Annotated in this window: 102 protein-coding genes and 3 pseudogenes (1 of these 105 only partly in view); 46 read left to right on the forward strand and 59 right to left on the reverse strand. The window is 63.4% G+C overall.

Translation table 11 applies throughout. The features are described from left to right. Positions 1-562 precede the first annotated feature (562 nt). Positions 563-1,444: an EamA family transporter gene (locus AB4Z43_RS15645; protein WP_038648065.1), complete on the reverse strand. Its 882-nt coding sequence runs from the start codon at positions 1,442-1,444 to the stop codon at positions 563-565. A gap of 137 nt (positions 1,445-1,581) precedes the next feature. Continuing rightward, positions 1,582-2,268 carry an aspartyl/asparaginyl beta-hydroxylase domain-containing protein gene (locus AB4Z43_RS15650; protein ID WP_441938241.1) on the reverse strand — a complete coding sequence of 229 codons (687 nt, stop codon included), beginning with the start codon at positions 2,266-2,268 and terminating at the stop codon, positions 1,582-1,584. 777 nt (positions 2,269-3,045) lie between these two features. On the opposite strand from AB4Z43_RS15650, the gene AB4Z43_RS15655 reads away from it, so the two are divergent. From AB4Z43_RS15655 to AB4Z43_RS15670, 4 genes are read left to right on the forward strand one after another with little or no spacing between them, the layout of a single operon-like run. Further along, complete coding sequence (locus tag AB4Z43_RS15655; RefSeq protein WP_441938243.1) at positions 3,046-4,218, forward strand: acyltransferase family protein; 1,173 nt, start codon at positions 3,046-3,048, stop codon at positions 4,216-4,218. Continuing rightward, a complete protein-coding gene (locus AB4Z43_RS15660; RefSeq protein WP_441938245.1) occupies positions 4,215-5,321 on the forward strand; it encodes a glycosyltransferase family 2 protein in 1,107 nt (368 codons plus the stop codon). The genes AB4Z43_RS15655 and AB4Z43_RS15660 overlap by 4 nt, the downstream gene beginning before the upstream one ends. 4 nt (positions 5,322-5,325) lie before the next feature. Beyond that, on the forward strand, positions 5,326-6,351 hold the full coding sequence (locus tag AB4Z43_RS15665; protein WP_202362163.1) for a glycosyltransferase family 2 protein: 1,026 nt from the start codon (positions 5,326-5,328) through the stop codon (positions 6,349-6,351). Then, on the forward strand, positions 6,351-8,135 hold the full coding sequence (locus tag AB4Z43_RS15670; RefSeq protein ID WP_441938247.1) for an ABC transporter ATP-binding protein: 1,785 nt from the start codon (positions 6,351-6,353) through the stop codon (positions 8,133-8,135). The genes AB4Z43_RS15665 and AB4Z43_RS15670 overlap by 1 nt, the downstream gene beginning before the upstream one ends. 486 nt (positions 8,136-8,621) lie before the next feature. Here the strand turns inward: AB4Z43_RS15670 and minE are convergent, their stop codons facing one another. From minE to minC, 3 genes are read right to left on the reverse strand one after another with little or no spacing between them, the layout of a single operon-like run. Further along, positions 8,622-8,897 carry a cell division topological specificity factor MinE gene (minE, locus tag AB4Z43_RS15675; RefSeq protein ID WP_010910548.1) on the reverse strand — a complete coding sequence of 92 codons (276 nt, stop codon included), beginning with the start codon at positions 8,895-8,897 and terminating at the stop codon, positions 8,622-8,624. Next, complete coding sequence (gene minD / locus AB4Z43_RS15680) at positions 8,894-9,709, reverse strand: septum site-determining protein MinD (protein ID WP_010910549.1); 816 nt, start codon at positions 9,707-9,709, stop codon at positions 8,894-8,896. Before minD ends, minE begins: the two co-directional genes overlap by 4 nt. A 53-nt stretch (positions 9,710-9,762) precedes the next feature. Then, complete coding sequence (gene minC / locus AB4Z43_RS15685) at positions 9,763-10,584, reverse strand: septum site-determining protein MinC (RefSeq protein ID WP_441938250.1); 822 nt, start codon at positions 10,582-10,584, stop codon at positions 9,763-9,765. A gap of 330 nt (positions 10,585-10,914) precedes the next feature. On the opposite strand from minC, the gene AB4Z43_RS15690 reads away from it, so the two are divergent. Next, on the forward strand, positions 10,915-12,564 hold the full coding sequence (locus AB4Z43_RS15690; protein WP_441938252.1) for an N-6 DNA methylase: 1,650 nt from the start codon (positions 10,915-10,917) through the stop codon (positions 12,562-12,564). Here the strand turns inward: AB4Z43_RS15690 and AB4Z43_RS15695 are convergent. After that, positions 12,561-13,763 carry a hypothetical protein gene (locus AB4Z43_RS15695; protein ID WP_441938254.1) on the reverse strand — a complete coding sequence of 401 codons (1,203 nt, stop codon included), beginning with the start codon at positions 13,761-13,763 and terminating at the stop codon, positions 12,561-12,563. The genes AB4Z43_RS15690 and AB4Z43_RS15695 overlap by 4 nt on opposite strands. 99 nt (positions 13,764-13,862) lie before the next feature. On the opposite strand from AB4Z43_RS15695, the gene AB4Z43_RS15700 reads away from it, so the two are divergent. Next, positions 13,863-14,717, forward strand: coding sequence for a hypothetical protein (locus AB4Z43_RS15700; protein ID WP_441938255.1), 855 nt, complete (start codon positions 13,863-13,865; stop codon positions 14,715-14,717). Positions 14,718-14,787: 70 nt separating this feature from the next. Here the strand turns inward: AB4Z43_RS15700 and AB4Z43_RS15705 are convergent, their stop codons facing one another. Both AB4Z43_RS15705 and AB4Z43_RS15710 read right to left on the reverse strand, forming a co-directional pair. After that, positions 14,788-15,111 (reverse strand): hypothetical protein, encoded by a 324-nt coding sequence (locus AB4Z43_RS15705; protein WP_441938617.1) that lies wholly within the window; start codon positions 15,109-15,111, stop codon positions 14,788-14,790. Continuing rightward, positions 15,044-15,448, reverse strand: coding sequence for a DUF2934 domain-containing protein (locus AB4Z43_RS15710; RefSeq protein WP_441938257.1), 405 nt, complete (start codon positions 15,446-15,448; stop codon positions 15,044-15,046). The genes AB4Z43_RS15705 and AB4Z43_RS15710 overlap by 68 nt, the downstream gene beginning before the upstream one ends. Before the next feature lie 142 nt (positions 15,449-15,590). On the opposite strand from AB4Z43_RS15710, the gene AB4Z43_RS15715 reads away from it, so the two are divergent. Further along, positions 15,591-16,088, forward strand: coding sequence for a hypothetical protein (locus tag AB4Z43_RS15715; protein WP_019859436.1), 498 nt, complete (start codon positions 15,591-15,593; stop codon positions 16,086-16,088). 36 nt (positions 16,089-16,124) lie between these two features. Here the strand turns inward: AB4Z43_RS15715 and AB4Z43_RS15720 are convergent, their stop codons facing one another. The 8 genes from AB4Z43_RS15720 to AB4Z43_RS15755 form a co-directional block, all read right to left on the reverse strand. Further along, entirely contained in the window at positions 16,125-16,274 is a 150-nt protein-coding gene (locus AB4Z43_RS15720) for a hypothetical protein (protein ID WP_013894378.1), read from the reverse strand. A gap of 15 nt (positions 16,275-16,289) precedes the next feature. Then, positions 16,290-16,613, reverse strand: coding sequence for a DUF2934 domain-containing protein (locus AB4Z43_RS15725; RefSeq protein WP_038648089.1), 324 nt, complete (start codon positions 16,611-16,613; stop codon positions 16,290-16,292). Positions 16,614-16,805: 192 nt separating this feature from the next. After that, complete coding sequence (locus AB4Z43_RS15730) at positions 16,806-17,045, reverse strand: DUF680 domain-containing protein (protein ID WP_019859439.1); 240 nt, start codon at positions 17,043-17,045, stop codon at positions 16,806-16,808. Positions 17,046-17,393: 348 nt separating this feature from the next. Beyond that, positions 17,394-17,999, reverse strand: coding sequence for a BA14K family protein (locus AB4Z43_RS15735; RefSeq protein ID WP_441938261.1), 606 nt, complete (start codon positions 17,997-17,999; stop codon positions 17,394-17,396). Positions 18,000-18,123: 124 nt separating this feature from the next. Further along, the gene (locus AB4Z43_RS15740) at positions 18,124-18,645 is read right to left on the reverse strand and encodes a DoxX family protein (RefSeq protein WP_441938263.1); all 522 of its coding nucleotides are present in this window, start codon (positions 18,643-18,645) and stop codon (positions 18,124-18,126) included. A 327-nt stretch (positions 18,646-18,972) separates the two neighbouring features. Further along, positions 18,973-19,452, reverse strand: coding sequence for a tetratricopeptide repeat protein (locus AB4Z43_RS15745; RefSeq protein WP_020628939.1), 480 nt, complete (start codon positions 19,450-19,452; stop codon positions 18,973-18,975). A 203-nt stretch (positions 19,453-19,655) separates the two neighbouring features. Continuing rightward, positions 19,656-20,627: an MBL fold metallo-hydrolase gene (locus tag AB4Z43_RS15750; RefSeq protein WP_064981900.1), complete on the reverse strand. Its 972-nt coding sequence runs from the start codon at positions 20,625-20,627 to the stop codon at positions 19,656-19,658. Positions 20,628-20,748: 121 nt separating this feature from the next. Further along, complete coding sequence (locus AB4Z43_RS15755; RefSeq protein WP_019859444.1) at positions 20,749-20,979, reverse strand: DUF680 domain-containing protein; 231 nt, start codon at positions 20,977-20,979, stop codon at positions 20,749-20,751. A gap of 428 nt (positions 20,980-21,407) precedes the next feature. Between AB4Z43_RS15755 and AB4Z43_RS15760 the strand changes: the two genes are divergently transcribed. The 3 genes from AB4Z43_RS15760 to AB4Z43_RS15770 are packed head-to-tail and all read left to right on the forward strand — an operon-like array spanning position 21,408 to position 26,633. Continuing rightward, positions 21,408-25,538: a Pls/PosA family non-ribosomal peptide synthetase gene (locus AB4Z43_RS15760; protein ID WP_240564483.1), complete on the forward strand. Its 4,131-nt coding sequence runs from the start codon at positions 21,408-21,410 to the stop codon at positions 25,536-25,538. Then, complete coding sequence (locus AB4Z43_RS15765) at positions 25,535-25,990, forward strand: GNAT family N-acetyltransferase (RefSeq protein ID WP_441938267.1); 456 nt, start codon at positions 25,535-25,537, stop codon at positions 25,988-25,990. Before AB4Z43_RS15760 ends, AB4Z43_RS15765 begins: the two co-directional genes overlap by 4 nt. Positions 25,991-25,994: 4 nt before the next feature. Then, positions 25,995-26,633 (forward strand): 4'-phosphopantetheinyl transferase family protein, encoded by a 639-nt coding sequence (locus AB4Z43_RS15770; protein ID WP_441938269.1) that lies wholly within the window; start codon positions 25,995-25,997, stop codon positions 26,631-26,633. Positions 26,634-26,640: 7 nt separating this feature from the next. Here AB4Z43_RS15770 and AB4Z43_RS15775 read toward each other — a convergent pair whose 3' ends face one another. From AB4Z43_RS15775 to AB4Z43_RS15785, 3 genes are all read right to left on the reverse strand, one after another. Next, on the reverse strand, positions 26,641-27,735 hold the full coding sequence (locus AB4Z43_RS15775; protein ID WP_441938271.1) for a KamA family radical SAM protein: 1,095 nt from the start codon (positions 27,733-27,735) through the stop codon (positions 26,641-26,643). 163 nt (positions 27,736-27,898) lie between these two features. Next, positions 27,899-28,795, reverse strand: a complete 897-nt coding sequence (locus AB4Z43_RS15780; RefSeq protein ID WP_441938273.1) for an NmrA family NAD(P)-binding protein — start codon at positions 28,793-28,795, stop codon at positions 27,899-27,901. After that, positions 28,792-28,974: a DUF1127 domain-containing protein gene (locus tag AB4Z43_RS15785; protein WP_019859450.1), complete on the reverse strand. Its 183-nt coding sequence runs from the start codon at positions 28,972-28,974 to the stop codon at positions 28,792-28,794. The genes AB4Z43_RS15780 and AB4Z43_RS15785 overlap by 4 nt, the downstream gene beginning before the upstream one ends. Positions 28,975-29,190: 216 nt before the next feature. Here AB4Z43_RS15785 and gcvA point away from each other — a divergent pair, with 216 nt between their 5' ends. Then, positions 29,191-30,102: a transcriptional regulator GcvA gene (gcvA, locus tag AB4Z43_RS15790; protein WP_019859451.1), complete on the forward strand. Its 912-nt coding sequence runs from the start codon at positions 29,191-29,193 to the stop codon at positions 30,100-30,102. A 14-nt stretch (positions 30,103-30,116) separates the two neighbouring features. Here the strand turns inward: gcvA and AB4Z43_RS15795 are convergent, their stop codons facing one another. Next, on the reverse strand, positions 30,117-31,157 hold the full coding sequence (locus AB4Z43_RS15795; RefSeq protein WP_441938276.1) for an SDR family oxidoreductase: 1,041 nt from the start codon (positions 31,155-31,157) through the stop codon (positions 30,117-30,119). Between the two features lie 76 nt (positions 31,158-31,233). On the opposite strand from AB4Z43_RS15795, the gene AB4Z43_RS15800 reads away from it, so the two are divergent. After that, complete coding sequence (locus AB4Z43_RS15800) at positions 31,234-32,229, forward strand: AraC family transcriptional regulator (RefSeq protein ID WP_441938278.1); 996 nt, start codon at positions 31,234-31,236, stop codon at positions 32,227-32,229. A 198-nt stretch (positions 32,230-32,427) separates the two neighbouring features. On the opposite strand, the gene AB4Z43_RS15805 is transcribed toward AB4Z43_RS15800, so the two are convergent. From AB4Z43_RS15805 to AB4Z43_RS15815, 3 genes are read right to left on the reverse strand one after another with little or no spacing between them, the layout of a single operon-like run. Continuing rightward, entirely contained in the window at positions 32,428-32,640 is a 213-nt protein-coding gene (locus tag AB4Z43_RS15805; protein ID WP_027047080.1) for a tautomerase family protein, read from the reverse strand. Between the two features lie 32 nt (positions 32,641-32,672). Further along, the gene (locus tag AB4Z43_RS15810; RefSeq protein ID WP_441938280.1) at positions 32,673-33,566 is read right to left on the reverse strand and encodes an SDR family oxidoreductase; all 894 of its coding nucleotides are present in this window, start codon (positions 33,564-33,566) and stop codon (positions 32,673-32,675) included. A gap of 10 nt (positions 33,567-33,576) precedes the next feature. Continuing rightward, on the reverse strand, positions 33,577-34,389 hold the full coding sequence (locus AB4Z43_RS15815; protein ID WP_441938284.1) for an SDR family oxidoreductase: 813 nt from the start codon (positions 34,387-34,389) through the stop codon (positions 33,577-33,579). A 103-nt stretch (positions 34,390-34,492) separates the two neighbouring features. On the opposite strand from AB4Z43_RS15815, the gene AB4Z43_RS15820 reads away from it, so the two are divergent. Both AB4Z43_RS15820 and AB4Z43_RS15825 read left to right on the forward strand, forming a co-directional pair. After that, a complete protein-coding gene (locus AB4Z43_RS15820) occupies positions 34,493-35,386 on the forward strand; it encodes a LysR family transcriptional regulator (protein ID WP_441938286.1) in 894 nt (297 codons plus the stop codon). A 94-nt stretch (positions 35,387-35,480) separates the two neighbouring features. Next, complete coding sequence (locus AB4Z43_RS15825) at positions 35,481-36,416, forward strand: hypothetical protein (RefSeq protein WP_441938288.1); 936 nt, start codon at positions 35,481-35,483, stop codon at positions 36,414-36,416. A 105-nt stretch (positions 36,417-36,521) separates the two neighbouring features. Here AB4Z43_RS15825 and AB4Z43_RS15830 read toward each other — a convergent pair whose 3' ends face one another. From AB4Z43_RS15830 to AB4Z43_RS15840, 3 genes are all read right to left on the reverse strand, one after another. Next, the gene (locus tag AB4Z43_RS15830) at positions 36,522-37,649 is read right to left on the reverse strand and encodes a substrate-binding protein (RefSeq protein ID WP_441938290.1); all 1,128 of its coding nucleotides are present in this window, start codon (positions 37,647-37,649) and stop codon (positions 36,522-36,524) included. Positions 37,650-37,722: 73 nt separating this feature from the next. Beyond that, positions 37,723-37,995 carry a hypothetical protein gene (locus tag AB4Z43_RS15835; RefSeq protein WP_010910579.1) on the reverse strand — a complete coding sequence of 91 codons (273 nt, stop codon included), beginning with the start codon at positions 37,993-37,995 and terminating at the stop codon, positions 37,723-37,725. A gap of 90 nt (positions 37,996-38,085) precedes the next feature. After that, positions 38,086-39,663, reverse strand: coding sequence for an HD domain-containing phosphohydrolase (locus AB4Z43_RS15840; RefSeq protein WP_441938292.1), 1,578 nt, complete (start codon positions 39,661-39,663; stop codon positions 38,086-38,088). A 747-nt stretch (positions 39,664-40,410) separates the two neighbouring features. Between AB4Z43_RS15840 and AB4Z43_RS15845 the strand changes: the two genes are divergently transcribed. Then, positions 40,411-40,665 (forward strand): LysR substrate-binding domain-containing protein, encoded by a 255-nt coding sequence (locus AB4Z43_RS15845; protein WP_441938294.1) that lies wholly within the window; start codon positions 40,411-40,413, stop codon positions 40,663-40,665. Positions 40,666-40,787: 122 nt separating this feature from the next. On the opposite strand, the gene AB4Z43_RS15850 is transcribed toward AB4Z43_RS15845, so the two are convergent. Both AB4Z43_RS15850 and AB4Z43_RS15855 read right to left on the reverse strand, forming a co-directional pair. Beyond that, entirely contained in the window at positions 40,788-42,290 is a 1,503-nt protein-coding gene (locus tag AB4Z43_RS15850; protein WP_441938296.1) for a winged helix-turn-helix domain-containing tetratricopeptide repeat protein, read from the reverse strand. Positions 42,291-42,737: 447 nt separating this feature from the next. Continuing rightward, positions 42,738-46,607, reverse strand: a complete 3,870-nt coding sequence (locus AB4Z43_RS15855; protein WP_441938298.1) for an AAA family ATPase — start codon at positions 46,605-46,607, stop codon at positions 42,738-42,740. 457 nt (positions 46,608-47,064) lie between these two features. Here AB4Z43_RS15855 and AB4Z43_RS15860 point away from each other — a divergent pair, with 457 nt between their 5' ends. After that, complete coding sequence (locus AB4Z43_RS15860; RefSeq protein WP_441938300.1) at positions 47,065-52,797, forward strand: alkaline phosphatase D family protein; 5,733 nt, start codon at positions 47,065-47,067, stop codon at positions 52,795-52,797. A gap of 622 nt (positions 52,798-53,419) precedes the next feature. Beyond that, entirely contained in the window at positions 53,420-53,605 is a 186-nt protein-coding gene (locus AB4Z43_RS15865; protein ID WP_441938302.1) for a hypothetical protein, read from the forward strand. A gap of 430 nt (positions 53,606-54,035) precedes the next feature. On the opposite strand, the gene AB4Z43_RS15870 is transcribed toward AB4Z43_RS15865, so the two are convergent. After that, complete coding sequence (locus tag AB4Z43_RS15870; protein WP_441938304.1) at positions 54,036-55,592, reverse strand: serine hydrolase; 1,557 nt, start codon at positions 55,590-55,592, stop codon at positions 54,036-54,038. Positions 55,593-55,767: 175 nt separating this feature from the next. Here AB4Z43_RS15870 and AB4Z43_RS15875 point away from each other — a divergent pair, with 175 nt between their 5' ends. Then, positions 55,768-57,414 carry an acyl-CoA synthetase gene (locus AB4Z43_RS15875; RefSeq protein WP_441938306.1) on the forward strand — a complete coding sequence of 549 codons (1,647 nt, stop codon included), beginning with the start codon at positions 55,768-55,770 and terminating at the stop codon, positions 57,412-57,414. Between the two features lie 70 nt (positions 57,415-57,484). Here AB4Z43_RS15875 and AB4Z43_RS15880 read toward each other — a convergent pair whose 3' ends face one another. Continuing rightward, positions 57,485-58,294, reverse strand: a complete 810-nt coding sequence (locus tag AB4Z43_RS15880; RefSeq protein ID WP_064981981.1) for a hypothetical protein — start codon at positions 58,292-58,294, stop codon at positions 57,485-57,487. A gap of 40 nt (positions 58,295-58,334) precedes the next feature. Next, a complete protein-coding gene (locus AB4Z43_RS15885) occupies positions 58,335-59,564 on the reverse strand; it encodes a hypothetical protein (protein WP_441938309.1) in 1,230 nt (409 codons plus the stop codon). Between the two features lie 419 nt (positions 59,565-59,983). On the opposite strand from AB4Z43_RS15885, the gene AB4Z43_RS15890 reads away from it, so the two are divergent. Continuing rightward, the gene (locus tag AB4Z43_RS15890) at positions 59,984-60,880 is read left to right on the forward strand and encodes a nucleoside hydrolase (protein WP_441938613.1); all 897 of its coding nucleotides are present in this window, start codon (positions 59,984-59,986) and stop codon (positions 60,878-60,880) included. Between the two features lie 41 nt (positions 60,881-60,921). On the opposite strand, the gene AB4Z43_RS15895 is transcribed toward AB4Z43_RS15890, so the two are convergent. Further along, entirely contained in the window at positions 60,922-61,203 is a 282-nt protein-coding gene (locus tag AB4Z43_RS15895) for a hypothetical protein (RefSeq protein ID WP_223217904.1), read from the reverse strand. Positions 61,204-61,404: 201 nt separating this feature from the next. Continuing rightward, positions 61,405-61,566, reverse strand: coding sequence for a hypothetical protein (locus AB4Z43_RS15900; protein ID WP_167626427.1), 162 nt, complete (start codon positions 61,564-61,566; stop codon positions 61,405-61,407). Between AB4Z43_RS15900 and AB4Z43_RS15905 the strand changes: the two genes are divergently transcribed. The 7 genes from AB4Z43_RS15905 to AB4Z43_RS15935 all read left to right on the forward strand — a co-directional run bounded on the left by AB4Z43_RS15905 (position 61,565) and on the right by AB4Z43_RS15935 (position 69,371). Continuing rightward, entirely contained in the window at positions 61,565-62,428 is an 864-nt protein-coding gene (locus AB4Z43_RS15905; RefSeq protein WP_236952348.1) for a hypothetical protein, read from the forward strand. The genes AB4Z43_RS15900 and AB4Z43_RS15905 overlap by 2 nt on opposite strands. A 375-nt stretch (positions 62,429-62,803) precedes the next feature. Next, complete coding sequence (gene htpG / locus AB4Z43_RS15910) at positions 62,804-64,690, forward strand: molecular chaperone HtpG (RefSeq protein WP_441938313.1); 1,887 nt, start codon at positions 62,804-62,806, stop codon at positions 64,688-64,690. A 179-nt stretch (positions 64,691-64,869) separates the two neighbouring features. Next, entirely contained in the window at positions 64,870-65,748 is an 879-nt protein-coding gene (locus tag AB4Z43_RS15915) for an ABC transporter permease (protein WP_064981933.1), read from the forward strand. Next, complete coding sequence (locus AB4Z43_RS15920) at positions 65,745-66,584, forward strand: ABC transporter permease (RefSeq protein ID WP_064981935.1); 840 nt, start codon at positions 65,745-65,747, stop codon at positions 66,582-66,584. Before AB4Z43_RS15915 ends, AB4Z43_RS15920 begins: the two co-directional genes overlap by 4 nt. Continuing rightward, the gene (locus tag AB4Z43_RS15925; protein WP_010910608.1) at positions 66,581-67,723 is read left to right on the forward strand and encodes an ABC transporter substrate-binding protein; all 1,143 of its coding nucleotides are present in this window, start codon (positions 66,581-66,583) and stop codon (positions 67,721-67,723) included. The genes AB4Z43_RS15920 and AB4Z43_RS15925 overlap by 4 nt, the downstream gene beginning before the upstream one ends. Then, positions 67,716-68,897: an ABC transporter ATP-binding protein gene (locus AB4Z43_RS15930; RefSeq protein ID WP_196774178.1), complete on the forward strand. Its 1,182-nt coding sequence runs from the start codon at positions 67,716-67,718 to the stop codon at positions 68,895-68,897. The genes AB4Z43_RS15925 and AB4Z43_RS15930 overlap by 8 nt, the downstream gene beginning before the upstream one ends. A 45-nt stretch (positions 68,898-68,942) precedes the next feature. Next, complete coding sequence (locus AB4Z43_RS15935; protein WP_148307406.1) at positions 68,943-69,371, forward strand: hypothetical protein; 429 nt, start codon at positions 68,943-68,945, stop codon at positions 69,369-69,371. Between the two features lie 181 nt (positions 69,372-69,552). On the opposite strand, the gene AB4Z43_RS15940 is transcribed toward AB4Z43_RS15935, so the two are convergent. Continuing rightward, positions 69,553-70,533, reverse strand: coding sequence for a GlxA family transcriptional regulator (locus tag AB4Z43_RS15940; RefSeq protein ID WP_441938317.1), 981 nt, complete (start codon positions 70,531-70,533; stop codon positions 69,553-69,555). A 161-nt stretch (positions 70,534-70,694) separates the two neighbouring features. On the opposite strand from AB4Z43_RS15940, the gene AB4Z43_RS15945 reads away from it, so the two are divergent. The 4 genes and pseudogenes from AB4Z43_RS15945 to AB4Z43_RS15960 all read left to right on the forward strand — a co-directional run bounded on the left by AB4Z43_RS15945 (position 70,695) and on the right by AB4Z43_RS15960 (position 75,002). After that, a complete protein-coding gene (locus tag AB4Z43_RS15945) occupies positions 70,695-73,298 on the forward strand; it encodes a bifunctional diguanylate cyclase/phosphodiesterase (protein WP_441938319.1) in 2,604 nt (867 codons plus the stop codon). Then, a pseudogene (locus AB4Z43_RS15950) lies at positions 73,294-73,493 on the forward strand (aromatic-ring hydroxylase C-terminal domain-containing protein); the annotation flags it as partial. The gene AB4Z43_RS15945 and the pseudogene AB4Z43_RS15950, both read left to right, overlap by 5 nt. A gap of 68 nt (positions 73,494-73,561) precedes the next feature. After that, a complete protein-coding gene (locus AB4Z43_RS15955; RefSeq protein ID WP_084791612.1) occupies positions 73,562-74,272 on the forward strand; it encodes a hypothetical protein in 711 nt (236 codons plus the stop codon). Between the two features lie 88 nt (positions 74,273-74,360). Continuing rightward, a complete protein-coding gene (locus AB4Z43_RS15960; protein WP_064981940.1) occupies positions 74,361-75,002 on the forward strand; it encodes a glutathione S-transferase family protein in 642 nt (213 codons plus the stop codon). A gap of 94 nt (positions 75,003-75,096) precedes the next feature. On the opposite strand, the gene AB4Z43_RS15965 is transcribed toward AB4Z43_RS15960, so the two are convergent. Together AB4Z43_RS15965 and AB4Z43_RS15970 are read right to left on the reverse strand one after the other, a co-directional pair. Beyond that, positions 75,097-75,267 (reverse strand): hypothetical protein, encoded by a 171-nt coding sequence (locus AB4Z43_RS15965; protein WP_019859486.1) that lies wholly within the window; start codon positions 75,265-75,267, stop codon positions 75,097-75,099. A 110-nt stretch (positions 75,268-75,377) separates the two neighbouring features. Next, positions 75,378-75,728: a hypothetical protein gene (locus tag AB4Z43_RS15970; RefSeq protein WP_064981942.1), complete on the reverse strand. Its 351-nt coding sequence runs from the start codon at positions 75,726-75,728 to the stop codon at positions 75,378-75,380. Positions 75,729-75,979: 251 nt separating this feature from the next. Between AB4Z43_RS15970 and AB4Z43_RS15975 the strand changes: the two genes are divergently transcribed. The 3 genes from AB4Z43_RS15975 to AB4Z43_RS15985 all read left to right on the forward strand — a co-directional run bounded on the left by AB4Z43_RS15975 (position 75,980) and on the right by AB4Z43_RS15985 (position 78,055). Next, positions 75,980-76,420, forward strand: coding sequence for a hypothetical protein (locus AB4Z43_RS15975; protein WP_064981943.1), 441 nt, complete (start codon positions 75,980-75,982; stop codon positions 76,418-76,420). 118 nt (positions 76,421-76,538) lie between these two features. After that, a complete protein-coding gene (locus AB4Z43_RS15980) occupies positions 76,539-76,976 on the forward strand; it encodes a VOC family protein (RefSeq protein WP_064981945.1) in 438 nt (145 codons plus the stop codon). Positions 76,977-77,227: 251 nt separating this feature from the next. Beyond that, positions 77,228-78,055 carry a class II aldolase/adducin family protein gene (locus AB4Z43_RS15985; RefSeq protein ID WP_196774179.1) on the forward strand — a complete coding sequence of 276 codons (828 nt, stop codon included), beginning with the start codon at positions 77,228-77,230 and terminating at the stop codon, positions 78,053-78,055. A gap of 42 nt (positions 78,056-78,097) precedes the next feature. Here the strand turns inward: AB4Z43_RS15985 and AB4Z43_RS15990 are convergent, their stop codons facing one another. Then, positions 78,098-78,736 (reverse strand): TetR/AcrR family transcriptional regulator, encoded by a 639-nt coding sequence (locus AB4Z43_RS15990; protein WP_441938323.1) that lies wholly within the window; start codon positions 78,734-78,736, stop codon positions 78,098-78,100. A 137-nt stretch (positions 78,737-78,873) separates the two neighbouring features. Between AB4Z43_RS15990 and AB4Z43_RS15995 the strand changes: the two genes are divergently transcribed. Beyond that, on the forward strand, positions 78,874-80,007 hold the full coding sequence (locus AB4Z43_RS15995; protein WP_069093475.1) for an alpha-hydroxy acid oxidase: 1,134 nt from the start codon (positions 78,874-78,876) through the stop codon (positions 80,005-80,007). Between the two features lie 388 nt (positions 80,008-80,395). Continuing rightward, on the forward strand, positions 80,396-81,835 hold the full coding sequence (locus tag AB4Z43_RS16000; RefSeq protein WP_167626436.1) for a winged helix-turn-helix domain-containing tetratricopeptide repeat protein: 1,440 nt from the start codon (positions 80,396-80,398) through the stop codon (positions 81,833-81,835). Positions 81,836-81,894: 59 nt separating this feature from the next. Here AB4Z43_RS16000 and AB4Z43_RS16005 read toward each other — a convergent pair whose 3' ends face one another. Continuing rightward, positions 81,895-83,517: an ABC-F family ATP-binding cassette domain-containing protein gene (locus AB4Z43_RS16005; RefSeq protein ID WP_019859494.1), complete on the reverse strand. Its 1,623-nt coding sequence runs from the start codon at positions 83,515-83,517 to the stop codon at positions 81,895-81,897. Between the two features lie 389 nt (positions 83,518-83,906). Between AB4Z43_RS16005 and AB4Z43_RS16010 the strand changes: the two genes are divergently transcribed. Together AB4Z43_RS16010 and AB4Z43_RS16015 are read left to right on the forward strand one after the other, a co-directional pair. Then, positions 83,907-84,194, forward strand: coding sequence for a hypothetical protein (locus tag AB4Z43_RS16010; RefSeq protein WP_441938326.1), 288 nt, complete (start codon positions 83,907-83,909; stop codon positions 84,192-84,194). A gap of 31 nt (positions 84,195-84,225) precedes the next feature. Next, positions 84,226-84,573, forward strand: coding sequence for a hypothetical protein (locus tag AB4Z43_RS16015; protein ID WP_441938328.1), 348 nt, complete (start codon positions 84,226-84,228; stop codon positions 84,571-84,573). Positions 84,574-84,731: 158 nt separating this feature from the next. Here AB4Z43_RS16015 and AB4Z43_RS16020 read toward each other — a convergent pair whose 3' ends face one another. Further along, positions 84,732-85,361: an NADPH-dependent F420 reductase gene (locus tag AB4Z43_RS16020; RefSeq protein WP_441938329.1), complete on the reverse strand. Its 630-nt coding sequence runs from the start codon at positions 85,359-85,361 to the stop codon at positions 84,732-84,734. A 17-nt stretch (positions 85,362-85,378) separates the two neighbouring features. Continuing rightward, the gene (locus tag AB4Z43_RS16025; RefSeq protein ID WP_441938331.1) at positions 85,379-86,077 is read right to left on the reverse strand and encodes an SDR family NAD(P)-dependent oxidoreductase; all 699 of its coding nucleotides are present in this window, start codon (positions 86,075-86,077) and stop codon (positions 85,379-85,381) included. A 403-nt stretch (positions 86,078-86,480) separates the two neighbouring features. Between AB4Z43_RS16025 and AB4Z43_RS16030 the strand changes: the two genes are divergently transcribed. Next, the gene (locus tag AB4Z43_RS16030; protein ID WP_064981954.1) at positions 86,481-87,110 is read left to right on the forward strand and encodes a glutathione S-transferase family protein; all 630 of its coding nucleotides are present in this window, start codon (positions 86,481-86,483) and stop codon (positions 87,108-87,110) included. Between the two features lie 3 nt (positions 87,111-87,113). Here AB4Z43_RS16030 and AB4Z43_RS16035 read toward each other — a convergent pair whose 3' ends face one another. Further along, positions 87,114-87,713, reverse strand: a complete 600-nt coding sequence (locus AB4Z43_RS16035) for a YdeI/OmpD-associated family protein (RefSeq protein ID WP_019859500.1) — start codon at positions 87,711-87,713, stop codon at positions 87,114-87,116. Positions 87,714-87,965: 252 nt separating this feature from the next. Between AB4Z43_RS16035 and AB4Z43_RS16040 the strand changes: the two genes are divergently transcribed. Next, entirely contained in the window at positions 87,966-88,577 is a 612-nt protein-coding gene (locus tag AB4Z43_RS16040; RefSeq protein ID WP_441938334.1) for a hypothetical protein, read from the forward strand. Positions 88,578-88,604: 27 nt separating this feature from the next. On the opposite strand, the gene AB4Z43_RS16045 is transcribed toward AB4Z43_RS16040, so the two are convergent. After that, positions 88,605-89,075 carry a cupin domain-containing protein gene (locus tag AB4Z43_RS16045; protein WP_441938336.1) on the reverse strand — a complete coding sequence of 157 codons (471 nt, stop codon included), beginning with the start codon at positions 89,073-89,075 and terminating at the stop codon, positions 88,605-88,607. A 65-nt stretch (positions 89,076-89,140) separates the two neighbouring features. Here AB4Z43_RS16045 and AB4Z43_RS16050 point away from each other — a divergent pair, with 65 nt between their 5' ends. Genes AB4Z43_RS16050 through AB4Z43_RS16060 form a run of 3 tightly spaced genes read left to right on the forward strand, consistent with a single transcriptional unit; the run spans position 89,141 to position 90,452 of the window. Next, positions 89,141-89,596: a MarR family winged helix-turn-helix transcriptional regulator gene (locus AB4Z43_RS16050; RefSeq protein WP_019859502.1), complete on the forward strand. Its 456-nt coding sequence runs from the start codon at positions 89,141-89,143 to the stop codon at positions 89,594-89,596. Between the two features lie 14 nt (positions 89,597-89,610). Continuing rightward, positions 89,611-89,751: a hypothetical protein gene (locus AB4Z43_RS16055; RefSeq protein ID WP_441938338.1), complete on the forward strand. Its 141-nt coding sequence runs from the start codon at positions 89,611-89,613 to the stop codon at positions 89,749-89,751. A gap of 20 nt (positions 89,752-89,771) precedes the next feature. Further along, entirely contained in the window at positions 89,772-90,452 is a 681-nt protein-coding gene (locus AB4Z43_RS16060) for an SDR family oxidoreductase (protein WP_441938340.1), read from the forward strand. On the opposite strand, the gene AB4Z43_RS16065 is transcribed toward AB4Z43_RS16060, so the two are convergent. Continuing rightward, the gene (locus AB4Z43_RS16065) at positions 90,449-91,438 is read right to left on the reverse strand and encodes a LysR family transcriptional regulator (RefSeq protein WP_441938342.1); all 990 of its coding nucleotides are present in this window, start codon (positions 91,436-91,438) and stop codon (positions 90,449-90,451) included. The two genes, AB4Z43_RS16060 and AB4Z43_RS16065, sit on opposite strands and share 4 nt — an antisense overlap. A gap of 19 nt (positions 91,439-91,457) precedes the next feature. Beyond that, complete coding sequence (locus AB4Z43_RS16070) at positions 91,458-92,363, reverse strand: S1C family serine protease (protein WP_019859505.1); 906 nt, start codon at positions 92,361-92,363, stop codon at positions 91,458-91,460. Between the two features lie 354 nt (positions 92,364-92,717). Here AB4Z43_RS16070 and yghU point away from each other — a divergent pair. Next, positions 92,718-93,578: pseudogene (gene yghU / locus AB4Z43_RS16075) on the forward strand (glutathione-dependent disulfide-bond oxidoreductase); the annotation flags it as partial. A 107-nt stretch (positions 93,579-93,685) separates the two neighbouring features. Here the strand turns inward: yghU and AB4Z43_RS16080 are convergent. Further along, complete coding sequence (locus tag AB4Z43_RS16080; protein ID WP_019859507.1) at positions 93,686-93,985, reverse strand: DUF1236 domain-containing protein; 300 nt, start codon at positions 93,983-93,985, stop codon at positions 93,686-93,688. 700 nt (positions 93,986-94,685) lie between these two features. Next, on the reverse strand, positions 94,686-94,901 hold the full coding sequence (locus AB4Z43_RS16085) for an exopolysaccharide production repressor protein (protein WP_317452359.1): 216 nt from the start codon (positions 94,899-94,901) through the stop codon (positions 94,686-94,688). Between the two features lie 243 nt (positions 94,902-95,144). On the opposite strand from AB4Z43_RS16085, the pseudogene AB4Z43_RS16090 reads away from it, so the two are divergent. Beyond that, positions 95,145-95,885 (forward strand): annotated as a pseudogene (locus AB4Z43_RS16090) (sulfotransferase family protein). A gap of 924 nt (positions 95,886-96,809) precedes the next feature. Beyond that, positions 96,810-97,997 (forward strand): hypothetical protein, encoded by a 1,188-nt coding sequence (locus AB4Z43_RS16095; protein ID WP_441938345.1) that lies wholly within the window; start codon positions 96,810-96,812, stop codon positions 97,995-97,997. 46 nt (positions 97,998-98,043) lie between these two features. On the opposite strand, the gene AB4Z43_RS16100 is transcribed toward AB4Z43_RS16095, so the two are convergent. The 10 genes from AB4Z43_RS16100 to AB4Z43_RS16145 form a co-directional block, all read right to left on the reverse strand. After that, a complete protein-coding gene (locus tag AB4Z43_RS16100; protein WP_441938347.1) occupies positions 98,044-99,288 on the reverse strand; it encodes an amidohydrolase family protein in 1,245 nt (414 codons plus the stop codon). A gap of 324 nt (positions 99,289-99,612) precedes the next feature. Beyond that, a complete protein-coding gene (locus tag AB4Z43_RS16105; RefSeq protein WP_441938349.1) occupies positions 99,613-100,146 on the reverse strand; it encodes an isochorismatase family protein in 534 nt (177 codons plus the stop codon). 90 nt (positions 100,147-100,236) lie between these two features. After that, the gene (locus tag AB4Z43_RS16110) at positions 100,237-101,817 is read right to left on the reverse strand and encodes a WD40 repeat domain-containing protein (protein ID WP_441938351.1); all 1,581 of its coding nucleotides are present in this window, start codon (positions 101,815-101,817) and stop codon (positions 100,237-100,239) included. A gap of 344 nt (positions 101,818-102,161) precedes the next feature. Beyond that, positions 102,162-102,932 carry an exodeoxyribonuclease III gene (gene xth, locus AB4Z43_RS16115; RefSeq protein ID WP_202362129.1) on the reverse strand — a complete coding sequence of 257 codons (771 nt, stop codon included), beginning with the start codon at positions 102,930-102,932 and terminating at the stop codon, positions 102,162-102,164. A gap of 7 nt (positions 102,933-102,939) precedes the next feature. Then, entirely contained in the window at positions 102,940-103,584 is a 645-nt protein-coding gene (locus tag AB4Z43_RS16120) for an alpha/beta hydrolase family protein (protein ID WP_441938354.1), read from the reverse strand. Positions 103,585-103,799: 215 nt separating this feature from the next. After that, on the reverse strand, positions 103,800-104,924 hold the full coding sequence (locus tag AB4Z43_RS16125; RefSeq protein ID WP_019859519.1) for a tetratricopeptide repeat protein: 1,125 nt from the start codon (positions 104,922-104,924) through the stop codon (positions 103,800-103,802). Further along, on the reverse strand, positions 104,921-105,829 hold the full coding sequence (gene ku / locus AB4Z43_RS16130; protein ID WP_019859520.1) for a non-homologous end joining protein Ku: 909 nt from the start codon (positions 105,827-105,829) through the stop codon (positions 104,921-104,923). The genes AB4Z43_RS16125 and ku overlap by 4 nt, the downstream gene beginning before the upstream one ends. Positions 105,830-106,108: 279 nt before the next feature. Then, entirely contained in the window at positions 106,109-108,610 is a 2,502-nt protein-coding gene (ligD, locus tag AB4Z43_RS16135) for a DNA ligase D (RefSeq protein ID WP_441938357.1), read from the reverse strand. Between the two features lie 70 nt (positions 108,611-108,680). Further along, on the reverse strand, positions 108,681-108,905 hold the full coding sequence (locus AB4Z43_RS16140) for a hypothetical protein (protein ID WP_019859522.1): 225 nt from the start codon (positions 108,903-108,905) through the stop codon (positions 108,681-108,683). A 101-nt stretch (positions 108,906-109,006) separates the two neighbouring features. Continuing rightward, positions 109,007-109,183: a Flp family type IVb pilin gene (locus AB4Z43_RS16145; RefSeq protein ID WP_019859523.1), complete on the reverse strand. Its 177-nt coding sequence runs from the start codon at positions 109,181-109,183 to the stop codon at positions 109,007-109,009. Between the two features lie 438 nt (positions 109,184-109,621). Between AB4Z43_RS16145 and AB4Z43_RS16150 the strand changes: the two genes are divergently transcribed. Continuing rightward, positions 109,622-109,936 carry an EthD family reductase gene (locus tag AB4Z43_RS16150; protein ID WP_019859524.1) on the forward strand — a complete coding sequence of 105 codons (315 nt, stop codon included), beginning with the start codon at positions 109,622-109,624 and terminating at the stop codon, positions 109,934-109,936. Positions 109,937-110,007: 71 nt separating this feature from the next. Here AB4Z43_RS16150 and AB4Z43_RS16155 read toward each other — a convergent pair whose 3' ends face one another. The 3 genes in view from AB4Z43_RS16155 to AB4Z43_RS16165 are tightly spaced (at most 28 nt apart) and all read right to left on the reverse strand, a layout consistent with a single transcriptional unit that may run on beyond the window. Next, on the reverse strand, positions 110,008-111,231 hold the full coding sequence (locus AB4Z43_RS16155; RefSeq protein ID WP_441938360.1) for a GNAT family N-acetyltransferase: 1,224 nt from the start codon (positions 111,229-111,231) through the stop codon (positions 110,008-110,010). A 28-nt stretch (positions 111,232-111,259) separates the two neighbouring features. Continuing rightward, complete coding sequence (locus tag AB4Z43_RS16160; protein WP_441938362.1) at positions 111,260-112,495, reverse strand: GNAT family N-acetyltransferase; 1,236 nt, start codon at positions 112,493-112,495, stop codon at positions 111,260-111,262. 3 nt (positions 112,496-112,498) lie between these two features. Next, positions 112,499-113,310, reverse strand: the 3' portion of a protein-coding gene (locus AB4Z43_RS16165) for a hypothetical protein (protein WP_441938364.1). 490 nt of this gene lie beyond the right edge of the window; the window shows 812 of its 1,302 coding nt (coding positions 491-1,302); its start codon lies beyond the right edge, outside the window; its stop codon occupies positions 112,499-112,501.

The raw sequence follows: 113,310 nt of genomic DNA on the forward strand, positions 1-113,310 counted from the left end.
CCAAAACCGCCGCCACAACCCGCTCGCGAAGATCATTGGAAAGAGGTCGGGTCATCAGATGCTGGCCTCCACTCCAGCCAGCATCTTGAATCACAAAACCGACAAATCGGGAATCCCCTTCGATTCCATCAAGCCGTGAACCGCTCTAAGGAACGAGACCGTTATTTGCTTTGCCGGATTTCCGTAGATGACAGTTCCGAGTTCGTCCACACGGACCCAGCCGTCATGATGTGTGACGATCCTCGTATGGGATCCGGCCGAATTTCCCGATGGTTGAACCGTCATCGTCGCGACATAGTCGGGGACATTGGCCGAGGGCGCATAGGGTATGTCGCCTGCCCACGCCGGAGAACCTGCCAGAACGAGGCCCGCCATGATCGGTAGTCTCATCATGGCTTCTCCCCCGCGTGCCACGCAGCTGCCAGCCGTACGATTCCCGGCAAGAGCGGCGATTTTGCGACGACTGTGCGACCGGGCTCCAACCTCAGCGTCAAGTTCTGACGACAACAGGGCGCCGGCTCGCGCCAAAATTGACGTCGCCGGGCGGTCCTGGCGTCCACCTTTATTCCGGCGACGGCACCGGCGGCTTCGAGGTCAGCGCCGTCCCGGCGGCAGCGACAATGACGGCGGCGATGCCGGCCAGTTGCGGCGGGGTCAGGCTTTCGTGCAGGAACAGGAAGCCGGCCAGCGCGCCGAGTCCCGGCTCCAGGCACGTCAGCGTGCCGTAGATGCGGGCCGGCATGCGGGTCAGCGCCACCATCTCCAGGAAGAATGGCAGCGCGCTGGAAAACAGGCCGACGAGCAGCGCGCTGACCAGGATCGACGGCGCCAGCAGCCCCATTCCCGCCTGCGCCACGCCGAAGGGCAGCACCAGCACGGCGGCGATCGCCATCCCATAGGCGGTGGTGCGGGTGCCAAGCTCCGCACCCGCCTTCTGCGCCAGCACGATATAGAGCGCCCAGAAGCCGCCGGCCGCCAGCGCCAGCATCACCCCGGTCGGATCGAGCGGCTGCAACGAGTGGATGAACGGCGACAACAGGATGATGCCGGCCAGCGCAAGCGCGATCCAGGCGAAGTCGCTGGCGCGCCGCGAGGTCAGCGTCGCCACCAGCAGCGGCCCGGAAAATTCCAGCGCCACGGCGACGCCGAGCGGGATCCTGGCAAGGGCTGCATAGAACAGCAGGTTGAGCGCGCAGAGCGTCACGCCATAGGCCACCAGCCACGGCAAGGTGGCGCGCGTCGGCCGCATCTGCCAGGGCCGCAGCACCGCGATCAGCATCAGCGCGCCGATGACCAGCCGCAGCGTCGTCGTGCCTTGCGCGCCGATCTGCGGGAACAGGGTTTTGGCGAAGGTGGCGCCGATCTGGATCGACACCATGGCCCCCATCAGCGCCGCGACGGGCAAGGGCGCCGCTTCGCGACTGGCAACCGGCATCGATGTCACTTTGGTTTTGTCCTTCCCTGCCGCGATATGCAGACGCGGCAGTATCGGGATAGGCCGAACCGGCTTGCCTGTCCTGAGGCAGTGAAGGCGGCTTGATAGGGTCAAGACAGTGCGAGCGCGCTGGCGCCCTCGCCGATTCAGCCGCTGAACGACACGCCCCGGCGGCGCATGCCCGCCTGCACGCCGCGCACGATCATCCGGGACAGTATTTCCATGTCCCAGGGCATGCCCGGGCGCCAGACATCCAGCAGCAGGGCGATGCGCGCTTCATCGGCGTTGTTGATCACCTCGTGCGGATAGGTGTCGTCCCACAGCATGCCTTCGCCGTCGGTGATCCGTTTTTCCTGATGGTCGATCATCATGATGGTTGCCGGGCGGCCATCGGCCTGGCGCGGGATGACCAGGCCTAGGTGAAACCGCATGATGCCGCGGAACGGCCCGCGATGGCTGGGTATGTGCTTGCGCGGCGCCAGGAACGAGATAGCCGCCGATTTGACTTCCGGGCATTCGGCAAGCAAGCGGCTGAGAACCGGCATCCGCGCCAGATTCGCCGGCACCCCCGTGTCATAGGCCTTGAGCACGAACATGCGCCAGTCGAGACCGTCATTGGCCGAGATATCGGCCTGCTCCGGCATGATGTCGTGGAAGCGCGGGATCTTGCCCAGACGCACGCCAAGCGCTTCGTCGCGGATATCGCGCCAGGCGCCGGTGAACTTCGCCGCGTTGGGAAATTCGCTGGCGGTATCGAGGATCGCCGGCGCGTCTATGCGCCTTTCATAGACACGCCGGATAACATCGGATGCAAGATCGTAGGTGCGCGACATCGCATGGCCTCCGTCGCATCATAAACGGACGGCCCCCGATTTTGGTTACACATTTTGTTCACGACGCCGTGCGCCGTATCAAAAACATATATCGCAAGTTGGAGGTCACCTCGCGGCGCTGTGAGGCGCTGGCGAGCCATGGTTTTGCCGTATGAAAGGCCTTTCCAGCAACCTGCAGCTTGGCCGGATGCCTGCTTTTGAGGGAAGCAAGCCGCGTGGTAAGCCAACGAAAGAAGGCTACTATGCTGCATCGCAAAAAGCTAACGATTCCAGTTCATTCGCCGGATGATTCCGAATGAACCAAAATAGGTAAAATGTAGATTCTTAAATCTCGAGGTTTTTTTAACGAAAATTCCGATGCTTCCTATCTGCTCGAGCAGAAATGTTTCCGATCAACTAACGCGAGCAAGCCAATACAACTCCAACCAAAAAGTTGAAGAGCTATGGGGAATTTCCAGAATCCGAAAAAATTGCGGATTTTTGCCAATTTTTGGCCTTGCTCACATAAGTATTTCAGGTCGCTAAATTTTTTGTGTTGCGCTGCACAATGCGGTGACCGAACCATCCGCTGGGGGACTCGTTTTGCGACTGGACATACGCCGTGAAGGATTCCGCCGGGTTGACCGACTTGAGCCGTCCGTCCGTCGATTGCGAGATCGACCCAGGCAGGCTCGCACAGCGCGGGTTTGATGGCGCCCCGGCGAATTTCGCGTGCATTGGTCTGCCGCTCGAAACGGCACTCTGCCAGCCTCATCGCGGACATCGGGCCCCCCGCTGATGGCAAACGCCCGCGACATCCAGCTGGACGCGCTCAGGGCCATCGCCGTGACGATGGTGATGTATTCCCATTTCTACGCGGCGGGAGGATCTTCGTTCTGGGGCCATATCGGCGTGCGGCTTTTCTTCGTTCTGAGCGGCTTCCTGATCACCCGCCTGCTCCTGGAAGCGCGTTCGGCCGCCGCGTTTGAAGCCGGCCCCGCGCTGCGGTCCTTCTACATCAGGCGGGCGCTGCGGATATTCCCTCCCTATTTTGCCGTGCTGGGTTTCGTCTGGCTGTTCGATCTGGAGCAGTCCAGGGGATCGCTGGTCTGGCATGCGCTTTACCTGTCGAATTTCTGGTATGCGCTGCGCAATGACTGGAACCCCTGGGTTCTCTGCCATTTCTGGAGCCTGAGCATCGAGGAGCAGTTCTATATTGCCTGGCCGCTTGTGGTCCTGCTGGCCCCATACCGGCGCTTCGAACAGATCTGCATCGGCGTCATCGCGCTATCCTTGGCCTATCGCTTCTACTGGCCGGTCACCGCCACTCCGGCGCTGGCGCGCGACCTGCTGCCGCCGGCATCCATGGACGCGCTGGCGTCGGGCGCGCTGCTTGCCTGCTGGCGGTCGAGGGGCGCCGGCTTGCCGCAATGGATGCGGCTGGGCTGGCCTGCCTTCGCGGCCGCGTTCCTGATGATCGAGTGGTTTGTCCCGGCACCTCCCGATCCAACGCTGGAGTGGGCCCGCTGGCTGCTGCTGCAAGTCCTGCCCCTGGTGCCGCTGATGGCCATCGTCGCCGCCTGTTCGCGCGGCCTTGGCGGCATCCCCGGCAGGTTTGCGGAGCTGCCGCCGCTGCTCGCCCTCGGCCGTATCAGCTACGGCGTCTATCTCTATCATCCGATATTGCTGTCGCTCGCCGTCAAGTCGCAGCCCTGGATTCCACTTAATGTCTCGGAGCAAGGGTCAGGACGGTTCCTGGTTGCAAGCATTGCCACGATTGTCGTGGCCGCGATTTCCTGGCTGGTTTTCGAAAGGCCGCTCAACAGCCTCAAGCGCCACTTCCCCTATGTCCGGCGAGCCCAGGCAGGCCGTGCCGGCTGGTTTGCGAGGCCGGTGGAGGCCTATCCCGGCGGATCGCCCGACGGCCGCGCGCCATCTCTCGACCTCCCGCGGACGGATGCAAGACCATGACCGCCGCGCCGCTCGTTTCCGTCCTGCTGCCGGTCTACAATGCCGGCCCCTACCTTGCCGCAGCACTTGGAAGCATCCTGCGGCAAGACTACCGCCGCCTGGAGGTCGTCGCGATCGACGACGGCTCGAGCGACAATTCGCTCGAGATCCTCGAGCGATACCGGCAGGCCGACAGCCGCGTCTCGATCATCTCGCGCGAAAACCGCGGCCTCGTCGCGACGCTCAACGAAGGGCTGGCGGTCGCCAGCGGCGAGCTGGTCGCGCGGATGGACGCCGACGACGTCGCCTATCCCTGGCGCCTGGCGCGCCAGGTGGCGCTTTTCGAGCAGCGGCCCGAGCTCGGCTTCTGCGGCGCCGGCGTCGACATGCTGATCCGCGGCCGCATCGCCAGGGGCAAGCCCGATCCGGTGTTCCGGTTCGGCCGCATGCCCATATTGGCGATGTTCTTCACCATCTTCATGCACCCGACGGTCGTCTACAACAGGAAGGTCGTCGAAGACGCCGCTCTCCACTACGACCCGACCTACAGGCACGCCGAGGATTTCGATCTCTTCAGGCGGCTGGCCGCTCGCTACCCGGCGGCCATGATGCCCGAGAACCTGCTCGTCTACCGCGTCCATCAGGCAAGCGTGACCAGCCGGCACAGCAAGGAGATGCGCAGGACGCATTTGCGCATCGTGGCCGAGAACCTCGAGCGTGAGGGCCTCGCGGAAGCCACGTGGGACCTGCGCGACATCGGCGAAGCGGTCAGCTTCGACACGGTCACCCGCGCGGCCGACTTCATCGTCGCGCTGGAGCAGCAGATCCGCTCCCTGCCGGCCGAGACGCGGCCGAGCTTCGAGGCCGGCGCTCTCAACCTGTTCTATTTCCTCTACCAGCTCGTGACCGACGAAAGGCAGCCGCCCCTGACGCATGAATTGCTGACGCGGACCGCGAAGTGGAACGCCATCCGGCGGCGCGAGAAATATGCGCTGCGGCCGGGCGCCTTGGCACCCTGGCTGAGCCTCGCCTCGCTGTCGGCCGGCAAGCAAGCGGACGCCGTGGAATATTTCTTCAAATCCGCGCCCGCCGCGGCGGTTCTGGCATCTCATCAGGTGGGCTAGAGGAATGACGATCAAAGCCCACCAGCCTCTGCGGCGCGAGCGATCGACGGCGCTTGGCGGCGCCCCGGCCGGACCGCGCCCGGACCGATCGGCGCCGGAAGTCAGCTTCATCATCTGTACGCGCAACCGCGTCGCGGTGCTCGAGGCTTGCATCAAGTCGGTGCAGGCCGCGTGCCGTGCGCATGCCGGCTTCGCGGCCGAGCTCGTGGTCGTCGACAATGGCTCGAGCGACCGCACGGCGGAACGGCTGGCCAGCATCGCCGCCAAGTCGGACATTCCATTCACGCCCGTTAACGAGCCACGCCCCGGGCTGGCGGCGGCCCGTAACGCCGGGTTGAGGCGCGCCAGGGGGCGCGTACTGGTCTTCGTCGATGATGATTGCGCCGTGCATTGCGACTATCTGCGCGATCTGGAGCGACATTATTCTTCCGGGGAACAGGGGCTCATCCGGGGAGGCCGTGTCGAGCTTGGCGATCCCAGGGACCTGCCTTTCACGATCAAGCGATCGCGGGTGCGCGAGCGGCTGACGCCCGATATTCATCCCGGCGGCTTCGTGTTGGGCTGCAACATGACCATGCACCGCGACGTCGCGGCCCGCATCGGCGATTTCGACGAGCGCTTCGGCGCGGGCGGGCCGTTGCGGTCGGCGGAGGATACCGACTACCTCGTGCGGGCGGTGCTGCTCGGCATCCCGGTCGAGTATGTGCCCGACATGACGATATTCCACCACCATGGCCGGCGCGATCGCAAAGCCATCGAAAAGCTCCACCGCGACTACAGCCTGGGCAATGGCGGGCTCTGCCTGAAACATGCCCGCCATGCGCCCTGGCTGCTTCGCCATTTCTACTGGGCCGTGAGAGGCGCCCTGCGGGAATTGGCGGGCGGGCCTGCCTTCGATCGCGAACTCGATCTGTCGCATTGGCCGATCGTCGGCATGAATGTGCTCGGCGCGGCCAGATACGCACTGCTGGCGAGACGACCGCAGGCCGAGCCGGTGCGGCAGGACCAACAAGCCAATGCCGAGGCCTGATGCCATTGCTCCCGCCTAGCCTGCCGATGCTGTTCCGCGCCTTCGGGACGCGGCAACTGCGCCTGGTTCCGGCCGTGGTCGTCCTCGGCCTGGTCGGCGCTGCCCTCGAAGGGTTCGGCATCGGCCTGATCATCCCCCTGCTGGGCATCATCATGGGACATGGCGATGCGACGGGAATGGCGGGCTTCTCCGCTGTTCTCCAGCAAGTCGGATCGGGCTTCAGCGATCGCGACCGGCTCGTCGTCATTTCGGCCGCCATCCTCGGCTCGATCGTCCTGAAGAACATCTTCGGCTTCGCCAACACGCTGCTGACGACCTTCATCTCCGGCAAGGCCAGCCATTCGATCCGCAGCGCACTGTCGGAGCAGCTGCTGCGGGTCGGCTATCCCTTCTTCCTGCGGCAGAGCCCCGGACGGCTGCTCAACATCATCTCGAACGAATCCTGGCGGGCATCGGACGCCATCCAGATCATGCTGTCGTCGGTCGTCAGCGCATCGGCCGCCATCATCCTGCTGGCCTTCCTGCTGCTCTTGTCCTGGCGCATGACGCTGCTGGTCACGCTCGGCCTGGCGCTCGTCCAGATCGCGCACGCCATCCTCTCGGCCAATCTGAAGGAGCCCAGCCGCAGCGTCGCTTCGCGCAACAGCCACCTCGCCTCGCAGATGCTGCATCTGGTGCATGCCGGTCGGCTGATCCGCATCTTCGGCCAGGAGGGCCGGGAGAAGGCGATCTTCGACACCGCGTCCGATGCGGTTCGCCGCGCCTCCTTCGTCCTGCAGGTCCGCCAGGGCGCATTGCCGCCGCTGACGGAGGTTCTCCACGCCATGCTGTTCCTGGCGGTGGTGATCGGCGCCTGGCTGGCGCAGGTGAGTTTCCCGCTGATCATCGCCTTCGTCATCCTGCTCTACAGGCTGCAGCCGCATATGCAGGCCCTGCAGGGATCGTGGAGCCAGCTGCAGGGCCTGAGCGGATCGCTGGAAGAGGTGACATGGATGCTGGATCCCACGGGCAAGCCCAAGCCGCCGCAAGGCGATGGGCCGTTCCACGGTTTGCGCAGGGGCATCAAGTTCGATGACGTGACGTTCACCTATTCCGGCACGGACCAGCGTGAAGTGGTGCTGCATGCGGCGACGTTCGAAATCAACAGCGGCCGCTCGACGGCGCTGATCGGCCGCTCCGGCGCCGGCAAGACGACGATCGTCAATCTTCTGTGCCGCTTCGTGGAACCGGACACGGGCAGGATCCTCGTCGATGGATCGCCACTGGACCGCATCGACGCCAACCAGTGGCGGCGCCACATCGCGCTGGCCAGCCAGGAGCTGGAGCTGGTCGACGGCACCATTTTCGAGAACATAAGCTACGGGCAGGACGCGGCGACACTCGCAGACGCCGAGCGCGCCGCGAGGCTGGCCGAGGCGCATGAGTTCATCGAACGGCTGCCTCAGGGCTACGAGACGCTCGTCGGCTACAGGGGCGTCAATCTGTCGGCGGGACAGAGGCAGCGGATCGCACTGGCCAGGGCGCTGGTGCGCGACCCCGATCTGCTCATCCTCGACGAAGCCACCAATGCGGTCGACGGACTGTCGGAAGCGGCCATCGTCGAGACGCTGAAGTCGAGAGCGGGACGGCGCACGACCATCGTCATCAGCCACCATTACAGCACCATCTCGTTCTGCGACGACGTGGTGATCCTGAGCGGCGGCCGGGTGAAGAAGCAGGCCCCCTTCGGCGCCCTGGCATCACTCTCGATGGACGAGCTCTACCAGCATGAACCGCAGGACTGACAAGGGCCGGGACCGCGATTCCTGGTGCGCCGCTCGGCCATCCGAATCAAGGGCCCATGACGTGCCGCTGGCACCCTGCGCGATCGCACCAATGCCATGCGGTGCCCGGCTCGCTACCGTTCCTTCGCGGCGGACCTGTCGATCCGCCCGGGCCGGTGCCCATCGCTTACTCTCCAGATGCGGCGCCGGCCTCCCCTCGCTCTGGTCATCCGCTGCCTCGCGCAGACGGCGGCGTGAGGGTGCGGGGCTGCGCTGGCCTCGCAGAATCTGGGTTCCTCGCCCCCACGAATGTGGGGGAGAGGTGGCTCGGGCGAAGCCCGAGACGGAGCGGGGGAATGGCTCGGCCTCAATGAATTCAGGGGGCACCGGCGAGCGCCGCGCTGCCCCCTCTCCGACCGCTTCGCGGCCACCTTGCCGGGGCGAGCCACGGGTCTCGCCCGTCCTTCGGACCCCCCGCTTTGCGGGGGCGAGGAAATGGCGTCGGCGCTATCCCGCGATCGCCATCGGCACGGCGCTCTTGTTGGGGATCTGGATGTCGATCTCCAGCGTCGACATGGTCTCGCCTCGGTCCATCGAGACCTGCAGGTAGTCCTGGTCGATCTGCACGTGCTTGGCGATCACCGCCATGATCTCCTCGCGCAGGATGGAGACGAGGTCGGGCTGGCTGCGGTTGCGGCGCTCATAGGCGAGCAGCACTTGCAGCCGCTCGCGCGCCACCGGCGCGCTGGAGCGCCGCTTGAAAAGGTCGAACACGTTCATCATGCCGCCCTCCTTCCCAACAGACGGTCGAGGAAACCTTTGCGCTCGAAGGGGACGACGACCGGCAGATCCTCGCCTTCCAGCCGCCTTGCGGCGTCGATATAGGCCTTGGCCGCGGTGTTGAGCGGCTCGGACAGCGTCACCGGCGCACCGAGGTTGGAGGCGCGCAGCACATCCTGGCTTTCAGGAATGATGCCGAGCAGCGGCACGGACAGGATTTCCAGCACATCGTCTATGCTGAGCATTTCACCCCGCGCGGCGCGCCCCGCGTCATAGCGGGTGACCAGCACGTGCTTGGCGATCTGCTCGCCCTGTTCGGCGCGCATGGTGCGGGCGTCGAGCAGGCCGATGATACGGTCGGAATCGCGCACCGACGACACTTCCGGATTGGTGACGATGACCGCCTCGTCGGCAAAGCGCATGGCGAGCTGCGCGCCGCGCTCGATGCCGGCCGGGCTGTCGCAGAAGACATAGTCGAACACCGAGCGCAGCTTGTCGATAACCTCGCCGACGCCCTCTTCCGTCAGCGCGTCCTTGTCGCGCGTCTGCGAAGCCGGCAGCAGGAACAGCGTGTCGACCCGCTTGTCGCGGATCAGCGCCTGCGACAGCTTTGCCGTGCCCTGGATGACGTTGACGAGGTCGAACACCACGCGGCGTTCGGCGCCCATGATCAGGTCGAGGTTGCGCAGGCCGACGTCGAAATCGACCAGCGCCACCTTCTTGCCGGTCTTGGCCACGGCGGCACCGAGCGCCGCCGTCGAGGTGGTCTTGCCGACGCCCCCCTTGCCCGATGTGACCACCACTACCTTGCCCATGAAAAAAGCCTCCGTTGTTGTTCGTTTTATCCCAGCCGCCCTGACGACCGTTCTCAGCTCAGTGTTTCGACGCGCAGGCCGTCGCCGTCGAGGAAGGCCTGCACCGGCTTGCCGCGCGACACCCCTTCCATCTCTTCGGCGGTGATGTACCAGCCGTCGACAGACAGAAGCTCGGCCTCGTTGCGGCGGCAGAAGATGCGCGCGGCGGTGTTGCCCAACGCGCCCGCCGAAGCGCGCCCGCGCAGCGTGCCGTAGACATGGATCGAGCCGGCGGCGACGATCTCCGAACCGGACGCGACCGAGCCCAGCACGATGACATCGCCATGCGCATGCATGATCGCCTGGCCGGAACGGATCGGCGCCTTGATCATCAGCGTGCCCGAATCGTAATGCGAAACCTGCGGCTCGCTTTCCTCAGTCTTGCTTGCGCCAGCCTTGCTCTTGGCAACGCCGCCGGCGTCAACACCATGGTCCGGCGCCCTGCCCTCGGCGGCCTTGCCGTCCGGCTTGCCGGAACCCTCTTGCCCGCCCTTGCGGCCAGGCAGCAGCCCCTCCGTCGTCGCCTCCTTGGCGCCGACCAGCAGAGGCGGCAGGTCAGGCCCGAGCGAGGCCCCTTCCAGCTCGATGGCATAGATGCGGATGCCGCGCGTCCCCAGCTCCGCCACCAGTGCCGCGATCTCGCTCGTCTGCGGCTTCAGCGTGTTCAGATCGAGCAGCACCGGCCGCCCGGCAAAATAGCCCGGCGAGTTGCCGATCCAATGATCCAGCCCCTGCAGCCACTCCACCATGGGCGCTTCCGGGGTCAATGTGAAAGCGACGAAAGAACGGGCACGAAAGCGAATGGATTTGGCCTCGAGGGGAGCGGCAAAGGTCACGGCTGGCGAATCCTTACTGAGAGGTAAACGCTAGCGAGGGAATGGTTAACGAATGGTTAACGAGGGGGGTGGAGGAGCGGACAGATCCGTTTGGAATCACGCTAGTGCGATAATCGAGCTTTCTCCCATACGAAAGCGAAGTGTCTCGCAAAAATTTTTGATGTCCGCACAACCTGCCTGATGTACTCGCGCAAAGGTTGTGCTAGTCAATTGACTACGGACTCGCGCAACATCTATGGATTGCTAAACTCGAAGTTTCCTAATTGCAGATTCGAAAATCGTCTATCGTATTTCGGGTAGTGAAGGCTGACAGCCGATTCGAGAGTGAGCATGAATTTTATCGAGAATATGAGCGCGCAGAAGCTACGGGGCGGCTACTACACACCGTCTGACCTGGCTGCCTTTATCGCTAGGTGGGTAAAGGAAATCGGTCCCAAGCGCGTGCTCGAGCCCAGTTGCGGCGATGGCGCCTTCTTCGGCGCGATGGCAGAGGCTGGAGGCTTCGGCAAAGCCACGATCGTCGGGTTTGAGCTCGATGTCGATGAAGCTGGCAAGGCCCAATCCCGCGCCAACGAGCTAGACCTCAAGGCGGAGATCCGCGCCGAAGACTTCCTTAGCTGGGCCATTGAGCATGCCGATCACCGGAGCGCTAAATTCGATGCAGTGGTCGGAAATCCGCCATTTGTCCGCTACCAGTATCTTCCCCAGCCATTTCAGGTGCGTTCGGAACAGATTTTCGGCGCGCTGGACCTGCCGTTCACCAAGCACACCAACGCTTGGGTGCCATTCGTCCTAGCCTCCATGACCCTGCTGCGGCCGGGCGGTCGCCTTGCCATGGTCGTGCCAGCCGAAATCATTCATGTCACCCATGCGCAGTCTCTACGGTCCTATCTGGGTCGCGAGTGCAGGCGACTGGTCATCATCGATCCGGAAGATCTCTGGTTCGACGGCACGCTGCAGGGTGCGGTTATCCTGCTTGCGGAAAAGCGTCAGAACGAAGCCGAGAAGGCCGAAGGGCTGGGCATGTTCCCCGTCAAGGGACGCGAGTTTCTGAATATGAAGCCAGCTGACCTGTTCGAAGCTCCGCAGGCCATCAACGGCAAGACGGTGCAGGGTAAGTGGACCCGCGCACTCCTGCCGCTCGAAACCCGCTCGCTGTTCGATCAATTGGCGGAACATGACGACGTACACCGGCTCAAGGATATCGCCAAGGTTGATGTTGGCATCGTAACCGGCGCCAATAAGTTCTTCCTCGTCTCAGACGAAACCGTCCAGAGCTACAAGCTAGCGAAATGGGCTCACCCCATGTTCGGCCGTAGCGAGCATTGCCCAGGGGTCATCTACGACGAGAGGCAGCACCGCGCGAACTCGGCTAAAGGTAACCCTACCAATTTCCTGTGGTTTAAGGACCGCAAGGAAGCCATGCATGCGACCGCCCAGAAATACATCGCCAATGGCGAGGCCGAAAAGCTGCACACCCGCTACAAGTGCCGCATCCGCTCGCCTTGGTTTACGGTGCCTTCGGTATACGCAACCGAAATAGGCATGTTAAAACGGTCGCACGATACGCCTCGGCTTATCCTGAACACGCTCCGCGCCTACACGACCGATACCGCTTACAGGCTTCGGGCCAGTAAGGTGGTTGCCGAAAAGCTGGTCGGGGCTTTCATCAATCCGCTTACAGCCCTGAGCGCCGAGCTGGAGGGCCGCCACTATGGTGGTGGCGTGCTCGAACTGGTGCCCTCAGAAATCGAAAAGCTGCTTGTTCCGGTTTCAGAAGATGCCGAGATCGACTTGCAAGAGCTGGATAAAGGCATCCGCTCAATGCCGACGGATATGGTGTTAGACAAGCAAGGGAAGACCATCCTTGGCGCCCTCGGCCTAAGCCGTGCCGACCAGCGCCGGGTGCTGGAAGGTTGGCGTGGTCTCCGCGACCGCCGCCACCGCACCTCCAGCGAGTCCCTCGCCGACGACGCCTAGTCAATCTCCACCACGAACCGGGTCGGGTCAGCCTTGTCCCGGTACATCGCCAGATTGCGGCCGATAAGGCTGGTATTTCTGACGTAGACTCCCATCGGTCCCCAGCTCAACCGAGTCATCGCATTGTGCTGTTCGTAGCTGCGAGTGTTCGTACTAGTGGTGTGGCCGATTCGCAGATCGTATTTGCCGTAGTCGATGCCCTTGATGACCAAGCGGAATTTCGCAAACGCCTCGTCCACCGTGGGTGTCGCAGCGGTCCAGGTCAAAGCCGGAAAGACATCGTCGCGGAAGTAGTGGCGATGGTCGACCTCTTCCGGCAGCAGCCCCTTATCTAGATTTATGGATCCAGATGGATTGGTGTTCCTGCCCGCTATGGGGATTGTCAGATCGCGGCGCGTCAGGGATTTGCTCTCCCAGACGAGTTCAAGTTCAACGCCGACTGAGGGTGGCGGCGCAGGCGCCGCTGCCGGAGCTGCAGCAGCCGGGTTAGCGACTGCAGGAGCTTGCTTGGGGGGTGCCGCCTTAGCCTTCCGCATTGCACGCCGCAGCATTGCAACCCGAAGCTTGATGCGAGGGATGGTATCCGCGGCGCCGGCACCGCCTCCTGCGGACTTCGAAGGACGTGGCGGCATCACCGCCATTTCATCTGTCAGCCTTCCAGCCGTCAGCATATCGTCCAGCGTCTTCTTATCCTTGATGTGCAGAACGTTGTCGGCGTGATCCTTGGGCATCGCCAGAAGCTCATTCTCGACCGCGTCGACAACCTTCTTGTCGACCGCGTTGGCGAGGTCGAAGTGGAGGACCAGCCCAGCCTCAATGTTGTTGTTCAAGCCACCCAACGTCAGATTGGCGCTGCCTATCATCATCCGCGCTTCCTTGTCGCCGCGTACCAGGAACAGCTTGGGATGGAACACTATAGTGCGGGCACCGGTGTCGACGGCGTAAAGCGTGATGTCCTTTACACCTAGAAGCCGCATCATCGCCTGGTGCGATGTGATGTCGTTGCGGATACCAGCAAAGACAGTCAGGAATTTCGCGCTCGGCTTAAGCTTGTCCTCGATAAGCCCTACGCCGCTCTCGCTGGCAAACGCCACGCTGACCAGCACGCTCTTAATGTCGGCAACCTCGAACAGCTCCCTGAGCGCGTCCTTATGAGTGCGCTTGGAAAAGCCCTGTAGGATGAATTCTTTTGTCGCCACGGTGTTTGCCCCCAAAACTGAGAGAACTTAGCGAAATGCTTTTGATTCGGCTAATCGGTAGCTAAGTTGTAGTAAACGCCAGTACCGGGGGGAGACACTATGGCAGCCATTGAAATTCCTGCAGGCTTTGAGAACGAACAGCGACCGTCACTAATCGTGGCGCTGTTCAATGAAAAGCCAATCGACGCAGGCCAGATCGGCCGCTTGCTGGCGGATTTTCAAGCAGACTACCGCCGGCTCTATGGTCGCTCGCTTGTGGTGGGACGACTGGAGACCGGCTCCCACTGGATTAGCCTGCTCGACGAAGCCGCTTGGACAATCGGAACCGGGGTTGCGACGGCGTTAGCCATTGAAGGGGGGAAGATTCTCTTCGCTTATGCCAAACAAATAAGAACCTCCTTCAAGCACGCTGAAACATCCCTAAAAGCCTTACCTACCACGCCAAACGACAGCTTCGTCGAGGAATTGCGGTGTGCGGAAAGCCTAGTTAAAACAGCTGAGGATGGTGAGGCGGCGTTCCAGCTTATATTTGACAACGCTCCGGACGGCTCCGGCCGCAGAATGTTCTTGCGTTATGAATCGAAGGATACCAAGAGGCTTTCCAAAGGGTTCAAGCGCGACAAATCTGCACGACGCAAACATCAGAAACTCGTGACGCGCCACAGCACCGCTCCGGCCCCTATGCAGGCTCTGATTGGAGACGATGTGTCCCACACCGCGTTGATCCGCGACTTCAGCCAAACTCTCGATAAAGTGTCCATCACGGGTTCCACCGACGAAATACGCACTTTGATTGATTTGATTGCCAATACCTTAAAGTCCCTAACCGGCGGCACTCAGGTTTTAGAGCAGCTAGCGATCGCCATGGAATTGAACGGTAAAATGGATATTTCCATGATGATCCGTGGTCATATTCCTCCTAGAGATTGTATTCCGCCGATTATATCAGGTTAATCCCTGATAATAATACTTTTCATCGACAATACCGTCTCTATAATATAGGATAAAAAATCGCTCCACATTTTTAGACCAAAGTATGTCGTTCTGGTGGAGGAACATCAACTAACGCCCGGTGAGCCTCGATTCCAATGTCAATCCTAGGCAACAATAATTCAAAACTACTGCCGGAGCCGATGCCTTGATTTGCCGATCCATGATTAGCCACGTCTTTAACTCGCATTTGCCGTAACAAGTTTGCCGCCTGCCACGCGACGCTACAATCGTCTGCTGGCATAGCCACTCCGCCGCCTCGCACGTCAAACGTCCCCAGTTTGTGCCGCTTACCGGCCTTCTCGTCCTTCTTGCGTGAATAAAGCCGGTATTTGCCGTCCTTGAGTTTGCGGATCATCTCGTTCTCCCCGGTCAGGATTTGGCGCCCCTCCTCGCCTTGAAGCCACGCGCTGCCTGTTCCGTCGCGGCCGGTCAGCGCCCAGCCGATCGATCAGCGCCTGCGCCTCGTCGCCCGACAGGCCGGTGCGCACGGCCAGTTGCTCAACCTCCAGAAGGTCAGTGCTGGCGATCTCGCTAGTTTCTGGCAGCGCGTCGTCGGCCGTAAGCGGCAAAGCGACCACCCTGTCGATCTCCATTTCGGCCTGGTGCCAGTGGCGCTCGTGGTCGCCATGGGCGCCATCTTCGCGCTGCCAGATTGCGTGGGCGCGGTCCCTGATCTTGTCGTCGTCGGCCATCGTGCCTGCTCCGTCGGGGTGAACGCCGCGCCGGTCCGAACGTGGGAACGACAAACCCCGCGATCAGTTATCCCGCCCCGTGGAGTTCGGGAACGCAGCCATGCTAGCCTCCATCGAGCCGGCTGAAGCTCGGGGGCAAGTCATGTTGGATCAATGGACTGATTTCTTCGTCATGGTGGGCGGCGGCGCGGCGGGGCTTGCCGGGTTGATCTTCGTTGCGATCTCGATCAATCCCGAACGCATTGTCCGCAACACGACGCACAAGAACCGGGCAATCAACATGCTGTCGGGCTTCAGCGCGATTTTCATGGCATGCAGCCTTGCGCTTCTGGGTGGTCAATATCTTCCGGCACTCGGCCTCGAATGGCTTTTGCTCTGGGGCATAGCGACATTCATCTTCGTCAGGGGATATGTCGTGGCCATCAAGGCGGGGATGAGCACCATCGGGTTGACCGGGCCGCGGTTGGCGGGCGGCACGATGTGTTACCTGGCCGAGGTTGCAGGCGCGATTTTCCTCATTCTCGGGCGCGGCGTGGGCCTTTACATCGCGGCCCTTGGAACCATCGTCCTGTTCGCCTTCCTGATTTCAGGCGCATGGCTCCTCATCATTGGCATCTACGAAGAGCCGGCCAAGGGATGAGGTGGACACCCGGCGCTGCAGAGGCCAGGCGCCCCCTCAATGCCGCTTGAAATACTGCACCTCGCGCTCATGCTTCTCCGCCGCCTCGCGCGTCTCGAATGTCCCCAGGTTCCGCCGCTTGCCGGTCTTCTCATCCTTCTTGCGTGAATAGAGCCGATATTTGCCATCCTTGAGTTTGCGGATCATCTTCGCTCTCCCCGATTAGGATTTGGCGCCCTTCCTGGCCTTCAGCCCGCGCGCCGCCTGCTCGATTGCGGCGCGGTCGGTGCCCAGGCGGTCGAGCAGCGCCTGCGCCTCGTCGCCGGATATGCCGGTGCGCATGGCCAGTTCCTCGACCTCCAGAACGTCGGTGCTGGCTATCTCACGGGTCTGCGGCAAGGCGTCGTCGGCCGTCAGCGGCAGAGCCGCTTCCCTGTCGATCTCGGCCTCGGCCCGGTGCCAATGATGCTCGGGATCGCCGCCGCCTTCACGCTCCCAGATCTGGTATGCGCGCTTCTGGATCTTCTCGTGCCTTTCGTCGCCCATTGTCGTTCCTCCTTCGTGTCAGGGATGAACGCCGCGGTGATGGGATTGATCCAAAAAATCAGCGTGATCGCTGGTCCGGGTGGAACTGCCGGATCGGTGGGAGGGCGCGAGGCGCCGGGCAGGACGCAAAATGATCCAGGCGGCGGGGCAAGCCCGCCACCTGGATACAGGCCGTATTGGGCAGCCTTGATATCAGTGGCCCCAGATGCCCTGGCCGTATTCGGCCGGCATGTCGAGGATCGACTGTCCCGCCGCGCTGCCGGTGATGCTCTTGGTGACGCTCGGGTCGACCGCCTTGGAGGACATCATCGAATGGGTGGTCGGGTAGCTGCCGGCGGCCGGGACGAAGTCCGAGCCGAAATGGTCGGAGCCGGCGAAAGCCATGCCGGAGGCGAACAGGAACGCAGCAGCAGTCAGAATGATCTTCTTCATTTCAAGTCTCCATCTCTACAAGTTGACATCGGCCTCGACGCGCCGCCCGCATCGCGTTCGTGAGGCTGTGTGTTCATGGTCTCGGGCGAAACCGGCCAACCGCGACCCCCACAGGATCCCTGCGGCTGCAGGTTTCAGCGCACTCGGTTCATTGTTGCGCTGTTGGGCGTCTTGTAGGGGTGTGGTGTTTGTGCGGGCGTGGGAAAGGGCGTGGTAAGAACCGCTCAAAGAGTGGAATTTTGCGTGGAATGCGGCCGCAAAGCGCTGCGCGCCCTAAATCGGGAGCCTCCGCCTAAACCGTGAAGCGAAGTTCTGCCCGCACCTTCCATGGCAAGCGGCGCGCGTCGCCTATTCGCACTGGCGCCTGGGTCCACCGGAATAGGGCTGGTAGCTGTTGTCCTCGGGACGATACGAGCGGTAGCGGTTGAAGCAGGATTGGACGTGGTCGTCCGAAAGGTCCGCTGTCGCGACCAGCGGCGCCGCGCCGCCCTCGTCATAGCTTACTTCGTCGGGAGCGGCCTGGCCGGCGTCGGCACTGGTGTCGAGATAGGGCGAGACGCAGGGGCGCTGCTGTCCGCTGTAGGACATGTAGCTGTTGTCGTCGGGGTTGTAGGAGCGGTAGCGGTCCGCGCACCAGCTGACATGGGCAGCCGGCAGCCTGGCCTGCTGCTCGTCTGCCCCGGGCGCCACCGCGGCTGTCTTGGTCGGGTCGACCGACTGCACCCTGGCGGCGGCGTCGGGTGCGGGAGGCTGCGCGGCGGCCACGCGCTCCAGGCCCGGCGCGGCCTTGTCCACGGGCTGTGCGTCCTTGGTCCACAGTTGCGAGACACTGTCGGTGGGCCTGGCCTGATGCACGGGCTTGGCCAGAATCAGCCAGGCGGCGAAAGCCAGCCCGCTGGCGAAGACCGCAAGGGTGAGGACGAAGCCTGCGACCAGTGCCAAAACCGCTTTCATCACACACTCCTTGCGTCCCCGCTAATAGAATGCGGAGCACCGGGACTGGTTCCAGCGGGCGAGCGTGTTGCAGGGGTCGGCACTGGAGCGGCTGGCGAGGCACAAGGCGGCAGCCCTTGCTGCCTCAAACCGGCAGCCGCACGTCCATGGAGAACTCGCTCTCCACGGCCAGCAATGCCTTGACCATTTCCCTGTCGCGCTGGCGCTTTTGCAGGTGGCGGGCCAGCAGCCAGTCCAGCGAGATCCGGCCGGCGCCGACGGCGGCCAGCACGAACATGCCGCCTGATATGGCCAGGTCCTTTTCGAAATGCAGCAGCTCGTTCTGGCTGGCGAAGTTGACGTGGAACAGCAAGGCCGTGGACAGGCAGAACAGGCCGAGCCCGATGCCGCCCAGCCGCGTCAGCAGCCCTGAAGCCACCGATAGCCCTGCCCCCAGTTGCAGCCCGATGGTGGCGACGAACAACGGCAGCCCGACGCCTTGCGCGGCCATCGCCTTGGCGGCGCCGTCGAAATGGGAGGCCAGCGTCACGCCCTCATGCAGGAAGATGAAGGACATGAGCAGGCGGCCGGCAAGCAGGGTCACGTCCCTGATGTGGTATTTCGTGGCGAGGCCGGTGAGCTTCGCGGCGAATTCGTTCGGTGTCATGGTCAGCCTCCAATCTTTGAGCACAGGCAAGCGCCGCGCGCCGTGCGACGCGCGAAAACGGCGCCTGCCGGATGTGATGTTCGAAAAGGCCGGAGCCGGCTCGAGGGAGAGGCGCCGGCTCCGGCAATGGGCGCCAGCCACGAGCGCCCAAACTGTGGTGGGGGACTGGATCGGTCAGTGCCAGTCCCCAACTCGGGCCGCTTGGCGGCCACCTCTCCCCCGTCCGCGACTGATCAGCTCGAGGCTTGATTGCCCCGTGGTTCCCCCAACGCATGGCCAAGCTCATGCCGTAGCCACGTCCGTGGGGGAGTTGGAACGGGTCACCGCTTACTGCGTCACCTTTGTGTCGATGGCCTTTTGCAGGTCGGAAAGCTCCTCGCAGCCGGCGGGGCAGAGTTTCTGCAGCGAGGCCAGCTGCTCCTTGGCCTTGTTCATGTCGCCGGTCTCGACATAGAGCTCGCCCAGATATTCGCGGGCGGCCTTGTGGTCGGGCTTCAGCTCCAGCGCCTTGTTGTAATAGGTCAGCGCGGTGGTGACGTCGCCGGTCTTGCGCAGCGTGAAGCCGAGCAGATTGTAGACATCTGCCTGCTGGTTGTCCTGTGCGAGGTCGCGCAGATCGGCCAGTGCGCCCTTGTAATCCTTGGCGGCGATCTTGGCCTGGACGGCGGTGAGATCGGGTGCGTCGGCGCCCTCGATATCATCCACCGCATAGGCGGGCATGATCGTTGCGACGGGAACGACGGTCAGCACGGCGATGGCGCCGAGCAGACCGAACAGGGCGTTTCTGCCCAAAAGAAGCTGTTTCATTGTCTTTCTCGCTTGGTTTGTGCGTTAGCGTTGAGAGACCGTTTCGAAATTCGCTCTGGCGAGTCATAGGATGGTGGGTTCGAGAACCGGAGCGCCGCGGACGTTCGGGTCCGTGAGCTCAGCTCTACTGCGTCGACGCAGTAGAGCGGGGAAGCGCGGAAAACGCCTTCAGATGGCCGCCAGAGTAGAGTTTCCAAACGGTCTCATATCTGAACGGGCGTGAAGCCATAGGCACTGCCGTCCTTGACGAAGACGCCGGTGCCGGGGAACGGGAAGTGCGAACCGGAAATGCGGATATTGTCCGCGATCACCCGGTCGATGATCTTGTGGCGCGTGGTGATCGCGGTCGGCCCATCCTGGTCGTAGCTGCCCTGCCATTCCGGATGCGGCGCCAGCAGGGCCGGCACATACATGGTGTCGGCCGAGATCATCAGCTGCTCCTTGCCGGAATTGGCGAGGTACACCGAATGTCCCGGCGTGTGGCCGGGGGCGGCGATGATCTGGATGCCGGGCGCCACTTCCGCGCCGTCCTCGACCAGCTTCCAGTTCTTCCATTTCGGGAAGTTCTCGGCGATGCGCTTGCCCGCCGGCTTGCGGCCTTCGGGCAGCTTGGCCAGCCGGCTCGGATCGGTCCACCAATTGTATTCCGTGGCGTTGACGATCAGCTCGGAATTGGGGAACACCGGCGTGTTGGTGCCCTTCTCCATCAAGCCCCAGACATGGTCGGGGTGGAAATGCGAGATCATGATGGTGTCGATCGCCTTGTAGTCGATGCCGGCGGCGGCCATGTTGGCCGGCAGATGCGTGGCGTTGGCCTGCCACTGGCCGACGCCGGAGCCCGCATCCATCATGATCAGCTTGCCGCCCATCTTGAGCACGACGACGGTGAGCGGGATGGGCATGAAGTCGGTGGTCAGCCCTGCCTTGGCAAGCGCCGCCTTGGTGTCGTCGACGGAAACATTCTTGATGAAGGCCGGGTCGTGCGGCTTCTTCCAGATGCCGTCATAGATGGCGGTGACCTCGATATCGCCGACCGTGTATTTGTAGAAGCCGACGGTCGGCTCGACGGACGTCTCGGCGAATGCGGGGCGGGTGAATTCAAGCTTGCCGGCAAGGCCGAAAGCGGCAGCGGCGGCGGCGGATTGAAGCACTGTGCGGCGTGTCATGCTGAACATTGTGGTCTCCTGTGGGTTGCGGTGGCGGCAAAAGATCGCGGTCGACGGAGGGCCACGCCACATGGCCCCCCGTCCTGATCGCGGATCGGGTCGGGACCTCGAGGCTGTCCCGCCCCTGAACTCAGCGGCCCCAGATGCCCTGGCCGGGTTCGTCCGCATCAGTTTTGGTCGCCGGCCGGCTCGGTCCGGTCGTCTTGGCATCGACATAGGCCGTGTAAGGGATCGAGGCGGTGGCATTGGTGTCGACGGAAGCGACAGGCTGGTTGGAGTTGTTGGCACCATGGTCGCTGCCGGCAAAGGCAGCACTCGAGGCAAGCAACATCGCAGCCACGCTGAGAGCGAGCTTGGTCATTTCAGGTAAATCCTTGTTTCGTTTCTTCGCGTCGCGGGCCGGATTGGCCCCGCTGAAGGGAAGACCCGGCAAGGCGGTGCTTTATTCCCGAGGGCAGTGAGATTTTTGGAAGGGGCGGATTTGAGGGATCGCGGCCTGGCAGAGCCTGGGTGAAAGGCGGCGGCATCACCTCCGGAAAAGACCATCAGGGGCAAGGCAGGAGGAGCGCCCAGACACAATTCAGAAACAAGTTTCAACAATTCGGAAAAACTGGCGAAAAGATCGCATGGCATAACCATCCCGCGGGGGACTGCGCGGATTTCCTTTTCGGAAGCTTCGGTCCGCCATCGACAAGGGTCAAATTGCAGCAGCGGCACAGCCGAAAATGCCTGCTCGAACAGCGGCATGAACAGCCGGGCGATACGCGGCCAGGACGAGAAAGTATGGAAATGGATTACGGTATCGACATTGCTGCCCTGGACAGGGACACGGCAAGACCAGGCGCGCAGCCCGAAACTGGGCTGGCCCAGAATGGGCTGGCAGGCGTCGATACCCTTGTAAGGGGCGCTCAGCGGACCCTGGCCGCGCATGGCCAGATTCTGACCGGCGCCGATTTCGCGCGGGCAGGCCAACCCGGCGAGCGGCTCGACACGGTCTTCGAAGAGCTCGCCGCAACGTTCGCCACCTTGCCGGCAGTGATCTCCGACGGACGTGCCTGGACCTATCAGGAGTTGGACAGCCGCGCCAACCAGTTCGCCCGTGTGCTGATCAAGCGCGGCGTGCGGCCGGGCCACCGGGTCGGGCTCATTCTCGACCGCTCGGCGGAGACCTATGTCGCCTTGCTCGCCGTGGTGAAGGCAGGCGCTGCCTTCGTGCCGCTGGCCACCGCCTTTCCACAGGAGCGCATGGCGCTCATCATCGAAGACGCCAGCGTCAGCCTGATCGTCACCATCGCCACCTATGCGTCGCGGGCCGACCAACTGCCGGTTCCCCACGTGCTGATCGACGGCGCCGCCGCCGAGATCGCCAAACAGTCCAGCGCGCCGCTGAAGCCGCAAGAGGCGCCGGCGGAAGACATCTGCTACATCCTCTACACGTCGGGCACGACCGGCAGGCCGAAGGGCGTGGCCATCCGGCACCAGAGCTTCGTCAACTTCATCCGCGTCGCCGCCGCATCCTACGGCTACAGGCCGGGCGATCGCGTCTACCAGGGCATGACGATTGCCTTCGACTTTTCCTCCGAGGAGATCTGGGTGCCGTTCGTCGCCGGCGCGACCGTGGTACCAGCGCCCGGCCAGATGCCGCTCGTCGGCGAGGAACTGGCGGATTTCCTGCGCCATCATGAAATCACCTGCATGGCCTGCAGCCCGACGCTGCTGTCGTCGATGACATCTGACGTGCCCAGCCTGCGCACGCTCCTGGTCGGCGGCGAGGCCTGCCCGCACAATCTGGTTGTGCGCTGGTCGAAGCCTGGGCGGCAGATCCTCAACACCTATGGCCCGACCGAGGCGACCGTCACGGCAACGATGGGTGCGCTGACGCCGGACAAGCCCGTCACCATCGGCGCGCCGCTGCCCACCTACTCCATCGTCATCCTCGACCCGTCGCTGCCGGAACTGGCCGAGCCCGGTGAACTGGGCGAGATCGGCATTGCCGGCATCGGGCTCGCGGTCGGCTACCTCAACAGGCAAGACCTGACGGAACAGAAGTTCATCGCCGATTTCATCGGCCTGCCGAACAACCCCTCGCAGCGCATCTACCGCACGGGCGACCTTGGCCGGATCAACGGCGACGGCGAGATCGAATATGCCGGGCGCATCGACACCCAGGTGAAGATCCGCGGCTATCGCATCGAGCTCGGCGAGATCGAGGCGGTGCTGCTGGACCAGCCCGAGATCGCGCAGGCTGCCGTCACCACCTGGGAGATCGAACCCGGTCGCGTCGAACTCGTCGCCTATTACGCGCCCAAGGCCGGCCAGCCGGCGCTCTCGCGCGCCGATCTCGCCCAGACGATGAAGCGGCGCCTGCCGGACTACATGGTGCCTTCCTATCTCGAGGAGCTGCCGGCGATCCCGATGACGGTCTCCAACAAGGTGGACCTTCGCCAGCTGCCGAAGCCGACCAGCGTGCGGCTTTCCGCCGACCGCGAGATGGTTGCGCCCGGCAATGACGACGAACGCTTCCTGGCCGAGGCGCTGGCCGCGGTGCTGAAATTCGACGAGGTCTCGGTCGAGGACAATTTCTTCGACGATCTCGGCGCCAACTCGCTGCTGATGGCGCATTTCTGCGCCCGTGTGCGCACCCGCAAGGAATGGGCGACGACGTCCATGCGCGACATTTATCTCCATCCGACGGTGGCGCGCCTGGCCAAGCACCTGAGCGTCTCGGAAGAGGTGACGACCGCCACCAACGAGCCTGTTCTCACCCGCCAGGCATCGAATTTTGCCTACTGGACCTGCGGAATGGCGCAGTTGCTGTTTTACGGGGTCTACAGCTATGCGGGCCTGTGGGCGCTCAACATCGGCCTCAACTGGATGTATGACACGCTCGACGATCCGCTGCAGCTCTATATCAGGTGCGTCGCGCTCTCGGCCGGCGTGTTCTTCGGCATGACGGGCTTTGCCGTCCTGGCGAAATGGGTACTCGTCGGCCGCTGGAAGGCGGAAGCCTTCCCAATCTGGGGCCTGCGCTACTACCGCTTCTGGGTGGTCAAGACCTTGATCCGCACCGCCCCAGTCGTGCTGTTCCGCGGCAGCCCGCTCTACAGCTTCTATCTGCAGATGCTGGGAACCAGGATCGGCAAGAACGCGGTCATCGAATCCAAATCCGTGCCGGTCTGTACGGACCTGATTTCCATCGGCGCCAACACCATCTTGCGCAAGGAATCGCTGATTCTCGGCTTTCGGGCGCAGTCCGGCTACATCCACATGGGACCGCTGACCATCGGCCGCGATGCCTTCGTCGGCGTGGGTTCGACGCTCGACATCGACACCTCGATCGGCGACGGCGCCCAGCTCGGCCATTCGTCCTCGCTGCAGCGCGGGCAAAGCATCCCGGATGGCGAACACTGGCATGGCTCGCCGGCCGTGCCGACCACGGCGGACTATTGCAAGGTGCGCAACGAGAACCCTTCCGACATCCGGCGCTTCCTCTTCGAAGCGGTCCAGTTGATCGGGCTGTTTGCCATTGTCATCCCGCTGCCGCTGCTGTTCCACAGCTATTGGGAAAATGTCGGCGACGACTATCAGGAGACGATCGGCGTGGTCGCCGTCGGCACCACGGTCACGCTTTTCGGCTATATCGCCGCGGCTTTTCTCGCCGCGACGGTGCTGCCGCGCCTGCTCAGCGTGATCCTGAAACCCGGCCGCACCTACACGCTTTACGGCTTCCGCTACTGGCTGCAGACCGCCACCGAGTTCACCAGCAATTCCCGCGTGCTGGGACTGCTGTTCGGCGACAGTTCGGCGATCGTCTATTACATGCGCGCCATCGGCTGGAACCTCAACAAGGTGGTGCAGACCGGCTCCAATTTCGGCTCCAACCAGCAGCACGAAAACCCGCTTCTGTGCGAGATCGGCACCGAGACCATGGTGTCGGACGGCCTGTTCATGATCAACATGCACAAATCCGCCTCGGCGTTCCGGCTCGAGCGGACGCGCATCGGCGAACGCAACTATCTCGGCAACAACATCTATTACCCGCCGGATGGACGCACGGGCGACAACGTCCTGCTTGGCACCAAGGTGATGATCCCCATCGATGGGCCGGTGCGCGAGAATGTCGGGCTCCTCGGTTCGCCTGCCTTTGAAATCCCGCGCATGGTCAATCGCGACAAGGAACTCATCGCCGGCGTCGACGAGGCGGACCGACGCCAGCGCATCCCGCACAAGAACCTGCACAACGCGGTGACGATCCTTCTGTTCATGGCCACACAATGGGTCATGCTGTTCGCCACGCTGGCGATCTGGGACCGGGCGCTGAACTACTACACCGAATGGGCTGAAGTGGCTCTCTTCGTCGCCGTGCTCCTGACCTCGGCGATTACCATTCCGTTCTACATTTTTGTCGAACGGGCAAGCCTTGGCTTCGGCCGGCTGAAGCCGCAGATGACGACCATCTACGACGTCGCCTTCTGGCGCCACGAACGCCACTGGAAGCTTGCCGATTCTCCGATCGTGCGCCTGTTCGCCGGCACGCCCTTCCGGCCGGTGATCCTGCGCATGCTGGGCGTCAAGGTCGGCAGCCGCGTCTATGATGGCGGAGCCAACCTCACCGAACGTTCCCTGGTCGAGATCGGCGATGACGCCACACTCAACGAAGGCTGCGTCATCCAGGCTCACTCGCTGGAGGAAGGCGCGTTCAAGTCCGACTACATCCGCATCGGCAAGGGCTGCACGCTCGGACCGTCCGCCTTTGTCCATTACGGCGTCGTGATGGGCGAAGGATCGGTGGCCGACACCGATTCCTTCGTGATGAAGGGCGAGGAGCTTGAGCCCTACTCGATCTGGCGCGGCAACCCGGCCAAGCTGCATCGCTTCGTGATCCCGGTCACGAACGACGGCGCCAAGGCGTCGGCTTGAAGGCCGGAGACATCCGCCTCGCCCCGGTGACCAAGGCCAATCGGGCCTTGGTCGCGTCGCTGGAACTGGCGCCGGAGCAGATGGATCTTGTCGCTGGCAACGCGGCGTCGCTGGAAGAGGCCGAAACCGACGAGGACGCGCGACCCCGCGCAATCATGGCCGGGGATCGCATCGTCGGTTTCCTGATGTACGACGCGCCGGAAGATGACGACGAGGCGCGCATCTACCGCTTCATGATCGACCGCGCCAGCCAGGGCAGAGGCTACGGCAAGGCCGCGTTGCGCGCGGTGCTGCACGAGATCGGCGGGCTCGTGCACGTCAGGCACGTCTCGATCTGTTACGAACCCGAGAATGAAGCGGCACGCCAGCTCTATCGCACCGCCGGTTTCGTGGAAGAAGGGCTCGACGAGGATGGAGAAATGATCGCCGATCTCGTCCTGCCGAGGGGATGACCCTTTGACGCGGCCACCCTCCCCTGAAGCCGCGTTGGCCGAGGCGATGGCGGCAATCGCGCCCCGAAATGTCCGGACCGGATGCCGGCTGATAGGCGACGCGGATGAGGCCCACTTGCTGCCCGAGGAAGCGCGTTCCATCCCCGCGCGGCAGCCGGCCATGCGGCGCGCCAGCGGTGCCGCCCGCTGGATCGCGCACCGGCTGCTGGCCGATATCGGCATCACGGATGTCGCCATCATGCGCGCGCCATCCGGTGCCCCGGTCTGGCCGGACGGAATAATTGGCTCGCTCGCCCACGACGACGACATGGCCGTGGCGGCGGTCGCGCCTGTCGGCGGTATCGTCTCGCTCGGCATTGACGTCGAGCCCGCCGAACCCTTGCCGGACGACATTTTCGCGATCGTTGCAACCGGCGCGGATCGCACAGGCGCGGCGGACCCGCGCCTTGCCGGCCGCATCCTGTTTTGCGCTAAGGAAGCCGTCTACAAGGCGGCCTTTCCGCTCGATCGCGATGTGCTGGGCTACGAGGATATCGCCGTGGACCTCGATGCCGGCCGCGCGACGACGAAGACCGGCCGCAAGGTCAGCCTCGCCTACTGCGTCGTCCCGCGCGTGGTCGTTTTGGCGTTTGTCGGGGAATAGCGCCGCCCTATTCGCCCACGATCTCCCGATAGGTCCTCATCGCGCCGTCCTGGCCGCGTATCCGCCAGCTCTCCCCGTCGCGGCCCTCGATAGGACATGGCCCGAGCGGCACCTTGCCGCCGCCTTCCGGCAGGTCCAGCACATAGACGGGATTGCAGATGCCCGACAGGCGCGCCCGCAGCGCTTCCACCAGCGCCTGGCCCTGCGCGATCGTGGTGCGTCGGTGCGCCATGCCGCGCGCCAGGTCGCCATGGTGCAGGTAATAGGGTTTTACCCCCAGCCGGTACATCAGTTCGCGGCAGAGCTCCTCCAGCGCCTCGACCGTATCGTTGACGCCCTTGAGCAGAACGCTCTGGTTGAGCAGCACGAAACCGGCCTGCCGCATCGTGCGGCATGCCATTTCGGTCGCGGGCGTGATCTCTCGCGAGTGGTTGAAATGCGTGACGACGGTGATCATCAGCCGGCCCTGCAGCGCAGCGACCAGCCCTGATGTAATGCGCGATGGCAGCGCCACCGGCACGCGCGTGTGGATGCGCAGCAGCCGCACATGCGGGATCGCCTCGATGCGCGCGAAGATTTCGGCCAGGGCCTTGTCGGGCAGCGACAGCGGATCGCCGCCGGTCAGGATCACTTCGCGGATTTCGGAACGATCCGCGATATAGGCCAGCGCAGGCTCCAGCGCCTCGCGCGTATAGCCGCGGCCGATCGAGGTCAGCGATTCCTTGCGGAAGCAGAACCGGCAATAGACCGCGCATTGATAGGTCGGGAACAGCAGCACCCGGTCGGCATGACGGTGCGTCAGTCGCGGCACCGGGCTGAACTCATGGTCGGCGATCGGATCGCCAAGCTCGCCCTCCGTCTCCTCCAGTTCGCCCAGTGACGGGATGACTTGCGCGCGGATCGGATCGGCCGGGTCGTTCCAGTCGATCAGGTCGAGATAGGCTTTCGGCGCACGCACCTTGTGGCGGCTGGCGGCCTCCTGCGCGGCGGCGCGCTCGGCCGGCGACAGCGGCAGGGCGGCAAGGTCGCGCACGTGGCGCACGCCCTGGCGGACATCGTCCTGCCAGTCGGGGGGGCGGGTTACATCTTTGAGGTCGGTCATAGCAGGTCTCGGAGTGGTCGCGCGGACCTATCGGCCGGATGGACGGTTCGGTCAACCACTGTCGCAACGCCAACCATGCCCGTCACACTCTACGGCGCCCCCTCTGTCCGGCAGGACAGAGGGGGCGCGACAGAACGCCGGCTCTTGCCGCTCAGCGCCCCCTTCACCCAGTCCTTCCACCCCTCTCGGCCATCGCCACAAATGCACTCTCAATGCTCTCAAACCTCAGCTCCGGATAAAGCACCCCCGCCTCCACAGTATCCGTCTCCAGCGCGGTCTCGCCGCGGATCCAGAACGCCCGCAACAGACCAAGGCCGGGCACAGCGGCGATCACCGCCTCCAGCTCCTCAGCGCTCATATTCACGACGCGCGGCGAGCGGCCGCTGACGCGGCGCCAGAGGTCGATCATCTGGCCCTGCGTGATCCTGTTCCGCGCGATCCGGATTTCCGTGCGGACTGCGGCGGGATCCTCCAGCGCCCGCATGGTGACGGCGGCGATATCCTTCTCGCTGACGAAGGTCGCCGGAACGGTGCCGTCGCCATAGAGCGTCACCTCATCCGGCGGCAGCACGGCCGAACCGAAGCGCGTCAAATCGCCCAGCGTCGCCACCCAGGTCGAGAAGAAGCCGTTGGTGTAGATGACCGTACAGGGCAGATCAGCTTCCCTGACCGCGTCGAACACGGCCCTCTTGATGTCGAGCGGTGCGATCGTGCCGGGGGCGGCGGCGGCAAAGTCGAGGCCGAAGCCGGCGGAGGGCACGAAGCGGGAGACCCCGACATCTTTCACTGCGCGCACCAGCGTCATCTCGCTGGCCGAACCCACATGCACCGAGCTGATGACGCGGTCGACCTTGCCGACGGCGCGCACGAGGCTGCCATAATCGTCGAGATCGCCGACATGCACCGTGGCGCCCAACGCCTTGAGCAGCCGCATCCGCTCTTCATTGGCTGAGGTTGCTGGCCGAACCAGGACATGCAGGCTGTCGCCATTGCGCGCGCTGGCCTTGGCCATTTCGCTGCCCAGGAGCCCCGTCGCGCCGATGATCAGGGTGCTGGTCATATCCCCCTCCCATTGCGCAGGATGGAACCGTCCCAGTCGCGCTCCAGGCCAATGTCGCGCAAGCGGCGGTCGGAAAACCGGGAAATCCGGCGTCGCACGCGGCGGCGCTCGAAGGCTGCCGTGCTGCGCATGGCGAGGCCGCTCATCGCGGCGCCAATGGATCCAAGGGTCAAGGTCATTGTCTGTCTCCTACGTTCGTCAGGGCGCAAGCGTGCTCGTGCCGCCCATCGGGCGAGCATGACGATCGCTCACATATTTCGTTGGTCTTTCAACGCATCGGAGAACCGGAGAGGTCGATATCGATGCGCGGTACGCAGCGATATTGTGCATTTTCGGGCTGGACGACAAACGACTCTTTGTGCAGGATTTGTGAGCAACACTCACAGGTTGAGGCCATGCCGCGCAGATTGCCGCCCCTCACCGCCCTGCCCGCTTTCGACGCCGCGGCAAGGCATCTGAGCTTCTCCAGGGCGGCGGAAGAGCTCAACCTCACCCATGGCGCGGTCAGCCGCGCCATCCGCAACATCGAGGACAGGCTCGGCATCCAGCTTTTCGATCGGGGAACGCGATCCGTGCGCCTGACCGCCGTCGGTGCGGCCTATGCGGTCGAGGTCGGCAAGGCGCTCGACCAGATCGCCGCCGCCACCATCGCCGCCACGCCCGACCGCTCGACGCGCATCCTGAACGTCTCGACGTCGGACGGCTTCGCCGGCCGCTGGCTGGTGCCGAGGCTGCATCGCTTCCACCGCGCCAATGCCGATATCGACGTGCGGCTGGCGACCTCGGGCGTGCTGGCCGATTTCGTCAGCGACGGCATCGACGTCGCCATCCGCTACGGCAAGGGCGGCTACACCGGCGTGACGGCGGAATTTCTCGCTGACGAAGAGGTCTTCCCGGTCTGCAGCCCGGAATTGCTGCAAGGCGAACATCCGCTGCGCCGGCCCGAGGACCTCAGGCACCACAAATTGATCCATGACGCCTTTCGCATCGACTGGGCGACATGGCTGCAGCAGGCCGGAGTCGATGGCATCGACCCCAAGCGCGGCGTGCGCTTCGATTCCGCCACCTTCGCCGTCGAGGCTGCCGTGCATGGCGAAGGCGTGCTGCTCGGCCGCAGCGCGCTGGTCTCGGCCGACCTCGCGGCAGGGCGGCTGGTGCGGCCCTTCGACCTCGCGCTGAAATCGGCGGCCAGCTACTACCTTGTCTATCCCGACGGCGCGCTGCGGCAGAAGAAGATCAAGGCGTTCCGCGACTGGCTGTTTGCCGAGGTGGCGGCTGACTGGGTCGGGATGTCTCGGAGGGATTGAGGCGAAAGACCCGCCTACGCTTTTGATCCACCCACCAACCCCAGCCGCAACAAACTCTCGGCCGTGGCGACGATCGCCTCCTCGGCCGGGCGCGGCGTCCAGCCAAGCAGGCGCGTCGCCTTTTCGCTGGTGGCGTCCATCATCACCCCGAGATGCCTGGCCAGCATCTTCGTCGTGGGATCGCCACGCAGCGCCAGCAGGCGGATCATCCAATTTGGAATCTCCCTGGTCGGCACCTTGGCTGCTGCCGCGCCCATCCTGCGCCGCAGCACTTTCGCAACATCCGCCATCCACAGGCTGTGGCCCGAAATACCGATGAAGCGCTCGCCCTTGGCCGCAGGACTGGTCATCGCCAGCAGATGCAGATCGGCCAGGTCGCGCACGTCGACATAGCCTGAGTTGACCCGAGGACAACCGGGCATGCCGTCCATCAGCCGCTTGATCAGCCCGATCGAATGCGAGAAATCGGCGGCGAGCACCGGGCCGAGCACAGCGACCGGATTGACGACGGAGAGTTCGAGGCCGCCGCCCTCGCGAGCGATGAAATCCCAGGCGGCGCGCTCCGACAGCGTCTTCGATCTCTGGTAGGGCGCGACGGCGCCGCTGAGGTCGGACCAGTCGGTCTCGTTGAACGGCCGTGTCTGCGGCGCATGGCCCATGGCGACAGCACCGATGGCCGAGGTCAGCACCACGCGTTTTATGCCGGCATCGCGCGCGGCCTTGAGCACCCGCAGCACGCCGTCGACGGCGGGCCTCACCCAATCCTCCTCGCGCGTCTGGCTGCCGGAGGGCGTCGGCGATGCGCCATGCATGACATAGGCGCAGCCGGCGACGGCCTCCGCCCAGCCAGCGTCCCCGGTCAGGTCGGCGACGACGAAGGACAGCCGATCGCCTAGCTCGGCGCCGCCTTCTTTCAGCATCGCGCGCACCTCCGCTTCGCGCTCGAGCGAACGCACCGTCGTGCGCACCCGATAGCCGGCACCGAGCAGCTTCAGCATGCAGTGCGATGCAATGAAGCCTGAGCCGCCGGTCACCAGCACCAGTTCGTCGTTCATGTCGGTCTCCTGATGTCTCCGCCCCTCATGGCGGCCTTTCATGGCCATCAGCTATGCCTGCCCGATCGGATTGTGAATGCTTGAAAATCCGCATAAGTTGCGCGAAAGTACAAAAATGACCGACGATCCCTTCTCCGACATCCTCAAATTCACCAGCGCGCAAACCATGGTGACAGGCGGCTTCACTGCCGGCGGAGCATGGGCGCTGCGCTTTCCGGCGCCCGAAAAAATCAAATTCTTTGCCGTGGTGAAGGGCAGTTGCTGGATCCGCTTCGAGGGCGAGGACGAGCCGGTGCATGCACAAACAGGAGACGTGCTGCTTCTGGCATCGCGGCGCTCCTTCATCCTCGCCAGCGACCTGTCCGTGCCGCCGCTCGACGCCATGGCGGTGTTCTCCGGTTGCAAGATCGCCCAACTCGGCGACGGCAAGGATTTTACGCATATTGGCGGCCATGTGCTGCTCGACCAGGCGAGCGGGCGGCTGCTGGCCGACGTCTTGCCGCCGTGGATCCACATCCACGCCTCGTCGCCGCAAGCGACAATCCTGCGCTGGATCCTTGACCAGCTGGTGCGCGAGCAGGCGGATGGCCAGCCGGGCGCCAGCCTTGCCACGGCGCAGCTGGCGCAACTTCTGTTCATCCAGGTGCTGCGGGCGCATCTGCAGACGTCGAGCCTGATGCCCGCCGGCTGGCTGCGCGCACTCGCCGATCCGCGCCTGGCGCCAGCGCTGCGGCTGATGCATGGCGACCCCGGTCGCGACTGGCATCTGGAGGAACTCGCCAGGGCCGCCGCCATGTCGCGCACCAGCTTTGCCTTCCATTTCAGGCAGACCGCCGGCGTCGCGCCACTGACCTATCTGACACAATGGCGCATGCATTTGGCCGAGCGCGCCCTGCGCGAGGAAGACACGCCCGTGGGGGTGCTTGCCCGCTCCCTTGGCTACACCTCGGAAAGCGCCTTCAGCAATGCCTTCAAGCGCGCCACCGGCACCGCGCCCAAGCGGTATCGAACCGCGGGGAAAGCCGAACGGTCGGGTGACGCCGAAGCGCGGTCGCTGAGCCTGGTATCTTGAAAAATCAGGAGAGGCGGAGGCCCAAGACGGGTGGACAGCTCGGGACTGTCCACCTGTCTCGGTTGATGCATGCCGCCCGAACGGGGGGCATCGATTTTCAGGGAACCGACATGCATTGAAAGGCCCCCGCGCACAGAGCGGACGTTGGTATCAGCGGCAACCAGTCGTCATATGAGGCGTGTCGACCAGGGCCGGCCCCTACTCCTTGACGCGATAGGCTTCCGGTATGACGAACACTTCGTCGGCCCGGCCATAGCCGCCATCGGCGACCTCTTCGACCAGCACCATCGTGGTGGGCCGCACGCCTTCGCCGAAAAAGTCGACGAACATTGCGGTGGTCCGGTGGATGAGGTCTTCCTTCTGCGCCTTGGAGAGAGCGGCCTGCGGCAGCTTGATGTTGGCGAATGGCATGATGGGGTTTCCTTTTAGTTGGGAGTGGGTTTTCAGGCTTTGGGGTGGAGCAGGTCGGCAAGGCCGATCCGCTCCAGGAGTTGCGCGCTGACGCGGTCGGCAACACCGTTGACGATTGCCGCGCCATCGTCGGAGGGATCGATATGGACGCGCAGCGGGCGGCGGCCATGCGGCATGGCGACGAGGTCGACGATTGCGTCGGCGGCCTCGGCCGGATCGGCATCCGCCGGCTCAAGCGATGCCAGCCCCTTCAGTGCCTGCTGATCGGCACCGGCATAGGAACCGGACCAATAGATGCCGGCGCGCTCGGCATCGGCGGGTGCGGCCGCGTGGTGGAAATGCTCCGTGCCGCTGGTGAAGGCGCCTGGCACGACGATCGTCGTTTCGATGCCGAAGCGGGCGAGTTCCAGCGCATAGCTCTGCGCCAGTGCATCCATGCCGGCCTTGGCGGCGAAATAGGCCGCCAGGAAGGGTGGCGTGCCGCCGCGCGTGCTGCTCGAACCGACCCAGATCATCTGCGCCCGGCCGAGGGACCGCATATGCGGCAGGGCCGCACGGTTGACGCGCTGCGTGCCGACGACATTGACGTCATAGAGCTGCGCCAGCTGTTCGGGCGAAAACGCCTCGGCCGGCCCGAACCCCATATGCCCGGCATTGTGGATCAGCACGTCGAGCCGGCCGGCTTCGCTGAGGATCCGCCGGATCGCCGCTTCGGCAGAGGCATCGGAGGTGACGTCGAGCGCGATGGGCTTGAGCGCCACGCCCTCGTCACGCGCAAGCGCCTCCATTTCGGCTGCCGCGGCACCGCCACGCGCCGCGGGATCGCGCATCGAGGCATAGACCGTGTGGCCGGCCCTTGCGAGCGCCCGCGCCGTCATGGCGCCAAAGCCGCTGGAGGCGCCGGTGATCAGGATTGTCTTTTGCATCTCAGCCTCCTCAGATCGCGCCGCCATTGGCACGTATGATTTGTCCGTTGACCCAGCCACTGTCCGGCCCGGCCAGGAACGACACGACGCCGGCAATGTCGTCGGGCTGGCCGAGCCGGCCGAGCGGGATCATCTTGGCCGTGGCCTCGACCTGCGCCGCGCTCTTGCCGTCCATGAACAGCGCGGTCTCGACAGGGCCGGGCGCCACGGCGTTGACGGTGACGCGCCGAGCGCCGAGCTCCTTGGCCAGGATATGCGTCATCGCTTCGACCGCCGCCTTGGTGGCGGCATAGACGCCGTAGCCCGGCTGGTAGAGGCCGACGACGCTGCTGGAGAAATTGACGATGCGGCCACCGTCGCGAAGGCGTTTCGCGCCCTCGCGCATGCCCCGGAACACGCCGCCGAGATTGACCGTGATCTGCGCGTCGAAGGACGCATCGTCGGTCTGCGCGATCGGCGACAGCTTCATGATGCCGGCATTGTTGACCAGCATATCGACGCCGCCGAACACCTTCTCGCCGGCATCGAAAAGGGTGGCGATGCCCGTGGGATCGGCGATATCGGCCTGCACGGCGATCGCCTTGCCGCCTTCGGCTTCGATCGCGCCGACGACCGCTTCGGCCTCGGCGCGGCCCCGTGCATAATTGACGACGACGGCGAAGCCGTCGCGGGCAAGCCGCCGCCCGATCGCCGCACCGATGCCCTTGGAAGCGCCGGTCACGATCGCGGTTCTGATTGGGTTGCCCGAACTTGTCTGCTGGCCCGTACTTGTCTGCTGGCCCGCACTTGTCTGCTGGCCCGCACTTGTCTGCTGGTTTGTCATGGACGTCTCTCCGTATTGCTGGTGACACGGATATAGACGCAGCCATCTGCCGGATAATCAGCCGTCTCTTGACATCACTATTCGGAAATTGCGAACAAAGAGCATGGATCGCCTGGCCACGATGCGGCTCTTCGTTCGCGTGCTTGAGCGGCGCAGTTTCACCGCTGCCGCCGCCGATCTCGGCCTGCCGCGCTCAACCGCGACGGAAGCGATCCGCCGGCTCGAAGAACATCTCGGCGCACGTTTGCTGGAGCGGACGACGCGGCAGGTGAACGCCACGCAGGACGGCGGGGCCTATTACCGGCGCTGCCTGTCGATCCTGGCCGAGATCGAGGACGCGGAAGCCGCCTTCCGCAAGGCCGAACCCTTCGGCCTGCTGCGCATCGACGCCAGCACGCTGCTCACCCGCACCTTCCTGTTGCCGCGCCTGCCGGAATTCCTCGCCCGCTATTCCCGCATCGATCTGCAGATCGGCCAGAGCGACCGGCTGGTTGACCTCGTGCGCGAGGGCGTCGACTGTGTCATCCGTGTCGGCGAGCCGCCCGACAGCGGCATGATCATGCGCCGGCTGGGGATGATCCGCGAGATGACCTGCGCCAGTCCCGCCTATCTCTCTCGCCACGGCATACCCGCCTCCCCCGACGCGCTCGACGGCCATCAGGCGATTGGCTTCGTCTCGTCGCGCACCGGCGAGGTGCTACCCTTCGAATTCACCGTCAACGGCAAGACCCGCGAGATCAGGCTGCCGGGCCGCGTCGCCGCCAACAATTCCGACACCGCCGCCGACCTGGCGCGGCTCGGCCTCGGCCTCATCCAGGCGCCGCGCTATCGCTTCGAGAAGGACCTTGCTCAGGGCACGCTGGTCGAAGTGCTGGCCGACTACCCGCCCTCGCCGACGCCGCTGTCGGCGCTCTACCCGCAGAACCGCCAGCTCTCGCCGCGCCTGCGCGTCTTCCTCGACTGGGCCGCGCGCATCTTCGCCGAGGCGAACCTGTAGGAATCTCGCCGCCATCGACCCCATCGCGACGAAACCGTAGGTATTGAAGCAAAATGGCAGTATTCTGCGCAGTCTGGGGTCTCGGGGCAAAGGGATGGATTTCAGCACGGGCCATGGCTACCTCCTCATCGGCGGCCTTATCCTGGTCGGCGCCGGGCTGCTCATCCTGTCGCTGATCGTCAATCTTCGCGTCGCCCACAGCGTGCGCCACGACGTGCGCCATCGCGAAAAGCTGCTCGAATATTATCGCAACATCTTTTCACAGCTGGGCGTGATCCTGATCGGTATCGGCGTGTCGCTGTTCATCTTCTTCTTCCAGCAGAACTATCAGGACCAGCGCCGACGCGAGACGGAACTGCAGCAGGTTCTCGCCAAACTCGCCGCGCGCATTGCCCGCGGCGCGCCGGTCATGCAGTCGCTGGAGGAATTCGACGAGTTGCTGGATGAAGGCGGGCCTTATCTCAGCCCTCAACTCGGCGGCAAGAACACCGCGGTCAGTCTTCACGGGACAGAGCTCGGCAAACAGGCGGCCAGGATCCTGCTGGTCGAGCGCGACGTCGATCTCGCGGACTTCGAGGTGCTGAACCTGTCGCGCGATTTCGAATCCTCTTTTGTCGTCAACGAGCTCGATTCCAGGCTGTGGTTCGACATCGTGCGCGACGAGAGCGAGATCAAATACGCCACCACCCAGCTCGCCCTCGACTACAAGGACCTGCGGGACACGATCGGCGGCGATCCGGCGGAGGCAGCGGTCGCCGACCCGGAAAAGGAGCGCCGGGTCAAGCAGGAGGTGCTCGACATCTTCTACGATGCCGATCTGCTGCGCCAGCGCTCCAGGCAGCATCTGGCCCGCGCGTGCTGGCTGTTCAGCCAAGGGCGCGGCTTCGTCGGCGCGGCCCCCGTCAATGCGATCGAGGCCGATGCCAGGTCGCACCAGGAATGGCTCGACCGCTCAAAATCGGTGCTATCGCAGGCGAAGTCGGGCAGCGGCGACTGCTTCAAGCTGCTCCGGTACGGCCAGGGGTCGTGAGGTGGGAGCGAGCGGGCAAGACCCCCTGCTCTGGCGACAAGGCCAATCACCTTCAAGGACCGGGTTGGCGCCGGAAGCAGACTTGTCCGTTTCCGACGCCGCCAGTTACCCCGCGTTGCTTAGTTCGTCGCTAAGCGCGCGCTCGTTGGGATCGATCGAACCCAAATTCTTCACAACCCGGAATCGACCGCCCTGCGCCTGCGCGATGTACATGTTCATGCGAACATGATGCTGGCCGGGGACCATTTCGGCCGGACCACCCGGTCCCTGGCTGATGCGGGCGTGATCGAGAGCCCGGATGACCGCGTCCCGCTCGGCACTGCCCGCTTCCTTCACCGCCGCTTCCCACATCTTGATCGCCCGGTAGTGCCCGGTGCATCCGCTGCCCGCGGTCAGGGTAGCCCCACCAGGGAACCGCTCACCGTAGCGGCGCAACAGCGCGCGACCGAACGGTTCGTCGAGTTCCTGGTAGTAGTCGAGGCAGCTGTAGAGGCCTTCGATCTGATCGGACGGCACCAGATTGAAGAAGTTCTCGTCGAAGTAGGTGCAGACGATCTTGCCGCCGCGTTTGCCGAAACCGGCCTTGTGCAGTTCTTCGAGGAACGGCGTCAGGCCCGGCGGGACGATGGTGTTGAAGACCACGTCGGTGCCGCTCGCCATCATCTGCTGCACCGTCCGCCGGAAATCGACGGTGTCCAGCGGAAAATACTCCTCGCCGACGATCTCGCCGCCATTGGCGCGCACCGCCCGGCTCGCCGCCTTGTTCAGCAAATGGGGCCAGATGTAATCGGCCGACGGCAAATAGAACCGTTTCGCGCCGGTGCTGCTCATGAGCCATGGTATCAGCGGCTCTACCTGCTGCGCAGGCACAGGCCCGGTGCAGAAGATCAGGGGATCGTTTTCCTGTCCCTCATACTGCTCGGTGTAGATGTAGAGCGTCCTGCCCCGGGTGACCGCCTCGCTCTTGATGGCCAGGCGGGTCGAACTGTAGATGCCGCCGACGACCACGTCGACCTTGTCGACGTCGACGAGTTTCGCGGCCTTTGCCTTGGCAACGCTGTCTGTGGTCTCGCCATCCTCGATGACGAGTTCCACTGGCCGGCCGAGGAGGCCGCCTTTGGCGTTGATGTCGTCGACAAGCATGGTGGTGAGGTTCGCATTTGCAACGCCCATGAAAGACAATGGGCCGGTGAGTTCGGCGATAAGACCGATCTTGATGGGTTTCGGATCCATTTGATTTCTCCAAGTCTGGGGTTCGTCGGGCACGCGCCGCCGCCGAGCGGCAGGCGGCGCTCAATGCGGGGCTTCAGGCCTCGTAGTGGCCGAGCAGCAGCGCCGCCTGCGGCTTGCCGACATGGCCGGCTTCCTGCAGGATCGCTGGCACCTCAGGATCGGACACGAAATTCTTCCAGCCCTCGGCGTCCCAGTCGAAGATCGCCCAGACGCGGTCGGGCTCGCTGGGGTCGCGGAAGACGGTCGCGCCGTTCGAGCCGTGCAGCCGGCGCTTGTCTGCGCCCTTGGTCGAAAAGATACGGATGAAGTGGTCGATATCAGCCACTTTGGTGGTTGCGAGAAGCATCTGATTTCCTCCTGTCGGTCGCGGTCACCATTGAACCGTCGACAGGACTACGATGCGCGCCCCGGAGCGGGCGCACATGGGGTGGATTCCCTATGCTTGCGTTTCGCCTGGTCGGACAAGGCCGTGCTCGACCGCGTAGAGCGCGGCCGCGGCACGGGTGGTCACGCCGATCTTGGAATAGACGCTTTGAATATGGTGGTCCGCGGTCTTGGGCGAGATATCCAACTTTTTGGCCACTTCCTTCGCCGTGAGCCCGGCGGCGATCAGGCGCAGCACCTCGATCTCGCGCGGCGTCATGCCGGCCAGCGCTTGCGGCACGGCTCGCCGCGATGGCTGCCCGGCGAAGGACAATACGGCCTCGGCGGCGTCGGGGCAGATACAGCCGTCACGCACGGCGGCGCGCAGCTGGGCGGCGGCCGCCTCGCTGGACAGCGCCTTGCGGTGCGGACGTTCTTCTCGCGACGTCTGAAAGGCTTCGGCAGCGGCCAGGATCCTTGCCGCCGGAGACAGGTCTGAGCCGCCGACCTTGCGGTGATAGCCGGAGCCATCCAGGCGCTCGTGATGGCGAAGCACGAGCGCGGCCATCGCCTCGCCCTCGCGACCGAACGAGGCCAGGGCCCGCTCGCCGTAATAGGCGTGCAGCTGTGCGGCGTCGCGTTCGCGCACCGACAGCGGACCGTTGCGCATCCAGGTCGCCACCGGCACCACCAGTTCGCCAATGTCGTGGATGCAGCCCGACCAGCGCAGCGCGCGAACATCAGGGTCGGGCAGCCCGATCCGTTTGCCCGCACCCATGGCCAGTTCCGACACCATCCTCGAATGGCCCTGCGTAAACGGCATGCGCATGTCGATCATGTCGGCTATGGCCAGGAACGCCTCATCGCAAGCCGCCTCGTCCAGCGTCACCGGCGGATCCGGCTCGAGCGCCAGGATGGTCTCGCGGTCGACCGTCGCGCCGATGCCCTCCATCAGGACCGCCGCGTTGGCCGAGACGAGCCGGGCCAGATCCGCTTCGTATGGACCATCGCCGCGGCTGGCGACGGTTTCGGCCATCCCGTCGATGCCGACGGCATCGCTGAGCGCAATCGCATCCTGGGCCAATGTGATCAGGCGCACGGCGGGCAGGACATCCTCGCCACTCAGCCCGCGCGGCAGGCCCTTGCCGTCCCAGCGTTCGTAGATCTGCCCGAGATTGCGCCGGATCTCGTCGGACAGGCCGAGCCGCTCGCCGATCCGTTGCGCGACCTCGCAATGCGCGGTGAGCACCGGGCGCGCCACCGCGAGCGCCTGCGACATCGCGGCCTCGATCGCCCTGCCCTGCGCGTCAGGCTCGAGATCGTAGTAGAACCGCTTGAAGGCCTGCACGAAGACCCTGCCCAGTTCCGCACGATTGCCCATGTCGAGACCGACAAGATCCTGGCGCAGGGCGATCTCGTCGCCGAATGTGGCCGACAGAAGGTCCGTGTCGGCATTGCAGCCGACATAGCGCAGCATCGACTGATGGTAGGCGTTGCGCCGAACCTCATCGGAAACACCCGTGAGCTCGGCGATCCGCATTGCAAGCACGCAGGATTTCAGCGCGAAGTCGCGAGAATGGCCAGTGGCGAGGTCCGAGGCATAAGCCAGGACCATCATGAAGTCCGCCCGGCGTATCGAGACAACTGTCATCGCACACCCCCAGTGATCCCTATGCTAGCCCCGTGCGCCGTCGATACCTAGGGGAAAAATCTCAAGCCGGATGCAGAAGAAACAGAGCGTTCTGTTTGGACCGGATGCGGTCTGGCAGCTTTACGCTGGGAATAGTGAGAAGGGGACGTTTAGGCATCCTGACTACATCGATTGTGCGAAGCGGACGAGAGAAACCCCGGTCGCTAGGCATTCTTGAGGGCCGCGAAATGCGGCGCATTGTGGTCGGCAGGCGGGAATGGAAGCCGCCTCGCGATGCCTTGACTGTTGAGCGCTTCCCGCGACGCGTCCGACGCAGGCGCGGGAAGTCTCCGTGTCATGCCTGATCCATCCCGGGCTTACGCCTTCGCGGCGTTCCGTGCAGCCTCGAATACATCGCGCGCAGAGGGCGTCCCCGCTGCGTGCTCCGTACCCGCAATGCCGAGGTCCATCCAACCTGCATTCACGGCCTCAAACATTTCTTCGGCAGGTCCGGAGCGGCCCTTCGGGATGCCGAATTGCTCGAACGCTTCCGGCCCTATACGGGACGAGACGCTGATTGCCCGCCCGCTGGGCCTGTTGCGCATGGTCAACGCTGCCAGTCCCGCCTATCTGGCGCGCTATGGCGTCCCTCGATCGCTGGAGGATCTCCAGCGTCAGGAACATCGGACAATTCATTTTTCGACGATGCTGGGCGCAAGACCCCATGGATAGGAGTATCCGGACGGCGACAGCTACGCGACGCTTCAGTTGCCAGGTGCGCTACACGTCAACAGCGCTCAGACCTACGAAGCCGCCGCCCTCGCCGGCCTTGGCCTGATTCAGGCTCCACTCTTGGGGGTTGGCCAATACTTGGAGAGTGGAGCGCTGGTGGAGATCATACCCGATTTTCGTCGCCGAGCGCTCGCCGTGTCCCTCGTCGTGGCACATCGCAGCAACCTGTCGCGTCGAGTCCGCGCATTCATGAAATGGATCGAAGATGTGCTGACACCGTATCTGGAATAGAAAGACGAACACCTTCGGCCGGCGCCGGGGAACGGCAAGGATGAGGCGCATCGCCGATCACGGCCCCACCAGTGAAGTAGGCCATTTGTGGTCAAATCCGTCGCCTCGGCTAGCTGGTGCCTTCACCCGGGAAGACCAGCTTTTCTGAAGCCTGACATGAACAGCTCGAGGGCGACTTGGTCGGCGAACGGGAGACCTGACATCAGCCGGACAGTCAGGTCGTATTTCCTCGTTAGTGCGCTCTCGACTTCAGCGCGCGCCTTCTCCATCTCGCCCAAATGTGCGTACGACGCCGCGAGGAAGGCGTGAATGAAGAATTGGTCACCGGCCTTCTGATACGAACCGACGGCTTCCGAATACCGTCCTAGCAGGAACAGGGAGCTGCCCTTCACCTCCCAGAACCATATCGGAGGTAACGGGTCGCGCAGGAGCGCAGCTTCGAGCACGCTCAGCGCCGTCTCGGCCTGTCCGCCGTAGTTGAGCCAGCTTGCGTAGTCCCCTGCTATGTTCACGTCTAACGGATTCAACGAGCGCGCGCGCTCGAAATGCACTCCCGCATCGCCATGTTGGCGCATGTGTATAAGCACCAGCCCCATGCTCTGGTGACAGACGCCATCGCTCCTGTCGAGAGCGAGCGCCGTTTGTGCCGAGTCCCAGGCCTTCTGTAGCGTCCGGGGATCGTTGTCGTACCAAAATCTGCCGACGAGGGCTTGCGCGAGGAAGGCATGGCCTTGAGCGAACGTCGAATCTAGCTCGATGCACCGGACGAAGAGAGGCTCGGACTTATCCAATTCATATCGGTAGAAGTGTGCGCGCCCCTGCAGGTAGTAGTCGTACGCATCCCAATCGGCCGGAGGCTTGCGTCTCGTCCGGCTCGCAGAATCGGCCTCCGCTTGGCCTTCGACCATCGAGGCGATGAGAGCCGCAAGCTCGTCTTGCAATGCGAAGATGTCGTCGAGGGCCCGATCGTACCGTTGAGCCCACAGGTGAGTGCCGGCGGCGGCATCAATCAACTGTGTGGTGATCCGAATGCGATCACCGAGCTTTCGTATGCTGCCTTCGACGAGGTAACGAACGCCTAGTTTGCGATGGACTTCGGCAACGTCCAATGTCGGATGGCGAAACTGAAAGGATGAATTGCGCGCGATGACGAGTAGGGACCGGAACCTGGCCAGCTCCGTAATTATGTCCTCGGTTATGCCGTCGCTGAGATACTGCTGGTCCTGATCGCCACTCAAGTTGGCAAAAGGCAGCACCGCAATCGACGGCTTGCCGGACGGTGGTGTAGGCCTGCGGAATGAGCTCGCCACCGGCTCGACGGTCCCGGTGAAGCGGTAGCCGACGCGAGGCACCGTGGCGATCCACTCGCCGCCGTTATCAGCCGGACCGAGGGCCTTTCTGAGTGTCGCGATTTGAACGGTAAGGTTGCCTTCCTCAACGGCGGTGCGTGGCCAGGCAGCATCCATCAGTTCGGCCTTGGTCAGTATCTCTCCGGGCCGTGCCGTAAGCGCAGCAAGCAGGGTCAGCCCACGATGCCCAACAGCTATCGGGGTTTCTTCTCTAAGAAGCGTACCGATGTCGGGATCGAGTACGAACGGACCGAAAGCGATGCGAGTCCCCTGCATTTGGGCATACTAGACTTTTCGGAAGTTTTCGGAAACGTTTCGGCGTCAGCATTGCTGTTGCTGCCCCCGACTGTCGGATCAAGGCCACTGACTGCGACCGCCGACACGACTGGTAATCGCAAACGGCTCTCTGGATCCGAAAGCGCTTGCTGACCTACAGGACCGCTGTGACACTGACCAATTCTCCACCCTGACAAATGTAATCTGCAATATCGTTATGCCGCGATGCCGCGCATGGGGTCGGCGCCAGCGATGTCCGCCTTCACATTAAAGCTGCCAACCAATGGGCAAAGGATACGCTGACTGAATGTCGGAGCGCCGTTTGCTCGCACTCCGGGCAATCCAACCACGCTGGGGGCTCAAGAGACCCGCTACGCCCTTTCTGGTCAGGAGCAAGTCCGCGAGAATTTGCCACAATGATGGATGTGTGCCTTTGAGCTCGCCTCACTATTGCCGGCGTCTCAACTCTGCGGCAATCATCGATTCGTCTTGTCGTAGGGACAACCGCCCAGCCGCTGCCAGTGCTTGTTTCCAAGTAGAGACGGCGAGGGCGTGGCGGCCATCCAACCACTGCGCGACGCCGGTCCAAAGACCGTATTGTGGAACGCCGACTGGAAATACACGACTGTAGCGTTTGAGCTCACGCAGCGCTTGGCATTCCCATTCGCTCCATTGGTCGTACTCGCGCGAGAGCCCAGCTTCACGGCCACGTAAAAGCAGTTCGGAAACTCCTGAAATGCCAACCAATGTGCTGTGGGAAGACGGTCGACGCATCACGCGCAACAAGCGCAGTGTTTCGACCGCGGCCTGGATACTTTCGGCATGCAGACCGGCACGCGCGAGGGCAAGTGCAAGTGCTCCTTTGGTCGAGATCTGCGCGGCGAGATCGACCGAGCCGAGCATCGCGGACGTTATTAGTCGAAGGATGTCGATCGCTTCACGAGGGTTATCCATATGGAGCACGCACAGCGCCTTGCATCGGAGCGCCCAGATTTCTTGCTGGATGTTTCCGGCGTTCTGCGCGCGCGATAGTAGCGCAAGGGAGGTATGCTCCAATGCACTCCGATCGCCGCGATAATACAATGACCAGAAGCGCATTCCTTGTGCGTTGCACCAACTCAGTTGATCTCCGGCCCTTAGACACAACTCTTGCGACTGATCGAGGCGGCGATCGACCACCGACCATTCACAGCGCCCAAGGTGCCAGAGCGCGTCGAGGTTGCAAACATGGGCATGGACTGCTGGATCGGCGAGCGCGAGCGCGACCCGTTCTGCCCTTTCCATGAAGTGTTCGCACGCGTTCCGCCAACCCAAAATGCCGAGCCCACACGCTAGTTGCGCGGACGCGACTGCCATCTCTACGGAGAACCCGGTGCGCTCCGCGTGTGTTACAGCCCCAACGAGATTGTACATCCCCAGCGAAAAGCGAAGCTCGAAATAGTCGACCATCGCCGCTTGGTTCAAGCATCGAGCCAGTTCTCGCTCCCAAAAGCGCAGATCATCCCGCTGGACCCATCTTGGCGATGGGGGGTAGGCTTGTTGGAAGGCGAGCCGCAAGCCACGCCAGAGCAGACGGATCAAAATCGTTGTAGGTGACCGAAGAACCGGCTCACCTGCCACTCGGAGCGCGCGCCTTACAGCAATCCCCTGAGCGTGAATGTCGCCACGGCTATAATGCGCCTCGGCGAGTTGCCTACGCCAACGTACCGCCTGTAGTTTCTGTTCAACGCTCCAAGTCGGCTGCTTTGGTTCGTGTGCCAAGCAGATGTCAAGAAATGCGGCCACCTCTCGAAACGCACCAGTCTGTAACGCCTTCGTTGCTGCCAAATCGGCATATTTGACTGCCTTCTCGTCATTGCCGGCGGCCTCAAAGTGTTGAACGAGAACTGCAGTGTCCGCTCCTAGGGAATCTCCCGGACTTGATTCGATCCAGCTAGCCAAGGCTCCGTGCAGCTTGTGCCGCAGATCGCCTGGGATCGAACCATAGACGACGTCTCTGGTCTGATCGTGCCGAAATTCGTAGTTCCCTTCCACATTCCCCCGGCGCACCAAATGCGCGGCCACAAGAGATTCAACGGCAGCACCCACGGCGTCGGGACGCAAGACATCCTTAAGCAATACCTCGAGTGCCTCGCTGGTGAACGAACGCCCTACTACCGCTGCGGCCTTGATTACGTCCTGGCCAACAGTATCCAAGCGATCGACGCGCTCTCGTATGACCCGTTCGACACCCTCGAAATATCGAAGGCCGTCGAGTGGACGGATCGGACGCCAGAAACCATCGCGCATGGCGATCAGTCCCTCGCTCTTCAATGTCAGCGCGATTTCCTCAGCGAAAAAAGGGTTGCCGCTGGCCAGCGCCGAGACCCGTCGCGCCAGCTCCTCGTCTGGGGGCACGGCCCCCAATGTACGAGCAGCCAACTGGGAGATCGATCCTTCACTGAGTTCCTCAAGTTCCAGAATGCGACAGAAGAGTGAGGGATCGTCGGCTCCCGATCTAGTTGCGCTCTTCCGCGCCGCCTGGGTCCGTCGGTGCAGATTTTTGAACTCCTCCGGAACCTCCTCGGCGCGCAGGCATAGGATAATAAGCAATGAAGATAGTGATCCGAGAACCCACTCAACGAGGCGCCACGACGCAGAATCGAGCCACTGACTATCCTCAAGCACCAATGCCAAGGGGCGTGGCGCCAATTCGCCTATGATATCGCCCAAGAGGCGCATCGTAGCATCAGCACGATGAGCGCCCTCTAGGTGCCGAGTTCCTTCATTCTGGGCGATCTCGACGGCCAACATGTCCCCGAGCAAGGGCACTCGCCCAAGAATTGACGAATTACCTTGGACACTTGCGATGAGGCTCTCAAGCACATCGACGCCACTGCTGTCGGCAGGCAAGCCAAGAACGGATTCCAGTACACGCCGCCACGTCAGCAGAGAGGTACGTCGATCATCCCGCTCGGCGCGTGCCACCGAAACCATAGTGCCGGTCGAACGCAATTCATCGGACCACGCACTCACCAGTGCGCTTTTCCCGATGCCTGGCTCACCAACCACCGCCACCAGACGGGTCGTGCCGGCGCGTGCTTCTTCGAACGCACTCCTAAGAAATTCCAGTTCACTGTGGCGGCCAATGAGCGTCGTAGGAAGTAGCGCCGGCAAATGGGGCTCCAATGGACGGAACACGGGCGCCATATCCCCAAGTCCCTCCAACTGAAACGCACCACGCTTCTCGAAAGAGAATGTCGCCCTGCTCGCCCGTTCGGTCGGTGCGTCGCAGAGGACATCCCCAAAGACCGCCGTCATCAGTCGCGCCGCGCGATTGACCGGCGGGCCGAAGACCATAAGTTGCCGCCTTCGCAAGCTGCCCACGACGCGAAACAACGCATCGCCTGTCGCCACGCCGACCGAGACGGAGAGTCCCAATCGCGAAACGGTGACGCTTATGGCGCGGGCGGCATCGACGGCACGCTGTGGGTCGTCACGGTGAAACGCACCCCGCGCACCGAATGCGGCCATGAATACCAGGCCTTTGTCGTCGAAAAGCAACTCACCAGGCGGTCCGCCTCGCCCTCTCAGGATCTCTTGGAGTGATACACACAGCGTCTGATGACGGGACAACGCAAGCGGATCGTGATGATCTAGCCCTACTATGCGGGCGAAAAGTACGGAAACGGGTCTGATCTCTGCCAGTGCATCCAAACGGGCGTCCAAACGGCGATCTTCATCGATCTCTATCGCAGAAACGTTAAGCGCGATTCTCGCGCTTTGCTCGTGAACAAGCAACACATCTTGCAATTGTGGAGGCAGGAACTCCGCCAACCATTGGGGACGTAGCAGGTCCGATGACGCTTTCAAGCCGACTTGCTGGTGACCCGCAACCCCGTCAACGATCGCTTTCATTGCGCTTTCAGAGAGCACGTATTCCCAGCGGCCCGCAAGCGCTTGTGATTTTGCAGCCAGAGCGACGGCATCACCGCCGGCGACCAGATTCCAGACCGGCTGGCCACCCAACGAAGCAGCCCAGAGTGTGCCGGCGCCCACGCCAACGTGTAGGGCCGGAGCAATTTGGCTCGTCGAGATGTCTGGCCGGTCGTTGCGATCACGGCAGATTGCTTCGGCGCAGGCGGCTGCGGCCTGGGCGGCAGCTCTAAGGTTGTCGGAGTCAGCCGCCCAATATGCCAGGAGAGAGTCCCCCGCAAAGTAAAGCACTTCACCGCCACGATCGAGGATTTGCTCAGCGCATCGGGCATAGGATAGGCTCAGCAGCCTCGGGATTTTTTCAAGTCCTTCTTGTCCGCGCCGTGCCAGCTGTTCGACCAAGGCCGTATATCGGGATACATCAACAAACATCACGACAGCTGGAAATTCAATGGCGGCAGGGCGATCTCCAGACGTGCCGTGAATTCTAGCAAGGAGCTTTAATGGCAGCAAACTCCCAAGTAGCTCACAACTACCCCCCATGACCTCCTACCTATAGTTGTACAGACAAATTTGACACGGACGCCGAATACCTCGACGCAAATAGCAAACCAACTCGTATTTACGATACGCCACTTTACCTCCTGCCAATACACCAATTTTCATATATGATTTGGCGGTCGTTGAGGGGGCAAACGTCCATGCCGATCGACTTTCTCGCACCCGTCGGGTGTGCAATGGTCTGGGTTTCGTGCCACTTCGACTTATTGGCGGATGACCTCCCGCAGATAGAGGACGCAGGCTTCTTCAACCTCTCACCGCTTCGTGATGGCTCGCACATAGCCGCCGGGAGATTGTGATGAGGGAGGCGGGGCTCGACACGAACTCGCGAACGGCTTGGATCTCTCAGGGTTTTGAGCATCTCATCGATCGCGTCCGAAAGACCCCTGCGGTCCAGCACTTCGACGTCCTGATCATTGGCAGCGGTTACGGCGGTGCGATCGCTGCGGCCACATTTGCAGGCCGCCGTAAGAACGGAGTACCAGTTACCGTGGGCGTGCTGGAGCGCGGCAAGGAATACTTGCCGGGTTCGTTCCCCACCGGTCTGGGTGAACTGCCAGGCCACATTCGGCACGAGAAAAACAAGGAAGGTCTCTTCGACGTCAGGCTTGGACCTGAGGTGACAACGGTCGTTGCCAGTGGAATCGGCGGCGGCTCGCTGATCAATGCCGGTGTGATGGAAATCCCCTTGCAGAAGGTATTCCAGACGGGGTGGCCGAGCCAACTTGCGAGCTTGCCCGACTGGAAGTCATTCTTCAAGCGCGCGGCGGACATGCTTGGCGGGAGCATAAATGGTGCACGGAACACAATCGAGAGCCACGTCGATGGTGCGCCGCAAAAATTTACATCAATCAGAGATATTGCGCCGCGCAACAATTTCCGACCAGCGGCGATCACCGTCGCGATGGCCAACAACACTAAAAGCTCGGGCAACGTCAAACTCAGCCAATGCCTGCGTTGCGGTGATTGTGCAACGGGCTGCAATTTCGGCGCAAAGAACTCGCTCGATGTCAATCTCCTCGTGCGTGCCCAGCAGAGAGGCGCAGAAATATTTAGCGGCGCGACGGTGCTAAGCATCGAGAAGGACGGCACGACCGGCTGGATCGTCAACAGCGTCCATACCAACGCCGCGCTTCGTGCTCGTGACGGCGACGTATTGCGGGTTCGGGCAGGTAAGGTGGTGTTGGCGGCAGGCACGCTGGGATCCACCGAGATAATGCTTCGATCGCAGATCATCGGCCTGCCGCTCTCGAGCGCGCAACTCGGCAAGCGATGCTCGACCAACGGTGACATGCTGATCGCCGACTATGGCACCAGGGCATCCGTCAACACCGTAGCCAACGATGCCACCCAGCCCTCCAAACGTGCGATCGGCCCGACGATCACGGGCATCATCGACCTGCGCGAGGAAGCGGGCGTTCTCATCGAGGAGATGTCAGTCCCGGCGTCCCTTCGCATCGCATTCGCGGAAATTTTTGCGACGGTCAATACCTTGCACACCCTCGACGAGATCGACTGGTCAACCCACCAGCAAGGCTTCCCAAAAGACGATGCCTATGTCGTGTCGGACCAACGCATCGAGCGTTCCGCGCTCTACGCCGTGATGTCCGACGACGGAGCGGCTGGTACGATCGAACTCGAGCCTGCTCGGATTGCCGACAGGGACGGTGCGGCGCCTGCCGACCGCGACCGCGACGGCATCGCGCGAATGCGTTGGAGCACGCTGCCGAACCTGCCCGTCTTCGACAAACAGATCGAGGTGATCGCCGGTCTCACCAAGAACTCGGGCGGACGCGTCATAGCGAACCCTCTCTGGAAGCTACTGCCGTCAAAACATACTTGGCTTCTCCAGGAAAAACGAGGGCCGTTGACAACCGTTCATCCGCTCGGCGGCTGCACCATGGCCGACACTGGGGCGATGGGCGTCGTAGATCATCTCGGCCGGGTGTTCTCGACGAACAATACAAGCGCCGTCCACGACGGTCTGGTGGTGCTTGACGGTTCGATCGTCCCTACCGCGCTCGGAACCAATCCCGCACTTACCATCTCAGCGATTGCGTTGCGCGCCGCTGAGAAGCTCGCCAAAGACTGGGGCTACGACTTGGGACGACGCGCCGTAGCCGGCGCTCCGCTGGCCCGACCGGTGTTTCGCTCGACCGATGCTCCGGCGCTACCACCGCGGACGGAAGTCGAAATCGTCGAGCGGCTTGTTGGCCCTTTGCGCGTGAAGCTGAAAAATGGGGAAAACCGTAAGTATGTAGTCGAATTGACGCTGCGCTTTGGGCCCACGGCGCTCGCCGATCTGACGCCGAGCAATGGCGGTGACCCCACGTTGAACGTTGCCACGGACCAGTCGGAGCTGTTGTCCCGCAGCATGATACGCATGTTCCCGCAAACCGATTGGGATCTGCTCGAGAAGAGCTGGGATCCGGCAGGCCTAAGGGAACAGAAACTCGAAGCTATCGCTGAATTCAGCGCGCCACTCACGGGCACCCTGAAGGTGCTTGAGCGCCAGAAGACCTGGGTGTTGGGTCGCATGTGGCGCGCGGGCAAGGCATGGGTTCTGAATCGAGGCCTGCGCGATATCTACCAGGCAATTGTCGGCGATGACGTCGGCCCAGGATCCCGCCCAGGATTATTCAGTCGCGTTAAGTCGGGCCTTGCGATCGCCAGCCGTTCCGGCGAGATCCGAGCACTCGTGTACGATCTCAGGATCGGCCCACCAGATGCGCACGCCAAATTGCTACTGTCCGGCGACCGTATCGTCGGCACCAAAACCTTCACCTATGAGAGGTGCTGCAATCCGTGGCGCCAGCTCATGGAGGTCTCGCTGGAACGTTTCCCTGGGCTGAGCAGCACCGCCGACTGCGTGCTGAAACTCGACGTGGGTTATCTCGCCCGCATCGGCGTGCCGCTGTTTCGGGTAACGCGACAGCGCGACGGCGTCGCCACAATCGGCGAGCTTGCCACTTTCCTAGGTTACTTCGTGCGATTGCTGCTTGGCCAGCATATCTGGAGCTTTCGATCGCCCGACAAGGACGTCGACCCAGCAAACGACGTCGTCGATTTCCGGCCGCCCACCAATCTGCAACTCCCGGGGGGTGGCTCAGTCCAGGCGCAGATCATCGATATACCGATCGGGTCAAGGAAGCCCGACATCGGTGGCAAGCCTACTCGGGGCAAAGTGCTGGTCACGCGTTATCCGCATCCCGGCACCAAAAAAAGGCCGGTCGTGATGCTGCATGGCTACAGCGCCGGGGGCACCACATTTGCTCATCACGCGGTGAACCCGAATTTTGCGAGCCATCTTTGGAAAAGTGGACGCGACGTATGGGTCGCCGATCTCAGGACCAGCCCTGTCCATCGCACCGCAAAGGACGCGTGGAGCTTCGACCAGATAGGCAACCAAGACGTACGGAAAGTGATAGTGAAGGCAGCCGGCGAGTCTTTCGACCACAAGGTCGACGTCGTCGCGCACTGCATGGGGACCATCGTGTTCAGCATCGCTGTGCTCGGAGGTAAGATCGATAATCTGGTTCATCGAGCAGCGTTCACGCAGGTCGGGCCGCTTGTCGTCTTCTCACCGGCAAACGTCTTCCGCGCCTATGTGGTACGGTATCTGATCGATTTCCTACCTGACACTTATGAATTCAATCCCAAGAATCCGACGCTTGCCGATGACCTCTTGGATCGGGTGCTCTCAACGATGCCCTATCCCGTCGGGGAGTTCGAAATCGAGAATCCACTCTGGCCGTGGAAACGTACACCTTGGACTCGGACGCGGCATCGCATGGACGCGCTTTACGGCCGGGACTTCAACGTAGCCAACATGGAACCAGAGATGCTGCGCTACATCGATGAGCATTTCGGCGCGCTAAGCTTGAGGACCGTGTCGACGGCACTGCATTTCGCGCGCTACTCGATGATGACGAATTTCAGAGGCCAGAACCAGCTCGTCTCACGCGAGACATTTGTTGAGCACTGGAATTTTCCGACATTTAGCGTGCACGGTGCCGAGAACGGGTTGTCGCACGTATCGACGTTGGACCGCATGTCGCAGATCCTCGATGACGCCGGGCGCGACTACCGCCGGTCGTGGATCAATCCGGGGGCCGGGCATCAGGATGCGCTGGTCGGCACGACAAGGCACGCCACGTTCCGGGAGATCGAGCAATTCCTGGACGACCCTAGCCCCGCTCGCCAGGTCCAACCTGACACGGAGATGACGGCATATCCCCCGTGGATAGGGCCAATCATCACCGAGGAGCGGCCGCAAACGCCGGCGCTCGTGGTGCGGGTCGGGGCGATGCCGTCGCTTCGAGCACCCGAGGCTGCACTGATGCTGCGCATCCAACTTGTCGGCGACCAAATTCTGCGGCCAGATAACCCGGTCGCACCCTGGGAACAGAATTACATCGTCAACCATATAGTGGTCTACAAGTCGCCGAAGCTAGCGGCTAATAGATGGGCCGCGTTCGAAGTTCCGTTGCCGACCCTGATGCCGAACTACGACGCGGCTCATCCCGGCAACGCGCTTCTCGTGCTGCTCGCCTATCCCGACCCCAAGGCATTGCCGCAGGCCGACGTTGGGTTACCAGACGGTTACTTCCGAGCCATCGCGGTGTACGAAACTGTCCTTCGGCTCGATCCGAAGAAATTTGTTGACGACGTGATAGTCGGAGGCAAGGAGACGTTCGCGCAATTCAAGATAATCGCGGACGCCGCATCGCGGCTGCTCGAGCCACTCAGCGCACGGTCGAAAGGCTACTCCAAGAACAACGGCACTCGTGACGTTACGTTGCAGCCGGGGGTCACGCCCGGGACTATGACGTCACTGCGGTTCGAGGTGAAGACGCCGACCGGGGTGGCCGCACTCCCACGCTTGATAGAGCAGGATCGCGACCTCATGGACGGCGTTATCCCATACGATCCGCCGCAGTATCCGCCTCCAACCCCCGTACCGGGCGGGACAAGTTTCTTGCTCGCATCGTGCCAGTATCCCGCTGGGTTCATCGATGAGCCTGTGGCATACCGTTCCTATGGCGAGATAGTCGCGCGGCTCGAGGCGAGCGGGGGGATCAAGCCGCGGTTTGCCGTATTCGCAGGCGACCAGGTGTATGTCGACCCGACCGCTGGGCTCTACGATCCGCGTTCGCATGATGATCGATATCGTCTGCCTTATGAGGCGTGGTTGCGAAACCGGAACGTGCGCAACGCATTGCGCCGGATTCCGTCGTTCATGTTGCTCGACGACCACGAGATCGACGACAACTGGGAGGCGATCCCCGACGACAACGAGAACAAAGAGAAGAAAACATTAGGCCTAAAGGCGTATTGGAAATACCAGCGTGGAATGTTCAGGAGAAGGACCTTCAAATTCGATGGCTTTGACTTCTTCATGCTCGACACACGTACGGAACGGTCCCATCGCAGGGTCGGGAGTCTGGCGAGTGCCGAGTTGTTTGCACCGGGGACCATGCGCGAACTCAAACGTTGGCTGCTGCGAAAGTCTGGGTCCCATTTCGTGCCGAAGTTCGTCGTGTCGTCGGCCATGCTGCTCCCGCGTCATCGGCGCGCGGTGCAACGTGATGAACGCCTCGACCCCTCAAATCTGAGTGCGATACATTCCGACGGCTGGGACGGATATCCGAACACGCTGCGCGAGGTGCTCGCTCATATCGCCGTCAACAAAATTGATCACGTAGTGTTTCTGTCGGGCGACGAACATCGGGGCTATGTCGCCACCGTGGACCTGCTTGATGCCTCCGGCAACTCAATCACCCGCGTGCATTCCGTACACACCGCCGCGCTATACGCTCCCTTTCCGTTTGCAAACAGTATCGACGCGGACATCGTCATGAGCGAGACGTTCGATATCGTGGACGGCGCATCCACCTACAAGTGCGTCGTCAACGCGATACCGCCACCCGCTGGCGACGGCGCGATATTTTTGCGCGTACGCCAGAACGCCGGGATTTGGAACCTCGATTGCGAGTTTGCCCATGGAGCGCTGCCGCCGCTCACACTGTGAGCGCAGCGCTGAGCGCGTGGTCGACGCTTACAACAGCAGAAACGATCCAATGCACATCCTTGGAACCGAAACGGAGACAGGCGCTCGCACCCAACAATTGGCATGGTTCGTTGTTGTTGGCTTTGCCTTAGTGGTTGCCAAACAAAGGAGTTGGCAGCCACTCCGCGTAGCATCACTTATCTGAACGTCACGGCAGACGGGATGCAGGCCGTCGCCGGAAAGGCGCAAACCCATTGTGCGCGCTATAATCGGGATGCCGAACTGATTCCAGGTGAGTGGGCCGAAGGTCGAGCCACATTTCGGTGTAGCGACAGGTAGATTGAATCGCTCATGTCGGCATGACGGCTCCTTCTTCCGCATCTGACCGAGATGAACCAACCGTATGTCGAAGAACCCGGATGATTGACCATCCGCGGCAAGATTTGCCTGCGGCATGACCAATTAGCCAAACTATAGCGCCACCGGCAGTTGGAATCCGTCGGCCGTTGGAGCTGTGCGCTTGAGACCGAATGTCTGAAATGGGCTGGAAGCGGTCGGTCTGCTATTGAATGGCAAAAGCAGTCGTCCGCATGGCATCAAGCAAAATTAGACAATGCCTGTCAGAGGCGACAATGAAGCAATGATGAACCCGGCCGAAACAGAACTCCTGCAGATCGCTAAAAACCAAGGAGCCTCCGTTCACCAAGGATATCACATGCTCGCCGCGCAACTTGGCGCGATGGGTCGCTATGCCGGAGCCTTCTGGAGCAACCCGGCGCAGTGCGGAGCCGAGAGTCTCGGTTATATCGCTGTTGTCCCAGCCAATTAGCCTGCCACACGCAGCGATTTTTGCAGCAGATTCAAGTGGTCCATGATGTGCCGCTCCGCGTGATACGATTGTGGACCGGTAGCGGACATTTCAAACCTATTCGGACCGGCACCCAAGGCCCCAATGTCTGCAGATGGGAATGCAATCGAGCTCCGCGTAGCGTCCGCAATGCAGGCGCAAAGTGGACGTCGTTTTCGTTTTCGTAAAGTCTACCTCAGTAATGCGCCGTGAGAAAAATCCGATCGCTTGTCAGGTGGGGACTGCTTCCAGCGCTGGCACTATCGTCCATCGCGATCGTGTTGTGGCAGTACGGTGCGGTGAACCATCGCATCAATCTTTGCGACGATCCGACATCGCGCAAGTATATCTGGAACGATGAGCTGCGGCACAAGATCTGCGACCGGGCGCCGCTCGTTGCCCCTGTCAGCCCCTAGTCACCCACACGCCGCAGCGTGCCCAGATGATTGTCGTCGAGGAAGCCTATAGTGATGGCCGACGCCTTGCCGTCGGGGCCGAGGACGAAGCTCACGCTGGTTGGCCTGTCCGGTGTCTCGGCATCGGGGAAGGTCAGAAAAAGATCACCGTCGTAATGCGCCAGGGAATAGGACCGGGCGCCGGCCGGGCCGACCTTGAGCACAAGGCCGTCTCCGGCACTCGCCACGACAGCATTGCCGAAGAAGTCGTTGGCGTAGCGGCCGGCATAGGCACTTGCCGGCCTGGCTGGCCTTGCCGGAGATGGCGGCGCGGCATAGGTGGCCTTGGCCGCCGCGACCGCCGGGCCGAACATTCCGGCATAGATATCGTCCCATGCCTTGACCCAGTCCTTCTGGACCGAACCCTCGAAGACCAGGTCCGCAAAACTGTCGGACAGCCCTTCCGGCACGCCTGTCGGGAAGGCGTTGGCGACGATGACGATGCCAAGCTTCTCCTGCGGGAAGATCGTCACCAGCGTGCGTGCGCCGACGCTGAAGGCACCCGCATGGCCCCAGCTCAAGCCATGCCGGCCGAATTCGACATTCCAGCCGAGGCCGTAGAAGGACGCGCCACCGGAGACAGGGTTCTTGCCGCGCGTCATCAGCGGCACATGCGTCTGATCGAGCGCATCGGCCGCTATCAGCGTCTTGCCGGCATAGACCCCGTTGCCGAGGATGAGGCGCACCCATTGCGAAAGATCGCGCGCGGTCGAGCTGACGCCGCCCGCGGGCGCCTGCGCATCCGGATTGCGCTCTATCTTGGCGGCCCAGGCGCCATCGACCTTGATGTGCAGCGCGGCACGATCGGCGTGCTTGACGAAGTCCGAATGACGGGAACTGGTCGAGGCCATGCCAAGCGGTCGGTAGAGCTTCTCCTCGGCGACCTCCTCCCAGGGTTTGCCTGTCGGCATGGCGGCCGCGACGGCGCCCTCGGTCAATCCGAAATTGCTGTAGGAGTAGCCGGCACGGAAGCTCGACGATGGCGGCACGAACCGCAGGCGATGCAGGATTTCGGCGCGGCCGTAGCCTATGTCCTCGAGGTCGTCTCCGGCGGTTCCGGGCAGTCCACTGCGGTGCGAAAACAGGTCGCGGACGGTGAGTTGGCTGGTCGGATAGGGATCGGCCAGCCGGAAGGCCGGATCGAGGTCGGCGATCTTTGAATCCCAGGACACGATCCCGTCGCTGACCAGCGCCGCCACGACGGTGGCGGAGACCGGCTTGGAGAGCGAGGCGATCTGGAACACCGTGTCGGCGTCGACCGCCTCCGGCTTGCCGGCCTGGCGATGGCCGAAACCCTTCAGGAAGATCACGTCATCGTCGTGCACCACCGCGATGGCGAGACCGGGCACCCCGCCGCCCGCGACGGCGCCTTGGGCGAGCGCTTCGAGCTTCGACAAGGCGACAGCGATGCGCTCCGGCGTAATGGCGTCGGCCGACGCAGCACGCGGCCAAAGCGCCAGTACGGCGATGCAGAGCCAGATTCGCCAGTGGCAGAGGTTCCGTTCCAGCCGCACGCTCGAGCCTCCTCTCCTGCATTCACCTGGCTATGATACAGGCCGGTGCGAACGAGGCCAATGCCTGCCGCCCCACGGTCCACCTTCGTCGCAATCGACCATCACCACGATTTCAGGCAATCTGACGGATGAAGGCGCGCCATGGGGAGATGGAGCGCCGCCAGGGAGGACTGACATGACCGGCTTGCCACGCTACGAGGACGTCGTTGCGGCCTTTCGCCTCGAGGATGAGATCGCCAGGCTTGACGGCGACCCGGCGACCGGCATCAACGCCTATGTCGAATGCTGCGGCCGCCATACCGGTGAGAACCGGCTGGCGCTGCGCGCGATCTCGGCCGGCGGCGAACTCCGGCTGTTCAGCTTCGACGACCTCGCCGATATGTCGGGCCGCGTCGCCAACCTGCTCAAGGATGCAGGCGTGGGTCCCGGCGATGTCGTCGCCGGCATGCTGCCGCGCATTCCCGAACTCGTCGCGCTCATCCTAGGCACCTGGCGCATCGGCGCCGTCTACCAGCCCTTGTTCACCGCCTTCGGCCCGAAGGCGATCGAGCACCGCCTCGGCTACAGCGGCGCCAAGCTGGTGGTGACCAATCCGGCCAATCGCGGCAAGCTCGACGAGATCGAGAACTGCCCGCCGATCGCCACCATTCTTGGTGCTGGCGATGCCTTGCCCCAGGGCGACATCGACTACCGCGCCGCGCTTGCCTCTGCCTCCCCCGATTGCGAACCCGTCATGCGCAAGGGCGACGACCTGTTCATGATGATGTCGACATCAGGCACGACGGGCCTGCCCAAGGGCGTGCCGGTGCCGCTCAGCGCGCTGCTGGCCTTCGGCGCCTACATGCGCGATGCGATCGGGCTGCGCCCCGACGACGTCTTCTGGAACATCGCCGATCCCGGCTGGGCCTATGGCCTCTACTACGCCATCACAGGCCCGCTGCTGCTCGGCATCGCCACCACCTTCAATGAAGGCGCCTTCACCGCCGGAAGCACCTATGAAATCATCGAGCGGCTCGGCGTCACCAGCCTTGCCGGCTCGCCCACCGCCTTCCGCCTGCTGCTCGCCGAAGGGCCTGAAGCTGCCGCCCGCATCAGGGGACGGCTGCGGGTGGTGAGCAGCGCCGGCGAGCCGCTCAACCCGGAAGTGATCCGCTGGTTCGACGCCCATCTCGCCGCCCCTATCCACGACCATTACGGCCAGACCGAAAACGGCATGATGGTCAATAACCACCATGGGCTTTCGCATTCCGTGCGCGCGGGCTCGGCCGGCTTTGCCATGCCGGGTTATCGCATGGTGGTGCTGGACGATGAAGGCAACGAGCTCGGCCCCAACCAGCCCGGCATCCTCGCCGTCGACATCGCCAACTCGCCGCTGCGCTGGTTCGACGGCTACCACCAGGCCGAGACGCCGGCGATCGCGGGCGGCTATTACCGGACCGGCGACACGGTGGAATACGAGCCGGACGGCTCGGTCTCCTTCATCGGCCGCGCCGACGATGTCATCACCTCGTCGGGGTACCGCATCGGCCCCTTCGATGTCGAAAGCGCGCTCATCGAACATCCCGCGGTCAACGAGGCGGCGGTGGTCGGCGTGCCCGACCCGCAGCGCACCGAGATCGTCAAGGCCTTCGTCATCCTGGCGCCCGCCTATCAGGGTAGCCCGGAACTGGCCGAGGAACTGGCGCAACACGTCCGCAAGCGGCTTTCGGCCCACGCCTATCCGCGCGAAATCGATTTCGTCGCGGAATTGCCGAAGACGCCGAGCGGCAAGATCCAGCGGTTCCTGCTGCGGAAGGCGGAGGTGGAGAAGCGGAAGGGGTAGCGGGGCCGCATATGCCGGCCCAACTCGGGCGACGTCGGCGGAGCGCCGCGTGCCCTGTTGCAGATCGGTTCTATTTTACCGCTATCACCCTGCCCGCCGCATCGAGGCGACAGCCGACTTGCGCTTGCCGGATTTCGATGCCACCGCGTCCCGCATAGTCTATTCGCACTTGGATCGGCGCCGTCAGCGCCCCCCCACGTCGACGCAAGGCACCTGCGCTGACCGCGCGGACACGGACGGCGCCAAGCGGCTTGGCGGCGGACAGGATCGCCGCGCGACAGGCTTGCACGACCGCGACTGGCGTGCCGGGTTTCGCTTTCAGTGCTTCCAGGGGTGCAAAGGGATATCCCCTGGTGAGGTCGCCCTGGCCGGCTCTGGAAGGCCTGAGGACGGGCGGCAGGGCGATCGATGGCCTGGAGGTCCTGGCAGTGGCGGTCGTGGCAGTGGCCGTCGCGGCAGATCCAGTGCCCGTCGCGGCAGAACCCGTGCCCGTCGCGGCAGAACCACTGGCTGCCGTGGCGGCCGAACCGCTGGCAGCGGCCGCCGATCCGTTTTCGGCGGATGGATCGGCGCCCAGGCCGACACCTGTCGAAAGGCCTCCGCCTGTGGAGCCAACGTTACCGCCGGCACTGACGCTTGCGGAGCCAACGTTACCGCTGGCACTGACGCCTACGTTGCCTGCGCCGACCGAAGCGCCGACATTTGCTCCGCCGACACCGCCTACGCTCGCGCCCACCCCTACGGATGCGCCTTGCGAACCGGCGCTCACTCCGGCGCCTATCCCGACGCCGCCGACTTTACCGCCTAAACCCGCATCGAGAGCCGAGGCAGGCCCGATCGCGATGCCGATCGTCAACGCGGCCACGAAGTATTTTTTCAATGTCATCCTCCCTGCGCCGTGCATTTCGCTCACCTGTCTTTCACTGCGAAAGTGGTCGGGTTGGCAGCAATGCGGGGGGAAGAGCGAAGGTTGCCATCATGACAGGCTGCGGCGGCTTTGGACCCTTCACCTTGCGTTTTTTCAGCACGCCCGGCTTACGGGCTGCAACCGGGCGCGACGGTGAACTTGCGAGCGCGGTCTTGGAGGCACCTGCTTTAGGCGCACGCACCGCGGCCGCGGTCCGACGTTTTTCCTTCATACTGTCGATCTTGGCGCTGTCGATTTCCTCGCGCGCGGCGCTGAGACTGCGTGCCAGGCCGTTGGCTCTTTCGCGCTCCTGTTCGAGCGCCGCGCTCAAATCCATCGAGCTCTGCTTCAGGGTGTCGCGTTCCTTGCGGGCGATGTCGAGGTCACGCATGGCTGAATCTGCTCGCTGACGTTCCAGTTCGAGCGCTTTGCGAGCCTGGTTTGAAGAGGCATCGGCCTGTTGTCGGTCCTTCACGGCCTTGGCCTGGTCCACAACGGCCAGATTTGCGCCTGCCCTGAGCGCATCGATCGTCTGACGGGCCGTGGCGAGTTCCTGTTCCATAAGCCCGACCTTATGGCGCTCCTCATCCAGCGCCTGCTTCGCGGCGGCGTCGGCCTGTTGCCGGTCTTTCACGGCCTCGGCCTGCTGCGCCACAGACAGATTTGCCGCTGTCTTGAGAGCATCGATCGTCTGACGAGCCGTGGCGAGTTCCTGTTCCAGCAGCCCGACCTTATGGCTTTGCTCATCAAGCGCCTGCTTCGTGGCAGCCTGGGAGCCATCCCCGGAGGGAGGCGCTTCAGGCATAGAGGCTTTCTTGCTGTCCCAGAGGCTGGCTTCCGCCCTGAAATCTTCGATGGCACGCTGCGCCGTCTCCAGATTGAGCGTGAGCGCTGCGTCCGTCTGCTGTTGCGCTTTCAGGGCCTGCGCTTGCCTGGCCAACTCGGCCCGAGCCGCGGCCAGTTCGCGGCGCAAGGCCTGCTCACCCTCGTCTTTCGCGATATCGGTGCGGTTCGAAACCGCGACCGGCGAACGGCCATTGGCCGCGGCAGTTGCGGACGCATCGGGCGCCAGCTGGCTGTTTGCCGGAGACGCAAACAGCAAAATGAGGAGTGACGAAACGAGGGGCAGCACGGCGTTACGCCCGCTGCCACATATCCCGTGAAGCAAAATCGAAGGCGGTCGTTCGGTAAAGGTGAAGTCAAAGCGCAGACATTTGGACCTGGTACCCTGCAAATGATTCATCACTTGACTCCACCTGGCGCGACCCTCACCGCGATCGTATTCTCCACTTAGTTCGAGCCACGGCGCTGGGATGCCGCGTCACCTGGACGCTACCTCCTATTTCCCTGCTTGTTGTCATTCGAACGAACGAATGAAGCTTTCCCCTGCTCCATGCGGCAAAGACGGCTCTGTCTGAATCAGCAACGGCGATGCACCGGCGGGCGGTCTCCATAAGAGGCTTGGCCGTCCGGACCCGCGCGGGGAGCAAACGAACTCTGGAGTGGTCGAGCGCAAAACCTTGACTGCGCGCGCGCGCCAGCCTCTTGTGCCCACAGGTTCGGCCGACAAGGGAGGTGCCCACCATGGAAAAGATCATCCTGGACTGCGACCCCGGGCATGATGACGCGATCGCCATCCTGCTCGCGGCCGGAAACCCCTAGATCGATCTCCTCGGCATCACCACCGTTTCGGGCAACCACAATGTCGACAACACCACGCGTAACGCGCTTTCCGTGTGCACCGCCTATGGCATCAAGGTGCCTGTGGCGAAGGGCTCTCCCGGCCCGCTCATCATCGATCAGGTGCTGGCCGTCGAGATCCACGGAGATACCGGGCTCGACGGCCCAGTGCTGCCGCCCGCCTCGTTCGAGCTCGACAAGCGGCATGCCGTCGACTTCATCATCGACACGGTCATGGCGCATGAGCCGAAGACGGTGACGCTGGTGCCGGTCGGTCCCTACACCAACATCGCGCTCGCCGTGCGCAAGGACCCGCGCATCGTCGAACGGGTGAAGCGGGTCGTCGCGATGGGCGGCAGTTTTACGCGGGGCAACATCACGCCCGCGGCGGAGTTCAACGTCTATGCCGACCCGGAGGCCGCCGACGTGGTGTTCCGCGCCGGTTGGGACGTCACGATGGTCGGGCTCGACCTCACGCACCAGGCACTGGCCACACCGGACCTGCAGGACCGCGTGCGCGCCATAGGCGGCCCGATGGCAAGGTTCATCCTCGATATCTGGGCGTTCATAGCGACCACGCATGGCGGCCTGCTGCAGATCGAGTATCCCGCCATCCATGACGCCTGCTGCGTCGCGGCCATGATCGACCCGACCATCTTCATCACCGAGAGGGCCGACATCCGCGTCGAAATCGCCGGCCGCTGGACCAAGGGCATGACGGTCTGCAATTTCGAGAAAATGGGCGGCATGCGCCATTTCGGCGGCACGGCGAGCGAGCAGACCGACTTCCGCCACACCGTGGCGATGAAGCTGGACCACGCGAAGTTTTGCGACCTGATCGTGGATGCGCTGGAGCGGCTGACCAGGCAGAAGGCGTGAGCCAAGCCGTATCCCTACGATCTGGTCCGTAAGCCATTCCTTCAATGCGCCACGCCATCCGAAGCGTGCAGCAGCCTCCACGTCGAGCCTAGATGACCGTGGAACTGCGAAACATACCGCTCCGCGGCGATATCCTCCAGCCCGTCATCGACCAGCGCCTCGATGCTTCGCTGCATCAGGGCGAGTTGCATCCGCCTGGCGTGTTCCAGATTGGCCTCTCGCATGATTTCCGTCACGTGGTAGGCGACCACGGGCTGGCCGAGGCAGGACATGAGCGCGTTGGCCTCGGCTGTTACAGCGGTCACTGCGTCTTCGATCTTCATTCTGGCGATCCTCATCAAGAATGATGCTGACGCCTCCCCGCAAGGCGACGGTGGTCCGTCGCTTCTTCTTTGATTTCAGCCTGCCGCGCGACCGAAAGTGGCGCGCCAAGCTTGCAATTACTGTCTTCCCCGGCCTCTTGAGCAGTCTCGTTTGGCCTAAAAACAGTATCCATCAAATTTGATTCAAAGGCGACCGGATAGTTAATCGATGGTTAATGGCAGCGCTTGCCATGCCTCCCCGTTCAGGATGTTTCGCCTCGGCGTTTTCTGCCGCGCAATAGCCGCAAAGCTGCCCGATGGCTGCCTGGCCTGTTGATCCGCCACGAAGAAAGGTTCTGTCATGCGGTTGGTCTGGACGGTCATGTTTGCCCTTGCGAGCAGTGCTGCCTTCGCCGCCTCGCCCGAGGACGATTATATAGCCGCGCGCGACAAGGCGATTGCCGACATCGCGGCGATGGAGAGCACGAACGCACCGGTGGAGACGCTCGATGCGGCCAATGAAAAGGCCCGCGCCGATCTCGAAAAGCGGCTTTCCGCCCTGCTCGGGCCTTTCACGGTGAAGGATTTTCCGGCCGCCGGCAAGATCAACATCGAAAGCCTCAGTTCCTCCGATGTCGGCTTCGGCATGCTGGACGGGCTGCGCCACGGCACCGAGGATGGTCCCAGCATCGTGGCCTCGACGCGCGGGCTGGTCGAGCACTGGCTTAAGTCGCGCGCCGCCGAGACGGACGCCGATCTCAAACTGCCCACCAGCTTCGACGCGGCGCTGAAGCTCGATGCCTTCTACACCCAGGCCATCGGCAGCGACGCCGCCTTCACCGGCACGCTCGACTTCGCGCTCAAGAAACCTGACGGCGCCGACATGGCGATCGCCCGCCTCGGCGGTTGGGCACAGGATATCGGACCGAACTCCGACCAGGAGGTCGTCGTCACAGTCGTCAAGGGCAACAGCGTCCTGATCGCCGAAGCGCCCGCGACACCGCCCGTCCCGAAGATCGCGGCCTGCGACGCGGCGTGGACCGCCGCCGACGCCGCCGCCCAGAAACTCGCCAAGCAGGCCACCGACGACAGCGACGAAAACACATCCGACGCCGCCAACGCCGCCTGGACGAAAGGCGACAACGACTTCCGCGCCTGCATGGGCAAGAGCCTGCCGGACACCCCGGCCTACCCGGCGCTACTTGCGCAGGCGCAGGCGCTGGCGGATCACATGGCGGGGAAGTAGGGGCGACGCTGACGCTGCCAATCTCCCCCCTCGTGGGGGAGATGCCCGGCGGGGCAGAGGGGGGCGCTGACCCGCCGACGTCTCATAGCGTTGGATTGCTGTACCCTTTGGAAGAAGCGGTCACCGCTGAGCCCAGCAAATAGGCAAGGCCGAGTTCCTTCACGCCCCCCTCTGGCCTGCCGGCCATCTCCCCCACGAGGGGGGAGATCGATAGTCTCGCCCGCAGGCGCCCTCTTGTCGCCTTCGCATCCCACCACCATATCGTCGGCGCGCTGGCACACTGAACGCAGTTGCCAGCACCGCAAAAAATGGTTGAAAGGAAAGTCCCGAACGCGCCCGGCGCGGCGTGCGGATGAACAGCATGGGAAAATCTAGATGACGACGGACACGAAAGCGACGGAAACCAGGGCATTCGAGGCGGATGTTTCGCGGCTGCTGCACATGATGGTGCATTCGGTCTATTCCGATAAGGACGTGTTCCTGCGCGAGCTGATCTCCAACGCCGCCGACGCTTGCGAGAAGCTGCGTTTCGAGGCCGTCAGCCACCCCGAATTGCTGGGAGACGATCCCAAGCCGCGCATTTCGATTTCGGCCGATCCGGACAACAAAGAGATCACCGTCGAGGACAATGGCATCGGCATGAGCCGCGACGACATGGCCGAGGCGCTGGGCACGATCGCCCGCTCGGGCACGCGCGCCTTCATCGAGCGCGTCGGCTCAGGCACGGAGGACACGCAACTCATCGGCCAGTTCGGCGTCGGCTTCTATTCCGCCTTCATGGTGGCCGACCGCGTCGATGTCATCAGCCGCCTCGCCGGAAGCGAGGAAGCCTGGCGCTGGTCGTCCGACGGCAAGGGTTCGTATGAGATCGCGCCGGCCCCTCTTGAAGCCGCACCGAAGCGAGGCACCCGCGTCGTGCTGCATCTGATGGACGACGCCGTATCCTACACCGGGTCCTACCGGCTGGAGCAACTGGCCAAGTCGCAATCGGGCCATGTGCCGGTGCCGATCACGCTCGTCGAAAAGCCCGGCGCCGAGGCGCGCGACATCGCCGACGGCACGGCACTCTGGGTGCGGCCGAAGAGCGAGATCAAGCCCGAGGAATACACCGATTTCTACCGCAGCGTCGCCGGCCAGTATGACGAGCCGGCCGCCACCATCCATTTCCGCGCCGAGGGCCGGCAGGAATACTCGGTGCTCGCCTTCGTGCCGGGCTCGCGGCCGTTCGATCTGTTCGACCAGGACCGCAAGGGCCGCATGAAGCTCTATGTGCGCCGCGTCTTCATCACCGACGATGCCGACCTTCTGCCGCGCTATCTGCGCTTCGTGCGTGGGCTGGTCGATTCCGCCGACCTGCCGCTCAACGTCTCGCGCGAGATGATCCAGGAAAGCCCGCTGCTGGCCTCCATCCGCAAGGGCCTGACCAACCGCGTGCTCGGCGACCTCGCCAAGCTGGCCGAGAACGAGGCCGAGGCCTATGCCAAGATTTGGGAGAATTTCGGCGTCGTCCTGAAGGAAGGGCTCTACGAGGATTACGAGCGGCGCGAGCAATTGCTGAAGCTCGCCCGCTTCCATTCGACCGCCTCGGGCGAAGGCTGGCGCGGCCTTGCCGACTATGTCGCGGCGATGAAGGAAGGCCAGAAAGCGATCTTCTTCATGGCCGGCGACGACCGCGCCCGGCTCGAAGCCTCGCCGCAGCTCGAAGGGTTCAAGGCGCGCGGCATCGAGGTGCTGCTCTTGACCGACCCCGTCGACAGTTTCTGGGTGACGATGGGGCCGGACTTCGACGGCAAGCCCTTCAAGTCGGTGACGCAAGGCGTCGCCGTACTGTCCGACATCCCGCTGCTCGACGACGCCAAGAAGCCGGATGTGACGGCAGCGCCCGAGGTCGACGGCTTCCTGGCCTTCGTCAAATCGGCGCTTGGCGATGCCGTCTCGGATGTGAAGGCCTCCGACCGCCTGACCGAGAGCGCCGTCTGCCTGGTCGCTCCGGAGCATGGTCCCGACCGGCAGTTCGAGCGGCTGATGAACGCCGCCGGCCGCCTCGACAAGGCGGCCAAGCCCATCCTGGAGATCAATCCACGCCATGAGCGCGTGCTGGCGCTGGCCGGCCTCGGCGACGAGGACCAGGCCTTCAAGGACGACGCGGCCCATCTTCTCTACGACGAGGCGCGCGTGCTCGACGGCGACAAGCCGGCCGACGCCAGGGCATTCTCCGAGCGCCTGGCACGGCTGATCGCACGCGGCATCGCGAAGGGCTGAGCTTCGCCTACCGAAGCCGCTGCGATGCCGTCCGCCGACAGTGTTTCGGCGGCGATCGCAGCCGGCGACGCGCCCGATGTCCGCTGGCTCAATCGCCTGGTGTAGACATCGGGCCATCAATCACCCAATCTTGGCCCGGGAACAAAACAGGCGCTTCAAAGAAAGCGCACCGGGTGCTCATGAAACGACGATGGACATTGTATGATCCACGGCTGGCATGGCTTCTGGTCGCGCCGGTGCTGCTGCTGCTGATCTTCTTCCTGGTGCTGCCGATCGCCGTGATGGCGGCCTACACCTTCTTCACTTTCGTCACCGCCGGCGTGGAAACCAGCGCACTGACGACGGCGAACTGGCACGAATTCCTGACCGACAGCTATTATGCCGGCTTCCTCTTGAAGACGCTGCGGGTTGGCGCCATCACGGCGCTGCTCTGCGGGGTGCTGGGTTATTTCCCGGCCTATTTCATCTGGGCGACGACCTTCAAGCACAAGTGGCTGTTGCTGCTTTTGCTCATCGTGCCGTTCTGGATCAGCTTCACCATCCGCACCTTTTCCTGGATCAACATCCTGGGCGAACAGGGCGTCATCAATGTCGCGCTGCTGAAGCTGGGCATCATCAGCGAGCCGCTGCCGATGCTCTACAATGAGGGCGCGGTCATCCTCGGCATGCTGCACTTCCTGCTGCCCTACATGATCCTCAACGTCTATGTCAGCCTCGAGGGTATCGACCGCACCCTGATTTCGGCGGCCCGCTCGATGGGCTGCACCAGCGCGCAGGCGTTCCGCGAGGTCACGCTTCCGCTTTCGCTGCCGGGCCTGGCGGCGGGCCTGCTGCTCTGCTTCGTGCTGGCCGCCGGCAGCTATGTCACGCCACAGCTGCTCGGCTCCGGCCGCGACGCGCTGTTCGGCAATCTGATCTACGACACCATCATGAGCGAGCTGAACTGGCCGATGGGCGCCACGCTTTCGATCGTGCTGTTCCTCGTGCTCGGCTTCTTCGCCGCCATCTACACGCGCTTCATGGGCATGTCGCAGATCGTCAAAGGGTTGGGCGGATGAAGGCGCGGCGCAAAGAGGAAGGCAGATGGGCCTGGCGGTTGACCGGCCTCGTCACGGTCTGCGTCTACATCTTCATGTTCGCGCCGATCGTGGCGACGGTGATCCTGTCGTTCAACGCCTCGATGTTCGGCGGCTTCCCGATGACCGGCTTCAGCCTGCAATGGTACGGCAAGCTGATGGCCAACGAGCCGGTGCTGGCCGCCTTCCGCACCTCGCTGTGGATCGCGCTGGTCACATCAGCCGTCACCACGGCCATCGGCGTCGTCACGTCGTTTGCGCTGGTGCGCTTCGAATTCCGCGGCAAGCAGGCGCTGAGCACGCTGGTGATCCTGCCGGCGCTGGTGCCGGAGACCATTCTGGGCGTCGGCCTCCTGGTGCTGATCAAGGCGGTCGACCAGCCGCGGACCATGCTTCTGCTGGTGCTCGGCCACATCCTGCTCGCCGTGCCCTATGTGGTGCTGATCACCCAGGCGCGCATGGTCGGCATCCGCCGCGTCTATGAGGAGGCGGCGCTCTCGCTCGGCGCCTCGCGCTTCTCGTCCTTCCGCGAGATCACGCTGCCGCTGCTTATCCCTGCCGTCGTCGGCGGCGCGCTGCTCGCCTTCACCATCTCGTTCGACAACACCTCGGCCAGCCTGTTCTGGCGGCCGGCGGGCGTCGAGACCATGCCCACCCAGATCCTGTCGATGCTCAAGATCTCGATCAGCCCGGAAATCAATGCGCTCGGCACCGTGATGATCCTGGTGACCGTCGGCATCCCGCTGCTCGGCGGCCTGATCCTGCAAAGCCTGACCAGATTGAAACGACGCGACGAACCAAAGGAGGAAGCACGATGAAATTGTCCAACGGCAAGCGGCTTGAACGGCTGCACGATAGGTATCAAAACGGCGATCTCAGCCGCCGCACTTTCCTGACGCTGACCGCCGCCGCAGCGGCCGCGGTCGGTCTCGACATGCCCTGGATGCGGCAGGCGCTCGCCGCGGTCGAGGAGGTTCGCTTCGACGGCTGGGGCGGCACGGTGCAGGACGCGATCGACAAATATGCCTTCAAGCCCTACACGGCCAAGACCAAGATCAAGGTGGTCCAGGGCACGTTCGGCGACGAGGACGAGATCATCACCAAGATCAAGACCGCCAAGCCCGGAGACTACCAGGTCATCCATTCCTCCGGCGTCAACTACTACATCAAATATGTGAACGGCGGCCTGACCTCGGAGATCAACGAGGCCAACATTCCCAACATGGCCAATGTGTTGCAGCCGATGATCGATCCGTTCCGCAAGCTGACGCCGAAACTCTCGGCCGTGCCTTACGACTACGGCACGACCGGCATCGCGTACAACACCAAGGTGATCTCGCCCGAGGAAGCCAAGGAAAAGGGCGCCGCCCTTTTGCTCGACAAGAAATATGCCGGCAAGGTCGGCGGCTATTCCGACATGACCACGCGCGTCTGGTACGCCGCGCTCGCCACCGGACAGGATCCCAACAACCTCAAGGACATGGATGCGATCTGGGCCAAGGTGCGCGAGACGCGCGACCTCGCCAAGAAATTCTGGAGTTCCGGCGCGGAGCTGATGGACCTGCTTTCCAAGGGTGAGATCGTGGTGACCGACGCCTGGTCCGGCCGCGTTGCAGCCTTGCAGGATCAGGGGCATCCGATCGGCTATCTCGACCCGGCCGGTTCCTATGCCTGGATGGAGGACATGCTGATCCTGAAAGGCTCGCCAATGGCCGAGTGCGAGGAGTTGATCAACTTCATGCTCGACCCGGCGACCGCCATCGCGGTGGCCGAAGGCCAGAGCTATCCGCCGTCGCTCGATCCGACGAAGGTCAAGCTCACCGAGAAGATCGAGAAGCTGCCGGCCTTCGACAAGACCGGCACGATGAAGTCGCTGACCTTCGCCGACCCGGTCTACTGGGCGACCAACGAGGACGCCTGGACCAAGCAGTGGAACAGGATCTCGAAAGGTGCCTGACAGAAACGACCTTTCAGAAGTGCCCCGGCCGGAAGCGGCCGGGGTGGCAAGGCCCGGCGCGGGCGCACCCGCTCCGGGCGGCAGCGCCAGGGCCGGCCAGGCGGCGGTCGAGTTCCGCGACATCGACATTGCCTATGGCAAGTTCGTGGCCGTGCGCGATTTCTCGCTGTCGATCGCCAAGGGCAGCTTCGTCACCTTGCTCGGGCCTTCGGGCTGCGGCAAGACCACGATCCTGCGCTCCATCGCCGGCCTGGTCGACATTTCGGGCGGCCAGATCATGATCGACGGGCGCCGGGTCGACGACGTGCCGATCTATAAACGCAATATCGGTCTGGTCTTCCAGAGCTATGCGCTGTTCCCGCACAAGAACGTCTTCGACAATGTCGCCTTCGGCCTGAAGTACCGCAACGTGCCGAAGCCGGAGATCGCCCGCAAGGTCGGCCAGGCGCTCGAAATGGTGCGGCTGCCGGGCAGCGAGAAGAAGCTGCCGTCGCAGCTGTCGGGCGGGCAGCAGCAGCGCATCGCGCTCGCCCGCGCCATCGTCTTCGAGCCGCAGGTGCTGCTGCTCGACGAGCCGCTGTCGGCGCTGGACGCGAACATGCGCGAGGAGATGCGCGTCGAGATCAAGAAGATCCAGAAGGAAACCGGCATCACCGCCATCTTCGTCACCCACGACCAGGAGGAAGCGCTCTCCATGTCGGATCGCATCGTGGTGATGAACGCTGGCGCGGTGGAGCAGATCGGAACCCCGCAGGAGGTCTATGAAACGCCCGCCACGGCCTTCGTCGCCGACTTCCTCGGCAAGGCCAACATGCTGGCCGGGACCGTGAGCCGGTCCGGCCAGGCAATGGCGGTGGTGCTTGCCACCGGCCAGACGGTCGAGGTGGCCTGTCCAAGGCCGCTTGCGCAGGGCAGCAAGGTCACTGTCGTGCTGCGGCCGCAGAAACTGTCGGTCGGCGCGGCGGCAAGCGCCAACAGGCTGTCCGGCCGTGTCGTCTCGGCCTCGTATCTGGGCGGCAGCGCCATCTACGAGATCGACATCGGCGGCAAGACCAGCATCCGCGCCAACGCGCCGATCACCGGCCGCGTCCTTAGCGAAGGCGAGGCGATCGACCTCGGCTTCGATCCCGAAGGCTGCGTTCTGCTCGACGAGGACGGTCAGCGCATTTCGTGATGCGGATAGTTGGCAGGAAGGCCTTGAACACTTCTGACTTGCAAATTGATTGAGATGAGCCTTTCAGCGGTCGTTTACAAAGCTATGTTGGCCCTGGAACAGGAGTTTCCCGGATATCGCTTTGAGCGTGAGCCGATCTCGGGAGAATGCGAGGTCGTTTATCCAGATGGCGCGCGCGTCTCCTGGGATGCCGCCAAAGCGTGTGAGCGACTCCTCGGCAACATCTCTCATATCGGCGTCCTTCGGGGCAGGATTGCTCGACATCTCGGCAAGGCATCGGCGCTTGAGCGGCTTGTTCTCTACTCTGGCAGCCATGCCGGAGACGTAATTGAGGAAACGGGATTCGGCGAGATCGAGGAGGAACTGGATCTCCTTGAAATCAGTCCCGACGAACACCTCAGGGGATTTGTCGGTGCATTGCGCGCACTGATCGGCGCGGCGCGGCAGGAGCGTAACCCGATCGTGTTTGTGTAAGCCTAGACTAAACCTGCGGTTCCGCTTCCGATCCTGGGCTTTGTAAGCCAAGTCGTCTCGGTCTCGAAAGGCCTGGCCTTTGTCTTGGTGCACCCCAGCTCGCCTTTGAAGCGGCTTGCCTTGGCATGCGCGAAAGCGAGAGTGGTTCAGGCGCAGCTGAGGTGGCGCTACGCGGCCGGCCTCATTGCCCCGCCGCGACGCTCGCCAGGCGGTTGGGATGCCTGAGATGGGTCGGCGAAATGCCTGTCTGCTGGCGGAAGACGCGGCTGAAATGGCCGGCATTGGTGAAGCCACAGCGATAGGCGATGTCGCCGATCTGCAGGTCGCTGCCTTCCAACAGCGACTTCGCATGATGGACTCTCAGCGCCAGATAGGCCGCCATCGGACCGATGCCGAGTTCGGTGCCGAAAAGCCGCTCGAGCTGACGCCGCGAGCAATTCAGCCGGGTTGCGATCTCGGCGACCGACAGCGTCTCCTGCAGGTTGCTCTCCATCAACAGCAAGGCGCGCTTGACCGCCCGGCTCGACGCCGCCGGAAAGAGGTCGCCGACGGGCTGCACGTCCCGGCTGCTCCTGATGCGGTCGAGCACCAGGATCTTGGCGGCCTTTTCCGCCGCCTTCTGGCCGATGAACTGCGACACGAAATAGCCGGCGAGGTCGGCCGCCCCCGTGCCGCCGGCGCAAGTCGAGCGGCCACGGTCGACGGAAAACAGGCTGTCGGCATGGGCGTTGACATCGGGGAACTGGTTGCGGAAATCCTTGATGTGGAACCAGCTGACGGCGGCGGCGTAGCCGTCGAGTAGGCCGTAGCGCGCCAGCACGAAGCTTCCGGTGCAGAGCGCCGTCAGCGGCACCCCCTTCTCGGCCGCCCGCAACAGGAACGCTTCCTTGTCGGAACTCAGGCTGCGGTTGGTGTCGAGCAGACCGCCGACCACGACGATATTGTCGAAATCCTCCGGATTGCCGATCCCCTTTGTCGGCAGCAATTCGACGCCGCAGCTTGCCCGGATCGGCAGGCCGCGTTCGCCGACGATCTCCCAGTCGAACTCGATCCTGCGGCTGCGGTCGCCCTCATCGCCCGCCAGCCGCAGCGTGTCGATGAACAGCGACAGCGGCGACAGCGTGAAGTCGCGCACCAGGAGAAACGCAAACCGCCTTGCCATTATACTTCCGCAACTCGTTCGCCCGCCTTAGCCGATGCCGCAACTTACCACCAGCCTGGAAGGGCAAATTTAAGCGTTTTCTACTACAGTCGTTCGATGAGCTACAGTTCAGGAAAGGTATCCGGGTCGAATTGGCCATCACTGGATTCAGCCTCGGCCGCGTGAGACGGGCCGTCTTTTCTTCCGCCAACTTGCCGGCGGCGATAGCTTTTGTCGTGCTTCTGGTCTGCTCAATCGTTGCCGACCAGCAGAACAGGAGGGTCTCCGACCAACTGGCGCGCGCCGATGTGCTGGCCAAGGTCAACATCATCCGCGCCAAGCTCGAAGGCAACATTAACGGCAATCTTCAGCTTGTTCAGGGGTTGGTCTCGGCCATCAATACCGAACCTTATATGGGCCAGCAGAGATTTGCCTCGCTTGCCGGAAATCTGTTCCAGCAGAAATCGCAATTGCGCAACATTGCCGGCGCGCCCGACCTGGTCATCTCGCTGATGTACCCGATGGAAGGCAACGAGAAGGCCATTGGGCTCGATTACCGCAAGAACGAAGCGCAGCGCATGGCGGCGCTGCGGGCGCGCGACCAGCGGGTCCTGGTGTTTGCCGGTCCGGTCGACCTCGCCCAGGGCGGGCGCGGCTTCATCGGCCGCATTCCGGTGTTCGTGCCGACGGCGGGCGGCGGCGACCGTTTCTGGGGCATCGTCTCGGCGGTCGTCGATGTCGACCGACTCTACGCGGCGAGTGGGTTGACCGATCCGGATCTCGACATCGATGTCGCGCTCACCGGCAAGGATGCGCTGGGCGGTGGCGGCGAACGCTTTTTCGGCGGCGGCAATGTCATAGCCGGAAATCCCGTATCGGCCGATGTGCAGCTGCCGTCGGGCTCCTGGCAGATTTCCGCCATACCCAAGGCCGGCTGGCCGGCGGCTCCGAAAAACGAGTGGGCCTTGCGGTCGCTCATGTTGCTCGCCGGAGCGCTGGTGGTGCTGCCGATCATGGTGGCCGGTCGGCTGTTCGGCGAAAGGCAGAAAAACTACGCCGAGTTGAGGCGCCTGTCCGGGCGCCTGGAGCTGGCGCTGGAAGCCTCTGGTATCGGCGTTTGGGAACACGATCTCACCACCAACGAAATGGTGTGGGATGACCGCGTCAACGAGATCTACGGCAAGTCAGCCGACGGCAGGCCGCGCGGCTATGATGACTGGGCGCAGGCGATCCATCCTGAAGATCTCGCGCGGGCGAGACAGGACTTCGATCTCGCCGCGGCCAAACAAGGCCCCTATTCCTCACAATACCGGCTGCTGCGCCCCGACGGCACCGTCCGCCATGTGCGCACGCGCGCGACCTACTTCCAGGACATCGGCGGAACGCCCAAGCTGATCGGCGCCGAATGGGACGTGACCAGCGACGTGCTGCTCAACGAAAACCTCATTCGCGAACGCCAGTTGACGGAATCGAAGAACGCCGAGCTCAATCTCGCCAAGGCACATATCGAGTATGCGGCGCTGCACGATTCGCTGACCGGCCTTCCCAACCGCCGCTATCTCGATGAACTTCTGGCCGAGATCGGCGAACCGGACCGGCGCACGGCACTGCTGCATCTCGACCTCGACCGCTTCAAGCAGATCAACGACACACTCGGCCACGCAGCGGGCGATGCCATGCTGGTGCATGCCTCCAAGGTCATCCAGGCCAATGCGGGCGGTGACGATTTCGTTGCGCGCATCGGCGGCGACGAGTTCGTCGTGGTGAGCCATGGGCTTGACGATGACGGACTGTCGGCACTTGCCCACCGCATCATCGAGGACATGCGCCAGCCTGTCGATTATCGCGGTCATCCGTGCCGTTTCGGGGTCAGCATCGGCATTGCCGCCAACGACGGCGTCGACGTGAAACAGTTGCTGGTCAACGCCGATCTCGCGCTCTATCGGGCCAAAAGCCGTGGCCGCAACCGTTACGAGTTCTTCAACGAGGAGCTGCAGAGCGAGATCGTGCGGACCAAGCAGATCGCCGACGAGATCCTGGGCGGGTTGGAGCGGAACGAATTCGTCGCCTACTATCAGCCGCAGTTCGACGCCAGCACGCTCGAGATCGTCGGCGTCGAGGCGTTGTCGCGATGGAAGCACCCGCGACGCGGCATCCTGGCCCCCGACGCCTATCTCAAGGTGGCCGAAGAACTCAATGTCGTGGCGCTGATCGACCGAATCGTCCTCAAACACGCGCTGGAGAATTTCGAGCGTTGGTCGCGCAGCCATCTCAACATCCCGCGCGTGTCGGTCAACGTCTCGGCCAGGCGGCTGGAGGACAGGGACCTGATCGAGGGTCTGCGCAAGCTCGCCATCAAGGCGGGAACGGTGTCGTTCGAACTGGTGGAGTCGATTTTCCTCGATGAAAACGACGACCTGGTCACGTGGAATATCGACCACATCAAGGAGCTCGGCATAGACATCGAGATCGACGATTTCGGCACTGGCCACGCCTCGATCGTCTCGCTGCTCAAATTGCGTCCGCGCCGCCTCAAGATCGACCGCCAACTGATCACACCCATCACCGGCTCAATGGCGCAACGGCATCTGGTGGCGTCGATCATTGAGATCGGCAAATCGCTCGGCATCGAAGTGGTCGCCGAGGGCGTCGAGACGATGGAGCATGCGCGCATCCTCAAGGAACTAGGCTGCGACATCCTGCAGGGCTACCTTTTTGGCCGCCCGATGGAGGCCAAGGCCTTCAAGGCCTTCGCCCAGTCGCGCAAATGGCTGGCCGCGGGCTAGATGGAGCAGGCGGATCGCCTATGTCGCCGGGGATGCCACGGAGCGCCTGGGCCTGAGCGCCGTGCTCGCGCGCCCGGTGGCTTTGTCGCCTGGGCCGCTGATGGTGAGCCTGATCTGGAGGGCGCCGCTCAGGCCGCGTCGCGATGGTTCGGCGAACCCGGACAGGTGGCTGCGTATCCTAAAGGAACTGTTTGAGCCTGATTTCGGTTGTCTGCTGTGCGAACTGCCGTTCCACGAAGGCAGCTGATGAGCGAACATGAAACATGACAGACAAGAAGCGTGGTTCCCTGCGAAAGATCGTGAGCGGCATCGTTGCCGCAATTGCCACCGCTTCTGATCGCACATCCGAGCGCGACACCCCTAAAGAGTCAGTGGTCGCCGAATGGCCGCTGCCGCCATCGGCAACGCTTGGCTCCTCCATGCGCCTCAAGGGAATCGAACGTGAAGTTCGAGCCCGCCTGCCATGGGTGGTGAGGAAGTTTGCCAAGGCCGAGACGGGCCGCATCGTCTTGCGCATGTTGAAAACCGACGCGGATGCGTTCCAGGCGGCCTCGGCAACCATCTCCAGGACACTGGAGGGGATCGAAGCCCTGCCCGTGCTTCCGCGCGAGGCAGAAGACATTCTCGCCATCTCGGCCCGCGAGCGTCACAAATGGCTGAAGGACGGCCGCCTGAAGAGCATCGGCACCCGCACCGTCAAGATGCGCGGGCGGTCCAAGGCCGTCACCTTCCACGTCTTCGATCCACGCCACATCGAGGACATTCTCGATCGCGACTTGGCGAGCGCCTGGCGGGAGGAAGATGCGCGGGAAGTCACCGAGAACAGGCGGCGCGGCGCCGGCAAGGCCGCACTGACGCGCGCGGGAAAGCGGGAGCCCAAGGCTCGCAGCGCCAGGAGTTTGGGAAAGGACGACGCTCCACCGCCAAAGCTCGAGGGCTGGGACACATTCGAGGCGGAAGGCCTGCTGCGCTAAAAACGAGGCAGCTTGTCGGGAACAGCCCCGGTCGTTCGTCCTCTGTGTGCAAGCGCAAGACCTGGACACCAACCCTTCGGAGCCTCTCATGATCCCCACCATCACCGCCTTTGAACGATCGCCCGATGGCGGCAAGGGACTGGCGCGCGATACGCGCGTGCGCTGGGCGCTCGAAGAAGTGGGGCAGCCCTATGAGGTTCGTCTCGTTTCCTTCGCCGGGATGAAGGCGCCGGGCCATCTGGCCATCCATCCGTTCGGCCAGATCCCCACCTATGAGGAAGGATCTCTGCGTCTGTTCGAGACCGGCTCGATCGTCTTTCATCTTGCCGAACGGCATGCGGGCCTGCTGCCCAGGGATCGCGATGCCCGCGCCCGTGCGATCACCTGGATGTTTGCCGCCCTCAACACCGTCGAGCCGCCCATCCTCGAATTGGTGACGGCAAGAATATTCGAAGCCGACAGGTCCTGGAGCGAGGAGCGCCTGCCGCTGGTCAAGGACCGTGTTCGTGCGCGGCTGGACCAGCTCTCGGTCTATCTGGGCGCCGCCGAGTGGCTCGATGGTGCGTTCAGCGCTGGCGATCTGCTGATGGTGTCGGTGCTGCTTCGGCTACGCATGTCAGGCATTCTGGACGAATATCAAAACCTGGATGCCTATGTGGCGCGCGGGGAAGCCCGGCCCGCTTATGCCAGGGCCTTCGCTGCGCAACTTGCGATCAACGCCGCATCATAAAGCCTCAGCCGGCAGCAGGCTGGAAGTCGGAATATCACCGAGCGTTCGACCACAGCAAACCGTCGCGATGCGGTCCGACCCGTGTCGAAACCAATCAGCGGTCCGGAGACCAGGCTCCCAGGCCCGCCATGTCAGTCAAGCGGATCGCGGCCAGGGTCTCGAGTTCCTTCGAGATCGGCGTGTGCCGGGTGCTCTGCGCTTCGGGTTCGCTCTTCGCGGTGGTGAAGCGGGCTTGGCCAATCATGGCTCGAACGGCGGTCAGCATGTGTCGATGTCCCTTCGCTTGTCCTGACGCTAAGAACTTGGCGAATGAATTTACGTTCCAAAGGCTGGTGACATAAAGCTCGAGTCCAGCGCTTCGAGGACTCACGACGGCTACGGATATTTCGCCTTTGCGCCCGGGCCTAGATCGCCCTGCAACTCCTTCGGCAAAGGCAGGCTCGAGCATTGCAGGTGCACGTCGCGGGCGTGAAGCTTCCGTTGCTTCTGCTCGGCCTCCTTTGTGGCCGCGATGATGCCTAAGCCGTACGGGCCAAGGGCCGCGAATTCCCAGCCCGGGTGCTGTTTTTCGCGAACCTCGTAGGCCGCAGCCGCCGCCCGCGCCTGCTGGCAATCCGGCGAGGCCCATTTCGGATCCTGCGGCGAAAGCGACGCGCCATAGTCGACCGGAGAGGTCGCACATCCGGCCACCGTCGCGGCCATTGCGACGGACACTGCAATTCGCATCGCAATTCTCATCCCGAAGCCTTTCTCGCTTTCCGCAGAACTCGCAGGCGTCGCGTCCGCGCCAATCACGTGTACGCGATGTCTCGCCGCAGCGCTTGCCATAGGCCTCGCTTCATGTCGATCTTCCCGCGGCCAGATTCAGGCCGCGTGCCTGGAACCAAATGACGGGCGAGACTGTTCCGTTGTAACTTTAACACAGCGCTGGCGCGCCCGGCCGGTTGGGCAAGCGGCGACTTTGAGGAGCTTTCATCATGAAAATTTCGTCCGGATTTCGTAGAATCGCGGTTGCCGCCATCGCCACCGCGGGCATCGGCTTTGCCAGCTCCGCGCATGCCGATAGCGGCACGATCCGCTTTGCCGTCTACAAGGCGGCCTTCTTCGTCGGCGGCTCCGGCGGCGAAGGCACGTTCACCTTCCACGGCAAAACCTATCCCATCTCGATCGGCGGCGTCTCGGGCGGCCTGGCCTTTGGCGTTTCAAAGACCTATTTCCGCGGCACCGTGCGGCACATCAGGCGCGTCCGCGATGTGACGGGGGTCTACGGTGCGGCGGGCGGCGGCGGCACGCTCGGCAAAGGCGCCCAGGTGATCGTCATGACCAATGACAGGGGTGCCCAGCTCGAACTCTCCGGCAAGCAGGTCGGGCTGCAGGTCAACGCCGATCTCAGCGGCTTGGCTATCTCGTTGAGGTAAGGGACCCATTCCTTCGACGCTAAGAGGTCGGACGGAAAATCCAGAAGGCGGCGTCGGCCCGACAGCCGCCTTTTCCCTGAGACGGACACGCTTTTGATCCAGACACGAGGTTGGATACATGGCGCTCAAACGGATGGACAATGTCGGAATCGTCGTCGATGACCTCGAAGAGACGATCGATTTCTTTCGCGAGCTCGGCCTCGAGCTCGAAGGGCGGGCCACGATCGAAGGCGAATGGGCCGGACGCGTCACCGGACTGGGCGATCAGCACGTCGAGATTGCCATGATGCGCACGCCGGACGGCCACAGCCGGCTCGAACTGTCCCGTTTCCTCACGCCGCCCGTCGTCGCGGATCACCGCAACGCCCCGGTCAACGCTCTGGGCTACCTGCGCGTCATGTTCACCGTGGACGACATCGACGATACGCTTGAAAGGCTTCGCAAGCACGGTGCGCGGCTCGCAGGCGAGGTCGTTCAGTACAAGGACGTGTACCGGCTCTGCTACATTCGCGGACCCGGAGACCTTCTCATCGGCCTCGCCCAGGAACTCGGCTGAGCGCACCAAAACGACAATGGCCAAGAGCGACCAATGCCGGCGGGCGGTCACAAAACGTCCTGGCGATGTCGAAGTGGTTGGTCCGCTCGCCCAGCACCAACAGGTTGGGCCGATCATTGCACGACAACGAATAGTTTGCGCCTATTCGGAAGAATTCGGAACAATTTACGGAGACCTTGATACGCCGATCCCAAGCTTCGCCAATCTGAGGCCAGCCGTCATGCCGACGGTGCAGCCCCAGGGAGAGCGTCATGGACATCGTCACATCAATTCCAGACACCGAAAGCGATCTGGCCGCAAGCAAGCGGGCAGCCTATGGGCCGCTTTTCAAGCTGCGCGGGCCACCCAGCTTCGAGAACCTCGAACAGGAGCGGCAGCACCGAAAGGAAAGGCTTGCCGCCGGCTTCCGTATATTCGCAGCATTGGGCTTCAGTGAAGGCGTTGCCGGGCATATCACGGCCCGCGACCCGGAATTTACCGATACATTCTGGGTCAATCCGTTCGGCATGCATTTTGCGCACATTACCGTCTCGGATCTTATTCGGGTCGACGGCGCCGGCGCCGTGGTCGAGGGCACGATGCCGGTCAATGTCGCCGCATTCGCCATTCATCACCAGATCCACGCGGCACGGCCGGATGTGGTGGCGGCAGCGCACGCCCATTCCATCTATGGCAAGGCCTGGTCGGCGGTCGGCCGGTTGCTCGATCCCATTACGCAGGACGCCTGCGCCTTCTATGAGGATCACGTCTTCTTCGACGACACGCGGGTGCTGGTCACCGAGGCGAGCGAGGCGGCGCGGATTGCCGAGTGCCTCGGCGGACACAAGGCGGCAATCCTGCGCAACCATGGCTTGCTGGCGGTTGGCCAGACCGTCGACGAGGCCGTCTGGTGGTTCATCTCGATGGAACGGTGTTGCCAGGCACAATTCCTCGCCGAAAGTGTGGGGATACCCCTGCAGGTCGACCCGGAAAACGCCAAAGCCGCCCGGGCGGTGAACGGCACGCCCCATGCCGGCTGGTTTCAATGCCAACCGCTGCACGACCGCATCCTCAGGCAGCAGCCTGAACTGCTTGGCTAGAGCAGAGGGCGGCACTTGGCCGACGAAGACCGAACATCCGCTTCAAACAGCCGGTCTATCCACGACCAGCCGTTTGGCGGCCTCGACCGCGGCGGTGCAATAGTCTCGGTCGCCATGGATCAGCAGCATGACCATCGCACCCTCTACCAGCAGGACCAGCTCACGCGCCCGCTCGCGCGACGCTGCCACGTTCGCTTTGGCGAGAAGGGTTGCCAGTTGCTGTTCCATCAAGGCCTTGTGCTGGTGTGCCATCGAGCGTGCGGGATGCCCCGAGAGATCGGCAAGTTCGATTGCCAGCCGGGTAAATCCCGATCCCGCCCAGCGCGGTTTGGCCGACCACCTCGCCAGTCCGCCGAACAGCTTGTCGATCAGTTGCTCCGGACCGCCCGACAGGTCGATGCCATAGGTCTGGAACGCGCCGAACGCCCGCTCGTGCTGTGATGCAAGCACCGCGGTCAGCAACGCGTCCTTGCTGTCGAAATGATAGTAGAGCGTGCGCTTGGTGACGCCGGCGGTGCGCGCGATCTCGTCCATGCCGACGCGAAAGAATCCCCGGCGGCGAAAGAGCTTGTAAGCCGCCTGCAATATGTCTGGTCGGGTTTGGTCGGACGATCTGGGCACGGGGCTGAAGCCGATGAATGTATACTCGCTAGTGAGTTTACATCCGCGTGCACCCGGCATTCAATGCATCAGATATACCTAATATTCAATGGGAGGCGACGATGGACAGGCTGATCACGGCAGTCCCTGATCTTGGACAAATCAGTGAAGCTGCAGCGCTTCGCGACCGGTCCAAGGCGCGACCGGCCGCCTTGCCGCTGAAGACCATGACCTGCATCGAGGATCTGCGGCAGGCTGCCCGCCGCCGCGTTCCCCGGGCCTTTTTCGACTACGTCGAGGCAGGCGCCTACTCGGAACAAACCTTGCGCGCCAACAGAGCCGACCTGGAGCGCCTCACTTTTCGCCAGCGCGTGCTGGTCGACGTTTCGCAACGGGATACCGCAACAACGATCCTTGGCGAGAAGGTTTCATTGCCAATAGCGCTGGCGCCGATCGGCCTTGGCGGGATGCAATGCGCCAACGGCGAGATCCATGCATGTCGCGCCGCGCAGGCGGCCGGCGTCCCCTATACGCTGGCAACGATGGCGATCTGCTCGATCGAGGACGTTGCCGAGGCGGTCGAGAAGCCGTTCTGGTTCCAGCTCTATGTGATGAAAGACCGTGGCTTCGTGCGCTCGCTCGTCGAGCGGGCGCTCGCTGCCCGTTGCAGCGCGCTGGTGCTCACCGTCGACCTGCAGGTGCTGGGACAGCGGCACGTCGACGTCAAAAATGGGCTTTCGGTTCCGCCGGCGCTGAAACTGCGAAATCTACTCGACATGGCGACCAAGCCCGGCTGGACCCGGCGAATGCTGGCTGCCAAACGCTGGACGTTCGGCAATCTCGCCGGCCATGTAAAAGGCCAGCAAGGCGTCAGGGAAGTCGCGGACTGGGTGTCGCATCAGTTCGATCCCGCGCTGAACTGGAATGACATCGAGTGGGTCAGGAGCATCTGGCCGGGCAAGCTGATCATCAAGGGTATTCTCGACGTGGAGGATGCGCGCATCGCCAGCAAGGCCGGTGCAACCGCCATCGTCGTTTCCAATCATGGCGGCCGGCAGCTGGATGGCGCGCCATCGACGATCTCCAGGCTGCCGAAGATTGTTGAAGCGGTGGGATCACAAACCGAGGTGCTGTTCGATGGCGGCGTGCGGTCAGGCCAGGATGTCATGCGCGCGCTCGCTCTTGGCGCCAGAGGCTGCCTGGTCGGTCGAGCCTATATTTACGGCCTCGGTGCCGGCGGAGAGGCCGGCGTGGCGACCGCCATCGACATCCTTCGCAAGGAATTGTCCGTCACCATGGCGCTGACAGGCACGACAAGCATCGACGAAGTGGACGAGCGGGTGCTGAACTAGTCAGGTCGGTCCGGGCGCCTTGGCATTCGCGGCGCTTCTGGCAGGCGATGTAGTCCGCCATATAGCGGTCGAGAGCGGCGCGGAATTCTTCCTCGCGCGGACACTTGCTGCTCGTAGGAACCGTTTGGCTGGCCTCGGTCTCAAACCCGATACGGCCAAAAACAAGTGCGGTCATTTTCGGCTCTCCTGTCACGAAACATGGTGACAGGATGACCCTGCGGGCGGATTTCGTCCGGGTCACACGACCGAATAGTTCCGAAAAGCTCCGAAAAGATGCTATTTTTGCGCTATGGTGGGGAAACGGTTCGCATTCGGTCCGTTCGAGCTTAATCCGGAGGCGGGAACACTGCTCCGGCAGGGCGTTCCCGTTCCGGTCGGATATCGCGGCGTGCTGCTCTTGGCGGCACTGGTGGAACGGCCGGGCGAAGTCCTGTCCAAGGCGACGCTGATGGACGCGGCATGGCCGCACGCGGCGGTCGAGGAAAGCAACCTGTCCGTCCAGATCGCCTTGCTCCGCAAACTGCTTGGGCCGGGGCCTGACGACGCCGAATGGATCGCGACCATCCCCCGGATAGGCTATCGCTTCGGTGGTACGGTGGATTGCCTCGACGCGGCCGCGGCCGTTGCCGATAGCGCCGAGGCCGGACCCTCGATCGCCGTGCTGCCCTTTGCCAACCTCAGCGACGACGCCGAGCAGCAATATTTCGGCGATGGCCTCGCGGAAGACATCATCACCCGCCTGGCGCGGCTGCGCTGGCTCTTTGTCTCGGCCCGCAACTCGTCTTTCACCTATGGCGGCAAGGCGGTCGACGTGAAGCAGATCGGGCGCGAGCTTGGCGTGCGCTATGTGCTCGACGGGAGCGTGCGCCGCTCCGGACAGCGTTTGCGGATCAACGCCAGAGTCAGCGACGCCGACACCGGTCGCCAGATCTGGGCGGAACGCTATGATGCCCAAATCGCCGATTTCTTCGCGCTTCAGGACGAGATAGCCGAGAGCGTCATCGGCGCCATCGAGCCCAGGCTCTACGTGGCCGAGCAGGAGCGTTTCCAGAGCCGGTCGCCGGGCAGTCTCGACGCATGGGGCTTCGTGATGAAGGCAATGCCCTATGTCTGGACCTGGGCCTCGCTGCCGGATTTCGAGATCGCAGAGCGGCTGCTCAAGAAAGCCATCGACATCGATCCCGATTATCCGCGCGCCAATTGCCTGATCGCCTGGGGCCTAGCGGCAAAGGCGATGCTTGGACTGGCCGATGCGGAAGCGGCCTTGCCGACCGCACACGACATGGCGCAACGGGCGATCCGCAGCGACCCGGAGGACCCCTGGACGCACTTCGCAACGGGCTTCGTGCACATGGCCTCGCGCCGTTTCGATCCAGCCGTGAGAGCTTTGTCCGAGGCGATTACTCTCAATCCAAGCCTGGCCTATGCGCATATGATCCTTGGGTCGACCTATGCCTATGCGGGCATGCCCGACGACGGCCTGCACCATGTCGCGCTGGCCGACCGGCTGAGCCCGCGCGACTTCACGCAGGCGGGCAGCCTTTCCGTCATTGGCCTCTGTCATTTCATGGCCGGGCGTTATGCCGAGGCTGCCGAGTTCGAACGGCGTGCGGTCGATCTCAGGCAGAATTTTGGAACGGCCTGGCGCACATACGCCGCCTCGGCAGGCATGGCGGGCGATCGCGCCGCCGCCGCCCATGCGCTGGCGCAGACGCGGCGCCTGCATCCATCCGTGTCCGTGGACTGGGTCGAGAGGTACCACCCGATCGTCCACGAAAAGGATCGCGCGCGCTATATCGAGGGGCTGCGCATCGCCGGATTAGACTGACCGGCTGCGCGATCAACACAGATCGAAGCGGCATGGCACCCAGTGATCTGGGCTCGCCCTCAACTTCTCAATCCTGGCGCTTCCTGCCCCGTGCGCTCGACATATTCGGTATAGCCGCCACCATAGGTGTGGACGCCTTCGGGCGTCAGTTCCAGCACGCGGTTCGAAAGTGCTGCCAGAAAATGCCGGTCGTGCGAGACGAACAGCATGGTGCCCTCATATTGCGATAGCGCCTCGATCAGCATCTGCTTGGTGGCGATGTCGAGGTGGTTGGTCGGCTCGTCCAGCACCAGCAGATTGGGCGGGTCGAACAGCATCAGCGCCATCACCAGCCGCGCCTTCTCGCCGCCTGACAGCACGCGGCATTTCTTCTCGATCTCGTCGCCGGAAAAGCCGAAGCAGCCGGCGAGCGCGCGAAGCGGCGCCTGGCCGGCCTGCGGGAAATTGTCTTCCAGCGTCTGGAACACGGTGCGCTCGCCTTCGAGCAGCTCCATGGCGTGCTGGGCGAAATAGCCCATTTTCACGCTCGGCCCGCGCGCCACCGTGCCGGTGTCGGGGTCGGAAGCGCCTGCCACCAGCTTGAGCAGCGTCGACTTGCCGGCGCCGTTGACGCCCATGATGCACCAGCGCTCGCGGCGGCGGACCTGGAAGTCGAGCCCCTCATAGATGCTGCGGCTGCCATAGGCCTTGTGGACGTTCTTCAAGGTGACGACATCCTCGCCGCAGCGCGGTGCCGGCTGGAATTCGAAATTGACGATCTGGCGGCGCTTGGGCGGCTCGACGCGGTCGATCTTGTCGAGCTTCTTCACCCGGCTCTGCACCTGCGCGGCATGCGACGCGCGCGCCTTGAAGCGCTCGATGAAGGCGATCTCCTTGGCCAGCATCGCCTGCTGGCGCTCGAACTGCGCCTGCTGCTGCTTGTCGGCGATCGCCCGCTGCTGCTGGTAGAATTCGTAATTGCCAGAGTAGGCGGTGAGCGAGCCGGCATCGATCTCGACGATCTTGTTGACGATGCGGTTCATGAACTCGCGGTCGTGCGATGTCATCAGCAGCGCGCCGTCATAGCCCTTCAGGAATTGCTCCAGCCAGATCAGGCTTTCCAGGTCCAGATGGTTGGACGGTTCGTCGAGCAGCATGACATCGGGCCGCATCAGAAGGATGCGCGCCAGCGCCACGCGCATCTTCCAGCCGCCCGACAGCTTGCCGACATCGCCGTCCATCATCTCCTGGGAAAAGCCCAGACCGTCGAGCACTTCGCGGGCGCGGCCGTCCAACGCATAGCCGTCGAGCTCCTCGAAGCGATGCTGCGCCTCGCCATACTTCTCGATGATCTCGTCCATCCGGTCGGCCTGGTCCGGGTCGGCCATCGCCGCTTCCAGTTCCGCCATCTCGGCCGCGACATCGCTCACTGGCCCGGCGCCGTTCATCACTTCGGCGACGGCGCTATGGCCTTCCATGTCGCCGACATCCTGGCTGAAATAGCCGATGGTGACGCCGCGATCGACCTGCACCTGGCCCTCATCGGGCTGCTCCTGGCCGGTGATCATGCGGAACAGGGTCGTCTTGCCGGCGCCATTCGGCCCGACAAGGCCAATTTTCTCGCCCTTCTGCAGGGAAGCCGACGCCTCTATGAAGACAAGCTGACGGCCGTTCTGCTTGCTGATGCTTTCAAGTCTGATCATGCGGTTTCCGGACTATGCCTGCGCTGAAAGGATTTGCCCGGCGCCTTACGCGAAGGACGGCGGCAAAGGAAGAGGCGCAAGCGCCGCAGCGCTTCACCCTCCCCCTTGTGGGGAGGGTCGGCACACCGGCATTGCGAAGCAAGGTCGGTGGGACGGGGTGGGGGTGCGGCGCCGACTTAAAAAGACCCCCACCCCGCTCCGCTGCGCGGAGCGACCCTCCCCACGAGGGGGAGGGTGAGAGCCAGACACACTTCAGAAACAAGATTCAACATGCGGGAAAAACTGAGGAAAACATCACCTGTCATAACCACCCTCGTAGCAACCGGACAGCGGTCGCCACACAACGCAAAGGGATGGTCCCGACAATGCAACGACGTTCGACCGGATGGATGCGTGCCCTCGCAGGCATTTCGCTCGCCATGCTTGCGGTCGCGCAATCGGGTGCGCAGGCGGCGGTTACCCGGAGCGAATATTGCAGCCGGCTCGGTTCTCAACTCGACGGAGCCATCCGGACCAAAGCCGAACCCGGTGCCAGCGCCAGCCAGATCGCCACGGCAGAGGCACTCCAGGACAAGGCCAACCGGTTTTGTGCCGAGCGTAAGGAGGCGCAAGGCATCCGGACCTACGCCAACGCCCTGAAACTTCTTGGAGTGACACCGGTCAACCTCGACCAGTGACAGCAACCATCAATCCGAAGGAAAGCCTATCATGAACAAGTCCCTCCTCTCCGCCCTGGGTCTCGCCATCGCGCTCGGCCTGGCCATGCCGGTTGTCGGCACCAGCACGGCCAACGCGGCCGCCACCACCGCCGCTGCGCCGACCACGGCTCCGGCTCCCGCCACGTCGACCACGGCTCCCGCCGCCGCTGCGTCGACTACGGCTCCCGCTGCCACGGCCAAGCCGGCCCAGGCTGCCGCGCACAAGCACGTCAAGAAGCATGTCAGGCACGGCAAAAAGCACCACCGGCATGTGAGGAAGCACGGCCACAAGCACGTCGCCAAGAAGCACACCCACAAGCGTACCCACAAGAAGCACGGCCACGCCAAGGCGGCTTGATCGCCAGCTTTCTTTCTGACTTCCTCCCGGGAAAAGGCCGCCATTCGCTGAAAAGCGAGGGCGGCTTTTTCTTGTGCGCAACAAGGCAAGTCAGATCCGCTGAAAGTGCGTCTAAACAGACGCTTACGGCAATTCCACGATTCAGATCGTGAACCGCCTCAAGCCACCCCGAGTGCGGCCCGAACCTGCGGTCCGCTCATGCCGCTATCGAAGATGGCCGTGCCGGGATCGAAGCGCCGGGCTTGCGACAGCGGTCCGACCACGACCGGGTCAAAACCGGCGTCGCTCGCCAGCCGCACGGCAAGGGCAACGGCCTCTTCGTCATCGCCGGCGAGCGGAATGCCGATCCTGTGGCCGGCGCGGTGCGCCTGCGATTGCAGCGTTGTCCACATGACCGTGCTGAAGGCGCGAACCAGCTTCGCGCGCGGCAGCAGCAGCGCGACGGCGAAAGCCACGCCGTCCTTGCGGGCAAGTGCGGCGTCGCCGAAAGCGCCGTCGCGCGGCGGGTCGGGCACCGTGGCGTCGAGCAGCACCTTGTCGCCGAGAGCTGCACCGATTTCGGCCGCGACACCGGGCCAGGCCCGAAACGGGATGGCGGCCAGCACCACATCCGCGCCGGCAACGGCATCGAGCGCCGAGCCGGCCGTGGCCTTGCCGCCAAGGCCGGAAAGCATCGAGCGCAGCCGCTCGGGATGCCGCACGCCAAAGCTCACCTCATGTCCGGCCTGCGCCCACAGCCGTCCGACCGTGCCGCCGATCATGCCGGCGCCCAGCACTCCGATTCTCATCTTCGCCTCCTGTTCGCTCACCACGGCAGTCCTTTGCCGTCGCGGAAGAAGCCGCCGGTCGGGCCGTCGTCCGGCAAGGTCGCGGCCCAGACGATGCCGGCCGCCCCTTGCGCCACCGGGCGTCCGCCCGGCCCGCCCATGTCGGTGGCGACCCAACCGGGGCAGATGGCATTGACCAGCACGCCGGAGCCGCGCAGTTCTGCCGCCAGCACACGGGTCAGCGCATTGAGCGTCGCCTTCGATGTCGAATAGGCCGGCGCGCCAGCCCCCATCGAGGCCAGCGAACCGCCTTCGGACGACACATTGACCAGCCTGCCGTGGCCGCCGGCCTTGAGCAGCGGCGCGAAGGCGGCCGCCACCCGCCAGGCGCCGAAGACATTGGTCTCGAACGCCTCGCGGATGACCGTCCAGTCCGGCCGCAAGGCGCGCGAGCCGGTGTCGTAGTGGATGGCGGCATTGTTGATCAGCACATCGAGCCGTCCGAACCGCCGCTCGACCTCATCGGCTGCCCTTGCAGCCGCGTCGGATGCCGCGACATCGAGCGCGATGGCCTCGACGTGGCCGTCGAGCCCTTTCGCCGCGGCCTCGCCCTTGGCCAGATCGCGCACGCCGAGCAGCACGGTGAAGCCAAGTTTCGCCAACTGGCGGCCGGTCTCCAGCCCGATGCCGCGGTTGGCGCCGGTGACGAGGGCAAGTTTTTTGGGATGCGTGGTCATTCTCGGATGCCTCTGTTTGTCGTCTCGGGGAAAGATGGCACAGGCCGAATTGGTTTGTTAGGCAGCGGAGATCGCAGTCATTGTGCGATCAAGCGCATGAGTGATCGAGCTGTCCGACGTCGCGTTCCGTCACGCCCCCCTCTGTCCTGCCGGACATCTCCCCCGCAAGGGGGAGATTGGATGTTGGCTCCGCCTTCGCCAATCATCGACGTTGCAGGATAGAGCAGCGCGATTGAAGCTGCCGATCTCCCCCCTTGCGGGGGAGATGTCCGGCAGGACAGAGGGGGGTGTTCAAGCGCCGAGGTTTCCGCAATTTGCCCTTCCCAAACCTCATGCCCGAGCGGGAATCGGGTGTCGCCAGACGTCTCGCCATGCGATCGTCCACCCATCACGAGGATCGGCCATGCTCACGCTTCACGATTATCTGCCATCGCAAAATGGCTGGAAAGTCCGGGTCCTGCTCGGCCTGCTGAAGATCCCTTGCGAGACCCGCCTCGTCTCGATTTTCGAGGGCGAGAGCCACACTGATGCCTTCCTTGCCCTCAATCCGGCCGGCGCGGTTCCTGTGCTCCAGCTCGAAAATGGCAGCGCCATCGCCGAGTCCAATGCGATCCTCACCTATCTCGCCGAAGGCACGCCTCTGCTGCCGTCGGACCGCTTCCGGCGCGCCAAGGTGATGCAGTGGCTGTTCTTCGAACAGTACAATGTCGAGCCCGTCATCGGCTCACTGCGCTTCTGGACCTTGACCGGACGGCTCGAACGCAACCACGCCATGGTTGCCGGCAAGCGCGAGGCCGGCGCCCGCACGCTGGCCGCCCTGGATCGCAGCCTTGGCGAGACGCCGTTCCTCACCGGAAACGACCTCACCATCGCCGACATCGCCATCTATGCCTACAGCCATCGTGCCGGCGATTGCGGCTTCTCGCCGGCGGACTACCCGGCATTCCTCGCCTGGACCGGCCGCGTGCGCGACGCCGTCGGCCAAGGCTATCCGATCCATCCCTACAGCATCGACCCGCATTCGGGCGGTTGAGGACTACTTTTTGCCCTGCGGATAGATCGTCTCGCCACGCTTCAGCATCGCCACGAAGGTCTCGATCTTCTTCTTGCGGCCGGCCTCGGTCTTCATGTTGTGGGTGCGGAAGGCGAGCGAGAAGCGGTTCTGCGCGCTGAGTTTTTCCAGCATCGCCTTCGCCGCCGGTTCGGCATCGATGGCCGCCTGCAAATCGTCGGGGATTTTCATCTCCTTGCTCCCGCCATAGGCGCGCGCCCAGCGCCCGTCGGCCTTGGCGGCTTCGACCTGTTTCAGCCCATGCCCGGTCATGCGGCCCTCCTCGACCAGCCGCGCGACATTGTCGATGTTGATCTTGCTCCAGATGCTCTTCTTGCCGCGCGGCGTGTAGCGCTGGAGAAAACTGTTCTCGTCCAGCCCCTTGCGCACCGCGTCGATCCAGCCGAAGCACAGCACGACGTCGATGGCCTCCTTCGGCGTGATCGACTTCAGTCCCGACCCGACCTTGTGCACCTTGATCCACACTTCGCTTTCGGTGGCGTGGTGCTGGCCGAGCCAGGCATAAAAACTCGCCGCGTCGGGGAATTCCCGGACCTTGTCCGGATCGACCTTGACCGGCGCCATCAGCGGGCCTGCCGGTTCAGAATCATTGTCGCTGGCGTCCCTGTCATCTTGCCTCCGTCGTCCTGCGATTCCCGGCATCATGGCATCGCCCACCGTCAATTCCCGTCAGCAGTGAGGCACGGTGCCGCGAAATAGGGAACGCACCATACATCGCCGTGTTGCGGCTGGAGCGCAACCGACCAGATGGAGGAGCGCGACACGTCGCCACCGTGCTATAGGACCACAAATGCCAGGCTTGGGGGACATGCCACAATGAAATCTCTGCTCTTCGGCCTTGCCTTGCTGCTGCCGGGCGTGGCGCTGGCCGAACCGGTCGAAACCCGCAAGATCATCACCGCGCTGACCGGCGACTTCAACGGCGACGGCGCTCCCGACCTTGCCATGGTGGTCGAGACCGGGCCGACCGACCCGATGGACATCCATTTCTTCCTCGGGGACAAGGAGCACAATTACCTCAAGCCCGTCGAAATCGTGCGCGAACAGATCGGTGGCGAGTGGAACGGTTACGACCAGCCGGGCTACGAGAACTCCGACACCGAGCCGGAACTGACGATGCTGCCCAACGGCTCGATCAAATTCTATCTGCCGGCGCCGGAGATCGGCAGCGAGCGCACCAACCAGACGCTGACCATCGCCTACCGCGACGGCGCCTTCATCGTTGCCGGCTTCGCCTACGATTCCGATGATTACCTGCAGGAGAATGCCGCCAGCACCTGCGACTACAATGTGCTGACCGGCAAGGGAACCAGTTCGAAGCAGCAGCCGGACGGCAGCACCAAGCACAAGACCGTGTCGGCTGAAGGCCGGACCGTCGCATTCCGGGACTGGAACGCGGGCGACGCTTTCGCCGCTTGCCAGGAATAAGGGGCGCGCCCTGTCCCTCGGCCGGCTTCAGGCCGGTGGCGGCATTGCCGGTGTCAGCCCGTGGCGGCGCATGATCTCCATCATCCCAGCCTTGTCAGGCGGCCCGCCGGCAGCGGCGTTGAGCAAGCCGAATGCCTCGCGGAAATAGTCGGGACCAATTGCCGCCGGCGTGATGACGCACAGCGCCTTGGCATCCCTTGTGCCATTATTGTCGAAGCGATGGACGGCGCCGCGTGGGATGCACAGCGCCTCCCCCGGCCCAACTTCGATTGGCTTGCCGTTCACGGTCCAGGTCAAAACCCCGTCAATGCCGTAGATCGTTTCCTCGTAATGATCGTGGCTGTGCGCCGGCGCGGGCAGGCGCTGCGCGCCCGGCACCATCAGTTCGAAGGTGGCGACGCTGCCGTTCGAATTTTCGCCCGACACCAGGAAACGGACCGACAACCCCTTGGTGCCGATGGTCTCGTTGGCTGGGTTCACCTGAAGATCGGCTGACATTGCGCAAACCCCTCCGGTAAATTACATTTACTAGTTATCTGTAAACTCAATTTACCGGATCGTCAATGGCCACCTCAGCCGAAGTCCTGCAGACCAAGACCACCGACCTTTTGATCGGCGCCCTGCTGCGCGTGCCGGCGCAGGCCATCCAGCGCCGGCTGATCAAGGAGCTCAACGCTGCCGGTTTCGACGAATTGCGTCTGCCGCACATGGCCGTGCTGCAGTTTCCCGGCCCGGACGGCGCGCGCCCCGGCACCATCGCCGAACGTGCCGGCATGAGCAAACAGGCGATCAACCAGCTACTCAGCAGCCTCGAAGGCTACGGCTATATTGTCCGCTCCGACGGCGAAGGCAGCGCGCGTGTGGTTCACGCCACCGAACGCGGCCACGCCGCCTTCTGGAAGATGGTCGACATATTGCGCGACATCGAGGAGGAGTGGCGCACCGAGCTTGGGCCGGAGCGCTTCGACCAGCTCAAAGCGCTGCTGTTCGCCGTCTGGGACAGCCCACTGGTGCGTTGACCGGAACCGCATTCATGTGCGGCATCATCGGCATTTCCGATGGCGCTATCGGTTTCTTCCGTTTCCTTCTCGGCACACCGACCTGCCAATTCCCTGCCCTTGTCCCGTCAAAGCAAAGGCAGAGCGAAATGAACCTTTCAACCAGAAAATCCTGATCGTCGGCGGCGGCTCCGGCATGGGCCTGGCGCTTGCCAGGCGTTGCGTCGAGGCTGGTGCCACAGTCATCATCGCCGGGCGCAGCGAAGCAAGGCTGCGACAGGCACGCGAGGCGTTTGGCAATCCCTCCGGCCTGGAGGTAGCCGTCGTCGACATCGCCCGGGAAGACCAGGTCGCGGCGTTGTTCGCCGAGATCGGTGGGCTCGACCACATCGTCAGCACGGCGGCCGACATCGAGGGCGCCTACAGGCTGCTGCCGGAGCTTGACCTGAAGGCGGCGCAACGCATGGTCGACAGCAAGCTCTTCGGCCCGCTGCTGCTTGCCAAGCACGGCGCGCCACGGCTTGCCGCGAACGGCTCTATGACCTTCATCTCCGGCATCGCCGCGTATCGGCCGGCCGCGCGCGGCTCGGTCGTCGCCGCCGTCAACGCCGCGCTCGAAGGGCTGGTGCGGGCGCTTGCCGTCGAACTCGCGCCGATCCGCGTCAACGCCGTTTCGCCCGGCTGGATCGACACCACGATCTGGGCTCAGGTCGCCGGCGACCGCAAGGCCGAGATGCTGGCGGCGATGGCCGAGCGGCTGCCGGTCGGCAGGGTCGGCCAGCCCGAAGACATCGCCGACGCCATTTTCTTCCTCATCGGCAACGGATTTACCACCGGCACGACGCTGCATGTCGAAGGCGGGCACCGGCTGGTTTAGCTGGCGGCAGTCTTCGCCAGGGTGTTGTTTGGAAACAGTGCTTTGGAGCTATCAGCCGATTCAAGTTCTGAACCCGTCTCGAGGCGTTCCGGCGCCAGCGTGTCCCGCGCGGCGGCGAGCAATTGCCTGAGCGCCGGCGGCTGGACGCGCCGGCGTCGCCAGATCATCGTCAGCGGTGCCGCCTGCATTCGGCCGGGCCATGGCAATTCCCTGAGATCGCCGCGCGCCAGCGCATCGCTGACGGCGAGACGGGGAATGAGGCCGAGCCCGGCACCCCTCGCCACCAGCCGGGCAATGGCGCCGATGCTGCCGACTTCGGCCGCTGGTTTGGGCGGCGCCATATCCGCCTCGGCAAAGGCGGTGTCGAACATATGCCGGTAGACGCATCCGGGCTCCGTCGCCACGAAGCGCAGCGCGGCAAGGTCTGCCAGGTCGCGCGGCGCGGTGCCTTGTCCCGGAGCCGCGACCAGAACCAGCGGTTCGGCCCCTATCGCGCGCCTGGCCAGGCGTCCGTCGGCCGCGCCCTTCGCACCGTCCTGACGCTCGAAGCAGAAAGCGACGTCGATGTCGCCGTCCTCCAGCAAATGTCGCAGCGTGCCGCTGTCGGCCACCTTCATCCGCACGGTGATATCGGGATGGCCGGCCTGGAACCCTGGCAGCCAGGGCGCCAGACGGGCCGAGGCGATCGTCTCCAGCGCACCGATGGTCAGTGCCCCGCTAGTGCGCCCGGCAGCCGCCAGCACCGCCGCGCGCGCCTCGCCGTCGAGCCGCAGCAGCTCTTCGGCGATAGGCTTCAGCGCCAGCCCCGCCGGCGTCAGCTCCAAGCCGGACTTCGAGCGTGTGAACAGGGCAGCGCCCAGTTCGGCCTCGAGAGACTGGATCTGGTCGCTGACGCTCGATTGCGCGAGGTGAACCGCCTCGGCGGCGCGCGTGATGTTGCGGCTGCGTGCCACAGCGAGAAAGGTCTTGAGCAGTCTGGGATGCATCGCCCGGCCGACATCAGGCCTATTGCAGCTGCGGCTTCTTCAAGAAACTGCCGCGGTCGGCGGATTTGACGCGCAGCCAGGTTTCGCGGCCGTCGCGCACCACGCGCATCGGGATCTCGGCGCCGGCCGAGCCGCTGTCCCACAGCTTGCGATAGAAATCGGCGAGACCGTCGACCGCGCCGTCGCGCACCTCGGAGATAACGTCGCCCTGGCGCAGTCCGGCCTTGGCCGCCGGGCCGCCCTCCGTCACGCTCATCACCACCACCTTGCCGTCGCTTTCGGCCGACAGGGCGCCGAGCCACGGACGCGGCGGCTTGGCCACCTGGCCGCGCGTCAGCAGATCATCGAGGATCGGCGGCAACAGGTCGATCGGCACCACCATGTTGATATCGGCGACCTCGCCGGCGCGGCTCATCTGCAGGCGCAGCGAACCGATGCCGAGCAGCGCGCCATCGGCGCCGAACAGCGGCGCCCCGCCCCAGGACGGATGCGCCGGCGCGATGAAGATCGCCTCGTCGAGCAGATACTCCCAATAGCCGGCGAATTCCTGCTTGGTGACGATCTTGGCCTCGACCGCCCGGCCGATGCCGTCGGCAAGCACCACCGCGTCGCCGATCCTGGCCTTGCCGGCATCGCCCAGCGCCACCGCCGGCAGACCGGTTGGCGCCAGTGCCTGGACCAGGCCGAAGCCGGATTCCTGATCATAGGCCAGCGCATGCGCCGGGATGACACGGCCATCATGCGCGGTCAGCCAGACCTCCTCGGCCTCGGTGATGAGATAGCCGATGGTCAGCACCAGCCCGTCATTGCGGATGACGACGCCGCTGCCTTCCCTGAGCGTGCCCAGCGCACCGGCCGTGAAGGCATCTTCGGGAACGGTCGCGCGCACGGCAACGACGGAACGCGGATTGGGATTGATGGCCATGATTTTGTCCTGCGATGCAAATGCTTGGCGGCTTCTCTTATAGGTATGCCTCGGAGGGGATGGTGCAAGGTGCGCATCGATAGTTCTTGCCTTCTCCCGTTGCGGGAGAAGGTGGATCGGCGCGTAGCGCCGAGACGGATGAGGGGTGCTCCAGCGGAGTGAGGCGTCGGCATTCCCTGGAACACCCCTCATCCGACCTCGCTTCGCGAGGCCACCTTCTCCCAGAAGGGGACAAGGAAGAAGCGCTTTTCCCACATAAACAATAGTTCAACGCAAGTTGAACTTTTGCCTCCGCAGCCCTAGCTGTAGATCGATCCGCCCATTCCCGTCCTTCCCTTCCCCACGAGGCCCGACATGACAGACTACACTCCGCCGAAAGTATGGACCTGGAACAAGGCAAATGGCGGCGCCTTTGCCAGCATCAACCGGCCGATCGCCGGGCCGACGCATGACAAGGAATTGCCCGTCGGCAAGCATCCGCTGCAGCTCTATTCACTGGCGACGCCGAATGGCGTCAAGGTCACCGTGATGCTGGAGGAGCTTCTGGCGCGCGGCCACAAGGGCGCCGAATACGACGCCTGGCTCATCAGGATCAACGATGGCGACCAGTTCGGCAGCGGCTTCGTCGAGATCAACCCCAACTCCAAGATCCCGGCCCTGATGGACCGCAGCGGCGCCACGCCGGTGCGCGTTTTCGAATCCGGCTCGATCCTGGTCTATCTCGCCGAAAAGTTCGGCGAATTCCTGCCCACCGAGCAGCCGGCGCGCGCGGAAGTCCTGTCCTGGCTGTTCTGGCAGATGGGTTCGGCGCCGTATCTGGGCGGCGGCTTCGGCCATTTCTATGCCTACGCGCCGCAGAAATTCGAATACGCCATCGACCGCTTCGCCATGGAAACCAAGCGGCAGCTCGATGTGCTCGACCGCCGGCTGGCCGAAACGGAATATCTCGGCGGCAAGGATTACACGATCGCCGACATGGCGGTGTGGCCCTGGTATGGCGGGCTGGCGCTCGGGCGCATGTACAATGATTCCGGCGAGTTCCTGTCCGTGCAGGAATACAAGCACGTCCAGCGCTGGGCGAAGGCCATCGACGCTCGCCCGGCTGTCAAGCGCGGCCGCATGGTCAACCGCGCCTTTGGCGAACCGGCTATGCAGCTGCATGAGCGCCACGACGCCGGCGATTTCGACACCAACACGCAGGACAAGCTGGCCGCCGAAGGCGGCCGCAAAGCCAACTTCACAAGAAAGCCCGCCACGAACCGTGGCGGGCTTTTCCCAAGGCTATGCTGGTGTCGCACCCACTGTCATGGCCGAGCCATGGATCAGTGCAGCACCTCGACGATCTGACGTGTGTCGGGGTCGACCAGAACTGTCTGGTCGTTGATCACGGCAACGCGATACTTGACATTGGGCACTTCGCGCAGTTCGACCTTGTCAGGCACCGGCGAGCCGAGCTTGAGCTCGAGGCCCAACAGATTGACCGACGCCAGCGGCTGCTTCTTGACGTATTCGCGAACCACCGTCTCCTGCTCCGGCTGAACGACGATTGTGTCCGCCACAGCCGCACCGATGCCGCCCATGAGGACGATCGCGGCTGCCACACTCGAAAGATAATGTTTCATAACAACCTCCATATCAATTGCCCGGGCTTCCCGCCCTGTAGGAAAACTCGACCACTGCCACGAGGTTCCATCGCAATTTGTGGAATAAATGCGGCACGCCCAACAAATGCCTATTTTGATTATTTTCGGAAACAGGCGAAAACACATAATCACGGCTTCAAAAATCCGTGATTATTATATTTTTTAGGGATATGTCGTGAAATACACTTTCCTCGGAAGATGCACCCGAGGTGCCCTTTCGAAAGAATGCGATCCCCCTGTTGCCTTAGCGACAGCTAACGTAGAGCGCACGATGTCGTTCCAGATACCGTTGTCGAAGACATGAAAAAGGCTCGCCCGGCCGGGAGCAAGGCGAGCCTCAAACCGTGCCGGCGGAGGTGGCAGCCTCACCGGTCACATCGGGAAAACGCCAGCGCCCGCATCCGGTTCCAGCGCGGATAACATGGCCCATTCAGATGCAACCATGTGACCGTCATGACGTTGTTCGACGCATTAATCTCCAGCAAGGATGATCGCGCCATGGCTCCCCGTCGCTCCGTGACCAAGCATCCCTTCACGCTGATGCTTGTCGTTATAGCGCTGATGGCTCCTTTTGTCGGCCTTGCCTGGCGCACGCGCGAATGGATGGGCTGGTAGCGGGTCATCCACTGCTATCCCAGTATCCGGCCTCACAACTGTCCGGCTTCACAAGCGTCTGGCCTCACAGCGAGACACCGTCGCGATGCAGCGGCGGAACGGCGTCGACCTCGCCCTGATCTGCCGCCTTGCGGGCGCGCCTGTAGATCAGCCGCATGACGAGCACGAAATAGCCGACCTGGAGGAGGACCAGCACGGCTATCGTCCAGCCCAGCGCCTTCCAGAACGACCCGGTGGCCATGTAAGCCCAGCCCGCGACGACAATGGTCGTGGCTGACATCCCCACGAGAAACTGCCCAAAATACATCGATCCCACATCGCCGAAACCACCCGGTTTCGCACGACTCCCTGCCCGAATTCCCAATGCCCGCGGACAAAGTTCCATTATTTTAGCAACTACGCAACTATGTGATCGTCCGACCTTAGCCCACCCTCGAAATTTGTTGCGCGTTGACCTGGTCGGGAGCAATTTGATGCTCAAGGACTGTGGGTAGCGCAGAAAATAAGTCCGGGGGATGGGGAAATGACGCTCGAACTGATTGGAGCCGGTTTCGGCCGCACCGGCACGTGGTCGACTTTTGCCGCGCTGAACAGGCTCGGCTTGCCCTGCTATCACATGCAGGAAGTGATCATGAACAAGGCCAACAAGGGCCATCTCGATTTCTGGCGCAAGGTGGCCAACAGCCCACCCGGCAGCCAGCACGACTGGAACCGCGTCTTCGCCAACTATACGGCGACAGTCGACAATCCCGGCTGCTGCGTGTGGAAAGAATAGCTGGCCGCCTACCCCGACGCTAAGGTGCTTTTGACCCTGCATCCGCGCGGCGCCGAGGCGTGGTACGAAAGCACGATCGACACAATCTACTTCACCGAGAATGTCTGGCAGTTCAAGATCGTGGAATGGCTGACGCCCTTCGGCTGGAAATTCGGCGACATGTCGCGCAAGCTGATATGGGGCCGCACGCTGGACGGCGTGATGAACGACCGCGCCAAGGCGGTTGCCCGCTACAACACCTATATCGACGAGGTGAAGGCTGCGGTGCCGCCGCACAGGCTGCTGGTCTACAAAGTGACCGAAGGCTGGGGCCCGCTCTGCGATTTCCTCGGCGTTGCGCTGCCCAACGAGCCTATCCCCAACCTCAACGACCGCGAGACAATCAAGAAGATCATCCGCGACATCATCAAGGGCTCCTACATCATGCTGGGTCTGGCGGTAGCGGCCGCGCTGGTGGTGTTTGCGGCGCTGTGGTGGTGGCTGGGCTAGCTTCAGGGACACAACGCACGCTTCCCAATGTCGGCGTAATCCTCAGGGCTAACCCCGCCCCGGTACTGGATCGATCGCGGCGGACGGCAAGGCGGCGAATTCGGCTTCACCATGCCGGTGCGCAACCGCGACATGGCAGCGCCGCAAAGCCGGCGCGAGGTCTGCAAGTTCGAATTCCTGAACATCGGCAGGAGCCTGTTTGCCTCGCCGTCCCGGCTGAACGAGGTTCCACTTGATCTGCCTGGAGGAAGGCCTTTTGTCCGATAGATGTGGAAGGTAGCACACTATCGTCACATGGCGGTCGGCCGATATTCTGCCCTGTCCGACGCCCGCTTTTGCCTCCGGTAGGGTAAAGGCATTATATATGAATTGGCTAAAACAGCGGAACATCCAATGGACATTGCCGGAACCGAACAGGACCCGTCGGACCTTTGCTTCAGTCACCTAAGACCTTGGTCCCAAAAGGAAACGCAAAAGACCGATACGGCCCGTCATCGGGAACATCCCGCCTTTGCCATCGTTAACCGCCAAGTTTGCGGACCGGATCCAATTTCGAGGAAGAGCGATGCACCATCGGTCCATCATCACCAGAACAGGCCACGGCCCGGCTACAGCGGTCGCCGTGTTGATGGTCGGACTTGTGGCGGTGGGAATTGTATTCCTCGTCCTGGGCGGCTTGCTCTACCTCAAGGATGAGCCGTCGGATCAACGCGCGCTGTCTTCCCCACCCGCCCGATCGTTTCAGGCTACCGATCGCAGTGCGGCAAACTGATCCAGCTTGCATGCCGCGCGGCCGCCCTCCGAAATGACGGCCTCATAGGGGGAATCTTACTGAAATGTAACTGACTCCTCCACCGTCAAGCCACAATTAGCATGCCCATCGGCAGCACCGAACTATGTCCCGATATAGGGAGAAAGGTTTCCATGTTTCGCTGCCTTTCATTGATGGTCGCCTGGTTGTCGCTCCAATCGTTGGCTTTTGCACAGCCCGTCCCCCCGAAGCCAGACGACGTGATATCAGGCTGCGTCGCGATTGAGGCATACGGTGGCAACGGCAACGGCTCGACCGACAATCTTGCGGCTTGGAATTCCGCCATCAGCCATTTTGGCAATCGGCCGATCTGCATATCGTTCGGGCTTGGGACCTACAGATTCAGCGGTCCGGCCACGGCGAAACCTGGCGTGGGTTCGAGCATTGCGGTCCATGGCGCTGGCCCCAACGTGACCAAGATCGTCTTCGCTGGAACGACGGCAGGATTCAATTTCACGTTGTCGAACGAGGAAGCCATCCAAATGGACGATATGGCTGTTCTATCGGCGACGGCGAACGATCATGATGCGATCGCTGTCACCAGCTCTGATTGCGGAGGGTCAAAACAATCGTCGCGTTTCAGCAATCTGACGATTGAAGGCACGGGAAGTTTTCCCTTTAGAAATCACTGGGGTCGAGGGTTAACCCTTAACAATCTATCGTTTGTTGATGTTGATAGCGTCGACTTCTTTGGAGAGAACGGCTCCAGCATGCAGGGAATTTTTGCTACGGGCAATGCGACCAGTCACTGCTACGCTTTTAACATGATGGTCTCGAAGAGCAATTTCATTAATACTGCGAATGGTATTTCGCTGGGAACATTGTTTCAGGGACTTTTTGTGACTCAGAGCAATTTCCTCAATGGTGAAGCTGGAATAGTCGTTCCAGCGGCCGAATCGGAGGTTGATCAGATCAACATCTCTGATAGTTCATTTGATGTTAAGGGCGATACTATTGCAACTTTTTCCCCGATTGTCGGCCTATATGTAACACACAATACGATTGAGATACCAAAATCCGGAAGCGGGGTCCATATTAATGGCGGTGGCGATCAATTCGTAATTGCAGAGAACAACATCTTCAATCCATTCGGTAAAAGCAGTGGCTCTGGCGTCATTGTCGACAGCGCGGCAAATTTTGGAAACATAACTGGAAACGTTTACCAGTATCTAAGGGTCGCAAATTCCCTTGGTGCAAGCTCAAGCGGATGGAACATTCAGTCGAACGCCTACGGCTCAAAGATTTCGAAGTGGAACATAAATTCTGGCAAGAGAAACAAGGTCGGCGGCGGCTCCCCGTAATCAACGCTTGTTTCCCTTGTCGGGGGGCGGCTGCTGGCCAACACCCTCACCCCATCTTGCCATCCTTCGCTACCGCCCTGCCCCGGCGATAGACCGTGCGGTCCTTTGGCACGGCGACCACCGCCTCGGGCACGTGCTGCGCCGACATGGCGACGAAGTCGGCGCTGGCGCCGACAACGATGCCATAGTCCGCCAGCCCCAGCGCCCTGGCGCCGGCACGGGTCACCACATCGAACGCCGCCTCGAGCTCGCGGTCCTCGTAGAAGCCGGAGCGATAGCCGATCATGTTGGCCCGGTTCAGCATGTCGCCATCGCCGTAGGGCCACCAGGAATCGCGGATGTTGTCGGAACCGCTGAAGACGGTGACGCCAGCCTGCCGCAGGGCCGCCACCGGCGGGAAGGCATGGTTGCCGGGCGCGTTGGTCATGATCGCCACGCCGGCGGCCGCCAGCATCGCGCCGGCCTTCGCCACGGCGTCGGCGGGGATGTCGCCAAGGCCATAGGCATGGCTGACGGCGACATGGCCCGCCATGCCGAGCGCCTTTGTCCGCGCGGCGATCTCCTCGACCTGGAACAGGCCGAGCGCGCCGCCATCATGCAGGTGGATGTCGACGCCGGCGCCATGCTTCTGCGCCAGGGTGAACACCACATCGAGATGGCCGTTCACGTCGCGGTCGAAGCTGGCGGGGTCGAGCCCGCCGACAAGGTCGCAGCCGAGCTTCAGCGCCTCGTCGAGCAGTTCCGCCGTGCCAGGCGAGGACAGGATGCCGCTTTGCGGGAAGGCAACGAGCTGGATGTCGATGAGGTCGCGGTATTTTTCGCGCACGGCCAGGATGGTTTCGACATGGCTGAGCCCGACCGAGGCGTCGACCATGACATGGCTGCGCATGACCAGGCTGCCATTGCCGACGCAGAGCTCGAGCTGGTTCTTCGCGCGCTCCGCCATCGGCGCGGCGCCGGCAAGGTTTCGCGCCTGGAAGGCAACACGCTCGCGCACGTCGAACCCGTTGGTGCAGGGAATGTGCGGGCGCCAGGCATCGCCATAAAACGAGGTGTCGAGATGGATGTGGCCCTCGACGAAGGCCGGCACGACAAGCTGGCCATCAAGGTCGATGATGGCGGGGTCGGCGGTGCCGGGGGCAACGGCGGCGAAATCAGCCGGCGGCGCCTTGCCGGCTGGCGCGATGGCGCTAAAGCGGCCGCCGGTGACGAAGAAATCCGCCAGCGACCCATCGGCCAGCTTCGCGTTGCGAAAAATCGTCTGTTCGCTCAAAATCGTCCGCTCGCTCATGGGCGCCATCTCTCCTGAAAGCGCCAGTCCTCGCCGCCCGCCCGCCGCGGGTCAATGCGGCGGCGGCGAAAAACTGTTTCACGAAATTGCCCTTGGCGAATGTTCCGGCGAGGCAGAGCGCGAATCCGCACCGCGGCTCTTGCCTATTCCGCTTTCGCGGAAGTTTCGGCGGCCCGGCAATGTGCCATTGTGTTATCGCGGCGGTACGAGCCGCCCTGGTTGACGCGGGCGCCCAGCCATCCCAACAATGCGCCCCCCCGCCCGCGTCGGCCATGGCTTGGCACTGTGATCCGTCCGGCGGGCCGGCCTGTTATGACTGCCGCTTCAGCCGCCAACCAGCACCTTCGTCGTCACCAGATTGACGCCGGCCTCGGCGAATTCGTCATTGTGCCGGGCGATGATCTGCTCAGCGCTCTCGCTGGCGCTGTCCAGCGTGCTGTGGGCATCGGAAACCACGGTGACACCGAGCCCCCTGGCGATCGCGCCCCTGACGGTTGCCGCGACGCAAAAATCGCTCTGTGCGCCGAGGATCACGACGCCCCCGTCTCCCTGCCCGGCGACCCAGTCGCCAAAGGCCGGATTGCCGAAAGCATCGCGCACGGATTTGGCGAAGGTCGGCTCATCGTCGGCCTGGCCAAGGGCTGGCCACACCGGCCACCCCGGTTCGCCCGGCGCCAGCGGATCGCCTTCGGGTCCATCATGCCTGACGAAAGCGACCTTGCGTCCACCGCGCCTTGCCCAGTCGATCACCGCCCGGGCGCGCTCGGCAATGGCAGGTGCGTCGTGTATCGGCGGCTCGTGCCGGCCGTCGAACATGCCGGTCTGAAGATCGATCACGACGAGTGGCGCTTTGGCCATGAGGCTGGGTGCTGACATGATTTTTACATAGCATGGCGGGGAAGGCGATCAAGAACTTGCCCAACAAGAAGAACCAGCCTCACCAGACCCTCAACCCGGGGCGCCGGCAAACAGCACCACACCATCCCCTCCAGCCGCTGGCCAATCCCTGATGGTTCGGTCGTAGCCGCCGGTCAGCACCGTGCCGTCGGGGGCGAAGGCCACGGCGTAGATCGGCCCGGTCTGGCTGTCGAACAGGGCGATCTGGTTGCCGGTCTCCATGTCCCACAGCCGTGCCGTGCCGTCGAGCGAGCCCGACAGCAGGCGCTTGCCGTCGGCCGACAGCGCCAGCGTGTAGACCGTGCCTTCATGGCCTTCGAAGCGCTTCACCTCGCGGCCGTTGTCGAGATCCCAGACCTTGATCGTCAGGTCGCCGCTGCCGGTGATCAGATGGTGCCCGTCGGCGGTGAACACCGCGCCATAGGTGCCTTGCTCGTGGCCGTGCCAGCTGCGCAATTGCTTGCCGCTCTCGATGTCCCAGAGTTTCAGCGTGCCGTCGATGCTGCCGCTGAGCGCCTGCTTGCCGTCGGGCGAGACGGCGACCGCGCTGATCGACCAGTCGTGTCCGGTCAGCACATGCAGCACGGAATTGTTGACGAGATCCCAGACGATGACATTGCCGGTGTCATGCCCGCTGACGGCACGCTTGCCGTCCGGGCTGATCGCCAGCTTGTTGACGCCGCCATTCTGGCCGGCCTGGAAGACATGCAGCACAGTGCCGTCGGCAAGTTTGCGCAGCACGATCTCGCCATCGTCGCCGCCCGTCAGCGCGCTGACGCCGTCGGGCATATAGAGCGCGGTGCGCGCCATGTCCTTGTGGACGCCGAGATTGCGGATCAGCTGCTTGCCGCCAATGTCCCACAACTTGATCACACGATCCGTGCTGGCGCTCATGATCGATCGGCCGTCCGGCGCGACCGCAAGCCAGACGACCGCGTCGCGATGGCCGTCCGGCTGCGTCGGCGCCGCCGGCGGTGGTGGCGGCAACGGCGCCACGGTGGGCGGCGGAACGACCGCGACCTCCGGCGGAGCGGCCGGCGCCTGCGGCGCGGATGCCGGCGGCGGGTTGGCGGCTATCGGTGGCGGAGCTGGTTGCGGGGCTGGCGCAGGGGCAGGCTCAGGTGCCGGTGGTGCGCTGGCGACATCCTGGCCCTTCGGCTCGGCGGGTTTGGGCTCGGCAAGTTTGGGTTCATCGGGCTTGGGTTCACTGGGCTTGGGTTCGGCCGTCTTCGGTTCATTCGGCGGTTCGCTCGGCAGGCTGGCCACCTCGCCGCCGCCCCACGGGCCGAACCGGTCGACGGCCAGTGCTGCGAGCACGATCAACGGCAACGCGAAAAAGATCTTGCGCAGGCCGGGCCTGCCGGTCTCCTGCGCCTCGGCCGCGCGGCCGAATAGCGGTGTCCCGGCCAGATGCGTCGGCCGCCCCGGCAATAGCCCGGCCCAGAACAGCACCGCGCCGACGAGGCAGGCGAACGCCAGCAGCGAGAAGGCCACCAGCTGCGTCGCCCAAGGCTCATGCATGACCGTCAGGCCGAAACCCTTGCCGCCCGGCAAGAGATAGAGATGGACAAGGCAAGCCGCGGCCAGCGCCATCAGCAGCACCGCCATCAACCTGTCGGCACCCCTGGTCATGGCGCAAGGCTCATGATGCCGCCAATGACGGCATCGGCCTCGATATTGGCAGGCTGTGGTCGCATCGAATTCCCTCGCCGCGACCGATCTTACGCAAGGCCGCGGCGGAGTCGAGTGGCCGCCGGAGCGAATGCCGCGTGGGCGCGAACGCACGGAAATGGCTGGACATTCCGTGCTTCGTTCGAAACAAGGCTGGGCCAATCAAGGGAGCGTCCATGACACAGGCGACCAAACCGGTGCTGGCCGGCAGGACGGTAACGAGCCTGTCGACGCCCAAATCATGAGCCTGCTGAAGCGCGAATACTCCGGGGCGTCGCCGCTTGCCGGGAGATGACCAAGGCGAGCTACTTCAACTCCACCCAGACAGGCGCATGATCGCTGGCGCCATCCTCGCCGCGCACGTCGCGGTCGATACCCGCCCCCTTCAGTCGGCGGGCGAGCGTCTTCGACAGCAAGATGTGGTCCAGCCTTAAGCCCGCATCGCGCGGCCAGCGGTTCCTGCGGTAATCCCAGAAGGTGTAGAGCGTCTCCTTCGGATAGACCTTGCGCAACGCGTCGACCCAGCCCTGCTCGATGAGGGCGGCGAATGCGGCGCGGCTTTCCGGCTGCACCAGCGCGTTGTCGTCATAGGAGCGCGTGGCATAGATGTCGCGCGGCTCCGGCACGATGTTGTAGTCGCCGGCCAGCACGACCGGCAGGCCGGTGTCGAGGAGTTGCGCCGCATGCGCCTCCAGCCGCTTGTGCCAGGCAAGCTTGTACTGGAATTTCGGCCCCGGCTGCGGATTGCCGTTCGGCGCATAGAGGCAGGCAATGACGATGCCGTCGACCGCCGCCTCGATATAGCGGCTCTGCCGGTCGGCATCGTCGCCGGGCAAGGCATCGCGGGTCAGCACCGGCTCGGCGCCACGCGCCAGGATGGCGACGCCGTTCCATGTCGGCTCACCCTTCCACACCGCGCCAAAACCGGCATCGGCAAGCGCGGTGCGCGGAAACTGCATGTCGCGCGCCTTGAGTTCCTGCAGGCAGACGACATCGGGCTTCGCCACCGCCAGCCATGCCAGCAGGTTTTCCAGCCGGCTGTTGATGTTGTTGATGTTGAAGGTGGCGAGTTTCATGGTTGGATCAGGAGGCGATCCGGCCTGCCCAAGCCTTCACCGTCTCCGCCATGGTCTTCAGATGATCGGACGTCGAGAATCCCGACACACTCTTGCGCGGCTTGAGATCATGGTCGCCATCCTCGAGCCAGATCACCTCGATCGCATCGGACAGCCCATAACCCGCCACCTCGTCGCGCGTGCCGAACTCGTCGCGCGTGCCCTGAAAAATCAGCGTCGGCGTCTTCAGCCCGGTCAAATGCTTGGTGCGCAGCTGGTCGGGTTTTCCGGGCGGATGGAAGGGATATCCGAGACAGACCAGCCCTGAAATCTCGCCCTTGGCAAACATCTCGTCCGCGACCATCGAAGCGACGCGCCCGCCCATCGACTTGCCGCCGATGATAAGCTTCCCGGTCACGCCCTTGGCCCTGAGATCAGCGATCGCCTTGATATATTCCGGGTTGACCGTCTCGGCACGCGGCGGCGGCTTGCGCTGGCCGTAGCGGCGCGCAGCCATATAGTGGAATTCGAAGCGCGCGACCTGGAAGCCGGCGGCGGCCAGCGCCTTGGCGGTGGCGGTCATCGAGGGGGAATCCATCGAAGCGCCGGCGCCATGGGCGAGCAGGATGGTGACGGGAGCGGTGTCGAAGCCATCGAAGAGGAAGCTGGTCATGGGGCGGTCTTCCCGGAAAGGCCGCGTTCCGTCACACCCCCCTCTGGCCTGCCGGCCATCTCCCCCGCGAGGGGGGAGATCGGCAGCTCGCACGCCCGGCCCACCTTTGCAGCGCTGGAGATTGGCGAAAGCGGGTGAGCGCGCAATCTCCCCCCTTGCGGGGGAGATGTCCGGCAGGACAGAAGGGGGTGTTCAAGCGCGACCATTGATCCCCCTCACCCCGCCGTCCGTGCCAGCTGCATATCCACGAACTGCACGCCTTTGGCAGCCACCCCGGCCCATTCGGACTCCGCGTCGAGCTCCAGATACCGCACCCACAGCCGCCGCGCCTCGGGCAGATTGCCGGCGTCGAATTCCAGCCTGGCCAGGTTGAACACCGGATCGGCATAGCTCCTGTCGAGCGCGATCGCCCTCTGCAAATGCCGTCGCGCGGAAGCATCGCGGCCTTGCTCGCTCATCAGCCCGGCGAGGTTGAACCAGGCCTCGACAAAGGCCGGATCGAGCTTTATCGCCCTGGCATAGTCATGCGCGGCATCCGCCGCGTGGCCGCCGGCGCGCAGGCAGTTGGCGCGGTTGAAGGCGGCGATGGCGTCGCTGGGGTCGATGGCGAGGCAGCGCTGGTAAAGTGCGGCAGCACCTTCGTGGTCGCCGCCCTCCTCCGCCGCTTCGGCCTCGGCGAACAAATCTTCCAGCGTGTCGTCGCCTTGTGCCGCGGCGCCCAGATCGAACAGCAATTGCCCGTCGAGCTCGCTCTGGCCGCCTTCGAGATAGATTGCGTCGGGGCGGCCGTGCTGCGAGCCGACGTTGAGCGATTTGGCGGTGAGCGAGGCGACCGGACCGGAGCGGTGCACGGAGCGGGCGATCGCGCCCCAGGTCGCGCCGCCGGCCACCAGCCCGGCATATTTGCGCGCCAGGATCAGGTCGCGGAAGGAATAGGGTTCGCAATCATGCTCGAACGCATCGAACAGCGACAGCAGGTCGAGGTCGGCGCCCAACAGTCGCGATTGCTCGATCAGCGATTGCCGCGACAGTGATGACGCCTCCGGCGCCTTCATCAGGCCGAGCAGGCGCAAAAAACCGTTCTCGCTGATCAGCGTGCGCCCGGCCGCGCGCTCGACGGCGACGCGGCGCTCGATCCCGACATCGCCGTTTTTCGTCAATCCGGCCTTGGCGAGCAGCGCGCGGCCGAACACGACATGCGTCGTGCGCCTGGTGATGCCGCGCCTCAGCTGGCCGTGCTGGCGCTCGACCTCCCGCGCGGCGAGCCGCAAGGGAAATGCCGCCAGCGCGCCGATGGTACCGAAGACGGCCCCCGGAACCGAAACGGCCGGTGCCGTCATTTCTTGCTCTTGCCGACCGCCTTGAGCAGACTGGCCTTCAGCGGATTCTCAGGCGCGCCGCCCGCTGCCGCCTTCTTGGCGGCGGGTTTGGCCACCACTTCGTCGGCCTTGCTCTTCGACTTGGCCGGCGGCTTCGACTGCGACAGGCTGGCCTTCAGCGCATCCATCAGATTGATGACATTGCCACGCTCGGGGGCGGCCGCGATGATCGGCTTGTGGCCCTTCAGCTTCTCGCGGATCATCGCCATCAGCGCGATCTCGTAGCGGTCCTCGTAATCCTTCGGATCGAAGGTGGTTTCCTTCTGCTTGATCAGCGCTTCGGCCAGTTCGAGCATTTCCGGGTCGGGCTTGCCGGCCGGGATGTTGCCGAAATATTCAGCCGTGCCGCGCACTTCGTTCGGGTTCCTCAACGTGCACACGAACATGCCGTTCTCGCGCGCGCCGATCGTCACCACCCGCTCGCGGCTGGACAGCACCAGCCGGGCGATCGCCAGCTTGCCGGATTTGCGCATGGCTTCGCGCAGCACGGCGAAGGTTTCCTCGGCCATCGCCCCGTCCGGCGCCAGGTAATAGGGCGCGTCCTGGTAGATGACATCGACCTCGCCCTCGTCGACGAAGGCCTCGATGTTCATCGTGTGGTTGGATTCGATACGCACCGCGTCGAGGTCGGCATCATCGATGATGATGTACTGCTTGTCCTCGTACTCGTAGCCCTTGACCAGGTCCGAGCGCTCGACGAGCCCGAGTTCGGGATCGACCGGCTTCATGTTGATGCGGTTATGCGTCTTCTTGTGCAGCTGATTGAACGAGATGCGCTCGCTGGTCGTCGTCGCCGGATAGAGCCGGACCGGACAGCTGACGAGGCTGAGCTTGAGATAACCCTTCCAACTTGCCCTGGGCGCCATGATACACTCCTACGCGGCCATGCACTGATACTGCTCAGCGCTTTTCGTCCGAAGGACGAACAAGGCTGCGCAAATCCTACACCGACCCCGCAAGATACTGGCAAATCCCTGACGAAGTGTTTTAGGGCGCTGGAGGGTCGCGGGCGGAGGATAATTCAAATTGTATGAAGCGTCGATGGACTTGGACTCCTTGGCCTAGACAGAGGTTGACAACGACAAGCGCCCCATTTCTTCGTCATCCTAGGGCGGAGCAAGGAGCGAAGCGACGCGGCGCAGACCCTAGGATGACGAAAGATGGGTCGGCACATCCCGCGCAAAATCCTCGATATCCGCCCAGGGATCGCCCGACGTCTCCAGCAGCCCCGGCAGCGAGGAATAATTCAGGTCCTGCGGCGCATCGATCGCCTCCAGATCGCTCCAGCTCACCGGCGTCGAGGCCGGCAGATTGGTGCGGGCGCGCAGCGAATAGGGCGCGGCGGAAGTGTGGCCGCGGGCGTTGCGGTGGTAGTCGATGAAGATGCGCTTCTTGCGGTTTTCCTTGCCCATGGTGGTGGTGAATGTGTCGGGCGCGGTCGCCGCCAGATGGGTGGAGATGGCGCTGGTCGCCTGGTGCAGCTTCTTCCAGTTCTGCTTTTTCGTCACCGGTACGGTGATGTGGATGCCGCTGCCGCCGGACGTCTTGGCGAACGGCACCAGCCCCAGCCCCTCGAGCTCGCCCTTGATGTGGACGGCGGCTTCCACCACTTCGCGCCAGGAAATCCCCGCGCCCGGATCGAGGTCGAAGACGATCTGGTCGGGTTTGTCGAGGCTGGTGCGGTGCGTGCCCCAGGTGTGGAACTCGACGACGCCGAACTGTGCCAGCGCCAGATAGCCTTTTGCCCCTTCGACCGAGAGATAGGATTTGGTCTCGCCCTCGGAATTGGTCGCCTGGAACGTCACCACCGAAGGCGGCATGCCGGTGAAGGCGTGGCGCTGAAAGAAGCAATCCTTTGGCAGGCCGGTCGGGCAGCGCACCAGCGACACCGGACGGCCAAGGATGTGCGGCAGCATGAAGTCGCCGACCAGCGCGTAATAGACGGCGATATCGAGCTTGGTCGGCCCCGTCTTGCCGAACAGCCGCCGCTCCGGATTGGTCACCCAGATGGTGGCAAGATCCGCCTCCGAGATCAGCCGCTTGCGCTTGGCCGAGACCGGCGTCGACAGGCCGACATCCCTGAGACCGCGAAACACGCCATGGCGCAACGCATTGTCCGCCGTGCGGTTGGCGTAATGGATGCGCGCCGAGAACAGCGGCTTCACCCAATGCATCTCGCGCATGATCTCGCGCGGCACGCCTTCCGGCGCCGTGGCGCCGGATGTCAGCGGCTCCAGCCGTGCCAGCAGGTCGGCTGCCGTCTCGGCATCGAAGCCGGTGCCGACCTTGCCGCGATAGTGCAGCTCGCCGTCCTCCCACTCGGCCATGCCGAGTGCCGCCAGCCCTTCCGCCGCGTCGGAAACCGTGTAACCCGCGATAACGAAATCGTCCTTCTGCAGCGCCTTGCACTTGGTCCAGCTCTTGGTGCGGCCGCTCTGGTAGATCGCGCTGGCGCGCTTGGAGACGACGCCTTCGAGCCCGAGCTCCGTCGCCTGGTCGTACAGGCCCTGCCCCGAGCCCTCGACATGGTCGGAGAACTGGATGGCGGAATTCGCCCCGAGCCCGCCAAGCAGCTCAGCCAGCAGCGCCTTGCGCCGGATGAGCGGTGCTTTCAGCAAATCCCAGCCGTCGAGATGCAGGAGGTCGAAGGCATAGAAATGCAGCTTGCTGCCGGCGCCTTCGGCCAGCGCATCCTGCAGCAGCGCGAAGCGGCTGATGCCCTTGGCGTCGAGCACCACGATCTCGCCATCGATGATCGCCTCGCGGCACGGCAGTTTGGCGAACGCATGCGGCAGGTCGCCATAGCGCTTCGTCCAGTCGATGCCGCCCCGGGTGATCAGCCGCACCTGCCCGTCGGACAGATGCGCCATGGTGCGGTAGCCGTCGAATTTGATCTCGTGCAGCCAGAGTTCGTTGGTGTTCTCGGCAGGGCCTTCGCCGCCCGGCGGCTTCAGTGCCTGCGTCGCCAGCTGCGGCTCGATACGGCTGAGCGCCGGCGCCTTCATCGCGCCTGGCAGTTCGCCGGGCTTCAGGGAACCCGGCTTTGGCGCGGACTTCGCTGGCGGTTTCGCGGCGGCCGCCAGTTCCTCGATGCACAGGCCGGATTTCACGCTTTCCGGCCGCGCCTCCAGAATATTCAGCGCCGTGTCGGCGGCGAGGTCGCGCTCCTTGAACAGCAGCCAGTTCTTCTTGTTCTCGTCTTCGCCGGGCTTGGGCTTCAGGCGGGTCAGCATCCAGCCGCCATTGAGCTTTTCGCCGGCCAGCCGGAACTTGAAAGCGCCGGTGCGCAGGCTCTTCTCGACATCGTCCATCGGCGCCCAGGTGCCGGTGTCCCAGACGATCATCGGCCCGCCGCCATATTCCCCCTCGGGAATGACGCCCTCGAAATCGATATATTCGAGCGGATGGTCCTCGGTCTCGACCGCCAGCCTCTTGTCGGCCGGATTGAGCGAGGGCCCACGCGGCACCGCCCAGCTCTTCAGCACGTCGCCGACCTGCAGGCGCAGATCGTAGTGATCCGCCGTGGCGTGGTGCTTGTGGACGACGAAGCGGTTGTCGTCGCCAGTGATCAGCCCGCCGGCCGGTTCCGGCGTTTTGGAAAATTCGCGCTTGGCGCGATAGGTTTTGAGTTTGGCGGGAGCGGGCATGGGTCAGCGCTCGAAGCGCTTGGCAAGCAGGAGCAACCGCCGCGTTCCGGAACGGATGGAAGTCACGCTGTCAATCGTCGGCGGCCGGCGTCAGCTCGAGCTCGGCCGGCGACAGGCCCTGCTGCAGCTGGCTCAGCCGGAACTCATCCACCCAATAGGCCTCACCGTCGACCAGCACGCGGGCGCGGTAGGCGCCGTCAGAAAAGCTCTGCGCGGTGATGTAGACCTTGTGGGCGTCGAGCGCCTTGCGCACCGCGGCGCGCTTGGCATTCTGGCTGGTGACGGGACTGAACATGACGCTGCCCTCGGTCGCCCTGACACATCAGGCGACTGGCTCAAGGATGACGGAGACGAACTGTCCTGTCAATTTCGCGGGTTGGCGACCGTGGCCGACCGTTACGACCCGCTGCTGTTGAGCGTGTTGCCGATTTTCGTGAACTTGGCGTTGATCGCATTGCCGAGCGCACCGGCGCCGGCGATGATGGCGAGCGCGATGAGGGCGGCGATCAGGCCATACTCGATGGCGGTAGCACCGGTTTCATCTCGCATGAAACGGGAAACAATTGATGGCATTGCAAGCCCTTGGTTTCTTAGCCCTCACACAACCTAGTACAGATCGTGAGTTGCAGTTCGGTTAAATTCTGCCAGAGTTTTGAAGGTGCTTGCCCGCGGGATTGAATCAAAACATGAAGCATCGGCCATGGCTAGGGACAGGCAGTCCGGACCGGAGCTGTTTTCAACTTGCCGGTCCGGAACCACCCACCGCCTTGTGTCCTTCCCAAGACACTGAACCAGATAAAAGCATCGACGCCGATCCGCTTTGACATGGATCAAGTGCGCAGCCGCAGGCACCGGCCGGCGGCCAAGATGGCGAGGCGCGGAACGTCTCCTGGCGCCGGCCCCATGCCGTTGGTCTCGCGAAAACCCGCATCCCTGTCGAAATCCGCTTCCGGCGAACGACATTGGTGCGGCGCCGACGAGGCGCGATCACCTCAAACAGGGAGCACCACCATGGCCAAGATGCTTGTCATCTACAAAACCCCCGCCGATCCGGCGGCCTTCGAGCGTCACTACCACGACATTCACGTGCCGCTGGCCAAGCAATTGCCCGGACTGCATCGCTACGAGATCAGCCGGTCGCCGGTCATGAACGTCCTGCCGGGCGAGACGCCCTACAGGGTCGCCATCCTCTATTTCGACAGTCTGGAGGCCATTCGCACAGCCTTTGCCAGCGAGATCGGCCGCGCCTGCGCAGAGGACCGGCGCAAATTCGCCGGGGATGACGATCTGGTGACGATGCTGCTCTTCGACACCGAGCCGCTGTGAGCCGTCACGTCGTGGCGCACGGCCATCAATTCCTGCTCCCGAAGCCGCTTCGGGAGCCGTTCTTCAATTCTTCAATTCTTCAATCGCCGAAATCGCCGCATCACGCCCTGCACGGCCTTGTACAGCCCGGGCTTGGAGCGCACGAAAAGCTCGGTCTTGCCGCGCAACTGGATAAAGGTGGTCGAGCCCCGGCCGCGCAGCGTCACCGCCTCGCACAATTCTGCCAGCACCGCGCTCGAAGCGCCGATGTGCTGCTTGTAGCCCTGGCTGCCGACCGACAGGTCGAAACAGTCGAGCCCCTGCGCCACCCCCCACATCATCAGCTTGCCCATCGTCGTCAGGCCTGGCGAGGCGTTGGCCACCGCGTCGTGATCGATCCCGAGCAAAAGCGCGTGCAAGGTGCCCTTCATGACAAGTACGTACATGACGGCGAGATAGGCTTCACCGACACGCAGCCCAAACAGCCGCACAGAGCCGTCGGACAGGCCCTGCAGGGCGGCATTGCGGTAGAATTCGACGATCGGCGCCTGCGTCAGCAGGTCGAAGCGCCCGAGTTCGCGGAAGCGGTTGAGCCTGAGCTCGAGCAGCGTCGCGAAATGCGCCTCCACCATGTCGGGCGTCTCGGCTTCGACCAGATCGAGCTTGCCCATCTGTTCGAAGCGGCGGCAGTGCTTGTGGAAATTCTTGGCGAAGGACGATTTGCAGATGCGCTTGATCAGCGTCTCCGGATCGCCGCTCAGGGCCAGGCTCGAAGCGATCTGGATGGAATCGCGCGCCTGCGAAAGCAGCGCCAGCGGATTGGCGACGCCGTGAATCTCTCGCGGAATCCCCGCTATGTGGAAGCGGTCCGTCGGCGGCAGCACGGCGCGCACCGCCGCCCAGGCGGCGTCGGCGCTCTGCGTGGTCCAGGGCCTCGCATCGGCCAGCAGCGGCGCGGAATAATCGCACACGCCGCAGCTCAGCCATTCGATCACATAATGGCCCATGGCCCGGCGGCGCATCAGCGGCAACAGCATGACCGGCGCGCCCGTTGCGGCGTCGTTGACCTCGACGACCAGCAGTTCCGCGCTTTTGGGCATCAGACGGTTTGCGATCCCTTCCACCCAGGCAAGGCCCTGATGGCCCGTGCACAAGCCGGTCGCCTCGAGGCGCAACCACAGCGGCCTTACGGAATCGAAGCTGGTGTGCAGCCGCGCGGCAAAGCGCGCGGCGGCGCCCCAACCGGCGATAATTGGGGAAAGAGGTTGGTCCGGTGCATCCCCAACCGCGACTATTCGCACTGCCTGGCCTGCCACGTACTTCTCCCGTCGTTCAGGCCTGCTCTCAACGTCCTCCACGCGAACGCCGCAAACCTCGCATCAGTCTCTGGGCCACATTGAGCAGCCGTGGTTTGGATCGCACGAAGGCCTCGGTCCGGTTGCGTAGATCGATGGCGTTGCTCGCCGCCCTGCCCCGCATCGTGTACCCATGGCAGAGTTCCACAAGAACCGAACCCTTGGCGCCCATATGTTCCTTGTAGCTCTGGTTGCCGACCGACAGGTCGAAATAGCCGAAGTCTTGCTCGCGTGCCCAACTCATCAACCTGCCAATGATCGCCAGTCCGGGTGAAACATTGGGCACGACGCTCTGGTCCATGGCTATCAGCAGAGCATGAACAGTCCCTTGATGGACAAGCAGATATTGAACCGCGATCAGGGAGCCGCCGACGCGCAGCCCGAAGAGCCGCACCGAGCCGTCCGACAAGCCCTGGATGGCCGCTTCACGGTAGAAATCGACAACCGCCTCCTGCGTAAGCAGGTCGAAGCGGCCAAGCTCGCGGAAGCGGCTGAGCCGCATCCGGACCAGTTCGCCGAAGATTTCCTCCACCTGGTCAGGCGAACCGGCCTGGACGAGTTCCACATCGCCGAGCCTTTCGAGCCGGCGCCAGTCCTTGCCGAATTCCTTGGCGAAAGATGGCCTGCAGAGACGCTTGAGCACGGTTTCCGGGTCGCCGTCGATGGCAAGACCGAAGGTGGTCTGGACGGAATCGCGCGTGGTCGTCAGCAAGGCCAGGGGATTGGCGACGCCGCTGATCTGCTGCGGTATTCCCGTGATATGGAAGCGATCCGCCGACGGCAGCACGGAACGCACCGCCGCCCACGCAGCCTGCGCCGATTGGGCGGTCCACGCACCCGCATCGGCCAGCAGCGGTGCCGAATAGTCGCACACGCCACAGCTCAGCCACTCGATCACCCGATGCTGGAAGGCTGATCGCAGCATCAGCGGCACCAGCATCAAGGGCGCGCCCGTCACCGCGTCGTTCACTTCAACGATGAGCGGCTCCGCGCCTGCCGGCATCAGCCGCGCCACGATCCCCTGCACCCACGCAAAATGCTGGTGGGCGGTGCAGACACCGTCCATTTGGAAGCGCAGCCAGAGCGGCCTGACCGCTTCAAGGCTTGTGTGCAATCGCGCCGTGTACGCATCGTTCGCGGGGACGGTCACCGGACGGGAGGCTTCCCCTACGGGCAAGCCGTCATCCACCGCAGCAATTTGTACCACCTGGCCAGCCACATCCATCTCCTATCGCTTTACCGCGGCGAACGTGACCGCCCGCCGCCAGGAGCCCAAACGGCTGTTACGCTGCTGGTCCGGATGCTCGATGTTCCACATGCGGTGGTGCGCGAAATACCATGATGCCGCGAGCACGAAGGTCTCGGAGACCGCGGAGCCCAGCAGCGCCCATGGTGGGGACGCGACGGCCAGCAGGATGGCGATCAGCGCCAGCCCGACGATGGCGCCGCCCATGGTGATGAAGGCGACGATGCGGAAATCACCGAATATCTCCAGGACGATGCGGGGCATGATGTAGAGCATGATCGGGATAAAATTGACCGTCACGAAAAGCCCGATGAACTCGACCGAGGCATCCTGCAGGGCCTGGGACTTGATCATCGGCAGGACGAACAGGATGGCGCATCCATAGGCCAGGCCGCCGAGCCCCATGACGACCGACCAGATCTTCGCCTGCGACCAGACGCGGCGCGTTTCATTGTGCCGCATCAGCTTGGCGAGCTCCGGCTGCGTCATGTTGACGAAAGCAAGGCTGATGATGCGCAGCGGCGCGAACAGCACGATCACCGCCGCCAGCGGCGCGTAGGCCGCGGGTCCGGCAATGCCGGCGACCAGCAAAGCCAGGCATTGCCCCTGGATGTTGGTGGTGGTCGCGCTGAAGGCCGACCAGCACAGCTGGCGCCAGAGTCTGGTATAGCGCCGCCGCGTCGGCATGCGGAAGCTGATGCGAAGCGTGCGGGGCGCCAGCCGGGCCAGCACGAGGATGCCGATCACATTGGCCGCGGCAAGGGCATAGAACACGGTCTGCAGCGCGGCCTCGG

Source organism: Mesorhizobium sp. 2RAF45, from assembly GCF_052115225.1.
GTDB classification, from domain to species: domain Bacteria; phylum Pseudomonadota; class Alphaproteobacteria; order Rhizobiales; family Rhizobiaceae; genus Mesorhizobium; species Mesorhizobium jarvisii.

Excerpts from the sequence above, each read along its gene's own strand:
- AB4Z43_RS15650 (WP_441938241.1), bottom strand. The coding sequence starts at position 2,268 with ATGTCGCGCACCTACGATCTTGCATCCGATGTTATCCGGCGTGTCTAT.
- AB4Z43_RS15655 (WP_441938243.1), top strand. The coding sequence starts at position 3,046 with ATGGCAAACGCCCGCGACATCCAGCTGGACGCGCTCAGGGCCATCGCC.
- AB4Z43_RS15660 (WP_441938245.1), top strand. The coding sequence starts at position 4,215 with ATGACCGCCGCGCCGCTCGTTTCCGTCCTGCTGCCGGTCTACAATGCC.
- AB4Z43_RS15665 (WP_202362163.1), top strand. The coding sequence starts at position 5,326 with ATGACGATCAAAGCCCACCAGCCTCTGCGGCGCGAGCGATCGACGGCG.
- AB4Z43_RS15670 (WP_441938247.1), top strand. The coding sequence starts at position 6,351 with ATGCCATTGCTCCCGCCTAGCCTGCCGATGCTGTTCCGCGCCTTCGGG.
- minE (WP_010910548.1), bottom strand. The coding sequence starts at position 8,897 with ATGATGAACGTGTTCGACCTTTTCAAGCGGCGCTCCAGCGCGCCGGTG.
- minD (WP_010910549.1), bottom strand. The coding sequence starts at position 9,709 with ATGGGCAAGGTAGTGGTGGTCACATCGGGCAAGGGGGGCGTCGGCAAG.
- AB4Z43_RS15690 (WP_441938252.1), top strand. The coding sequence starts at position 10,915 with ATGAATTTTATCGAGAATATGAGCGCGCAGAAGCTACGGGGCGGCTAC.
- AB4Z43_RS15700 (WP_441938255.1), top strand. The coding sequence starts at position 13,863 with ATGGCAGCCATTGAAATTCCTGCAGGCTTTGAGAACGAACAGCGACCG.
- AB4Z43_RS15705 (WP_441938617.1), bottom strand. The coding sequence starts at position 15,111 with ATGATCCGCAAACTCAAGGACGGCAAATACCGGCTTTATTCACGCAAG.
- AB4Z43_RS15710 (WP_441938257.1), bottom strand. The coding sequence starts at position 15,448 with ATGGCCGACGACGACAAGATCAGGGACCGCGCCCACGCAATCTGGCAG.
- AB4Z43_RS15715 (WP_019859436.1), top strand. The coding sequence starts at position 15,591 with ATGTTGGATCAATGGACTGATTTCTTCGTCATGGTGGGCGGCGGCGCG.
- AB4Z43_RS15720 (WP_013894378.1), bottom strand. The coding sequence starts at position 16,274 with ATGATCCGCAAACTCAAGGATGGCAAATATCGGCTCTATTCACGCAAG.
- AB4Z43_RS15725 (WP_038648089.1), bottom strand. The coding sequence starts at position 16,613 with ATGGGCGACGAAAGGCACGAGAAGATCCAGAAGCGCGCATACCAGATC.
- AB4Z43_RS15730 (WP_019859439.1), bottom strand. The coding sequence starts at position 17,045 with ATGAAGAAGATCATTCTGACTGCTGCTGCGTTCCTGTTCGCCTCCGGC.
- AB4Z43_RS15735 (WP_441938261.1), bottom strand. The coding sequence starts at position 17,999 with ATGAAAGCGGTTTTGGCACTGGTCGCAGGCTTCGTCCTCACCCTTGCG.
- AB4Z43_RS15740 (WP_441938263.1), bottom strand. The coding sequence starts at position 18,645 with ATGACACCGAACGAATTCGCCGCGAAGCTCACCGGCCTCGCCACGAAA.
- AB4Z43_RS15745 (WP_020628939.1), bottom strand. The coding sequence starts at position 19,452 with ATGAAACAGCTTCTTTTGGGCAGAAACGCCCTGTTCGGTCTGCTCGGC.
- AB4Z43_RS15750 (WP_064981900.1), bottom strand. The coding sequence starts at position 20,627 with ATGTTCAGCATGACACGCCGCACAGTGCTTCAATCCGCCGCCGCCGCT.
- AB4Z43_RS15755 (WP_019859444.1), bottom strand. The coding sequence starts at position 20,979 with ATGACCAAGCTCGCTCTCAGCGTGGCTGCGATGTTGCTTGCCTCGAGT.
- AB4Z43_RS15760 (WP_240564483.1), top strand. The coding sequence starts at position 21,408 with ATGGATTACGGTATCGACATTGCTGCCCTGGACAGGGACACGGCAAGA.
- AB4Z43_RS15775 (WP_441938271.1), bottom strand. The coding sequence starts at position 27,735 with ATGACCGACCTCAAAGATGTAACCCGCCCCCCCGACTGGCAGGACGAT.
- AB4Z43_RS15780 (WP_441938273.1), bottom strand. The coding sequence starts at position 28,795 with ATGACCAGCACCCTGATCATCGGCGCGACGGGGCTCCTGGGCAGCGAA.
- AB4Z43_RS15785 (WP_019859450.1), bottom strand. The coding sequence starts at position 28,974 with ATGACCTTGACCCTTGGATCCATTGGCGCCGCGATGAGCGGCCTCGCC.
- gcvA (WP_019859451.1), top strand. The coding sequence starts at position 29,191 with ATGCCGCGCAGATTGCCGCCCCTCACCGCCCTGCCCGCTTTCGACGCC.
- AB4Z43_RS15795 (WP_441938276.1), bottom strand. The coding sequence starts at position 31,157 with ATGAACGACGAACTGGTGCTGGTGACCGGCGGCTCAGGCTTCATTGCA.
- AB4Z43_RS15800 (WP_441938278.1), top strand. The coding sequence starts at position 31,234 with ATGCTTGAAAATCCGCATAAGTTGCGCGAAAGTACAAAAATGACCGAC.
- AB4Z43_RS15805 (WP_027047080.1), bottom strand. The coding sequence starts at position 32,640 with ATGCCATTCGCCAACATCAAGCTGCCGCAGGCCGCTCTCTCCAAGGCG.
- AB4Z43_RS15810 (WP_441938280.1), bottom strand. The coding sequence starts at position 33,566 with ATGCAAAAGACAATCCTGATCACCGGCGCCTCCAGCGGCTTTGGCGCC.
- AB4Z43_RS15815 (WP_441938284.1), bottom strand. The coding sequence starts at position 34,389 with ATGACAAACCAGCAGACAAGTGCGGGCCAGCAGACAAGTGCGGGCCAG.
- AB4Z43_RS15820 (WP_441938286.1), top strand. The coding sequence starts at position 34,493 with ATGGATCGCCTGGCCACGATGCGGCTCTTCGTTCGCGTGCTTGAGCGG.
- AB4Z43_RS15825 (WP_441938288.1), top strand. The coding sequence starts at position 35,481 with ATGGATTTCAGCACGGGCCATGGCTACCTCCTCATCGGCGGCCTTATC.
- AB4Z43_RS15830 (WP_441938290.1), bottom strand. The coding sequence starts at position 37,649 with ATGGATCCGAAACCCATCAAGATCGGTCTTATCGCCGAACTCACCGGC.
- AB4Z43_RS15835 (WP_010910579.1), bottom strand. The coding sequence starts at position 37,995 with ATGCTTCTCGCAACCACCAAAGTGGCTGATATCGACCACTTCATCCGT.
- AB4Z43_RS15840 (WP_441938292.1), bottom strand. The coding sequence starts at position 39,663 with ATGACAGTTGTCTCGATACGCCGGGCGGACTTCATGATGGTCCTGGCT.
- AB4Z43_RS15850 (WP_441938296.1), bottom strand. The coding sequence starts at position 42,290 with ATGCAGGGGACTCGCATCGCTTTCGGTCCGTTCGTACTCGATCCCGAC.
- AB4Z43_RS15860 (WP_441938300.1), top strand. The coding sequence starts at position 47,065 with ATGAGGGAGGCGGGGCTCGACACGAACTCGCGAACGGCTTGGATCTCT.
- AB4Z43_RS15865 (WP_441938302.1), top strand. The coding sequence starts at position 53,420 with ATGAACCCGGCCGAAACAGAACTCCTGCAGATCGCTAAAAACCAAGGA.
- AB4Z43_RS15875 (WP_441938306.1), top strand. The coding sequence starts at position 55,768 with ATGACCGGCTTGCCACGCTACGAGGACGTCGTTGCGGCCTTTCGCCTC.
- AB4Z43_RS15885 (WP_441938309.1), bottom strand. The coding sequence starts at position 59,564 with ATGAATCATTTGCAGGGTACCAGGTCCAAATGTCTGCGCTTTGACTTC.
- AB4Z43_RS15895 (WP_223217904.1), bottom strand. The coding sequence starts at position 61,203 with ATGAAGATCGAAGACGCAGTGACCGCTGTAACAGCCGAGGCCAACGCG.
- AB4Z43_RS15905 (WP_236952348.1), top strand. The coding sequence starts at position 61,565 with ATGTTTGCCCTTGCGAGCAGTGCTGCCTTCGCCGCCTCGCCCGAGGAC.
- AB4Z43_RS15900 (WP_167626427.1), bottom strand. The coding sequence starts at position 61,566 with ATGACCGTCCAGACCAACCGCATGACAGAACCTTTCTTCGTGGCGGAT.
- htpG (WP_441938313.1), top strand. The coding sequence starts at position 62,804 with ATGACGACGGACACGAAAGCGACGGAAACCAGGGCATTCGAGGCGGAT.
- AB4Z43_RS15915 (WP_064981933.1), top strand. The coding sequence starts at position 64,870 with ATGAAACGACGATGGACATTGTATGATCCACGGCTGGCATGGCTTCTG.
- AB4Z43_RS15920 (WP_064981935.1), top strand. The coding sequence starts at position 65,745 with ATGAAGGCGCGGCGCAAAGAGGAAGGCAGATGGGCCTGGCGGTTGACC.
- AB4Z43_RS15925 (WP_010910608.1), top strand. The coding sequence starts at position 66,581 with ATGAAATTGTCCAACGGCAAGCGGCTTGAACGGCTGCACGATAGGTAT.
- AB4Z43_RS15940 (WP_441938317.1), bottom strand. The coding sequence starts at position 70,533 with ATGGCAAGGCGGTTTGCGTTTCTCCTGGTGCGCGACTTCACGCTGTCG.
- AB4Z43_RS15955 (WP_084791612.1), top strand. The coding sequence starts at position 73,562 with ATGACAGACAAGAAGCGTGGTTCCCTGCGAAAGATCGTGAGCGGCATC.
- AB4Z43_RS15960 (WP_064981940.1), top strand. The coding sequence starts at position 74,361 with ATGATCCCCACCATCACCGCCTTTGAACGATCGCCCGATGGCGGCAAG.
- AB4Z43_RS15965 (WP_019859486.1), bottom strand. The coding sequence starts at position 75,267 with ATGCTGACCGCCGTTCGAGCCATGATTGGCCAAGCCCGCTTCACCACC.
- AB4Z43_RS15970 (WP_064981942.1), bottom strand. The coding sequence starts at position 75,728 with ATGCGAATTGCAGTGTCCGTCGCAATGGCCGCGACGGTGGCCGGATGT.
- AB4Z43_RS15975 (WP_064981943.1), top strand. The coding sequence starts at position 75,980 with ATGAAAATTTCGTCCGGATTTCGTAGAATCGCGGTTGCCGCCATCGCC.
- AB4Z43_RS15980 (WP_064981945.1), top strand. The coding sequence starts at position 76,539 with ATGGCGCTCAAACGGATGGACAATGTCGGAATCGTCGTCGATGACCTC.
- AB4Z43_RS15985 (WP_196774179.1), top strand. The coding sequence starts at position 77,228 with ATGGACATCGTCACATCAATTCCAGACACCGAAAGCGATCTGGCCGCA.
- AB4Z43_RS15990 (WP_441938323.1), bottom strand. The coding sequence starts at position 78,736 with ATGCCGGGTGCACGCGGATGTAAACTCACTAGCGAGTATACATTCATC.
- AB4Z43_RS16005 (WP_019859494.1), bottom strand. The coding sequence starts at position 83,517 with ATGATCAGACTTGAAAGCATCAGCAAGCAGAACGGCCGTCAGCTTGTC.
- AB4Z43_RS16010 (WP_441938326.1), top strand. The coding sequence starts at position 83,907 with ATGCGTGCCCTCGCAGGCATTTCGCTCGCCATGCTTGCGGTCGCGCAA.
- AB4Z43_RS16015 (WP_441938328.1), top strand. The coding sequence starts at position 84,226 with ATGAACAAGTCCCTCCTCTCCGCCCTGGGTCTCGCCATCGCGCTCGGC.
- AB4Z43_RS16020 (WP_441938329.1), bottom strand. The coding sequence starts at position 85,361 with ATGAGAATCGGAGTGCTGGGCGCCGGCATGATCGGCGGCACGGTCGGA.
- AB4Z43_RS16025 (WP_441938331.1), bottom strand. The coding sequence starts at position 86,077 with ATGACCACGCATCCCAAAAAACTTGCCCTCGTCACCGGCGCCAACCGC.
- AB4Z43_RS16030 (WP_064981954.1), top strand. The coding sequence starts at position 86,481 with ATGCTCACGCTTCACGATTATCTGCCATCGCAAAATGGCTGGAAAGTC.
- AB4Z43_RS16035 (WP_019859500.1), bottom strand. The coding sequence starts at position 87,713 with ATGGCGCCGGTCAAGGTCGATCCGGACAAGGTCCGGGAATTCCCCGAC.
- AB4Z43_RS16040 (WP_441938334.1), top strand. The coding sequence starts at position 87,966 with ATGAAATCTCTGCTCTTCGGCCTTGCCTTGCTGCTGCCGGGCGTGGCG.
- AB4Z43_RS16045 (WP_441938336.1), bottom strand. The coding sequence starts at position 89,075 with ATGTCAGCCGATCTTCAGGTGAACCCAGCCAACGAGACCATCGGCACC.
- AB4Z43_RS16050 (WP_019859502.1), top strand. The coding sequence starts at position 89,141 with ATGGCCACCTCAGCCGAAGTCCTGCAGACCAAGACCACCGACCTTTTG.
- AB4Z43_RS16055 (WP_441938338.1), top strand. The coding sequence starts at position 89,611 with ATGTGCGGCATCATCGGCATTTCCGATGGCGCTATCGGTTTCTTCCGT.
- AB4Z43_RS16060 (WP_441938340.1), top strand. The coding sequence starts at position 89,772 with ATGGGCCTGGCGCTTGCCAGGCGTTGCGTCGAGGCTGGTGCCACAGTC.
- AB4Z43_RS16065 (WP_441938342.1), bottom strand. The coding sequence starts at position 91,438 with ATGCATCCCAGACTGCTCAAGACCTTTCTCGCTGTGGCACGCAGCCGC.
- AB4Z43_RS16070 (WP_019859505.1), bottom strand. The coding sequence starts at position 92,363 with ATGGCCATCAATCCCAATCCGCGTTCCGTCGTTGCCGTGCGCGCGACC.
- AB4Z43_RS16080 (WP_019859507.1), bottom strand. The coding sequence starts at position 93,985 with ATGAAACATTATCTTTCGAGTGTGGCAGCCGCGATCGTCCTCATGGGC.
- AB4Z43_RS16085 (WP_317452359.1), bottom strand. The coding sequence starts at position 94,901 with ATGTCAGCCACGACCATTGTCGTCGCGGGCTGGGCTTACATGGCCACC.
- AB4Z43_RS16095 (WP_441938345.1), top strand. The coding sequence starts at position 96,810 with ATGTTTCGCTGCCTTTCATTGATGGTCGCCTGGTTGTCGCTCCAATCG.
- AB4Z43_RS16100 (WP_441938347.1), bottom strand. The coding sequence starts at position 99,288 with ATGAGCGAGCGGACGATTTTGAGCGAACAGACGATTTTTCGCAACGCG.
- AB4Z43_RS16105 (WP_441938349.1), bottom strand. The coding sequence starts at position 100,146 with ATGGCCAAAGCGCCACTCGTCGTGATCGATCTTCAGACCGGCATGTTC.
- AB4Z43_RS16110 (WP_441938351.1), bottom strand. The coding sequence starts at position 101,817 with ATGACCAGGGGTGCCGACAGGTTGATGGCGGTGCTGCTGATGGCGCTG.
- xth (WP_202362129.1), bottom strand. The coding sequence starts at position 102,932 with ATGAAACTCGCCACCTTCAACATCAACAACATCAACAGCCGGCTGGAA.
- AB4Z43_RS16120 (WP_441938354.1), bottom strand. The coding sequence starts at position 103,584 with ATGACCAGCTTCCTCTTCGATGGCTTCGACACCGCTCCCGTCACCATC.
- AB4Z43_RS16125 (WP_019859519.1), bottom strand. The coding sequence starts at position 104,924 with ATGACGGCACCGGCCGTTTCGGTTCCGGGGGCCGTCTTCGGTACCATC.
- ku (WP_019859520.1), bottom strand. The coding sequence starts at position 105,829 with ATGGCGCCCAGGGCAAGTTGGAAGGGTTATCTCAAGCTCAGCCTCGTC.
- ligD (WP_441938357.1), bottom strand. The coding sequence starts at position 108,610 with ATGCCCGCTCCCGCCAAACTCAAAACCTATCGCGCCAAGCGCGAATTT.
- AB4Z43_RS16140 (WP_019859522.1), bottom strand. The coding sequence starts at position 108,905 with ATGTTCAGTCCCGTCACCAGCCAGAATGCCAAGCGCGCCGCGGTGCGC.
- AB4Z43_RS16145 (WP_019859523.1), bottom strand. The coding sequence starts at position 109,183 with ATGCCATCAATTGTTTCCCGTTTCATGCGAGATGAAACCGGTGCTACC.
- AB4Z43_RS16150 (WP_019859524.1), top strand. The coding sequence starts at position 109,622 with ATGGCCAAGATGCTTGTCATCTACAAAACCCCCGCCGATCCGGCGGCC.
- AB4Z43_RS16160 (WP_441938362.1), bottom strand. The coding sequence starts at position 112,495 with ATGGATGTGGCTGGCCAGGTGGTACAAATTGCTGCGGTGGATGACGGC.